The sequence below is a fragment of the Neobacillus vireti genome (genome assembly GCF_036962345.1).
Classification (GTDB): Bacteria; Bacillota; Bacilli; order Bacillales; family Cytobacillaceae; genus Neobacillus; species Neobacillus vireti_A.
This window is the reverse complement of record NZ_JBALNB010000011.1, coordinates 57,672-173,014: the sequence shown is the minus strand read 5'-3', so window position 1 is coordinate 173,014 and position 115,343 is coordinate 57,672. Positions and strand designations below refer to the sequence as shown.

123 protein-coding genes, 3 riboswitches and 1 other annotated feature (1 of these 127 only partly in view) are annotated in these 115,343 nt (G+C 38.5%); of the genes, 39 read left to right on the top strand and 84 right to left on the bottom strand.

Annotation, left to right across the window (positions count from 1 at the left end):
- Positions 1-77: 77 nt before the first annotated feature.
- Both V7108_RS14470 and V7108_RS14465 read right to left on the bottom strand, forming a co-directional pair.
- Entirely contained in the window at positions 78-3,308 is a 3,231-nt protein-coding gene (locus V7108_RS14470) for a BTAD domain-containing putative transcriptional regulator (RefSeq protein ID WP_335568598.1), read from the bottom strand.
- Positions 3,309-3,399: 91 nt separating this feature from the next.
- Positions 3,400-4,149 (bottom strand): SDR family NAD(P)-dependent oxidoreductase, encoded by a 750-nt coding sequence (locus V7108_RS14465; RefSeq protein ID WP_335511634.1) that lies wholly within the window; start codon positions 4,147-4,149, stop codon positions 3,400-3,402.
- Positions 4,150-4,299: 150 nt separating this feature from the next.
- Here V7108_RS14465 and V7108_RS14460 point away from each other — a divergent pair, with 150 nt between their 5' ends.
- Positions 4,300-4,443, top strand: coding sequence for a hypothetical protein (locus tag V7108_RS14460; protein ID WP_335511632.1), 144 nt, complete (start codon positions 4,300-4,302; stop codon positions 4,441-4,443).
- Positions 4,444-4,477: 34 nt separating this feature from the next.
- Here V7108_RS14460 and thrB read toward each other — a convergent pair whose 3' ends face one another.
- Together thrB and V7108_RS14450 are read right to left on the bottom strand one after the other, a co-directional pair.
- A complete protein-coding gene (gene thrB, locus V7108_RS14455) occupies positions 4,478-5,395 on the bottom strand; it encodes a homoserine kinase (protein WP_335568597.1) in 918 nt (305 codons plus the stop codon).
- A 55-nt stretch (positions 5,396-5,450) separates the two neighbouring features.
- Entirely contained in the window at positions 5,451-6,746 is a 1,296-nt protein-coding gene (locus V7108_RS14450; RefSeq protein WP_335511628.1) for a homoserine dehydrogenase, read from the bottom strand.
- A gap of 284 nt (positions 6,747-7,030) precedes the next feature.
- Positions 7,031-7,243 (top strand) — a binding site (T-box leader).
- A 202-nt stretch (positions 7,244-7,445) separates the two neighbouring features.
- On the opposite strand from V7108_RS14450, the gene serA reads away from it, so the two are divergent.
- Positions 7,446-9,080, top strand: a complete 1,635-nt coding sequence (gene serA, locus V7108_RS14445) for a phosphoglycerate dehydrogenase (RefSeq protein WP_335568596.1) — start codon at positions 7,446-7,448, stop codon at positions 9,078-9,080.
- Between the two features lie 188 nt (positions 9,081-9,268).
- On the opposite strand, the gene V7108_RS14440 is transcribed toward serA, so the two are convergent.
- Complete coding sequence (locus tag V7108_RS14440; protein WP_335511624.1) at positions 9,269-10,408, bottom strand: HAD family hydrolase; 1,140 nt, start codon at positions 10,406-10,408, stop codon at positions 9,269-9,271.
- Between the two features lie 109 nt (positions 10,409-10,517).
- Complete coding sequence (locus V7108_RS14435) at positions 10,518-11,117, bottom strand: cell wall hydrolase (protein WP_335568595.1); 600 nt, start codon at positions 11,115-11,117, stop codon at positions 10,518-10,520.
- Between the two features lie 351 nt (positions 11,118-11,468).
- Between V7108_RS14435 and V7108_RS14430 the strand changes: the two genes are divergently transcribed.
- Positions 11,469-11,915, top strand: a complete 447-nt coding sequence (locus V7108_RS14430; RefSeq protein ID WP_335568594.1) for a Dps family protein — start codon at positions 11,469-11,471, stop codon at positions 11,913-11,915.
- A 29-nt stretch (positions 11,916-11,944) separates the two neighbouring features.
- On the opposite strand, the gene V7108_RS14425 is transcribed toward V7108_RS14430, so the two are convergent.
- Positions 11,945-12,355: a disulfide oxidoreductase gene (locus V7108_RS14425; RefSeq protein WP_335511618.1), complete on the bottom strand. Its 411-nt coding sequence runs from the start codon at positions 12,353-12,355 to the stop codon at positions 11,945-11,947.
- On the bottom strand, positions 12,348-13,070 hold the full coding sequence (locus tag V7108_RS14420; RefSeq protein ID WP_335568593.1) for a DsbA family protein: 723 nt from the start codon (positions 13,068-13,070) through the stop codon (positions 12,348-12,350). Before V7108_RS14420 ends, V7108_RS14425 begins: the two co-directional genes overlap by 8 nt.
- Before the next feature lie 134 nt (positions 13,071-13,204).
- Here V7108_RS14420 and V7108_RS14415 point away from each other — a divergent pair, with 134 nt between their 5' ends.
- The 9 genes from V7108_RS14415 to V7108_RS14375 all read left to right on the top strand — a co-directional run bounded on the left by V7108_RS14415 (position 13,205) and on the right by V7108_RS14375 (position 25,870).
- Positions 13,205-14,260 (top strand): lactonase family protein, encoded by a 1,056-nt coding sequence (locus V7108_RS14415; protein WP_335568592.1) that lies wholly within the window; start codon positions 13,205-13,207, stop codon positions 14,258-14,260.
- A 29-nt stretch (positions 14,261-14,289) separates the two neighbouring features.
- Complete coding sequence (locus V7108_RS14410) at positions 14,290-14,994, top strand: DUF421 domain-containing protein (RefSeq protein ID WP_335568591.1); 705 nt, start codon at positions 14,290-14,292, stop codon at positions 14,992-14,994.
- Positions 14,995-15,072: 78 nt separating this feature from the next.
- Positions 15,073-15,187: riboswitch (SAM riboswitch) on the top strand.
- An 84-nt stretch (positions 15,188-15,271) separates the two neighbouring features.
- Positions 15,272-16,384, top strand: coding sequence for a methionine biosynthesis PLP-dependent protein (locus tag V7108_RS14405; RefSeq protein ID WP_335568590.1), 1,113 nt, complete (start codon positions 15,272-15,274; stop codon positions 16,382-16,384).
- A complete protein-coding gene (gene metC, locus V7108_RS14400; RefSeq protein ID WP_335568589.1) occupies positions 16,384-17,571 on the top strand; it encodes a cystathionine beta-lyase in 1,188 nt (395 codons plus the stop codon). Before V7108_RS14405 ends, metC begins: the two co-directional genes overlap by 1 nt.
- Before the next feature lie 2 nt (positions 17,572-17,573).
- Positions 17,574-19,421 carry a bifunctional homocysteine S-methyltransferase/methylenetetrahydrofolate reductase gene (locus V7108_RS14395; RefSeq protein WP_335568588.1) on the top strand — a complete coding sequence of 616 codons (1,848 nt, stop codon included), beginning with the start codon at positions 17,574-17,576 and terminating at the stop codon, positions 19,419-19,421.
- Positions 19,414-22,863 (top strand): methionine synthase, encoded by a 3,450-nt coding sequence (metH, locus tag V7108_RS14390; protein ID WP_335568587.1) that lies wholly within the window; start codon positions 19,414-19,416, stop codon positions 22,861-22,863. The genes V7108_RS14395 and metH overlap by 8 nt, the downstream gene beginning before the upstream one ends.
- Positions 22,864-23,507: 644 nt before the next feature.
- Positions 23,508-23,921 (top strand): MarR family winged helix-turn-helix transcriptional regulator, encoded by a 414-nt coding sequence (locus V7108_RS14385; protein WP_335511601.1) that lies wholly within the window; start codon positions 23,508-23,510, stop codon positions 23,919-23,921.
- Positions 23,922-23,951: 30 nt separating this feature from the next.
- Entirely contained in the window at positions 23,952-25,163 is a 1,212-nt protein-coding gene (locus V7108_RS14380) for an MFS transporter (RefSeq protein ID WP_335511599.1), read from the top strand.
- A 143-nt stretch (positions 25,164-25,306) separates the two neighbouring features.
- On the top strand, positions 25,307-25,870 hold the full coding sequence (locus V7108_RS14375) for an FAD-dependent oxidoreductase (RefSeq protein ID WP_335511598.1): 564 nt from the start codon (positions 25,307-25,309) through the stop codon (positions 25,868-25,870).
- A 37-nt stretch (positions 25,871-25,907) separates the two neighbouring features.
- Here V7108_RS14375 and V7108_RS14370 read toward each other — a convergent pair whose 3' ends face one another.
- From V7108_RS14370 to V7108_RS14335, 8 genes are all read right to left on the bottom strand, one after another.
- Complete coding sequence (locus tag V7108_RS14370; protein WP_335568586.1) at positions 25,908-26,318, bottom strand: cytosolic protein; 411 nt, start codon at positions 26,316-26,318, stop codon at positions 25,908-25,910.
- A gap of 109 nt (positions 26,319-26,427) precedes the next feature.
- Positions 26,428-26,583 (bottom strand): hypothetical protein, encoded by a 156-nt coding sequence (locus V7108_RS14365; protein ID WP_335568585.1) that lies wholly within the window; start codon positions 26,581-26,583, stop codon positions 26,428-26,430.
- An 11-nt stretch (positions 26,584-26,594) separates the two neighbouring features.
- Complete coding sequence (locus tag V7108_RS14360) at positions 26,595-27,821, bottom strand: helix-turn-helix domain-containing protein (protein ID WP_335568584.1); 1,227 nt, start codon at positions 27,819-27,821, stop codon at positions 26,595-26,597.
- 141 nt (positions 27,822-27,962) lie between these two features.
- Positions 27,963-29,228, bottom strand: coding sequence for a S8 family peptidase (locus V7108_RS14355; RefSeq protein WP_335511590.1), 1,266 nt, complete (start codon positions 29,226-29,228; stop codon positions 27,963-27,965).
- Positions 29,229-29,401: 173 nt separating this feature from the next.
- Positions 29,402-29,863, bottom strand: coding sequence for a hypothetical protein (locus tag V7108_RS14350; protein WP_335568583.1), 462 nt, complete (start codon positions 29,861-29,863; stop codon positions 29,402-29,404).
- 129 nt (positions 29,864-29,992) lie between these two features.
- The gene (locus V7108_RS14345) at positions 29,993-30,931 is read right to left on the bottom strand and encodes a magnesium transporter CorA family protein (protein WP_335511586.1); all 939 of its coding nucleotides are present in this window, start codon (positions 30,929-30,931) and stop codon (positions 29,993-29,995) included.
- 210 nt (positions 30,932-31,141) lie between these two features.
- Complete coding sequence (locus V7108_RS14340; RefSeq protein WP_335568582.1) at positions 31,142-32,026, bottom strand: cation diffusion facilitator family transporter; 885 nt, start codon at positions 32,024-32,026, stop codon at positions 31,142-31,144.
- Positions 32,027-32,049: 23 nt separating this feature from the next.
- Positions 32,050-32,190 (bottom strand): hypothetical protein, encoded by a 141-nt coding sequence (locus V7108_RS14335; RefSeq protein WP_335568581.1) that lies wholly within the window; start codon positions 32,188-32,190, stop codon positions 32,050-32,052.
- Positions 32,191-32,286: 96 nt separating this feature from the next.
- Between V7108_RS14335 and V7108_RS14330 the strand changes: the two genes are divergently transcribed.
- Positions 32,287-32,505, top strand: a complete 219-nt coding sequence (locus V7108_RS14330) for a YozQ family protein (RefSeq protein WP_335568580.1) — start codon at positions 32,287-32,289, stop codon at positions 32,503-32,505.
- A 78-nt stretch (positions 32,506-32,583) separates the two neighbouring features.
- On the opposite strand, the gene V7108_RS14325 is transcribed toward V7108_RS14330, so the two are convergent.
- Positions 32,584-33,339, bottom strand: coding sequence for a TraR/DksA C4-type zinc finger protein (locus V7108_RS14325; protein ID WP_335511578.1), 756 nt, complete (start codon positions 33,337-33,339; stop codon positions 32,584-32,586).
- A gap of 224 nt (positions 33,340-33,563) precedes the next feature.
- Here V7108_RS14325 and V7108_RS14320 point away from each other — a divergent pair, with 224 nt between their 5' ends.
- Positions 33,564-33,737 carry a hypothetical protein gene (locus V7108_RS14320; protein ID WP_335511576.1) on the top strand — a complete coding sequence of 58 codons (174 nt, stop codon included), beginning with the start codon at positions 33,564-33,566 and terminating at the stop codon, positions 33,735-33,737.
- The gene (locus V7108_RS14315; RefSeq protein ID WP_335511574.1) at positions 33,721-35,079 is read left to right on the top strand and encodes an amino acid permease; all 1,359 of its coding nucleotides are present in this window, start codon (positions 33,721-33,723) and stop codon (positions 35,077-35,079) included. Before V7108_RS14320 ends, V7108_RS14315 begins: the two co-directional genes overlap by 17 nt.
- Before the next feature lie 47 nt (positions 35,080-35,126).
- On the opposite strand, the gene V7108_RS14310 is transcribed toward V7108_RS14315, so the two are convergent.
- The 6 genes from V7108_RS14310 to V7108_RS14285 all read right to left on the bottom strand — a co-directional run bounded on the left by V7108_RS14310 (position 35,127) and on the right by V7108_RS14285 (position 41,431).
- Positions 35,127-35,753 (bottom strand): LysE family transporter, encoded by a 627-nt coding sequence (locus V7108_RS14310; protein WP_335511572.1) that lies wholly within the window; start codon positions 35,751-35,753, stop codon positions 35,127-35,129.
- A gap of 166 nt (positions 35,754-35,919) precedes the next feature.
- Positions 35,920-37,593, bottom strand: coding sequence for a DUF6044 family protein (locus V7108_RS14305; protein WP_335568579.1), 1,674 nt, complete (start codon positions 37,591-37,593; stop codon positions 35,920-35,922).
- Between the two features lie 153 nt (positions 37,594-37,746).
- Positions 37,747-37,911 (bottom strand): aspartyl-phosphate phosphatase Spo0E family protein, encoded by a 165-nt coding sequence (locus V7108_RS14300; protein WP_335511566.1) that lies wholly within the window; start codon positions 37,909-37,911, stop codon positions 37,747-37,749.
- A gap of 344 nt (positions 37,912-38,255) precedes the next feature.
- Positions 38,256-38,654, bottom strand: coding sequence for a YugN-like family protein (locus V7108_RS14295; RefSeq protein WP_335511564.1), 399 nt, complete (start codon positions 38,652-38,654; stop codon positions 38,256-38,258).
- Positions 38,655-38,749: 95 nt separating this feature from the next.
- Complete coding sequence (locus V7108_RS14290; RefSeq protein WP_335511562.1) at positions 38,750-40,096, bottom strand: glucose-6-phosphate isomerase; 1,347 nt, start codon at positions 40,094-40,096, stop codon at positions 38,750-38,752.
- Between the two features lie 171 nt (positions 40,097-40,267).
- Positions 40,268-41,431 (bottom strand): iron-containing alcohol dehydrogenase, encoded by a 1,164-nt coding sequence (locus V7108_RS14285; RefSeq protein ID WP_335568578.1) that lies wholly within the window; start codon positions 41,429-41,431, stop codon positions 40,268-40,270.
- A 129-nt stretch (positions 41,432-41,560) separates the two neighbouring features.
- Between V7108_RS14285 and V7108_RS14280 the strand changes: the two genes are divergently transcribed.
- Positions 41,561-41,791, top strand: a complete 231-nt coding sequence (locus tag V7108_RS14280) for a DUF378 domain-containing protein (protein WP_335568577.1) — start codon at positions 41,561-41,563, stop codon at positions 41,789-41,791.
- A 38-nt stretch (positions 41,792-41,829) separates the two neighbouring features.
- Here V7108_RS14280 and V7108_RS14275 read toward each other — a convergent pair whose 3' ends face one another.
- The 3 genes from V7108_RS14275 to yugI all read right to left on the bottom strand — a co-directional run bounded on the left by V7108_RS14275 (position 41,830) and on the right by yugI (position 44,889).
- Positions 41,830-43,107, bottom strand: coding sequence for a Glu/Leu/Phe/Val family dehydrogenase (locus tag V7108_RS14275; protein WP_420489194.1), 1,278 nt, complete (start codon positions 43,105-43,107; stop codon positions 41,830-41,832).
- 34 nt (positions 43,108-43,141) lie between these two features.
- On the bottom strand, positions 43,142-44,341 hold the full coding sequence (locus V7108_RS14270; RefSeq protein ID WP_335568575.1) for an ornithine--oxo-acid transaminase: 1,200 nt from the start codon (positions 44,339-44,341) through the stop codon (positions 43,142-43,144).
- Between the two features lie 143 nt (positions 44,342-44,484).
- Positions 44,485-44,889 carry a S1 domain-containing post-transcriptional regulator GSP13 gene (yugI, locus tag V7108_RS14265; RefSeq protein WP_335511552.1) on the bottom strand — a complete coding sequence of 135 codons (405 nt, stop codon included), beginning with the start codon at positions 44,887-44,889 and terminating at the stop codon, positions 44,485-44,487.
- Between the two features lie 205 nt (positions 44,890-45,094).
- Here yugI and V7108_RS14260 point away from each other — a divergent pair, with 205 nt between their 5' ends.
- A complete protein-coding gene (locus tag V7108_RS14260) occupies positions 45,095-45,310 on the top strand; it encodes a helix-turn-helix transcriptional regulator (RefSeq protein ID WP_335511549.1) in 216 nt (71 codons plus the stop codon).
- Between the two features lie 202 nt (positions 45,311-45,512).
- Complete coding sequence (locus V7108_RS14255) at positions 45,513-46,337, top strand: alpha/beta fold hydrolase (RefSeq protein ID WP_335568574.1); 825 nt, start codon at positions 45,513-45,515, stop codon at positions 46,335-46,337.
- A gap of 32 nt (positions 46,338-46,369) precedes the next feature.
- Here V7108_RS14255 and V7108_RS14250 read toward each other — a convergent pair whose 3' ends face one another.
- The 5 genes from V7108_RS14250 to V7108_RS14230 form a co-directional block, all read right to left on the bottom strand.
- On the bottom strand, positions 46,370-46,636 hold the full coding sequence (locus tag V7108_RS14250; RefSeq protein WP_335568573.1) for a DUF1871 family protein: 267 nt from the start codon (positions 46,634-46,636) through the stop codon (positions 46,370-46,372).
- 62 nt (positions 46,637-46,698) lie between these two features.
- A complete protein-coding gene (locus V7108_RS14245) occupies positions 46,699-47,076 on the bottom strand; it encodes a PH domain-containing protein (RefSeq protein WP_335568572.1) in 378 nt (125 codons plus the stop codon).
- Positions 47,077-47,135: 59 nt separating this feature from the next.
- The gene (locus V7108_RS14240; RefSeq protein WP_335568571.1) at positions 47,136-48,332 is read right to left on the bottom strand and encodes an alanyl-tRNA editing protein; all 1,197 of its coding nucleotides are present in this window, start codon (positions 48,330-48,332) and stop codon (positions 47,136-47,138) included.
- 41 nt (positions 48,333-48,373) lie between these two features.
- Positions 48,374-48,589, bottom strand: coding sequence for a hypothetical protein (locus tag V7108_RS14235; RefSeq protein ID WP_335568570.1), 216 nt, complete (start codon positions 48,587-48,589; stop codon positions 48,374-48,376).
- Positions 48,590-48,675: 86 nt separating this feature from the next.
- The gene (locus V7108_RS14230) at positions 48,676-49,419 is read right to left on the bottom strand and encodes a peptidylprolyl isomerase (RefSeq protein WP_335568569.1); all 744 of its coding nucleotides are present in this window, start codon (positions 49,417-49,419) and stop codon (positions 48,676-48,678) included.
- 98 nt (positions 49,420-49,517) lie between these two features.
- Between V7108_RS14230 and V7108_RS14225 the strand changes: the two genes are divergently transcribed.
- Positions 49,518-49,898 (top strand): kinase-associated lipoprotein B, encoded by a 381-nt coding sequence (locus tag V7108_RS14225; RefSeq protein ID WP_335568568.1) that lies wholly within the window; start codon positions 49,518-49,520, stop codon positions 49,896-49,898.
- Positions 49,899-49,935: 37 nt separating this feature from the next.
- On the opposite strand, the gene kapD is transcribed toward V7108_RS14225, so the two are convergent.
- The 9 genes from kapD to V7108_RS14180 form a co-directional block, all read right to left on the bottom strand.
- Entirely contained in the window at positions 49,936-50,556 is a 621-nt protein-coding gene (kapD, locus tag V7108_RS14220) for a 3'-5' exonuclease KapD (RefSeq protein WP_335517335.1), read from the bottom strand.
- Positions 50,557-50,732: 176 nt separating this feature from the next.
- Positions 50,733-51,116, bottom strand: coding sequence for a hotdog fold thioesterase (locus V7108_RS14215; RefSeq protein ID WP_335517338.1), 384 nt, complete (start codon positions 51,114-51,116; stop codon positions 50,733-50,735).
- Between the two features lie 122 nt (positions 51,117-51,238).
- On the bottom strand, positions 51,239-51,484 hold the full coding sequence (locus tag V7108_RS14210) for a hypothetical protein (protein WP_335568567.1): 246 nt from the start codon (positions 51,482-51,484) through the stop codon (positions 51,239-51,241).
- 120 nt (positions 51,485-51,604) lie between these two features.
- Positions 51,605-53,113, bottom strand: a complete 1,509-nt coding sequence (locus tag V7108_RS14205; protein WP_335568566.1) for a leucyl aminopeptidase — start codon at positions 53,111-53,113, stop codon at positions 51,605-51,607.
- 292 nt (positions 53,114-53,405) lie between these two features.
- Positions 53,406-54,023 (bottom strand): 3D domain-containing protein, encoded by a 618-nt coding sequence (locus V7108_RS14200; RefSeq protein WP_335568565.1) that lies wholly within the window; start codon positions 54,021-54,023, stop codon positions 53,406-53,408.
- Between the two features lie 135 nt (positions 54,024-54,158).
- The gene (locus V7108_RS14195; protein WP_335517350.1) at positions 54,159-54,482 is read right to left on the bottom strand and encodes a YuiB family protein; all 324 of its coding nucleotides are present in this window, start codon (positions 54,480-54,482) and stop codon (positions 54,159-54,161) included.
- A gap of 158 nt (positions 54,483-54,640) precedes the next feature.
- Positions 54,641-54,769: a YuiA family protein gene (locus V7108_RS14190; RefSeq protein ID WP_335517352.1), complete on the bottom strand. Its 129-nt coding sequence runs from the start codon at positions 54,767-54,769 to the stop codon at positions 54,641-54,643.
- Between the two features lie 156 nt (positions 54,770-54,925).
- Complete coding sequence (locus V7108_RS14185; protein WP_335517355.1) at positions 54,926-55,417, bottom strand: NUDIX hydrolase; 492 nt, start codon at positions 55,415-55,417, stop codon at positions 54,926-54,928.
- 82 nt (positions 55,418-55,499) lie between these two features.
- Positions 55,500-56,717 carry an NAD(P)/FAD-dependent oxidoreductase gene (locus tag V7108_RS14180; RefSeq protein ID WP_335517357.1) on the bottom strand — a complete coding sequence of 406 codons (1,218 nt, stop codon included), beginning with the start codon at positions 56,715-56,717 and terminating at the stop codon, positions 55,500-55,502.
- Positions 56,718-57,061: 344 nt separating this feature from the next.
- On the opposite strand from V7108_RS14180, the gene yumC reads away from it, so the two are divergent.
- Positions 57,062-58,060, top strand: coding sequence for a ferredoxin--NADP reductase 2 (gene yumC, locus V7108_RS14175; protein WP_335515677.1), 999 nt, complete (start codon positions 57,062-57,064; stop codon positions 58,058-58,060).
- Positions 58,061-58,098: 38 nt separating this feature from the next.
- On the opposite strand, the gene V7108_RS14170 is transcribed toward yumC, so the two are convergent.
- Both V7108_RS14170 and V7108_RS14165 read right to left on the bottom strand, forming a co-directional pair.
- The gene (locus tag V7108_RS14170) at positions 58,099-58,464 is read right to left on the bottom strand and encodes a HesB/IscA family protein (protein ID WP_335515680.1); all 366 of its coding nucleotides are present in this window, start codon (positions 58,462-58,464) and stop codon (positions 58,099-58,101) included.
- A 115-nt stretch (positions 58,465-58,579) separates the two neighbouring features.
- Entirely contained in the window at positions 58,580-58,819 is a 240-nt protein-coding gene (locus tag V7108_RS14165) for a YuzB family protein (protein WP_335568564.1), read from the bottom strand.
- Between the two features lie 244 nt (positions 58,820-59,063).
- On the opposite strand from V7108_RS14165, the gene V7108_RS14160 reads away from it, so the two are divergent.
- On the top strand, positions 59,064-60,131 hold the full coding sequence (locus V7108_RS14160) for an NAD(P)/FAD-dependent oxidoreductase (RefSeq protein ID WP_335515687.1): 1,068 nt from the start codon (positions 59,064-59,066) through the stop codon (positions 60,129-60,131).
- A 36-nt stretch (positions 60,132-60,167) separates the two neighbouring features.
- Here the strand turns inward: V7108_RS14160 and V7108_RS14155 are convergent, their stop codons facing one another.
- Positions 60,168-60,494: a YuzD family protein gene (locus V7108_RS14155; RefSeq protein WP_335515690.1), complete on the bottom strand. Its 327-nt coding sequence runs from the start codon at positions 60,492-60,494 to the stop codon at positions 60,168-60,170.
- Between the two features lie 153 nt (positions 60,495-60,647).
- On the opposite strand from V7108_RS14155, the gene V7108_RS14150 reads away from it, so the two are divergent.
- The gene (locus V7108_RS14150) at positions 60,648-60,893 is read left to right on the top strand and encodes a NifU family protein (protein WP_081954428.1); all 246 of its coding nucleotides are present in this window, start codon (positions 60,648-60,650) and stop codon (positions 60,891-60,893) included.
- Between the two features lie 200 nt (positions 60,894-61,093).
- On the opposite strand, the gene yutH is transcribed toward V7108_RS14150, so the two are convergent.
- Positions 61,094-62,104, bottom strand: coding sequence for a spore coat putative kinase YutH (gene yutH / locus V7108_RS14145; protein ID WP_335568563.1), 1,011 nt, complete (start codon positions 62,102-62,104; stop codon positions 61,094-61,096).
- A 205-nt stretch (positions 62,105-62,309) separates the two neighbouring features.
- Between yutH and V7108_RS14140 the strand changes: the two genes are divergently transcribed.
- Positions 62,310-62,810: a phosphatidylglycerophosphatase A family protein gene (locus V7108_RS14140; RefSeq protein ID WP_335515697.1), complete on the top strand. Its 501-nt coding sequence runs from the start codon at positions 62,310-62,312 to the stop codon at positions 62,808-62,810.
- Between the two features lie 37 nt (positions 62,811-62,847).
- Here V7108_RS14140 and V7108_RS14135 read toward each other — a convergent pair whose 3' ends face one another.
- The 3 genes from V7108_RS14135 to V7108_RS14125 form a co-directional block, all read right to left on the bottom strand.
- On the bottom strand, positions 62,848-63,612 hold the full coding sequence (locus tag V7108_RS14135) for a TIGR01457 family HAD-type hydrolase (RefSeq protein WP_335515700.1): 765 nt from the start codon (positions 63,610-63,612) through the stop codon (positions 62,848-62,850).
- An 85-nt stretch (positions 63,613-63,697) separates the two neighbouring features.
- Complete coding sequence (locus tag V7108_RS14130; RefSeq protein WP_335515702.1) at positions 63,698-64,132, bottom strand: DUF86 domain-containing protein; 435 nt, start codon at positions 64,130-64,132, stop codon at positions 63,698-63,700.
- A gap of 57 nt (positions 64,133-64,189) precedes the next feature.
- Positions 64,190-65,476, bottom strand: a complete 1,287-nt coding sequence (locus V7108_RS14125; protein ID WP_335515705.1) for an EAL domain-containing protein — start codon at positions 65,474-65,476, stop codon at positions 64,190-64,192.
- Between the two features lie 385 nt (positions 65,477-65,861).
- Between V7108_RS14125 and V7108_RS14120 the strand changes: the two genes are divergently transcribed.
- Together V7108_RS14120 and V7108_RS14115 are read left to right on the top strand one after the other, a co-directional pair.
- Entirely contained in the window at positions 65,862-66,128 is a 267-nt protein-coding gene (locus V7108_RS14120) for a DUF3055 domain-containing protein (protein WP_335515709.1), read from the top strand.
- Positions 66,129-66,174: 46 nt separating this feature from the next.
- Positions 66,175-66,459: a cytosolic protein gene (locus tag V7108_RS14115; protein ID WP_335515712.1), complete on the top strand. Its 285-nt coding sequence runs from the start codon at positions 66,175-66,177 to the stop codon at positions 66,457-66,459.
- A gap of 30 nt (positions 66,460-66,489) precedes the next feature.
- Here V7108_RS14115 and V7108_RS14110 read toward each other — a convergent pair whose 3' ends face one another.
- Positions 66,490-66,765 (bottom strand): YutD family protein, encoded by a 276-nt coding sequence (locus V7108_RS14110; RefSeq protein ID WP_335515715.1) that lies wholly within the window; start codon positions 66,763-66,765, stop codon positions 66,490-66,492.
- Between the two features lie 114 nt (positions 66,766-66,879).
- Between V7108_RS14110 and V7108_RS14105 the strand changes: the two genes are divergently transcribed.
- Entirely contained in the window at positions 66,880-67,518 is a 639-nt protein-coding gene (locus tag V7108_RS14105; protein WP_335568562.1) for a YhcN/YlaJ family sporulation lipoprotein, read from the top strand.
- Between the two features lie 38 nt (positions 67,519-67,556).
- Here the strand turns inward: V7108_RS14105 and lipA are convergent, their stop codons facing one another.
- A complete protein-coding gene (lipA, locus tag V7108_RS14100) occupies positions 67,557-68,474 on the bottom strand; it encodes a lipoyl synthase (protein WP_335568561.1) in 918 nt (305 codons plus the stop codon).
- A 201-nt stretch (positions 68,475-68,675) separates the two neighbouring features.
- Between lipA and V7108_RS14095 the strand changes: the two genes are divergently transcribed.
- Positions 68,676-69,623: a M23 family metallopeptidase gene (locus tag V7108_RS14095; RefSeq protein ID WP_335515728.1), complete on the top strand. Its 948-nt coding sequence runs from the start codon at positions 68,676-68,678 to the stop codon at positions 69,621-69,623.
- Positions 69,624-69,645: 22 nt separating this feature from the next.
- On the opposite strand, the gene yunB is transcribed toward V7108_RS14095, so the two are convergent.
- From yunB to V7108_RS13980, 23 genes are all read right to left on the bottom strand, one after another.
- Positions 69,646-70,401 (bottom strand): sporulation protein YunB, encoded by a 756-nt coding sequence (yunB, locus tag V7108_RS14090; protein WP_335515723.1) that lies wholly within the window; start codon positions 70,399-70,401, stop codon positions 69,646-69,648.
- Positions 70,402-70,490: 89 nt separating this feature from the next.
- A complete protein-coding gene (locus tag V7108_RS14085) occupies positions 70,491-70,793 on the bottom strand; it encodes a YunC family protein (RefSeq protein WP_335515725.1) in 303 nt (100 codons plus the stop codon).
- A gap of 67 nt (positions 70,794-70,860) precedes the next feature.
- Complete coding sequence (locus V7108_RS14080) at positions 70,861-72,207, bottom strand: bifunctional metallophosphatase/5'-nucleotidase (protein ID WP_335568560.1); 1,347 nt, start codon at positions 72,205-72,207, stop codon at positions 70,861-70,863.
- Between the two features lie 19 nt (positions 72,208-72,226).
- The gene (locus V7108_RS14075) at positions 72,227-73,048 is read right to left on the bottom strand and encodes a sulfite exporter TauE/SafE family protein (protein WP_335509881.1); all 822 of its coding nucleotides are present in this window, start codon (positions 73,046-73,048) and stop codon (positions 72,227-72,229) included.
- Between the two features lie 192 nt (positions 73,049-73,240).
- On the bottom strand, positions 73,241-74,086 hold the full coding sequence (locus tag V7108_RS14070; protein ID WP_335568559.1) for a DUF72 domain-containing protein: 846 nt from the start codon (positions 74,084-74,086) through the stop codon (positions 73,241-73,243).
- A 284-nt stretch (positions 74,087-74,370) separates the two neighbouring features.
- A complete protein-coding gene (gene sufB / locus V7108_RS14065; RefSeq protein ID WP_335568558.1) occupies positions 74,371-75,768 on the bottom strand; it encodes a Fe-S cluster assembly protein SufB in 1,398 nt (465 codons plus the stop codon).
- A 48-nt stretch (positions 75,769-75,816) separates the two neighbouring features.
- Entirely contained in the window at positions 75,817-76,254 is a 438-nt protein-coding gene (gene sufU, locus V7108_RS14060; RefSeq protein WP_335509877.1) for a Fe-S cluster assembly sulfur transfer protein SufU, read from the bottom strand.
- Complete coding sequence (locus V7108_RS14055; RefSeq protein WP_335509876.1) at positions 76,244-77,473, bottom strand: cysteine desulfurase; 1,230 nt, start codon at positions 77,471-77,473, stop codon at positions 76,244-76,246. The genes sufU and V7108_RS14055 overlap by 11 nt, the downstream gene beginning before the upstream one ends.
- Positions 77,473-78,783, bottom strand: coding sequence for a Fe-S cluster assembly protein SufD (gene sufD, locus V7108_RS14050; protein WP_335509874.1), 1,311 nt, complete (start codon positions 78,781-78,783; stop codon positions 77,473-77,475). Before sufD ends, V7108_RS14055 begins: the two co-directional genes overlap by 1 nt.
- A gap of 23 nt (positions 78,784-78,806) precedes the next feature.
- Complete coding sequence (sufC, locus tag V7108_RS14045) at positions 78,807-79,592, bottom strand: Fe-S cluster assembly ATPase SufC (protein ID WP_335509872.1); 786 nt, start codon at positions 79,590-79,592, stop codon at positions 78,807-78,809.
- A gap of 434 nt (positions 79,593-80,026) precedes the next feature.
- A complete protein-coding gene (locus V7108_RS14040) occupies positions 80,027-80,860 on the bottom strand; it encodes a MetQ/NlpA family ABC transporter substrate-binding protein (RefSeq protein WP_335519173.1) in 834 nt (277 codons plus the stop codon).
- Positions 80,861-80,876: 16 nt separating this feature from the next.
- A complete protein-coding gene (locus tag V7108_RS14035) occupies positions 80,877-81,542 on the bottom strand; it encodes a methionine ABC transporter permease (protein WP_335568557.1) in 666 nt (221 codons plus the stop codon).
- Positions 81,535-82,560: a methionine ABC transporter ATP-binding protein gene (locus V7108_RS14030; RefSeq protein WP_335568556.1), complete on the bottom strand. Its 1,026-nt coding sequence runs from the start codon at positions 82,558-82,560 to the stop codon at positions 81,535-81,537. Before V7108_RS14030 ends, V7108_RS14035 begins: the two co-directional genes overlap by 8 nt.
- A 166-nt stretch (positions 82,561-82,726) precedes the next feature.
- Positions 82,727-82,833, bottom strand: a riboswitch (SAM riboswitch).
- Positions 82,834-82,956: 123 nt separating this feature from the next.
- Entirely contained in the window at positions 82,957-84,273 is a 1,317-nt protein-coding gene (locus V7108_RS14025; RefSeq protein ID WP_335512172.1) for an O-acetylhomoserine aminocarboxypropyltransferase/cysteine synthase family protein, read from the bottom strand.
- Positions 84,274-84,343: 70 nt separating this feature from the next.
- Positions 84,344-84,446: riboswitch (SAM riboswitch) on the bottom strand.
- 76 nt (positions 84,447-84,522) lie between these two features.
- Positions 84,523-84,876, bottom strand: a complete 354-nt coding sequence (locus V7108_RS14020) for a hypothetical protein (RefSeq protein WP_335512174.1) — start codon at positions 84,874-84,876, stop codon at positions 84,523-84,525.
- A 116-nt stretch (positions 84,877-84,992) separates the two neighbouring features.
- Positions 84,993-85,301 (bottom strand): thioredoxin family protein, encoded by a 309-nt coding sequence (locus V7108_RS14015; RefSeq protein ID WP_335512177.1) that lies wholly within the window; start codon positions 85,299-85,301, stop codon positions 84,993-84,995.
- Between the two features lie 3 nt (positions 85,302-85,304).
- The gene (locus V7108_RS14010) at positions 85,305-85,661 is read right to left on the bottom strand and encodes a toprim domain-containing protein (protein ID WP_335512179.1); all 357 of its coding nucleotides are present in this window, start codon (positions 85,659-85,661) and stop codon (positions 85,305-85,307) included.
- Positions 85,662-85,792: 131 nt separating this feature from the next.
- Positions 85,793-86,032 (bottom strand): YusG family protein, encoded by a 240-nt coding sequence (locus V7108_RS14005; protein WP_335512182.1) that lies wholly within the window; start codon positions 86,030-86,032, stop codon positions 85,793-85,795.
- A 115-nt stretch (positions 86,033-86,147) separates the two neighbouring features.
- The gene (gene gcvH, locus V7108_RS14000; RefSeq protein ID WP_335512184.1) at positions 86,148-86,531 is read right to left on the bottom strand and encodes a glycine cleavage system protein GcvH; all 384 of its coding nucleotides are present in this window, start codon (positions 86,529-86,531) and stop codon (positions 86,148-86,150) included.
- 34 nt (positions 86,532-86,565) lie between these two features.
- Positions 86,566-86,922 (bottom strand): arsenate reductase family protein, encoded by a 357-nt coding sequence (locus V7108_RS13995; RefSeq protein WP_335512186.1) that lies wholly within the window; start codon positions 86,920-86,922, stop codon positions 86,566-86,568.
- Positions 86,923-87,102: 180 nt separating this feature from the next.
- Positions 87,103-88,887, bottom strand: coding sequence for an acyl-CoA dehydrogenase family protein (locus tag V7108_RS13990; protein ID WP_335512188.1), 1,785 nt, complete (start codon positions 88,885-88,887; stop codon positions 87,103-87,105).
- Positions 88,888-88,902: 15 nt separating this feature from the next.
- Positions 88,903-90,078, bottom strand: a complete 1,176-nt coding sequence (locus V7108_RS13985; protein WP_335512189.1) for an acetyl-CoA C-acetyltransferase — start codon at positions 90,076-90,078, stop codon at positions 88,903-88,905.
- A 77-nt stretch (positions 90,079-90,155) separates the two neighbouring features.
- On the bottom strand, positions 90,156-92,540 hold the full coding sequence (locus tag V7108_RS13980) for a 3-hydroxyacyl-CoA dehydrogenase/enoyl-CoA hydratase family protein (protein WP_335568555.1): 2,385 nt from the start codon (positions 92,538-92,540) through the stop codon (positions 90,156-90,158).
- A gap of 221 nt (positions 92,541-92,761) precedes the next feature.
- Between V7108_RS13980 and V7108_RS13975 the strand changes: the two genes are divergently transcribed.
- Positions 92,762-92,893: a YuzL family protein gene (locus V7108_RS13975; protein WP_335512193.1), complete on the top strand. Its 132-nt coding sequence runs from the start codon at positions 92,762-92,764 to the stop codon at positions 92,891-92,893.
- 93 nt (positions 92,894-92,986) lie between these two features.
- Here the strand turns inward: V7108_RS13975 and V7108_RS13970 are convergent, their stop codons facing one another.
- The 5 genes from V7108_RS13970 to V7108_RS13950 are packed head-to-tail and all read right to left on the bottom strand — an operon-like array spanning position 92,987 to position 96,861.
- Positions 92,987-93,238, bottom strand: a complete 252-nt coding sequence (locus V7108_RS13970; protein WP_335568554.1) for a DUF2573 family protein — start codon at positions 93,236-93,238, stop codon at positions 92,987-92,989.
- Positions 93,198-93,962: an IucA/IucC family C-terminal-domain containing protein gene (locus tag V7108_RS13965; protein ID WP_335568553.1), complete on the bottom strand. Its 765-nt coding sequence runs from the start codon at positions 93,960-93,962 to the stop codon at positions 93,198-93,200. Before V7108_RS13965 ends, V7108_RS13970 begins: the two co-directional genes overlap by 41 nt.
- A gap of 7 nt (positions 93,963-93,969) precedes the next feature.
- A complete protein-coding gene (locus V7108_RS13960) occupies positions 93,970-94,791 on the bottom strand; it encodes an ABC transporter ATP-binding protein (protein WP_335512199.1) in 822 nt (273 codons plus the stop codon).
- A 13-nt stretch (positions 94,792-94,804) separates the two neighbouring features.
- Entirely contained in the window at positions 94,805-95,860 is a 1,056-nt protein-coding gene (locus tag V7108_RS13955; RefSeq protein WP_335512201.1) for a FecCD family ABC transporter permease, read from the bottom strand.
- Complete coding sequence (locus V7108_RS13950) at positions 95,857-96,861, bottom strand: FecCD family ABC transporter permease (RefSeq protein ID WP_335512203.1); 1,005 nt, start codon at positions 96,859-96,861, stop codon at positions 95,857-95,859. The genes V7108_RS13955 and V7108_RS13950 overlap by 4 nt, the downstream gene beginning before the upstream one ends.
- Positions 96,862-97,117: 256 nt before the next feature.
- Here V7108_RS13950 and V7108_RS13945 point away from each other — a divergent pair, with 256 nt between their 5' ends.
- Positions 97,118-98,077 (top strand): ABC transporter substrate-binding protein, encoded by a 960-nt coding sequence (locus V7108_RS13945; protein ID WP_335512204.1) that lies wholly within the window; start codon positions 97,118-97,120, stop codon positions 98,075-98,077.
- 115 nt (positions 98,078-98,192) lie between these two features.
- On the opposite strand, the gene V7108_RS13940 is transcribed toward V7108_RS13945, so the two are convergent.
- Together V7108_RS13940 and V7108_RS13935 are read right to left on the bottom strand one after the other, a co-directional pair.
- A complete protein-coding gene (locus tag V7108_RS13940; RefSeq protein WP_335512206.1) occupies positions 98,193-99,362 on the bottom strand; it encodes an FtsW/RodA/SpoVE family cell cycle protein in 1,170 nt (389 codons plus the stop codon).
- Positions 99,363-99,685: 323 nt separating this feature from the next.
- Positions 99,686-100,459, bottom strand: coding sequence for a DUF4931 domain-containing protein (locus V7108_RS13935; protein ID WP_335512208.1), 774 nt, complete (start codon positions 100,457-100,459; stop codon positions 99,686-99,688).
- 165 nt (positions 100,460-100,624) lie between these two features.
- Here V7108_RS13935 and V7108_RS13930 point away from each other — a divergent pair, with 165 nt between their 5' ends.
- Positions 100,625-101,407, top strand: a complete 783-nt coding sequence (locus V7108_RS13930) for an undecaprenyl-diphosphate phosphatase (RefSeq protein ID WP_335512210.1) — start codon at positions 100,625-100,627, stop codon at positions 101,405-101,407.
- Positions 101,408-101,598: 191 nt separating this feature from the next.
- Here the strand turns inward: V7108_RS13930 and metK are convergent, their stop codons facing one another.
- Entirely contained in the window at positions 101,599-102,813 is a 1,215-nt protein-coding gene (gene metK, locus V7108_RS13925) for a methionine adenosyltransferase (RefSeq protein WP_335568552.1), read from the bottom strand.
- Between the two features lie 240 nt (positions 102,814-103,053).
- On the opposite strand from metK, the gene V7108_RS13920 reads away from it, so the two are divergent.
- From V7108_RS13920 to V7108_RS13900, 5 genes are read left to right on the top strand one after another with little or no spacing between them, the layout of a single operon-like run.
- The gene (locus V7108_RS13920; protein ID WP_335568609.1) at positions 103,054-104,220 is read left to right on the top strand and encodes a pyridoxal phosphate-dependent aminotransferase; all 1,167 of its coding nucleotides are present in this window, start codon (positions 103,054-103,056) and stop codon (positions 104,218-104,220) included.
- 43 nt (positions 104,221-104,263) lie between these two features.
- Positions 104,264-105,478, top strand: coding sequence for a 2,3-diketo-5-methylthiopentyl-1-phosphate enolase (locus V7108_RS13915; protein ID WP_335568608.1), 1,215 nt, complete (start codon positions 104,264-104,266; stop codon positions 105,476-105,478).
- Between the two features lie 20 nt (positions 105,479-105,498).
- Positions 105,499-106,155: a 2-hydroxy-3-keto-5-methylthiopentenyl-1-phosphate phosphatase gene (locus tag V7108_RS13910; RefSeq protein ID WP_420489193.1), complete on the top strand. Its 657-nt coding sequence runs from the start codon at positions 105,499-105,501 to the stop codon at positions 106,153-106,155.
- A 13-nt stretch (positions 106,156-106,168) separates the two neighbouring features.
- Positions 106,169-106,822, top strand: coding sequence for a methylthioribulose 1-phosphate dehydratase (locus V7108_RS13905; RefSeq protein WP_335568550.1), 654 nt, complete (start codon positions 106,169-106,171; stop codon positions 106,820-106,822).
- Positions 106,823-106,845: 23 nt separating this feature from the next.
- Positions 106,846-107,379 carry a 1,2-dihydroxy-3-keto-5-methylthiopentene dioxygenase gene (locus tag V7108_RS13900; protein WP_335512222.1) on the top strand — a complete coding sequence of 178 codons (534 nt, stop codon included), beginning with the start codon at positions 106,846-106,848 and terminating at the stop codon, positions 107,377-107,379.
- Between the two features lie 77 nt (positions 107,380-107,456).
- On the opposite strand, the gene V7108_RS13895 is transcribed toward V7108_RS13900, so the two are convergent.
- From V7108_RS13895 to V7108_RS13885, 3 genes are all read right to left on the bottom strand, one after another.
- Positions 107,457-108,248: a hypothetical protein gene (locus V7108_RS13895; protein ID WP_335512224.1), complete on the bottom strand. Its 792-nt coding sequence runs from the start codon at positions 108,246-108,248 to the stop codon at positions 107,457-107,459.
- A 131-nt stretch (positions 108,249-108,379) separates the two neighbouring features.
- On the bottom strand, positions 108,380-109,699 hold the full coding sequence (speD, locus tag V7108_RS13890) for an adenosylmethionine decarboxylase (protein ID WP_335512226.1): 1,320 nt from the start codon (positions 109,697-109,699) through the stop codon (positions 108,380-108,382).
- 197 nt (positions 109,700-109,896) lie between these two features.
- The gene (locus tag V7108_RS13885) at positions 109,897-110,559 is read right to left on the bottom strand and encodes an FMN-dependent NADH-azoreductase (protein WP_335512228.1); all 663 of its coding nucleotides are present in this window, start codon (positions 110,557-110,559) and stop codon (positions 109,897-109,899) included.
- 238 nt (positions 110,560-110,797) lie between these two features.
- On the opposite strand from V7108_RS13885, the gene V7108_RS13880 reads away from it, so the two are divergent.
- Genes V7108_RS13880 through V7108_RS13865 form a run of 4 tightly spaced genes read left to right on the top strand, consistent with a single transcriptional unit; the run spans position 110,798 to position 114,096 of the window.
- On the top strand, positions 110,798-111,736 hold the full coding sequence (locus V7108_RS13880; protein ID WP_335568549.1) for a helix-turn-helix transcriptional regulator: 939 nt from the start codon (positions 110,798-110,800) through the stop codon (positions 111,734-111,736).
- Positions 111,730-112,596: a substrate-binding domain-containing protein gene (locus V7108_RS13875; protein ID WP_335568548.1), complete on the top strand. Its 867-nt coding sequence runs from the start codon at positions 111,730-111,732 to the stop codon at positions 112,594-112,596. The genes V7108_RS13880 and V7108_RS13875 overlap by 7 nt, the downstream gene beginning before the upstream one ends.
- A gap of 31 nt (positions 112,597-112,627) precedes the next feature.
- Positions 112,628-113,326: an ABC transporter permease gene (locus V7108_RS13870; protein WP_335512234.1), complete on the top strand. Its 699-nt coding sequence runs from the start codon at positions 112,628-112,630 to the stop codon at positions 113,324-113,326.
- Entirely contained in the window at positions 113,323-114,096 is a 774-nt protein-coding gene (locus V7108_RS13865) for an ABC transporter ATP-binding protein (protein ID WP_335512237.1), read from the top strand. Before V7108_RS13870 ends, V7108_RS13865 begins: the two co-directional genes overlap by 4 nt.
- Positions 114,097-114,105: 9 nt before the next feature.
- Here the strand turns inward: V7108_RS13865 and V7108_RS13860 are convergent, their stop codons facing one another.
- Positions 114,106-115,343 carry the 3' portion of a HAMP domain-containing sensor histidine kinase gene (locus V7108_RS13860; protein ID WP_335512239.1) on the bottom strand. Its footprint extends 139 nt past the window's final position, so the window shows 1,238 of its 1,377 coding nt (coding positions 140-1,377); its start codon lies off the right edge, out of view — the gene reads right to left on this strand; the stop codon is at positions 114,106-114,108.

The following is a 115,343-nucleotide window of genomic DNA, read 5'->3' as shown; positions in this document are numbered from 1 at the left end:
CAGAGAAGTTACAAGGAAAAGCAGTAACGATATACACTGTATTTAGACAAAAAAAAACAGCCCTAAGGCTGCTCGATTTAATTTATATACTCTTCAGATTCCAGGATTAATTCATACATTTGTTTTGTTGGTTCCAGCGGGTAAACTCCCAGCTCTTCTTCTAAAACTACCTTGCATTTTTGAAACCATTTCATTGCCTGCGGCCGATTGTTTTTTCGATAATAGCAATACATTAATAACCGATAGGCCTCTTCCCAAGTCCGGTCACGCTGCAGTATTTTTTCGCACCAATAGATAGCTTGATTATAATTTTCTTGACGGACCATTAATTGAGCCATTTTTTCCGCCCCTCTTAAAAAATACACAAGCATGCTTTCGCGTTTACTAATACACCAATCATCATAACGGCGTTCCGGCAAATAGTCTCCCATATACAGCCTTAAACCTTTTTCTAAAAGATTTATCACTTTTTCATCGGAGGATTCGCTCAAACCACCTTGAATCCAGGATTGAAATCGGGTAGTGTCTAAATCAAATACAGCATGAGGATTTAAACCATAGAACATTCCTTCACGAATAATGAAAAAGGGAGCTGCTCTCGCCTTACGCAATGGTTCCAGTACATGATGAAGACTATTTAATGCAACTTTGAAATCACGGTCTGCACTTTTTTTATCTTGATTAGGCCAAAGGATTTGGAGAATTTCATCCTTTGCGATCAACTCGCTATTGGTTATAAATAATTGAAACAATTCTTTTGCTTTCTCTCTTTGCCAATCCTTATCCCCAACTTCTTTTTCTCCAAGCCAAATTTTAAATTGACCCAATGTTTGGACCCTTATCGAATAGCCAGGGTGTGATTCCAATGTTGCGATATTCATATCTTGTAGTATTTTAATAGAATAGGATTTTTGGATATTATCTTTTACACAATCGATTAATAATGGCACGATCATTTGTAAATCCCGCGGACTAAATAATGACACTTTATGAAAAAAGAATTCGAAGTCATATGTCTGAACCATAAATAAAAATTTATCCATAGTCTCTTTAAATGAATCCTTTCTTTTCTCCAAAAAGTAAATATAAGATAACCAAAACCTGCTTACCATTTGTCCAAAGGTATCCTCACATTGTAAAAATAATGCCTCTGTTTTTTCTAAGTAGAATAGTCCTTTTTCTAGTCTTTCATTATAAATACAGGTAATCCCCATACATAGACGAATAAAAGCAGAAAGCCAAACATCATGGACCCTTTCAGTCTCCTGTAATGCCTTTTTACCAACTTCCATTGCCCGCTCATAGTCTCCATGAGTCCCATAAAGGATACAAAGACCCATTAAGGGTTCGGCTTTTCCCCTTTCAACATTAAGCGTACTCATAATTTCTAATGACGTATGGTAGCACTGTTCAGCTAAATCTAAATCATACTTATTGAGAATTTGAACAGCATGACCCATTCGAATCCAGCCACAAGCCTCCACAAACGGTGCTTTGAGACTTATTCCCTGCTGAATTCCAGCTTGTGCTAATTCCTTGGCCTGTAAACCCTCTCCCGTAAAAGCGTCTATTAAGGACAATAATAAGTCTGTTTCTCTGTGTGCCTTTGGAAGGGCATAACCAGTTTTACTTGCTAATTTTTCTTTTTGGCTGAAGAGAAACTTTTTTGCTTCTTCAAAACGACCTGTTCGCAAATACAATCTTGCTTCAATATTTCCTTCCAATACTTCTGTATTAGACTTTTTTGCCTTCTGCAGCCATTTTTCTGATTTTGAAGATTTTCCTGAATTCAAAAGATTTTCTGACAGCAAATAGTATAGTTTGGCCTTTTCCTGCCCTGAACCAATGCTCTTTTCTCTCGCTTCAATGGCTTCATATAATAATTTCTCAGCTTGAAGAGGTTGGATGGTATCTAAATAAATCTTCGCTTTCCCTTCCAATGCTTTACTCATTCCGAGAAAATCATTTCGCTTCTTTGCCTCGATTAACGTCTTTTCATAACAGGCTTCAGCTTCCTGATATTGAGAGTGATAGCGATGGACCTCTGCTTTTATAAACCAAAGGAGGTAATACGTATCTAACTCAGACACAGGAATCAACATTAAATAATCAGATAAGCTCTTAAGTTTGCCGCCTTCGAGCATGTTCATACCGTTGTCTTGCAAGATAGAAGCTATTGCATGAAATTGATTAATTTTTTTATAGTGATAGAGTGCCTCTTCCCACATCGATCTTCTTTCATAAAAGCGTGCACACTTCTCATGCAATAAGGAATAGTTATAAGGATTGTTTTTTGAGAATGCGTTTTCCAAAAACTCTTTGAAAAGGGCGTGATAGCGATAATGTTTTAACCCAATCTTTTGAATGAACAAATTTCTTTCCTTCAATTGTTCAAGCATGTTGGAAGCTCCATGTATTCCAATTACTTCATCACATAGTTCTTCCTCAATGACATCTAAAATTGAAGTTTGTTCCAAGAACTGTTGAATCATAGGAGGCTGTTTTGAAAAGACTTCCATTACTAAGTAGTCAAACAAATCTTGAAGTGAGTATGAGGTCTCAACCAATGTTGATAAATTTCCAGTTAGGGGAATTTGCTGGGCAATCATACAAAGTGCAATAATCCATCCTTCAGTTAATTGATAAATGGTTTGTAAATGTTCAGGCTCTATTTCCAGCCCATATAGGTCCGATAATAGCAATTCCACTTCATCTATTGTAAGGACCAAATCTTCTCTTGAGATTTCTAATAAATGTCCATTAACCCTCATTTTCGTTAGGTGCTTCCACCCCGGGCGGCTGCGGCTTGAGATAACCAAATGCAGGTTAAAAGGAATATGCTGAAGTAATTTTTCAACCCAGCTATTAATGGTATAAGAATGTTCGATTTGATGGTAATCATCTAAAATTAATGTGATATCTGAATTTACTTCAAGAATTTCATTAATGAATAACGAGCACAAGTAACTTATATCCTCTTCCCGAATGTACCGGTCCATAGTTTCAATATACTGAGCAATTTCCTGTCCAAAGCCAGGAACAAATCCTCTAATCGAATGAATAATATAGGAAAGGAATGGAAGGATGTCGTCATCATTGGACGAGATGGAATACCAGCAGCCAGAGATTTTTTCATCCCTCATAAATAAAGCCAGTGCCGTACTTTTTCCAAATCCAGCTCCTGAATGAATAATGGTCAATGGGTACTCTGGAATTTTCTTCATTTTTCGCGTCAGCTTAGCACGTCTAATAAATTCATCTTTGACAACTGGAATCCGCAGCTTGGTTTGAATAATTGGCAGCTTCATTTATTATCCCCCCTCTCTCAATTTTTCCAATTTTTACACTATTTTATCATATTATTGTCCAATTTGGCGATAATGACATTCAAACTGATTTTTACTCCTCGTAAATCATCTTTTTAGTCATTCCCCCGTCTATAATCAGATTAATTCCCGTAATAAAATCATTTTCCTTTGCCGTTAAATAAAGGCATGCCCTGGCGATATCATCCGGTTTTCCGACACGTTTGGATAAATGCTGCTCATGGTCAATGGCTGTTAATTGAGTATAGTCTCCAGTGTGAATCCATCCAGGTGATATCGCATTAACCGTAATGTGATCCTCGCTAAGAGATGCTGCTAACGCATGTGTTAGCGCAACAATACCGCCTTTTGTTGCAGCATAACCTTCTGAATTTGGCTCAGACATGATTGCCCTGGTTGAAGCCATATTTACAATTGATCCCCCTTCTTCATTCTCACGCATATACTTTGCAGCTTCCCGAGAACAAAGAAAAACGCTTCTCAAATTGGTTTGTATGATATCATCCCATTCTTCTAACGTTACCTCGTAAAGTGATTTAAATAGCCCTTTGCCAGCATTATTTATAATAATATCTATTCTGCCATATGTTTTTTGAACTCTTTTCATTAAGCTAATAATATCGACTTCATTTCTTACATCCGTTTTTACAAAAAGAACATCTGCGCCAAGTTGTTTAAGTTCAGAAACTGTCTGGCTGCCTGGTTCCTCCTTCACATCAGCAATCACTACCTTTGCACCCTTTTCTGCATAAGCTAAAGCAACTCCACGACCGATACCATTTGCCGCCCCTGTTACAATCACTACTTTATTTTTAAAGGTCAAAAAAATCAGCTCCCTGTTTCGAGTTATGTATATATAGTTTAACCCATAGACCTAACTCCGCCTTTATTCAGGTGGAGATTTTTACTATGTAACGAATTCAACTGTTAAAGAAAAACTAAGTGGAATCTGTATTAAAGGGTGATGATTAACGTGCAGCAAAAATGCTTTTATTGTGTAAATGACATTGAAGAAAAACAACTTCACTATGTTACCTTTCTTTCCTCAAACACAGAAAGAGATGAAACACTTTGTGATGAATGTTATCAAGAATGGCTGCAAGGAGTAAAGGGGTAACAAAAATAGGGCCGATTTAAACTCGGCCCTACTTTTATTTGCATGTATTTAAGTTGTAGACAGTGCTGCCACTATCATCAATGTTTAGCAATTTAATGGTCATTTCAGGAAAGGCAGTTTCAAGTTCATGTTCAAGAGCTTTCCCTTTTCCTTTTTCACAAAAGCATAATACAGTCGGTCCTGCCCCACTTAAGGCAACACCAAATGCGCCCCTGGCCTTGGCAAAATTTTCAATATACTCGTAGAAGGGGATTAGTTTTTTCCGATATGGCTGGTGGAAAAGATCTCGCTCCATCATTTTCCCAGCCATTTCCCACTCTTGGCTAAGAAGGGCTGCTACTAATAAGTTGGCCGTTGAAGAAGCTTGGATTGCTTCGGGATAGGAAAAATCCGTTGGCAATACACCTCGTGAATCCTTTGTTAGTAAACTTTCTTGCGGTATTACAGCAACCACTTCAAACTTACTATTGGTGAAGGAAAGGATATTAACCTCACCCTGTTGATAACTGCCAATGACTAGACCCCCATATAAAGACGCCCCAACATTATCAGGATGGCCCTCTATTTCAGTGGCTAGCAGCAATTTTTCTTCTTTTGTTAATGCTAATTCTCCGATATGATCAGCAAGTTCAATACCTGCAATTATCGCAGAAGCACTAGACCCCAGGCCTCGTGCTAAAGGAATATTACTGGTTGCATTTATCTTACAAGGTGTCAACACTTTGCCGTACTTCGCGGCAGTTTGAATCGCAATTTGACAAATGAAGTGATTTTCATCTTGAGGTAAATCTTTTAAGTCTGCTGAAGATGAAAGACATTTCCACTCATCACTCTTCTCTACCTCTAGTTCTAAATATAAATCAAGTGCAACTCCCATGGAATCAAATCCAGGACCTAGATTTGCTGAACTTGCAGGTATTTTTATTACAAACTTTCCATCATTATCGATCATTGATGGACAACTCCCTTAATATGGTCTTTATATGCTTTAAGTAATCCGGTCCATCTCACAACGATTTTCTCACTACTCTATATGCACTCTTAATTTCTTTAACTGCTGGTAAATGATTTAACTCATAAAGGATACCGTCATAATTTGTAAGCGAAGCACGATGTGTAACTAAGACAATTTCTGATGTTTCATTTTTCTTAACTGGCAATTGTAATATCTTTTCGAAGCTGACGCCATACTTTGCAAAGATAGAGGTGAGTTCTGCGAACACCCCAACCTCATCCTGTACATGGATACGTAAGAAGTATTTAGAGTACTTTTCGTTATCATCTTTTAAACGTTTAGGATATTGTGGTGTAACTGCACTGCGTCCATTTACCTCAAGCCGTAAATTCTTCATTACCCCTACTAAGTCGGACACTACAGCAGTAGCAGTTGGCATGCTTCCTGCACCTGGTCCATAAAACATTGTTTCCCCAACCGCTTCACCATAGACATAAACCGCATTATACTCATTTTGGACAGAAGCTAAAGGATGGTTATCGGATAAAAAGGTAGGCTGGACACTTACTTCTACTTTTTCCCCTTCTCGGTGTGCATATCCTAACAATTTCATTGTATAACCTAATTGTTTTCCATATCGAATATCTTCATCTGTCACAGAAGAAATTCCACTTACTTTTACATCATCAAGCTCTATATGCATTGAAAAACCTAACGTCGCTAAAATGGTCATTTTACGGGCAGCATCTAAGCCCTCTACGTCTGATGTAGGATCAGACTCTGCAAACCCGAGTTCTTGTGCCTCTTTTAGGGCATCTTCATAACTTGAGCCGTTTTGACTCATTTTTGTTAAAATATAATTAGTCGTACCATTAACGATTCCCATCATTTGGGTAATTCGGTCAGAGGCAAGTCCATCGACTAATCCTCTTAAGATGGGAATCCCGCCAGCAACACTTGCTTCATAGAACAAGTCACAGCCATTCTCAGAGGCAACAGTTAATAATTCAGATCCGTGAAGAGCCATTAAATCCTTGTTCGCTGTCACAACATGCTTTCCATTGCGGAGCGCACTAAGCAAATATTCTTTTGTTTCTTTAACCCCGCCCATCACTTCAATCACAACATCTATGTCGGAATCATTTAGGATATCAGATGGGGATGATGTTAACAAAACAGGATCAATTTCTACTGATCTTGTTTTCAATACATCGTGGACCAGGATTTTCTTTATAACGACAGGACACCCCACCTGGTGCATTAATTTATCTTGGTGATTTTCAATGATTTTTACAACACCTGAGCCGACTGTTCCCAAACCAAGTAAGCCAATTTGGATTGCTTTCATATCTATCCCTCCGCAACTGTCTTCTACATGCGTACAATTGTATTTATATAGTAGACATTATATGATTCTCTTAATATATTTACAATAGACTAATTTTTTGAAAAATTCAATGTAATCGCTTACCGCCGCGCCATTAGCGGGCTGATATTTATATATTTTTTTTTATTCTAATACTTAAAAAATTATTAATTTTAACTCTTTACAACACGAAAGGTTAACATGTAGAATATTCACTATATTCAGACCAACCATTTGAACTTATTATACTCTATAAACAATATTCTATAAATGTAATGATGAAGACGGTAGTAAGAAATTGCTTCAGAGAGCTGGTGGCTGCTGCGAACTAGTGCAAATTCTTACTTTTACCCAGCCCTTCTGAACTGGCAGACTGAAATTTAGTTAGTAGGAATGCCCGGGATATCCCGTTACCATACCTGAGGCTGCACATTTTTTGCAGCAAAAGAGGGTGGCACCACGTAGATCACGTCCCTCATAACCAGACAAATCTGTCTGGTTATGAGGGGCTTTTTAATTTTAAAGCGGAAGCGCCTTGTCCAGGGGCGACAGGCATAAGACGAGCCGGCGTGAAGGTTGTTCTTTAACCTTCATGACGGATTGGCTTATGACCCGAGCCCCTAGGCGCTGGAGCTGGATAGCATGTTAATTTTACTAAGAAATGAAAGGATGAGGAGTAAAATGTTTAAGGTACTTGTAACAGATGGTATTAGTGACACTGGTTTAAAAAGCTTGTTTGATCATCCTAATTTTATTGTAGAGCGCCAGCCTACACTGAAGCTTGAAGAGCTAAAAAATATTATTGGAGATTACGAGGCTTTAATCGTACGCAGTCAAACAAAAGTGACTGCGGAACTGCTTGAGTATGCGGACCGGCTAAAGGTAATCGCACGAGCAGGAGTTGGCGTTGATAATATTGATGTTAATGCTGCTACTGGAAAAGGAATTATCGTAATCAATGCTCCTGGTGCCAACACGATCGCAGCTACTGAACATACATTAGCGATGATGCTCTCAATGGCAAGAATGATTCCTCAAGCTCACAAAAAAACAGTCGGCGGAGAATGGGATCGAAATTCCTTTAAGGGAGTAGAATTGTACAAGAAAACACTCGGTGTCATTGGAATGGGGAAAATCGGGACAGAAGTTGCAAAACGTGCTAAAAGCTTCGGGATGACTATCTTGGGATATGATCCATATTTAACAGAGGAAAGAGCCGAGAAACTTGGAATGAAAAAAGCAAGTCTCGATTTAATTGCACGTGAGTCAGATTTCATCACCATTCACACACCGCTTACAAGTGACACAAAAGGATTAGTAAACGACGACTACTTAAGCAAAACGAAAAAGGGTGTAAGATTTATCAACGTTGCTCGAGGCGGAATTATTGATGAAAAAGCGTTGGTAAGAGCGATTCAAGCAGGTCACGTTGCAGGCGCTGCACTCGATGTATTTGAAAAAGAGCCAGTTGCCGACCCAGCATTATTGGATAACCCAAATATTATTGTAACTCCGCATTTAGGAGCATCCACTGTAGAGGCACAGGAAAAAGTAGCACAAGAGGTTAGTGAAGAAATTATTGAGATTCTTGAAACACAGTCAATCCGGAATGCAGTTAATATGCCGCAAATGTCTGGAGAGACACAACAAAAAATGCAGCCATACCTACTGCTGGGTGAACAAATGGGGCAGCTTGTGGTTCAATTATTAAAACATGCTCCTTCAAAAATTGAAATCAACTACTTTGGGGATTTAATTGAAGAAGATACAGAATTATTAACAAGAACGATGATTAAAGGAATTCTATCCCATCATTTAAGTGATTCAGTAAATTTAATTAATGCTCTCCATCTTTTAAAAGAGCAGGGAGTTTCCTATAATGTCCAAAAAAATGCAACAAATAAAGGGTTCGCCAATTATATGGAGCTTTCCATTACAAAAGGCAATGAAACCGCAAAAATTGGTGCAACAGTATTAAATGGCTATGGTGCAAGAATTGTAAAGATCAACGAGTATCGGATTGATGTAAGACCAGAGAGCCATCTATTACTTGTCAAACATCAGGACGTTCCTGGTATGATTGGTAAGGTTGGATCCCTTCTCGGGGATTATCAGATCAATATCGGAACCATGCAAGTGGGCAGAACAACAGTTGGCGGAGAAGCCATCATGATGTTAACACTAGATAAGCAAATTACTTCAGAGGTTATTCACGCCCTGACACAAATTGATGGATTAAACGAAGCCCGATCATTAGAATTATCCATTGTTGATCACTTTTATCCAGGAAGACTAGAGCTTGAGAAAACGAAATAACTAAAGAATATGTGAATGACCAAATCTGATATGATTTGGTCTTTTTTCTGATAACCAGTAGTGCTGAAAAATTGCTTCAGAGGGAATCAGATTCCATGATTTATGATAAGGTTAGTGAGTAAATGGGCAATATTTTCAAGAAACACATATAGACACCCAGAAAAAGAGGGATTGCAGCCGCAATCCCTCTACTTTTTCTCAATAATCCCTCTGACATCAAGTACATTATCGAGAATATAATCTGCTCCGTGCTTTTCAAAGTCACTTCTCGCATCTTTTCCAGATAATCCTGTTAACACTGCAGCAAATTGGCATCTCATTTTTCTCGCAGCTAACAAGTCGGCCAAAGAGTCACCAACAACAAGTACCTCTTCCCCATTTTCAATCGGCAATGGTGTATTTAAACAGGTCTCAACTGAAGTTTCTCTGCCTTTAAGGCCCATAATGTATGTAAAAGGGTTTGGCTTTGATAATGACACCCTTTCATTTAACTCATTTTCAGCTCTAAGGACATCGTCAGCAGTTACAATATGATTGCTATCAAAGTGTTTTAACCAGTCCAAATGATGAAATGGCTGAATGGTTTCAAGCTCAGGTCTCCCCGTCCCTATACCAATCCTCACCCCAGATTCTTTCAAAAAAGAAAAAAGAGCTGCAATTTCTTCTTTAGCTGCTAATGTGGTCTCATTTGCTAAAAAGCCTTTCTTTCCTAGCTGCACAGATGGTCTGCCTGTAGATTTCTGAACATTTTCATCGCCCACGTACCATTCCTGACTAGAATGTTCACATACAGACCATAGTGCTCCAATCCCACTAAAAATAGAGGTTTTAGCCCCAAGCTTTTCTTCTGCGAGTTCGTTTAGATAGATGAACAATTCTTGTTTTGTTTCCTTTGAACGTTCAAATTCAGTTACAAACAGATTGAAATCCATGTTGACTGAATAATTATGTAGTACTCTGCCCATTTCAAGCAGCACTTCTCTCGTAATGGGTTCCTGCAGCCAACTGTTGATTCTGCTATTCTCGATTTCCTTGATCTGAGATAAAAGATGGATTAATTGGTGCCCGAAGGATAAATAAATCATATCCCAATTGGCATTCAGTCCCCTTGACTTCATCAGCTTAAGGACCTCATCATTTTTTCCGAATACATTTTCTCGAATTGACTTAATCTCTGCGGCATTATAATCTGTCTTGAATTTCTCAGGTGCCAATCCCAAATAATTATCGCTGATTAATAGTTCCCAAACGGTTAATGCAGATGCATCAAAATAATGCTCTTCACTTAACAAGACCCCATCTACATCAAATAATATTGTTTTAATCATTTAAACAACCCTCATTTCCCAGTCCGCTTTATTTCGTTATCGTAACACAGTGCACAATAAAATAAAATACAAAAAAGCCAGCCATAATAATGACTAGCTTTGCTTCTGTTTACTTTGCAAAACGATGATTTCCAATAGTTACTGTTGTTTCACGAGAAAAGATCCACTGGCTTACAGCAGTACTAGGGTTGTAGAAGAATAAAGAACCATTTCCTTGTCCTTGAAAAGCAAGTGCTTCGTTAACAGCCTGTTTTGACGCTGCATCTGCAGGTTGATTAATTTGACCATTTTGTACAGGCGTGAATGCGTAATGTCCGTTAGAAATCTGATAAATTACTTCTCTTACAGAGTTAGGAAAATCCGGACTTGCAACCCTGTTCAAAATGACTGTTGCAACTGCTACCTTCCCTGCATAAGGTTCACCAACTGCCTCTGCACGGACAAGACGTGCCATAAGCTCTTTATCTGCAGCAGAAATAGTAGCATTTGGGATTACTAGATTAGAACCAGCATATAATAGTGAACTTTTCGCATTGTTTTCCTTCATTAAAGTAGTAACAGGAACACCGTACTTTGTTGCAATTTTCCAATATGTTTCACCGGATTGTACTTTATGACTGCCAGCTGCTTCCGACTTTGTTACACCCGTAAATGCTGACATTGATAAGATTAACCCGGTTGCAATTACAAGTTTCTTTAGTTTTTTCATGTTTTATTCCTCCTCGTTGTTGTTTCTCTACTACTAAGGCTATCAGTTGTAACATTCTTATTCATTAACCAAAAAAAACCATTGCTGAAACCGGCCAATCAGCTCCTGCTATGAAAGCATCTATCTATTAATTGGAATAATAAACCATTAAATTTAAAATCCCATAGAATTCCACTTATGGGTAATTCAGGTGAATTTATTACATTTCATTTCAGGCATATTTCATAAAATCCCATTGTAACAATTAAGAGACTTCACGGAATTGACAAAATATCCTTCAAAAAGAGTGCGGATTCCATCTAAATGTTTGGTAATAATATAATAGAGGACAAAATATTGGAGGGTTTTAATATGGAAAATCAGTTAGTCAACGTACTTAACAAACAAATTGCCAATTGGTCTGTATTGTATATCAAGTTACATAACTATCACTGGTATGTAAAAGGGAGTCAATTTTTTACCCTGCATGCTAAATTTGAGGAGTTCTATAACGAAGCTGGTCTTCATGTAGATGAATTGGCAGAACGATTACTAGCAATCGGGGGGAATCCAGTTGCAACGATGAAAGAGTATCTTGAAATTTCATCTGTTAAAGAAGCACAAGGAAGCGAAACTGCTGAAGACATGGTTCAAACCATAATTAATGATTTTTCGATTATTATTGGAGAACTGAAAGAAGGTATGAGCTTAGCCGGAGAAAAGGGCGATGAAACAACGGGTGACATGCTCCTAGCGATTCATTCCGGCCTAGAAAAACATGTGTGGATGTTGACAGCATTTCTTGGAAAATCAATTTAATTCTTAATTGTTACGAAAAAAGAGACTATTTAATTAGTCTCTTTTTTGCGAGTAATGATTAATAAACAGATGGTAATAATCGTAAAGGCGGTAAATGCCAAAATAGGAATGGTGATAAAACCAAGCCAGTTAATATAATCTTTCGAGCATGGTACTCCACTTTTACACATTTCAAATTGCTGTAAATAAGGAATCTTTTGAAGTGCCGTATGATAACCTGAAATGAGCATTCCGATGATTGACAATGGTAAGGTGTATTTCACAATTTCATTATCGTTTCTGTAAAAGGCAATTCCAAGTATAATCGCCAATGGATACATAAAGATTCGCTGATACCAACATAAGGTACAAGGAATGTAATGAAGAACTTCACTGAAATACAAACTGCCTATGGTGGCAATAAGGGCTGCCACCCAAGCAAGCAGTAATGGTTTATTCATTCCCCTTCTGCTCCTTTGCAGCTTCCTCTACCAACTTATTTAAATCTTCCATCGTTGTTCCATCAAAACGCTTTCCATTTACGAAAATCGTTGGAGTTCCTTGAACTCCTAATTTTCCTCCAAGAGCTTCATCACTTTTCCACGCTTCCTCCGGATCCTTCGTATCAAAATAGGCAGTTACCTTTTTAACTTCTGCCTCACTGGCAATTTCTTGCAGTGTCTCTGTTAGGAAATCCTCAGTAAATAGGTCCACTTTTTCATAGCGTGTATCTTCTGGCTGCTTATCGTAAATAAGTTCATGGAACTCCCAAAATTTATCATTTCCTAATTCATGATAAACCGCTTCTGAAAATTTCGCCGTTCGTTCCGAGTCAACATTAATAAAAGGATAATGAAAATAATAAAATTTAGCTTTCCCTGTATCAACAAAATCTTTTACAATCAGCGGTACAACATTGTCGGCAAAGTTTTTACAATTTGGGCATTTATAATCTCCAAACTCAACAATGGAAACCGGCGCCGATTTTTCCCCTAAAAAAGGCTGATTGGCATAATCAATCTCTTCTTTAGCAGTATTATCAGACTTTTGATTATTCGCTAAAAAGATAAAGCCAATTATACTAATTGCAATCAGCCCGATAATCCAAAAAACAAACTTTGATGAAGATGATGATTGTTTCGTCCCTTTTTTAGAGTTCTTTTTCTTTTTTGCCATTATTCGACTCCTTATTAAATTGATGTTTATGGTACTAACTATATAGCGGGTTTCACAAAAATTCCAGTTATTAGACTGAAGTACCATGCAAAGGTTAAAATAAAAGAATACCAAAAATAGAAGGAGATTTTAAGATGACAACAACTAATTTACAGCAAGGGTATATCGGTACATATACAAAAGGAGACAGTAAGGGAATCTATCGTTTCACATTAAATAGTGCTGAAGGAAGAATTACAGATATTCAGGCTGTAGCAGCCCTTGAAAATCCGACATATCTATCCTTGTCCCATGATAAAAAACATTTATATTCTGTAGTTAAAGATGGTCCAGCTGGCGGTCTTGCTGCTTATTCGATAAGTGAAGACGGAGATCTTATGCCTATTAATCGTCAATTATCAGAGGGTTCTTCTCCTTGTCATGTAAGTATTGATAGTAATCAGCAGTTTGTATTCAGTGCAAATTATCATAAAGGAACAGTTGAATCATTTTTGCTTAATCCTGAAGATGGTTCGATACAGCCAGCTGCTTCTATAATGCAGCATGAAGGGTCTGGACCCGACCCAAGACAGGAAAAGCCACATGTGCATTATGCCGGGTTAACCCCTGATGAAAAGTATCTAGCTGCAGTGGATTTAGGGACTGATTCTCTTACCACATATGAAGTGGCAACAGATGGAAAGCTTACAAAAGCACATCTTCTTCCAATGAAGGCTGGTAGTGGACCTCGTCACCTAACTTTTCATCCAAATGGAATACTTGCGTATCTAATGACTGAATTTAGTTCAGAGGTAATTGTTTTACGCTATCATCCGGAAAATGGTCATTTTACAGAAGTACAATATATTTCTACTCTTCCCGAAGACTTTAATGAAAATAATCAAGGAAGTGCTATTCATATTTCGGCGGACGGACGCTTCGTTTATGCAGGAAATCGTGGTCACAATAGTATTGCTGTCTTTCATGTTGAAGAAACAGGCGAACTAAGTTTCTTAGAACACACTTCCACTGAAGGAGATTGGCCAAGGGATTTCGAAATTGACCCGAGCGGTAAATATATTGTTGCTTCAAATCAAGAATCCAGTAATTTAGTGCTGTTTGCAAGAGATGAAAATACTGGAAAATTAACTCTGCTTCAATCAGATATTACAGTGCCATACCCGGTTTGTGTTAAGTTTTTAGGAAATTAAACTTAACTTAAATAAAGGATGTGTCTTCGGTGGATTTCATTCATAGTCAGGAATCCTTAACGACAATACAGTGGATTTTACGTGCAATTGTTGCCTATTTCTTTTTAATTATTGTTGCAAAAGCGATGGGACAGCGTTCGATTGCAAAATTAAGATTAATTGATTTCGCTATGGCACTTTTAATCGGAAACATTATTGCCCACCCATTGTCTGATCCACATCATGGACTAAAAGGTTCTATTACGACAACAGTGGTATTGGTAGTTCTGTACATTGGCAGTGTGTATTCTATGTTAAAATGGCCGCGAATTAGAAACTTAATTACTCCTCCACCCATTACACTTATTAAAGATGGAGAGATTATTTCCAATGGGTTGAATAAAGCGAGAATTTCAATTGATATATTATTAGAAGAATTAAGGGAAAAAAAAGTAGAGGATGTTAAAAAAGTTGCATTAGCATTGTGGGAAGCTGATGGAAAAGTTTCTGTGTTTTTGGATCCAAAATATGAGGCCATTACTCCATCAACCTATAACTTGGATACCGAACCCTTTGATTTACCTAAAACGATTGTTAAAGAAGGCAGGATTAATTTTCAGGAATTGGCACAAATCAACAGGAAAGAGGATTGGCTTATTTCCACTCTGAAAAATCAGCACCAAACTAACCTTACCAATGTCTTGCTGGCAACCATCGACCGAAATAATATCTTAAAGGTTTTTTTATACAAATAGCTATTACTGAAAATATTAATTGACACTTCTGCTTTAGTGTAGTAAATTTTATAAAAAGTCAAAATATTATACTATACTTTCTTATCAAGAGAGGCTGAGGGAATGGCCCTATGAAGTCTCAGCAACCTTCAATGTTTTTTTCATTGAAAAGGTGCTAAGTCCATCAAGTTATTTGTAACTTGTGAGATAAGAAGAATGACCTATGCAAATATGCATCCAAAAGTCTTCTTCTTATAAGAAGGCTTTTTTTATTATTCATTTATAGGAGTGGTTGACTATGTATAAAATTGATACAAAGCTTGCGCAATTAGGAAATCGCAGTGAAACTGCAACAGGAACGGTTAATCCTCCCGTTTATTTCTCAACAGCCTACCGCCATGAAGGGATTGGGCAATCAAGCGGATTTGATTACTCACGTACGGGTAATCCTACTCGTCAGCTGCTTGAAAAGGCGATTGCCAACCTTGAAGGTGCAGACCAAGGCTTTGCATGCAGTTCGGGAATGGCAGCGATATTTACTATTCTCTCACTTTTCGAGTCTGGGGACGAATGGATTGTGAGTGAAGATTTATACGGAGGTACTTATCGTTTATTAGAACAAGGCTTTAAAAAATGGGGACTCCAGACGCAATATGTTAATACATGTAGTCCAGAAGAAATTGAGAGAAAGATTACCCCGCAAACAAAAGCGATCTTTCTTGAAACACCCACGAACCCACTCATGCAGCAGTCTGACATTGCTGCTGTTTCAAAAATAGCAAAAAAGCACGGAATTATTCTGATTGTTGATAACACATTCTATACACCGCTTCTTCAACAGCCAATCTTGCTTGGTGCTGATATTGTCATTCATAGTGCGACTAAATACTTAGGCGGCCATAATGATGTCCTTGCAGGTCTGATTGTTGCGAAAGGAAAAGAAATTTGTGAGGCATTGGCTTTTCATCATAATGGAGCGGGCGGAGTCCTTAGTCCTTTTGATTCCTGGCTGGTAATGCGCGGAATGAAAACTTTATCACTAAGAATGCAACGACATGAAAGCAATGCGAAGGCCATTGTTGAATACCTCTCAACCCATGATGGTATTACAGATGTGCTGTATCCAGGGAAAGGAGGAATGGTTTCCTTCCGCTTACAAGATGAAGCTTGGGTGAATCCATTCCTTCAAAGTCTTTCTCTCATTACATTTGCAGAAAGCCTTGGCGGCACAGAAAGCTTTATTACGTATCCAGCAACACAAACTCATGCGGATATTCCATTAGAAGTTCGAATTCAATCAGGTGTCTGTAATCGACTATTAAGATTTTCAGTGGGTCTTGAAGATCCAACAGACATCATTCAAGATCTTGAACAGGCATTAGCAAAATTAAAAGAAGGAGTGATTGGATAATGAGTTCTGAAAATTATAGTTTTGAAACAAAGCTCCTTCATAATCAGCATAAAGTTGACCCAGCCACTGGGGCAGTCAGTGTGCCAATCCAACATGCGTCTACATTCCATCAATTTGATTTAGATAATTACGGAAAATACGACTACGCTAGAAGTGGAAATCCAACACGAGAAGCGCTAGAGGTTGTAATCGCGGAATTAGAGGGCGGAACAAGAGGCTTTGCTTTCTCATCAGGAATGGCGGCTATTTCGACAGCCTTCCTCCTTCTGTCTGCTGGAGATCATATTGTCATTACCGATGATGTGTATGGCGGTACCTATCGAATGGTCACCCAGGTACTAACTCGATTCGGGATTGAACATACATTTGTCGATATGACAGATCTTAATCAAGTAAAAAATGCAATCAAGCCTAACACCAAAGCATTTTATGTTGAAACACCATCAAATCCCTTATTAAAGGTTACAGATATTGCAGCCATTACAGCTATAGCAAAAGAGATAAATGCAATTACCTATGTAGATAACACGTTCTTAACCCCTGAGTACCAAAGACCTTTAGAGCTTGGGGCAGATGTAGTTCTTCACAGTGCAACGAAGTTTTTATCCGGTCATAGTGATGTGGTTGCAGGTCTTGCGGTAGTAAAAGATGAGGAATTGGGTAAGAAACTGTATTCTTTACAAAATTCCTTTGGTGCTATACTAGGAGTTCAGGATGCATGGCTGGTTCTTAGAGGAATCAAAACGCTCCATGTCAGACTTGAGCAATCACAAAAATCAGCTATCAAACTAGCAGAATTTTTAGAGACTCACCCTTTAATTGAAAAAGTTTATTATCCTGGTCTGGAAAATCATCCTCAGTACACCCTGCAAAAGAGTCAAGCGGGCGGTCCAGGGGCGGTTTTATCCTTTGAATTTATGGATGAACAAGCACTTCAAGTCTTTCTTTCCAACGTAAAAATACCTGTATTTGCAGTAAGCCTTGGAGCAGTTGAATCCATTCTTTCCTACCCTGCGAAAATGTCACATGCTGCAATGTCGCAAGAGGAAAGAGAAAAACGAGGAATTAAAAATAGCCTGATTCGGTTATCCGTTGGCTTGGAAAATCCGGAAGATCTTATAAAGGATTTCTCACAAGCGTTAGAACAGGTAAACCAAAAACTATTGGCCTTGCAACAAGGAGATTAATAATGACCTTATTAGATAAATTAAAAAATCAAATTTTAATAGGTGACGGTGCCATGGGCACCCTTCTTTATTCATTTGGAAAGGACAGCTGTTTCGAAGAGTTAAACCTCTCTTATCCGGAAAAAATTCAGGAAATCCATAAAGCCTATTTAGATGCCGGTGCCGACGTGATCCAAACAAACACGTATGCAGCGAATTATCTAAAACTACAACGTTATGGCCTTGAAGACTCGGTCAAAGCCATCAATAGTGCAGCTGTCAAGAATGCAAAATTGGCTGTAGGAGAAAATGCATTTGTACTAGGTACAGTTGGCGGAAACCGCGGTATTAAGCCTAGTGCCTTATCCATTGAAGAGTTAAAACGCAGTTTTCGTGAACAATTATATTGCCTATTACTAGAGGGTGTGGATGGGATCCTCTTGGAAACCTTTTATGATCTTGAGGAACTTGAAACCGTCCTTACGATTGCTCGAAAGGAAACAAAGCTCCCAATCATTGCCCAAGTCTCACTTCAAGAGCCCGACGTACTGCAAGACAAAACACCGATTAATGAGGCGTTTACTCGTCTGGAAAACCTCGGTGCCGATGTTATCGGATTGAATTGCCGGCTTGGACCTCATCATATGCTGAAAACACTTGAGCAGATTGAGCTGCCAGAAAATGCTTTCCTTTCTGCCTATCCGAATGCGAGTCTGCCAACTTATACAGATGGTAAATTCCTTTATGAAGGGGACTCAGATTATTTTAAGAAATCTGCACAAAGCTTCCGTCAACAAGGAGTACGATTAATTGGCGGCTGCTGCGGAACAACTCCTGCGCATATCCAGGCATTTGCGTCAGAGTTAAAAAATAGTGCGCCTGCCACTGAAAAAGTAGTGAAAGTAAAAACGAAGAGGATTATCGTAGAACAAAGTTCAGCAAAAAGAGATCTCCAGCCTCTTGAGGAAATCGTGAAGGAACGTCCTTCCGTTATCGTAGAATTAGATACTCCAAGAAAGCTGGATACTAGCAAATTTTTTGAAGGCGCAAAGGCGTTGAAAGAAGCAGGAATCGATGCGATTACGATGGCAGATAACTCGTTAGCTCAGGTGAGGATTTCCAATGAAACTTTAGGTTATCTGGTAAAACAAGAATTAGGAATGCGGCCGCTCATCCATATTGCCTGCAGAGACCGCAATATTATTGGTTTGCAATCTCACTTATTAGGGCTTCATACCCTTGGAATGCATGACGTACTTGCCATCACCGGTGACCCTGCCCGAGTGGGGGACTTCCCTGGTGCATCCTCTGTTTACGATGTATCATCTTTCGAACTGATACAAATGATTAAACAATTAAACGAAGGCTTATCGTTTTCTGGAAAAGACTTAGGACAAAAAACAGCCTTTAGCATTGCGGGTGCCTTTAATCCAAATGTCCGTTCAGTTGAAAAAGCAGTGAAACGTCTAGAGAAAAAAATTGAATACGGTGCCGATTATTTCATTTCACAGCCTGTTTTCTCTGAGGAAAAATTAATCGAAGCCTATGAACATACAAAACACCTGAAAGCACCTATTTACATTGGTTTAATGCCTTTAACGGGCAGCAGAAATGCGGAATTCCTTCATAATGAGGTACCTGGAATTAAAATTGCTCAATCGATACGAGACAGAATGGCCGCCTTGAATGACCAGCCATTACAAGCTGCACGTGAGGGAATAGCAATTACGAAGTCATTAATTGACGCAGCACTCGACCTATTCAATGGAATTTATTTAATCACACCATTCTTACGATACGAACTAACAACTGAATTAGCGACATATGCAAGACAGCGTGCAACTCAAGTTAGGGGGAACATCTATGTCTAAAGCTACATTAAGTGAACAACTAAAAAAACGAATCCTTGTGATGGATGGTGCCATGGGTACCATGCTTCAGCAGGAAGATTTAACGGCAGAGGACTTCGGCGGTGAACAATTTGAAGGCTGTAACGAGAATCTCAACATCACAGCGCCTTCTGTTATCGCAAAAATTCATCGTGAATATTTGGAAGCTGGAGCCGATATTATTGAAACGAATACCTTTGGGGCAACAAGTATTGTTCTTGACGAGTATAATCTCGGTTTTAAAGCTTATGAATTAAATAAAATTGCTGCGCAAATTGCGAAAAAGGAAGCTGAGAAGATTTCTACAGCTGATTGGCCGCGATATGTTGCAGGTTCAATGGGACCGACTACTAAGACATTAAGTGTTACGGGTGGAACCACTTTTGATGCACTTGCTGATTCTTATGAGGAACAAGCAATCGGACTGATTGACGGTGGTGTCGATCTTCTTCTACTTGAAACAAGCCAGGATATGTTGAATGTTAAGGCTGGTTTTATTGGTATACAAAATGCCTTTAGTAAAACTGGTAAAAAGCTTCCGCTGATTATTTCTGGCACGATTGAACCAATGGGTACTACCCTGGCAGGACAGTCGATTGAATCCTTTTATATTTCTCTAGAGCATATGAATCCAGTTGCAGTTGGACTAAATTGTGCTACGGGTCCGGAATTTATGCAAGAGCATATTCGTTCCCTTTCCAATCTTTCGCCAAAAGCGATTATCTGTTATCCAAATGCTGGTCTGCCTGATGAAGAAGGACATTATCATGAAACTCCTGAAACATTAGCAAAAAAGCTGGCTGATTTTGCTGCCCATGGCTGGTTAAACATTGTAGGCGGCTGCTGTGGTACAACACCGGATCATATTCGGGCAATTTCAGAAGAAATGAAAAAGTTCTCACCTCGAAGCGCACAGCCTGCTGATCACCATATGGTTTCAGGTATTGAACCATTTGTTTATGATGATCCAACACTAAGGCCAATTATGGTTGGGGAGCGTACCAACGTTATTGGATCTCGTAAATTCAAGCGCCTTATTAATGAAGGGAAAATTGAAGAAGCCGCAGAGATTGCCCGTGCCCAGGTTAAGGGCGGTGCACATGTCATTGATATTTGTTTAGCAGACCCTGATCGTGATGAGTTGAGCGATATGAAGAATTTTATCCCGGAAGTGGTTAAGAAAATAAAAGTACCACTGGTGATTGATTCAACAGATGAAAAAGTGATTGAACAAGCACTCAAGTACTCTCAAGGTAAAGTCATTATAAATTCGATTAATCTTGAAGACGGCGAAGAAAGATTTGAGGCAGTCGTTCCACTTATTCATAAATACGGTGCTGCTGTCGTTGTTGGTACGATTGATGAAAAAGGTATGGGGGTAACAGCAGAAAAGAAACTAGAGATTGCCAAGCGTTCTCATGACCTTCTTGTGAACAAATATGGTCTAAAGCCACAGGATCTTATTTTTGACCCTCTCGTTTTCCCTGTCGGTACCGGAGATGAGCAGTATATTGGCTCTGCCAAAGCAACAGTAGAAGGAATTAAACTAATTAAAGAACACATGCCTAAAACCCAAACCATTTTAGGAATTAGCAATGTATCCTTTGGTCTTCCGCCTGTGGGCAGAGAAGTCCTAAATTCCGTCTTCTTATATCACTGTACACTAGCAGGACTTGATTATGCGATTGTTAACACTGAAAAACTAGAACGATTTGCTTCGATATCCAAGGAAGAAGTTTCATTAGCAGAAGAACTTCTATTTAATACAACTGATGAAACATTAGCTACTTTTACCGAATTTTATCGCGGTAAAAAGAAAGAGACAAAGAGTACATTACCAGACATGAGTTTGGAAGAAAGACTCTCATACTACGTTATAGAAGGTACAAAAGAAGGGTTATTACCTGACTTGGCGATAGCACTTGAAAATTATCCTGCACCGCTTGATATTATTAATGGACCGCTAATGGAAGGTATGAAAGAGGTAGGACGTTTGTTCAACGACAATCAGCTCATCGTTGCGGAAGTACTTCAAAGTGCTGAAGTCATGAAGGCTTCTGTCTCTTACTTGGAAGAATTTATGGAAAAAGGTGATGTCTCTGCTTCCAAAGGAAAGGTCATCCTAGCAACTGTAAAAGGTGATGTCCATGATATTGGAAAAAACCTTGTAGATATTATTCTTAGCAATAATGGTTATGATGTCCTTGATTTAGGGATTAAGGTATCACCAACAGAACTCGTGCAAGCCATTCAAAAGGAAAAACCGGACATCGTTGGCTTATCAGGTTTATTGGTGAAATCAGCACAGCAAATGGTTTTAACCGCACAGGATATGAAAGAAGCGGGAATTTCAACACCTATCATGGTAGGTGGCGCTGCACTTTCTAGAAAGTTCACCGATACCAAAATTGCAAAGGAATATGAAGGGCTCGTTCTATATGCAAAGGATGCCATGAATGGTTTATCACTTGCCAATCAGCTTCAATCACCAGGAGAGCAAGAAAAGCTTATGGCTGAAAAACAAGAAAAGCTAGCCGCGCTGGATCAGCCGCGTGAGTTTATTGGCCGTTCGGCCGTCTCAACTGCTGTTAAGCCGAGACCTAGTGTTTCTACAGAAGTACCTGTTTTCACACCAATGGATACAAAGAAACATGTTCTTAAAACGTATTCCCTTGCCCATATTGAGCCGTATATCAATATGCAAATGTTAATCGGTCACCACTTAGGTGTAAAAGGGAAAATTGCAAATCTCATTGCCCAAAAGGATGAAAAAGCGTTAAAAGTAAAAGGAGTAGTTGATGGGTTACTAGCAGATGCAAAACAAGGAAATTGGATACTCCCAGCTGCTGTCTATCAATTCTTCCCTGCTCAATCTGATGGAAATAAAATTTATATTTATGATCCAGAAGATACGAATACCGTTATTGAAACATTTGATTTCCCTCGCCAGGAATCTGCACCACATTTATGTTTAGCAGACTTTTTAAAGTCTGTGGACAGTGGCGAGAAGGATTATGTAGGATTCTTTACCGTTACAGCTGGAAGAGGAATCCGTGCTAAAGCGGACCAGTTAAAGGCAGAAGGCCGTTTTCTTGAGAGTCACGCTCTGCAATCCTTAGCACTTGAAACAGCAGAAGGCTTCGCTGAATTAATCCATCGTCAAATGCGTGACCGTTGGGGATTCCCTGACCCGCTGACGTTTACCATGCAAGATCGCTTTACCGCAAAATATCAAGGACAGCGCTTCTCATTTGGTTATCCAGCATGTCCAGATTTAGAAGATCAGAAGAAGTTATTTTCGTTAATTCATCCAGAGGAAATTGGAATTGAATTAACAGATGGCTGCATGATGGAACCAGAAGCTTCTGTTTCTGCTATGGTATTTGCTCATCCTGAGGCAAGATACTTTAATGTATTACGATAAAAAAATCCGCGGATTAAGTTCCGCGGATTTTTTTGATGGTTTGGTGAGTACATAGGTAACTGTTTCTGAATGAAGTGGCGTGGGCGCGATTTATCCTCAAGAACCTTGATTAAGGACAAATCTTTCTGACCGCTCTTAAACGATTTGTCCTCAAGACCCTTGATCAAGGACAAATCCTACTGCACTGCTCTTGCGATTTGTCCTCAAGACCCTTGATTAAGGACAAATCTTTCTGACTGCTCACGCGATTTGTCCTTAAGAACCTTGATTAAGGACAAATCTTTCTGACTGCTTAAGCGAATTGTCCTTAACACCCTTGATTAAGGACAAATCTTTCTGTCTCCCCACGGATTTGTCCTCAAGCCCCCTTGATTAGCGACAAATCTCTATGGCAGCATTCAAACAGTTTTCAAAAAAAGTTGCCCGAATCAGCACCTCTTTAGTAATGCTAATAAAATTTTTTATAAACCAACAATCAATGCCAAAACAGCCATTTGTTAAATTGAGTTAATCCCGCCAACTCCAACTCCATTACAAGTGAACTTTCCTTGACATTTCAATCAGGACCTTATATAGTTACCTAGGTAATCATATTACTTACCCAGGTAACTAATATGCATATATTATTATTGGAGTGAAGTTATTTGACGCACCACGCATTATTTCATACTCTTCATCAACTTTCTAGACAACTGACCAAACAACTAAATGAAGCGCTAAAACCCTTAGGATTATATAGTTCCCAATGGTCAGTCATTTACGTACTACATACAAAAGGCTCAATCACTCAAAAAGAGCTGTGTGAATATCTATTTGTTGAAGCCCCTCCTATGACACGTACGATTCAGCGGCTGGTTAAACAAGGATATGTCAGACAGATTCCTGGTGAGGACAAACGAGAAAAGTATATTCAATTAACCGAGGATGCAATTAAAGAATTTCCAAAGTGGGAGAATGCTGTATCGGAGTGCAACCAGGCATTATTAACAAATTTCCCGCAAAGCTCACAACAAGAATTAGCAAGACTTCAAGGTCTATGGTTAAAAGAGCTATTGTAAAACTGCATTTGGAAAATAAGGAGTGATCATATGAACAAACCTAAATTATGGACAAAAGATTTTATTAATATTTCCTTGAGTAACTTTTTCTTATTTTTAACCTTTTATATATTACTCGTAACTCTGCCGATTTTTGCATTGCAGGAATTTGATAGTAATGCCTCACAAGCAGGATTAATGACAACTATATTCTTGCTTTCTGCTATTGTATCCCGCCCGCTAGCTGGACAATGGCTTGAGCGAACAAGCAATCGAAAAGTTTTAGTAACGGCGCTTTTGATATTTGCTGTCTCTTCTCTTCTATATTTTTTCCCTACAACTGTTACAGGTTTCCTAGTAATTCGATTATTACACGGGATTGGCTTTGGTATGGCAACAACCGCAGTAGGAGCCATTGTAGCGGACCTTATTCCGAGTTCACGCAGAGGGGAAGGAATGGGATACTTTGTTATGTCGACAAACATGGCAATGGTATTGGGGCCATTCGTGGGATTGACATCGATCCAGCAATGGGGTTCGGAAACCATGTTCATCCTGTCTGTTATCGTAGCCATTGGTGCACTAATTACCGGTCTAACCGTGAAGTTGGCGAAGCCAGAGGTACCAGATCAAAAGGTCGTACTTCCTGCCTTCTCATTGAAAAGTCTTATTGAACCATCCGCGGTATCAATTGCTATAGTCGGCGGTTTCTTAGCCATTGTGTATTCTGCCCTGCTTTCCTTCGTATCTGTCTATGCAAATGAAATAAATCTAACCGAAGTATCGAGTCTTTTCTTTGTTGTTTATGCGATCATCTTATTAATGTCTAGACCGTTCACAGGAAAATGGCTGGATCAATACGGCCCTAACGTGATTGTTTTTCCGTCCATTGTTCTATTTGCATTTGGAATGTTTGTATTAAGTCAAAGCGGTAGTGCCACTACCTTTCTTGTTTCAGCTGGTATGATTGGCTTGGGCTGGGGAACACTTTTTCCTACCTTCCAAACAATTGCTATTCAAAATGCTGCACCAAGAAAACGCGGGTTAGCTACAGCTACTTTTCTATCAATCTATGATATTGGTATTGCACTAGGCTCCTTCTTGGTTGGTTTAATCGCAGCAAAAATGGACTTTAGTTCTTTATATCTAATGTGTTCCTTCTACGTCTTAATCGGAGCCATTCTGTACTACTTCCTTCAAGTCAGAAAGCCAACATCAACAAAATTAAAAAGCCAGCAAGCCTTACAAGTAAAAGAGCAATAACCTTCAAGAACCATCAAACGATGGTTCTTTTTTATCATAAGCACTTTAGTGCGCCTCGGCTTTTCCTTGAGCAGTGATTTTTACTTTTCTTTTTTATTAAGGTACACTTTTATTGTATTAATTATTCGAATGGAGGTTTTTACATGTTTGATGTTATAGTGATTGGTGCTGGACCAGCAGGAGCAAGTGCTGCTTTAATTACTGCTAAAGCTGGTAAAAAAACATTGGTTATTGATAATGATAAGAGCGCTACCAAGCGTGCATGGGTGGAAAACCATTATGGCGTGTTAGAAATCTCTGGTCCCGACCTTATAGAAATCGGAAAGAAGCAAGTCACTAAATTTGGCGGCGAAATTATTCAAGCTGCAGTTACGAACATTAGTAAGGTTGAAGGCGGCTTAAAGGTAGAAACAGATAACGGTGAACATGAAGCAAAGCATGTTATTGTTGCTACTGGATTCCTTGTAGATGTTGCTGAAAAATCTGGTCTAACTACCAAGCCAGGTACAGAGCCTAGAGTAAAAACGATTATTGATGTAAATGCACAAGGAAAAACAAATGTAGATGGCGTTTGGGCTGCAGGAACAGTTGCTGGCGTAAGTGTACATACCATCATCACAGCTGGTGACGGTGCGAAGGTTGCTTTTAATGTGGTAAGCGAATTGAATGGCGAACGTTATGTTGACCATGATGTTTTAAAAGCTTAATTGAATGAAAAAATCCCCATTTTGGGGATTTTTGTCGTTAAACCTCTAGATGTTTTCCCTCTTCCACGATATGGTAAAGAAGATGGGCAAGATGGTGAATCGGTCCATAGTCTTCTTCCTCTTCACTTACCTCCTCATTAAATTCAAGATCATTTAGATATAAGGCAGTGAACTCATAGAAATCCTTCAATTGGAAGGAATAGCAGCCAACAGGGTCTTCACTTCCGTCTTCCCCCGTTGGATCCTCGTATTGCAGCACCATATAGGAAACATCTCCATCACCATCCTCCGCGTCAAAAAAGACAAAGAAGCCAATGTTCGTGTCTAAATCAAATAAATGCCTCGTTCCCCCTTCTGTCGCCTTTTCAAAATCCTCTTGACTTAACTTTTGAATCTGCATAGAATCGACATTGTCCTCTTGATGAAAACCAACAATAAATGATTTCATAAAAATTGCCTCCTTGTTAAATACATATGTATTACTTTTCCCTAATTTTAAATATTAATTTAAAAAAAATCCTTTCAGACAAATAAGAGTGTCTAAAAGGATTTTTTTATTATCCAACAGGAGGATGAATAGGGTCAACATATTTATCATTAATACTCTTCGCAGCAAGTTCATATGAAGAGGTTGAACTACCTGCATTCTTTGTAGCAGGTGATAAAAGAATCAGTAAAGAGAGTGACAAAAATAATATAATAGACTTTTTCATTTTCTTCCTCCTCAAAAAATTTTTGATAGATAATTTAATGCTTCCATGTGCTTTCCATTTTGATTGTAATGCTCTGATAGCAGTTTATAATATCGGCTTAAATCGTCCATATGTTCTCTGGCACTTTCTAAATAAGGAATTACCTTAACTTCTAAGAATTTCATTGCTCTATCAGGTGATTCCATATAAATGAGATAAAAATTAGACAGAAGTATTTGTTTTTTCACTCCCATAATCTCATTGGCAAGAGATTTGACAAGAAAAAAACATTCCTTTGCCTTTTCTGTTATATTTAAATTATAATAAATTACGCCAACTGCATATAAAGTTATACAGTAATCCTGGTTTTTTATAGGCTGTAAAGATAGACTTTTTTCATAATACATTAACGCATCCTTTACGTTGTTCATTCTATCCTGTAAGTAGCCCATATTATGATAGATTTGTGGAAGCATTCCTTCTTCCTTAAGCAGTTCAGCATTCCGTATCAAATGGTTAAAACAGACCTGTGCTTCCTCGTAAATACTAGAACGAGAATAGTTAATACCTAAGACCATCAACGTATGGAGAATCCGATAGAAATTATGTTGATTCATAAAGATTTGAAGTGCCTGCCTGCCAAAGTGGATAGCATGACCAGGCTGATCCAGTGAACTTTTTACCAATGTCCAGTGGTAAAGAAATTCGCCATTTACAGATTCATTGTTGTTTTCTACAAATAATTCATCGAAAATCGCATCTGCTTTTTTATACTGACCTTTTAATATTAAGAATACAGCATTATAATATCGAAATAAATAACTCTCATGTTGGGAAAAATTTTTTCTTTGTTTCTGTAATATATCTCGTTGTGCTTCTGCCTCTGTAAGTAACCCCTTGAATAATAGATAACGATACTTATATAATTCGTATGTATACATATGTGCAGAAAAAGGGATTACATGCTCCATTATCTGGAGTTTTTGATAGATTCCCTCAATTTCTTCTCGTAAATAAAAATTAATCTTCTCGGCAAAGTCCTTTAATAAGATTTTAATTAACTCTTCCTTTTCCTCCATTTCTTCAAAGCTGACTTCCAACCTTTCAAGTAATAAGGAAATAGTTTCTTCGTTAGCATCCTTTGAGTTATTTTCAATTTTACTTAAATGAGGGATCGAGCAAATTCCAGCAGCAAGTTCTTTTTGTGTGATCCCTTTTTGTGTCCTGTAGAATTTTATTAATGGTCCAAATTCCATCATCTCACACCCCTAGAAGCTCTTCCTTTCTCCTATTTTATACCAATATTATCACCTCTTCCACCTATTTGTTCAGACTATTTCAAAAATATTAAAATTGAAAATCTAAAAGCCATCTGCTAAAACCAGATGGCTCTTTGTCTATTATTTTACTCTTGGGAAACCAAAGCCTGAAGCATAATCATCACCAATGGCTGCACCTGTTCCACCGTTAATATCATATAGCTTAGCCCTATTTTGAAGCTCTGCCCGCAGCTGAATATTTGTCATATTCATGTTAGCTGCCCAAATCTTTGCAGCTAGTCCAGAAACATGCGGTGTAGCCATAGAAGTCCCGCTAATTGTGTTATAAGAACCATCATGCCAAGTAGACTCGATTGCTCTGCCAGGTGCAGAAACCTCTACATCACGTTCTTGAATCACAAAGTCCCCATCCGTTGCTGGATTGCCTCGTGAAGAGAAGTCAGCTACACGATAAGTACCGTTTTGCTGAACATCTTCTAACGCAGCTACGGCTACAGCATTGACTAATGCACCAGGATAGCCGATTGTATTGCTTGAAGGCCCATCATTTCCAGCTGCAGCTATCACTAATACCCCTTTACCATAGGCATAATCAACTGCACTTGAAATCAGGGAATCTTTAGCGCTTGACCCTAACGACATTGAAATAATTACTTTTGATCCTGTTCTCACTGCCTCGTCTGCTGCTGTACGAATTGCAGATGCAATATCATCTGAATAACCAGATCCACGGTTGTTTAGCACTTTATATGCCCAAAGGCCAGCCTCTGGTGCCACCCCATAAATACCTTGTCCATTGCTGCCGCCGTCAGCAAGTACAGTACCTGCAACATGTGTACCATGACCATTGCCATCAGAACAACTTCCATTAATGAGCGGCGACTTATTTTGTGTAAAATCCTTACATTGCTCTACCCGATTGGTTAAATCAGTATGATTTGTATTTGCCCCCGTATCAAGTACAGCAACTTTTATTCCATTGCCTCCTGAAGTGGTTTGAATGGCAGAATCATTGTATATGGCTTGAATTCCCCATGGTGTTTGATCGCTTGGGCCTGATTTTGTTGAACCGCCTGGCTTTGCCGCAGCTTCAGAGTTTGGTGCTAACTGTACTTCCTCTACTCTTTCAATCGTTAAATTTTTGTTTTTCAATAATGCTTGGTATTGCTTGCCGTTGACCGTTGTAGTAAACCCATCTGACCCAAAATCCCATCGAATCCCGACGTTCTTCTTTGCTTGTTCCTTATCAACGGTCGGCCCTTGAATGATAACTCGGATGGCCTCCCCCTGACTGTTTGGCTGTTGACCGAAGGCACCTGTTGCAAACATGGATACCCCCATGACAAAGCTAAGTATTGACGCTCCTACAACTTTTCTCTTTTTCATCCACATTCTCCCCTACTTCTAAACTTCAGGCTTGTACCTGTTTTTCCATTTTATTCTCAATTTTCTGAATATAAAAATGAAAATTTACCTAGAAAAGTTGGGAAATTTTTTCAAAAATCAAAAATGACCCTGAAGATTACCTTCAGAGCCTCCTATTTTTTCACATTTCATGATCAAACAGTTTCTTGACAGCCTTGGTTCACAATTGAACCTCCCGGCACTGGTGATGCACCCTGTTGACTGAAGAACCCTGTAATAACAAAACTTTGAACATCGTCCATCGCATTTGGGTTATTAGTATCCCGGAACACAGCAGTGAATGTACGAGTAACCCCATTAACATTCATTGTCCCCATTACAGTAATTACACAGTTTACCCCTTCTTGGTTACAGGTAACAGAAGTAATCGATGTTGAAGTTTCAGTGAAACTTCTATCTGGCGTTTCACTACTTGTCTGATCAAAAGTTATTGTAACAAATGATGATTCAAGATCCTGAGAGCAAACATCAGCAGTATATGTTAAGGTTCCTCTACGAGTTCCTGATTCACCTACAAATGTTACCTCTTGATTTTCACGTACGGCTGCAACTCCATCAAGTCCTACACGTACGCCACATAAACAAACAACTCCCATCGTCATCCCCCCTTTCATCCTTTTGGTATAGTGTATAGCTGTAATAAAAACTTGCTTATATGTCTGTCCATTTTATTAAAAAAAGGGCATAAAAAATCCATCATCTCTATGAAATGACGGATTTTTTAGCTAGAAATATTTCTTTTTCCAAAAAATTAGTGCTGTTAACGTGGATAAAATAGTAGCAACAATAATAGAAATCCAAAATGCATGGTGACTATTTTGCAGCGGTAAATCTACATTCATCCCATAAAAGCTAAACACAATCGTTGGGAAGGATAAGATAATCGTGAATGATGTTAAAAATTTCATGACGATATTTACATTATTGGAAATAATCGAAGCAAATGCGTCCATCATCCCGCTGAGAATCGAGCTGTACGTCTCCGCCATTTCAATCGCCTGGATTTTTTCAATCATCACATCTTCTAATAAATCCTTATCTTCCTCGTACATTTTGATATAACTGAACCGAAGAATTTTATCCAAAACTACTTTATTTGATTTAAGGGAGGTCATGAAATAGACAAGACTCTTTTCTAAAGCAAGTAACGCATACAATTCTTTGTTTTTCATTGATTGATGAAGTCCACGTTCGATTTCATTTGTTTTTTTATTAATTTGTTTCAGATATCTTAAGTAATAAGATGTAATAATAGCCAAAATTTGCAAAGCAAATCGATTCTTTTTAAAAGTGAAAAACTCTTTTATTTTATTATTCTTAAAAACTTCTAAAATAGGAGTATCCTTTAAGGATACCGTTATGATACATTCATCTGTTAGCACAATCCCAATAGGAATGGTCTCATAGATTGGGAAACCTGCATCATCATGAGTAATATATGGGTAGTCCACGATGATGTATACTTGCCCATCTTCCCGTTCAATCCTTGGGCGTTCTTCATCATCAAGTGCGTCTTTTATAAAGTCAACGTAGATGTTTGCTTCATCCGCTACTCGATTCACTTCTTCCTCTGTTGGGGCATACATATTCACCCAGCAGCCTTTTGAAATCGTATCTACCTGTTCAAGTACTTTTGTTTCTGTGCTTTTATAAATCTCCAACATAATAAAACCTCCTCACTCACTTTGTTCGAGGAAGCCATACTACCTTAAAAGAGCTGATATTCCTGAAGAATCCAATTCAAAGATAACACTGACTTCCCCGCGCCTATGGCTAGGGTCCGGGTCTATTGCATAACTCAAAAATATCAACTCCTTAAACATAAAGTACTCCATTATCATAAACCGAAATATAAAAAAGTACAATCCAAGTTTTTATTCAGGAAAATAAGGGTTTAAGTGGATTAATACCTCTTCTATGTTATCGTATTGTTCCATCATTCTTCCCTTGATTAATTTGGCAAGATCATGTCCCTCCTTAATTGTCTTAAAGTGGTCAATAGATATTCGTAAATCCACTACAACATAATGACCAAGTTCCCTCGCCCTGATTCGATCAATTCTTTTAACCTCCGGAAATTCATTTACAATAGTAATGTATGCTTGTAATGTAGCAGCGTCAATATTCCGTTCAAGTAAAATATCGAAAGCCTCTGTTAACATTTCCTTTGAGATTTTAAAAATTAAATAGGCTACAAATATACTTGCTGCTTTGTCTCCGTAATGCAAAATAAAAATATCAAAGCGTTCACCGAGGATGGATAGAAATACTCCGATTGCTGCAGCAATTGAAGCCACAATATCCGCCTTATGGTCAAAGGCAATAGCTTCAATTGCCTTACTATTATGCTCATTTGCCACCTTTAATGATGAACGGTACAAAATAATCTTTGTAACATATGAAATAATCGCTACCCACATCGCTAAAAGGCTGGGTGTTGCTACTTCATGGAAGAAACCAGCGATTCCTTCATACATAACATATATGGAAACAAGAAATAGTAAAATACCCACAATACCGGAAACAATGACCTCTGCTTTTCCATGACCATATGGGTGTTCTTGATCAGCCGGCTTATTGGCAATTTTTATGACAAGTAAGACAATCACTGAAGCAAAAACATCTGCAGCAGAATGAATTCCATCTGCAAAAACAGCGTCACTATTCCCATACCAGCCTATGAAAAGTTTCCCTACTGTTAAGAGGATATTACTGACAACACTTATCCAAGCAATTTTCTTTGCTAAGGATTCCCTCATCTGCCTTCTCCACCTCAAAATATCTATTTCTTTATTTGATTATTTCCAGTTTCCTCCACCATCATCTCTTCTTCCTCTTCTACTGAAATCCTGTTAATCGCGTCATGTAAAAAGTGAAAGGCTTCATCCAATTGTTCCCTTGTAGGATAATTTTCTTTATTCATCATCATCAGCTCCATTAAGTTTTTTGTATGAGTAATCCTTTAATAATAAGTAGAAAATACGGTTGTACCCATTAAATTAAAGGAGAGTGCAACAGCATGGATAAAAAAAATTCTGCTAAAAACAGTACGGATCTCGCTGGAAGGATTTACGAAACAAGTGATTATCAGAAGAACGACGTTATCGCTACTGGCCTATCGACCACACATGAACAGGCAAGTGATAGCTATATGGAGGGTACTATAGATCCAACAACGGATGACGATTTAAACGCAAAGGATCTCCCAATAGCCCAAAAGCCATACAGAAATGAATAGAAAAGCGTAAGCGCCTAGGCTGAAGCTGGACAAGTAAAATCAGAGAAAACAGCTTTCCAAACGAAAGCTGTTTTCTTTTTACTTATCGTCGTCTACATATGGATCATGTTCATATGCCGGTAAGTCACCAAAGCTTGTCATGATTCCTTCCTCATCCAGTTGCTCTTCGTAGCGTTCATGTTGTGAATTTGGGTAAACTGTAATATTGTTACCATACATATCATTCCCAACGAAATTTTCGAAGTCCTCAACATACCCCTCATTTTCATCTGGCTCATTACTAACATCGTTGTAATGCTCCTGCGGGAATGCCAAATCAGAAGGTGTATCGGATGTACCCCATTGCGCCACTGTCTGCCAGGAGTCCTCCGCATCGAAGGCAACATTTTCATCCTTGGAATCCATATCAAACTTCCCAAACGGTGGCATTAATACCCCCTCTTCAATCGGACGATCATGTGAAACCACTTGATCCGGACTGTGTTCTTTACAATAGGTGGTATTTGGCAACGCTTCTAATCGTTCATAAGAGATTTCCTGCCCGCAAACTTCACACTTTCCATATGTCCCATTTTCCATTGCTTCAAGTGCTTTATTAATATTTAATAACTGCAAGTCTGTGTGTTGATTTAGTGCAAGATCTTTTTCACGTTCGTATAAATCCGTAGCCTCATCTGCTGGGTGGTTATCATAACTCGATAATTCACCCATCGATTCATGGTAATGTGCTCGATCAAAACCATAATGATCATTTTGTTCAAGTCGTTCTTCTATTTCCTCTTTTTCCTTTAGTAATTGCAACCGAAAACCAGCAAGCTGCTCTGTCGTTAACATCGTAAACCCCTTTCAAGGCTTATTGGTTATCTATATCGCCCATTTAATGATTTCAACTTTATTTAGTACCCTTTTATTTTCATTGATTTCGCCGCCGATTATGTAATGAATTTAAGGATGCCAACAAAAACCTAAATTGCACATATGAACAGATTGAATAAGTTTTTTGAGAGGGCGTATCTTAACATATAGAAAGGCACTTGAAAGGAAAAGAGGGGATAACAATGGTAAATCAAAATTTTAATAAATTCAAAAAGGAACAACAGGAACATCAGAGCCCGTACCTAGGCGGTTCCAATCAACCACCTGGAATAAATGACCCAGAATATAACAACCAAGAAAACACGGATAAAGCTGTAGGAGCTACAGGGAGAAACATAAATGGTAAAATCGAGTAATGGAGAAGAAAGTAATGATATGAAGTGGTGGCAGCTTTCGTTGTTTGGGATTGGCTGTACAATTGGGACCGGTTTTTTCTTGGGGTCTAGTATAGCCATCAAAATGACTGGACCTGCCATTTTAATCGCCTTTATCTTTGCAGCAGCCGGAACCTATTTCGTCTTTGATGCTCTTGCAAAGATGACGGTGCAGGATCCGCTTAAGGGCGGCTTTCGTTCTTATGCAAAGAAAGCCTTTGGAAGATGGGCTGGCTTTAGCAGCGGCTGGGTCTATTGGGTGGCAGAGGTACTAATTATGGGAAGTCAAATGACTGCACTTTCAATTTTTTCACGATTTTGGTTCCCTAAGGTTCCATTATGGGTATTTGCTGGTTTCTATGCTCTTCTCGGTCTTGTTGTCGTCCTAATTGGTGTGAGTGTCTTAAATAAATTAGAAAATGTTCTTGCCATATTAAAGATAGCAGCAATTTTAATGTTTGTTATCATTGCACTATTGGCTATTTTTGGAGTGATTGATGGAGACAGACCTATTCAATATCCAACTAGCCAAAAGGATTTAATACCGCATGGTGTTTTAGGTTTGTGGTCTGGAGTCATCTTTGCCTTTTATGCCTTTGGGGGGATTGAGATATTAGGTTTAATGGCTACACAATTAAAAAACCCTAAAGAGGCTCCAAAGGCTGGTAAAGTGATGTTGTTTACGCTAATGGTTATCTATATTATTTCTATTGGACTGGCTGTGTTAATGGTCCCTTGGAATAAGTTCAATGGCGAGAAAAGTCCGTTTGTTAATGCATTAGATAATTACGATTTAACATTTATCCCCCATCTATTTAATGGGGCGTTAATTATTGCTGGTTTTTCGACCATGGTTGCCTCCCTTTTTGCAGTAACAAGCATTCTTGTTACCCTCTCTGAAGAAGGGGATGCACCTGGAATTTTCTGCAGACAAGGGAAACTAAAAGTACCTATTCCAACGTTGCTTATTACTGTATTAGGAATATCCCTCTCGATTGTTTCTGCCTTGTTAATGCCAGGACATGTTTATGAGTATATTACAACCGCTGCGGGGCTAATGCTTCTATATAACTGGATTTTTATCTTAGCCTCATCATGGAAATTATTAGAGGTGACTGCGAAGGATAAAATAAAATATTCAATCGGTATTTTGTTAATCCTCATTGCCGTCAGTGGAACATTATTTCATAAAACAAGCCGGCCCGGCTTCTTTATCAGCCTGGGATTCATTGGGATTATAGGCTGCATTACCCTCATAATGAACCTCAAATGGAAAAAGAAAAAGAAAAAAGGGAAGGTACTCAGCCCTTGGCCAACTGCTTAAACTACCCATTGCCAGCGAATAATTTGCTGGCTTTTTTAATTATCCAATTAACCAAATAAAACGTTAAAGGCTTGAAAGCCAAAGTAAATTCCAAAACCAATTAACGATATACCTGATAAGAGTGATATCCCAATCAGCAGCTTTGAAGTTAAATACTTTCGGAAATTACTCGAAATTCCTGCCATGGTAAAATCCCAAATAAGCAATCCAATAAAGATAGCACTGCTATAGAGAACTAACTGTGCCGTTTCATACGTGGCTGCTGTCTTCGCCAGTACTGATCCATATATACCAAGCCAGAATAATATGGTCAACGGATTAGAGATGGACATAAAGAAACCAGATAAAAATGATTTGATCAATGGTTCTGCCTTCCTTTGCTCTCCAACTTTCACTTTATTTGCAGAGAGCATGGTCTCTATTCCTGTATAAATTAAAACAAAACAACCGAAAAGCCATAAAAATGTTTTCATGAAGGGGATTTCAAGGAAGTGTACAACCCCAAAATAGACTATTAACATATAAACCCCATCTGCTGCAACCGCACCTACTCCAATAAGCCATGAATGCATAAAGCCATGCCGTATCCCCTTATCGATTTGCGCTGCATTAATAGGCCCTATAGGAGCAGCCAGCGACAATCCCAACAAAATATAACTTAAAAATACATTCATTCTAATCTCTCCCTGAATCGAAATTGAAGCCCGTCTATCAATTTTTATTCAGGTGAGAGGGTTTGTACCACTTTTTTATTAAAAAAGAGCCATCTTTTAAAAAGGAAGGCTCTTTTAAGGTATTAATTGGTCTCTAGTTCAATCATCTGTATTTACCCCCGGTGTTTTACATAGTTTTGTATAAGTAAATTTTCCATACAGAGTTTTTCGATTCAAAAACTTTATCAAGAGTAAGGTGTATTTCCTCTGCATTGGTAATGGGAAGAGCTGATAATATAAACTGTCCTCCCATTTCCTTAAACACAGTAGTATTTAATTCCAAGTTTTTTAATTTCCTCTTAGAATCCTTCTTGATCATATACTTTTTTCCCAGCTCGGCCGTAAAAATATAACAACGTCCACCCCATTGATCGAAATATTTGCGAATGGTTTTATTTTTCGCTAATTCAGATTCAATCATTTTCCTGAATCTGTGCTTATAGGTTAGGGGGTAAAAGTTATTATAGGTATCTAATGTGTAAAAGCCATTATACTGGGGGACGGCAGGATGAATGCCAATACTAGCCACCCTGTAGTTTTCTGGGTCTTGTCCAATATGCTCTTTTATCTCTGAAAATAATTCCTCTGCGTAAAATTCTCTTACGGTTGGTTTCTTTTGATAGATAATTTCATCATTAAATAAGAACAATAAAAGAATTTGCAGGATAGCAAAACATTGGGCAGTCCTCGCCCAGCTAAGCCCTTGCTGCCAAAGTATTCTTAATGCCAGTGCAAAACTAGCATAGATGACAAGAGGTCTTAAAAAGTGAAACCGGGCAAAATTGAAGGTATCCATAAAATGAAATTTTTTCGTTAAAGGTAACCATCCCTTATAAAACCAAAAAGCATACCAAAGAGATAAGAAGAAATTTAATGTGAATAAAAATACGAAAAGTTTTTCTTGTTTCCACTGTTTTTTAGAGAAAACAAAATAAAAAGCAATTAATGTTATAGGTAAAATAAATAGACCGTGTACAGTCATCACATGTGTATGACCAAATACATAATTTTTGAATGTTAACCGGACCGCTCTCCAAAATGGTAAGTATGCGTGAAAATATTCGTCACGGCTATTTAATTCTGTTGAGAATAAAAAGGAATAAACTAAACGGTATTCTACTATCATAAAAATCATTGTCATAAAAGCAATCGAAAATAAAAATCGAAGATTCCACCCTTTACCCCGGATCACATCCACAAGCCAAAAGATTCCCATTGCACTTAAAAAAAAGAAAAAACCTAATACAATACTAGCGTAAAAAGGGAGCAGGGCAAGAACAAGATAATCTTTCTTAGTACCTTCTCCATTGCGAATATTAAGGAAGGCCCATAATGCAAGCGGCATACCAAGAGTACTAAGCATTCCAGAGGGCCAAAAGGGAGTTAAAGCAAAGGCAAGTGCTGTACCAACTTGTAAAAAAATCCACTTTTCATTAGGAAGAAAATGCTTTTTTAATAGCAAATACATTCCTATAAAGGCCGAAACCCTCGTGATTGCCTGACTAATCCCATAAGCAATCATAGTGGGAAACAGCGCATAGAGCCAAACGATAATACTAAATTCTGTTCCAAATGTATTCCTAGGCACCCCGTTAATCATTTGGGGGATTACCGCATTGACATCTCCAAACATTTTACCGCTTCTGGCAAGAACTTTATACCAGGCCAAATTTGAGTCCAAGTTATCATGAACACGAATATGAGCATTTTCTTGAAGAATAAAGAGTGGGGAAAGATATAAAGCAATAATAAGCAAGGCAAAAATAATTAGTCTTGAACTTTTTTTCGTATCGTTTACCACTTGTTTACACCTCGTAAGAACCTTCTTCCATAACTTGCTTCGTTTAATAAAGTTTGCATCTATAATGGAAATTATTCCTTTTTTGCTGTTTTAAGTGCATACAAAATAAAAAACCTTCCGCCTAATTAAGGAAGGTTCGTTCTTCTTATTTCATTAATGCTTTATTTGTTTATTTTCGTATACGTTTAAAAGGAGATCGAGCTTTTGGCTGCATTGAACAACATTTGGATTTGAATATCCATATTGTCGTGCTAGATCAATCATTTCAATCCTGACTTTTTCAATATTAGATAACAAATAGTTCATGCTTGTTTCCATCGCTTAACCCCTTTTCTTATTAATAACATATTTATATTATTAACCTAAATTTAAGTAATTTTTCACGATAAGACAAGCATATTTACAAAAAATAATTGTATCTTTCGTGAACATTATACTATTACAATTTTACCTTGACTTCGGACAGGGCTGTAGTTATTTTGTTACCTTGTGTCAGAAGTTGCCTTGACCTCGGACAGGACTGACTTAATTTTGTTACCTTGTGTCCGAAGTTGCCTTGACTTCAGACAGGACTGAAGTTATTTTGTTACCTTGTGTCCGAAGTTGCCTCGACTTAGGACCGGTCTGACTTAACTTGGTTATCAGTCTCATACCAAAGAAAGTCAAATGGAACTCAGTATCGATTCAAGTTCTTTTACTAGGGTCTTTCCTGTTTCAATAAATTGATCAGGAAAACTTGCATCCTTATCCACTGGTTCTGAGAACTGATTTAAGGTGCCAGCTTCACCAATATGGTCATCTAGGCCGATTTGATACTGATGTGACAATAAGAATGGACGTCCAAGCTGAACCGTACAGTTGCGTACGTCCAGTTGGCCATCTATGGCTGTGAATGGAAGTCTTAGATACTGATAACCTTCTTCGTCATTTAGTTTGTAATCGAAGTATCCATGGTCATAATCCCAGTTACCGCCTATGGAATACCCGATTGGCTTTAATTTTTGTTCCAGCTTATACAAATCAAATTGCTTACCTTCTACACTTGATGGAATTTCAATCAAACTTTTCGCCCCCTTTTCGTCATTATTTATTAGTTTCCCCAAAAATAATAAAAAGTAGAGTACTGATTTTCGTACTCTACCTTTTTATTTATGATTTAAAGTCTTTTTTCGAGTTCGGCCTTCTTTTCTTCGAATCCTGGTTTACCTAACAATGCAAACATATTTACCTTGTAAGCCTCTACACCAGGCTGATCAAATGGGTTGACGCCTAATAAGTACCCGCTCATTGCACATGCCTTTTCAAAGAAATAGACAAGATAGCCGAATGTATATTCATCCATTTTCGGAATCGATACGATTAGGTTCGGTACTCCGCCATCTGTATGGGCAAGCATAGTTCCTTGGAATGCTTTATTATTCACGAAGTCAACCGTTTGTCCAGCAAGATAATTTAAACCATCTAAATCACTTTCTGCACCTTCAATCGTTAATTCATGGCGTGGATTTTCCACCTTTATTACTGTTTCGAATAAATCACGGCGACCTTCTTGTACATATTGTCCAAGTGAATGGAGATCTGTTGAGAAGTTTGCTGATGAAGGATAAATTCCTTTTTGGTCCTTACCTTCACTCTCTCCAAACAATTGCTTCCACCATTCAGAAAAATATTGAAGTCCAGGCTCATAATTGATTAACATCTCAATTGTTTTCCCTTTATTATAAAGTGCATTTCGAACAGCAGCATATTGATATGCAGGATTTTCTTCAAGCTCTGAATGGCTGAAGTCTTCTTGTGCTTTTGCCGCACCTTGCATCATGGTATCAATGTCAGCACCGCTTACAGCAATTGGAAGTAAGCCAACTGCTGTTAATACTGAGTACCTGCCGCCAATATCATCAGCAATAACAAAAGATTCATAGCCTTCTTCATTAGCTAATGTCTTCAGAGCACCTCTCTCTGCATCTGTTGTCGCATAAATTCTCTTACGTGCTTCTTCTGCACCGTATTTTTCCTCAAGCATCTTACGGAAAATTCTAAAAGCAATCGCTGGTTCCGTTGTTGTACCTGACTTCGAAATAACATTAACAGAGAAGTCTTTTCCATCCAGAAGATCCATAACATCTCTCATATACGTGGAGCTGATGTTATTGCCAACAAAAATAATTTGCGGGGTATTCCGCTTTTCTTTTGGAAGAGCATTATAAAAGCTGTGCTGTAACATTTCAATCGCAGCCCTTGCTCCTAAATATGAGCCGCCAATCCCAATCACTAGCAGTACATCAGAATCAGATTTTATTTTATCAGCCGCTTTTTTAATACGTGAAAACTCTTCTTTATCATAGTTTGTAGGAAGGTCAATCCATCCCAAGAAATCACTACCTGCTCCCGTCTGCTCATGCAGGGAATGGTGTGCCACCTTAACAGCGTCTCGCAAATATGTAATTTCATGCTCTGCAAAAAAGGCTAACGCTTTTGAATAATCAAAACGTATGTGTGTCATGAATGCAATCCTCCAATATTTTATTTTCATTACTCACTTTAACCAATGCTGGACAGATAATCAAGAATCGTCTCCCATTGTAAGCGTGCCCATTTTCGTCAAATTTTTTACATTGTTCTAAATTTGTCGAAAAATGAAACGAGCATACATAATATGCTCGTTTTCGTTGTGTTACAATGATTCACGATAAATCGCCAAAACATCTTCTCTATTTAATTTCGTAAAGTTTCCGAATTCACCATAAATCATTGCCTTATCTGCCATCAACTCAATTTTACTGTCATCAATATCATAGTCTGCTAAACGTGAGGGTGCTCCGATACGATTCCAATACTCACGTAATTTTGCTATTCCTTCAAGTCCAGCTTCTTCTGCACTCTTACCTTCAGGGTCTACACCAAACACTCTGACGGCAAGCTGTTTAAATCGCTCTGGCTTTACTTTTAGGTTATGCTTCATCCAGTGTGGAAATAGTATTGCAAGACCTCCTCCATGCGGGATATCATAAACAGCTGAAACTGCATGTTCGAGATTATGAGTGGCCCAGTCCCCGCGGTACCCCATATTTAAGATTCCGTTTAAGGCCATTGTTCCACTATAAAGGATCGTTGCTCGATGTTCATAGCTTTCAAGATTTTCAAGTAATTTAGGTGCGGTTTCCATTACGGTAATCAGTAATGATTCACACATACGATCCTGAAATAATGTATTTTCATCCAAGTGAAAATAATGCTCCAGTACATGTGACATCATATCAACGATTCCGTATATGGTTTGATCCCTTGGAACGGAAAAAGTATGCACAGGATCTAAAATAGAGAATTTTGGAAAAGTAAATGGACTTCCCCATCCATACTTTTCATTTGTTTCCCAATTCGTAATAACAGAACCTGAGTTCATTTCTGATCCGGTGGCCGCCAGGGTCAAAACGGTTCCAAATGGAAGGGCATCTTTTACCCCAGCTTTTTTAATAACCAAATCCCATGCATCGCCATCATACTTAGCTCCGGCTGCAATTAATTTGGTACAATCAATCACACTTCCGCCGCCAACCGCTAAAAGCAAATCAATTCCTTCTTTTTTGCAGATTTCTACCCCTTTACGGGCCGTTGTGATTCGAGGGTTTGGTTCGACTCCAGGTAGCTCATACACTTTAGCACCGATCTCATTTAGCAAGTGAATTACTTTGTCATATAGACCGCTTCGTTTAATACTCCCGCCGCCATAAACGACTAACACTTTCTTCCCATAACGAGGAATTTCATTTTTTAGTTGATCAAGCTGGTCTTTTCCAAAAATCAATTTTGTCGGATTCCAAAAGGTAAAATTTTGCATATTTGGCACCATCCTTTCCATACATCATTATTGTCGAAAAAATTATTTTTTGCAAAGGATATGTGAATGAATATTTATCCCTCATTTTAAGCAATCTATAAATGTAAAAATTGATAGGAGGAATGCAGTTTGAGTACAATTCAGAGAATTGCCCTAATACTAACCATCATTGGTGCGATTAATTGGGGACTAATTGGTTTCTTTCAGTTTAATTTAGTTGCAGCAATCTTTGGCGATAATACAGCTCTTTCTAGAATTATTTATGGTTTAGTAGGAATATGTGGACTTCTAAATCTCGGATTACTCTTCAAACCAAACGAGGCACATGTTAGAGAACCTCAAACAGAAACTACACGTTAAAGAAAAAAAAATCCTTGCAATCCATTTGCAAGGATTTTTTATATCCAACCCCTAAATTGGGAAGCTTCAATCAGTTTTTTTACACCGACCGTATAGGCGGCGATACGCATATTTACATTCGTAATTTGAGAGATTTCATATACTTGTTGAAATGCCTTGGTCATTTTTTTTCGTAATTTATTCTTGACCTCTTCTTCATCCCAATAATATCCCTGCTTATTTTGAACCCATTCAAAATAAGAAACAGTCACACCTCCTGAACCAGCCAAAACATCTGGAACAAGCAATATGCCGCGCTCAGAAAGAATCCTTGTCCCCTCTATGGTTGTAGGACCATTGGCTGCCTCTACCACAATCTTTGCCCTAATATTTTGGGCATTTAAGGCTGTAATTTGATTGGAGACCGCTGCCGGAACAAGAATATCACATTCTTGTTCAAGTAATTCCTCATTGGTAATGGTTCCGTCAAACATAGACGTTACCGTTCCAAAACTATCACGACGACTAAGTAAATAGTCGATATTTAAGCCATCCGGGTTGTAAAGTGCTCCATATACATCTGATATTCCAACGACAATGGCTCCTGATTGCTGCATAAACTTTGCAATGAAGCTGCCTGCGTTACCAAATCCTTGTATAACTACACGCGCCCCCTTTAGAGGGAGTCCTTTTATTTTTGCAGCTTCTTCGATACAAATAGCAGCTCCCAATGCTCCTGCTTCTTCCCTTCCTTCTGAGCCCCCAAGGACAAGCGGCTTCCCTGTAATAAAACCTGGAGAGTCGAATTTACGGAGACGACTGTATTCATCCATCATCCAGCCCATAATCTGTGAATTTGTATACATATCCGGTGCCGGAATATCTTTCGTTGGACCCACAATTTGGCTAATAGCACGAACATAACCACGGCTTAAGCGTTCCAGTTCACCAAAAGAAAGGGCTCGTGGATTACAGATTATCCCACCCTTTCCTCCACCAAAAGGAATATCAGCAATTCCACATTTCATGCTCATCCACATCGCTAATGCCTTTACCTCATCGCTATTTGTTTTAGGATGAAATCGGATACCGCCAATGGTCGGTCCTACTGAATCATTATGTTGTGCCCTAAAACCGCTAAATACCTTCACTGAGCCATCGTCCATACGAACAGGAATCCTGACATCCAGCATTCTTAATGGCTCCTTCAATATTTCGAACACTCCTTGGGGAAGCCCAAGCCTTTTCAAAACATCTTGAATAACAACTTGTGTGGATGTAAGGAGATTTAACGTTTCTGTTTCTTTATTGTTATCCCCTGCACCGCTTCTATCCATATTATCCCCCATTTTGACACCCCAGTTTTTTCATTTAACCAAGCACCTTGTGAATTCGTTCCATTGCCCAATCTAGTTCTTCTCTTGTAATGATAAGAGGAGGAGCGAACCGAATGACTGTTTCATGCGTTTCCTTACAAAGAAGCCCTAGTTCCTTTAATTCTTCGCAATATTTACGAGCAGGTTCTGTCAATTCAACTCCGATGAACAATCCACGGCCTCTTATTTCCTTTATTCTTGGGTTTTGAATATCCTTTAGTTTGCTTAGAAAATATTTACCTAATTCCAATGAGTTTTCCGCAAGCTTTTCGTCCATTAGAACATCCAGAGCAGCAATGGATACGGCGCACGCCAATGGATTTCCTCCAAACGTGGAGCCGTGAGATCCCGGATTGAATACACCTAAGATATCTTCGTTTGCCAAGACACATGAAATGGGGAATACACCGCCGCCAAGTGCCTTCCCAAGGATATACATATCCGGCTCAATTCCTTCCCACTCACACGCAAACATTTTTCCAGTCCGAGCTAACCCTGCTTGGATTTCATCCGCAATAAAGAGAATGTTGTTTTCTTTACATAGGTCAAAAGCAGCTTTTATAAAACCTTCAGGAGGAATAATAATTCCAGCCTCCCCTTGAATAGGTTCAATTAAAAAGGCTGCAGTATTGGGTGAAATGGCTGCTTTTAAAGCTTTTAAATCTCCGTAAGGAATTAGTTTTATCCCCGGCAGCAAGGGTCCGAAACCTCGTTTGTATTCTGCTTCAGATGACAAGGAAACTGCCGTCATGGTCCTGCCATGAAAATTCCCCATACATGCGATAATTTCGGCTTGGTTTTCAGCAACACCCTTGACATCATAAGACCAGCGGCGCGCAGCTTTAAATGCTGTTTCTACTGCCTCAGCACCAGTATTCATTGGAAGTGCCATTTCCTTTTTTGCTAATTTGCAAATCTTCTCATACCATGGACCTAATTGATCATTATGAAAAGCACGGGAAGTCAGCGTTACCTTATCTGCTTGATCTTTTAGGGCTTGTATAATCTTTGGATGGCGATGCCCCTGGTTTACTGCAGAATATGCACTTAACATATCCATATATCGATTGCCTTCAGGGTCTTCTACCCAAACCCCTTCAGCCTGTGAAATAACAATAGGTAGTGGATGATAATTATGTGCCCCGTATTTCTCAGTTTGTTGAATGATTTCCCCTGTTTTCTTTTCTGCAGCCATACTATTTTTCCCCCGTTTCAAAGGCTAATTATGTATATACCTATTGTAGCCGAGGTAGCAAAAAGAATGAACACTATCGATAAAAATATAAAAAAAAACCTACTACCCGCTATTAGCATGGCACTAGGTTTTTTATCATTTACTTATTTCTTGATTAGGTCTTCGCGCTGTGATTGGTCAATCCACTCTTGAAGTTTATCTTTCAATGTGTTAAATCCTTGTTGTCCTTCAACTTCAGGAACAATAGCAGCTGCTTGACGCTTACGAGGTTTTTTTGGTTTAGCAATAGCCTGTTGAACAGGTGCTTCTTCTGTTGCACGGATGGATAAACCAATTTTTCCTGCATTTTCATCAATGGATAATACTTTTACTTGAACTTCATCTCCGACTTTAAGATGCTCATTGATATCTTTAACATAGCCATGTGTAATTTCTGAAATATGCACAAGTCCTTGTGTATTTTCGTCTAATGCGATGAACGCTCCATATGGTTGAATACCGGTTACTTTTCCTGTTACAATACTTCCAGTTTCGAATTTTTCTGTCATGAAAACACTCCTATGAAATAAATTATTTTATCTTTTATATACGCAATAAGAAATTATAGCACATTGTAAACATATAATCAAAAGGGTTTTCCTTACAAAATAATTGAAAACGTTAACATAACATTCAAATAGGTTTTTTTCTAGAAAAAAGAAATTTATGTTAAAATAAATCTGAGATAATGTCTGAGTAGGAGAGGTGAACCAAATGAACACAATTGGCAATACAATTAAAATGTATCGGGAACATTTAAAAATGACAAAAGAGGAACTGGCACAAAAAATAAGGGTAGGGATTCATACAATCGATAAATATGAATCTGGTGAACAAATCCCAAGCACTCAAACACTTTTAAAATTATCTACTGTTCTCGATATCCCTGCTTCTGAACTATCATTAGACCAACTTGATCAGCACACTTAATTTTTATATTTGTTGTATACATCAATCAAAAACGGGAAATCATAAAAGTATAAGCTTTCTAGTATTCCCCCCTTTTTGAAGTGGACAACCTAATGTGGTGTGTCCTCTTTTTTTTGAAAAAAATCGAAAAGCTAGTGTGAAATATGAATATGCTGGAGAAATTATTATCACGAACATATCTATAAAAGGTGGGTAAAAAAGCGTGGAAGAAAAAGTCTTTTATCGTAATCAGCTCGTCAATAATATTGATATTTATTATGAATTCTATCCAAATTCTGATTCTAATAAGACTCTCGTACTGCTTCATGGATTCCTTTCCTCCACTTTTAGCTATCGACGGTTAATTCCTTATTTAAACAAAGAGTTTCAAGTCCTGTCGATTGACCTTCCTCCCTTTGGTAAGAGCGGGAAAAGCAATAAATTTATTTATTCTTATAGAAATCTTGCCCAAACGGTTATTCAGCTCATTTCATTACTAGGTTTAAAGGAGATTACTCTAATCGGCCATTCCATGGGCGGGCAAATTGTTCTAAATATCTTAAATCAGCAACCGGATATTGCGGAAAAAGCCGTTCTGCTATGCAGTTCTTCTTATTCAAAACGATCAAAACTCCCTTTAATTATCGGAAGTTACATTCCTTATTTCCATTTATACGTAAAGTTTTATCTTGCCCGGTCAGGTGTTGTGCAAAATCTTCAGAATGTCGTTCATGACCATTCGTTAATCAGTGACGAAATGCTATTTGGCTATTTACAACCTTTTTTAAAGGATGAAATTTTCTTGGCGTTAACAAGAATGATTCGGGACCATGAAGGCGACCTCTCAACTAGCGTGCTGAACCAAATTACTCATCCCTGTTTGTTAATATGGGGAGAACATGACAAGGTTGTCCCACTGACCGTAGGCAAGCGGTTAAGTACTGATTTAAGAAAATCAGAGCTTGTTATCCTAGAAGAAACCGGTCATTTAGTCCCAGAGGAACGGCCTGAGGATGTATTTCAGCATATCAAACAATTTTTGGCTTAAAAAAAAAACGACAGCATTCTTGTGCTGTCGTTTTAAATAGTACAGGAATCGTTTTCCTTAATTGCTAAAAGCTGCTTTGCCACTGTAAGGCATTGATTCATTGGGATGTTTTTTTCAAAGGAAAATTCATAGATACTCTGAATTCTTTCCGCTAAATCTTCAGGGCTGTCTAACTCATGAATGGCCTGAATCGTATCGGCAATTTCTGTATCATACTGGCTATCCCCTTTTAACTGGAAGGGATCCCATTCGTTTAATACATCCACAAATTGCAGATTCGTATTCCTTTCACTTTCCATATCCTTCTCTCCTCTCCTATTTTTATATGTCTATCACAAGAAGCCACCAACATTCTGCATTTCTATTTAAGAACGTATTCGGCTAGTACTGTTTGAAGCTCATATATATTTAAGTTCTTGTTAAATTGTTTTTGAAGGGGGAGCGCATTACCTGAAATCCAGATTTTTAATTCTGCATCCAAATCAAAGCTTCCAGCCGTCTCAATACTAAAATGAGTTATACTTTTATACGGAATAGAATGATACTCCACTTTCCTTCCAGTCAATCCCTGCTTGTCCACTAAAATTAGCCGCTTATTCGTAAATATAAATAGATCTCTAATTAATTTATACGCTTTTTCAATTCTTTCGTCCACAGCAAGGATTCTAGCGAATTCTCTTTGGGCTTCTGCTGGATTTACCTCTGCCGCATTGCCCATCATTCCATCAAAAAATCCCATGATCCCACCACCCTTTCTAGCTTAATATTTTATTATATTACTTTTGCCTGTAATTATTTTTATTCACCTTGTACTAACTCCAATAAATGTTGCAGCATTTGGTCAGCTGAAACGAGGGCTTCTCCACCACCCTGCGCAAAAGAATGACTGCCCCCACCTTTACCATTTATCATAGTCAGGGCATTTGCTGCTATTTTTTTCATACTTATCCCATCCGCTGAGGCTTTCGCACAGACTAGCTGCAGTCTGCTTTCATTTTGAGATACTAATAAACAAATAACATTGTCATCTTCATTAATGATGATCCTGGCTAATTTTTGGAGTTCTTGAACACTTCTGTTTTGAAACACTTCACTTACAACACTTTTTCCCATTGAACTATTTAGTAAGCTTCTGGCTTCAAAATAAAGAATTTTTTCAACCGTTTGTTCTAATTCTTTCTCTGTACTTTTCACCTTCTCTAGAAGGCGAACAACACTTTTTTCCATCTCCTGTTCAGGTGAATTAAGCAGTTGGGTGAGTTCCATAAGCACCTTATTTTTTTGATTAAGCTGTTTAATCACTCGATTTCCACAAACAAATTGTAGTCTGGTCTTTTTCTTTTGCTTTTCCCAATCCAAGATCTTGATTGCCTGGACTTCCCCAGTAGCTTTCGGATGTGTTCCGCCACAGCCGTTATAATCAAAATCCGGAATAATCACCAGCCTTATATCCTCTTTCACTTTTGTTTCTTTTCTTAAAGGATAATTCGCTGCTTCTTCTTCTGTAACCCATTTTACTTCGATCAATACATTCTCTAAAACAATTTGGTTCGCCAGTTGTTCAGCTTTTTCAGCTTCTGTTTCCGTGAGGCTTTCGGTATCTAAATCAATGGTGAGTATTTCATTGCCTAAATGGAACCCTACCGTCTTGTAGTTGAAAAGGTTATCAAATGCAGCAGAAAGAATATGCTGTCCTGTATGCTGTTGCATATGATCAAATCTTCTTTCCCAATCAATTATTCCATCCACCGAAGACGTGGAATCATCTAGGTCACTTTCGAGGTAGTGGCGGATTTCTCCCTCCACTTCTTCAACATTCAGAACATTAATATTTTCAATCGTCCCCGCATCGTGGGGCTGTCCGCCGCCTGTAGGATAGAATGCAGTTTGATCTAACACAACATAGTCATTCCCTTTTTCGTCTTTCCCTTTTGTTACGATATGTGCTGTGAAAGATTTTATGTAAGGATCTTGATAGAATAATTTTTTCCCCATATTTTTACTCCTAGTTTTTATTGGTAAAAAAAAGAAACAGCTTAATGTTCACTGTTTCCTTGACTATTATGTTGAGACATTACTTTTTCTTCAAGTTCTTTTGCTTTTTTTGCTTCCCGCTTTGAAACCTTGATAATAAAGCGCATTGTTAATATGGCACCAATCATAAAGATAATAAACGTTACTGCAGCTGGTCCATATTCAGATTTATCCTCAGGAAAATATAAAAATAACGATAATACATATGGCTGAAACATCATTTTCTCCCTTTCTTTAAAGGAATGTTACTAAAGTTTAATTATAGCAACAAAAAAAGTTTCCTGCCATTGATTAAATCCCCAGGTTACTGCAATACCTTGAAACCTTTAATTAACACATCTTCTTCTGGTTTATCCTTAGCGTCTACAGGAGTCTCAGCGATTTTATCTACAATATCCATTCCTTCAATTACCTGGCCAAATACGGTATGACGACGGTCAAGCCAAGGTGTGCCTCCTTGTTCCTCATATGCTTCAATAATCTCTTTTGGAAATTCAGCTTTCTCCATTTCTGTTTTCATTGCTGGGTCTACAGATTTTTTCTGAACGATAAAGAACTGGCTTCCATTTGTGTTTGCACCAGAATTAGCCATTGATAATGCTCCACGTAAGTTATAAAGATTATTTGAGAATTCATCCTCAAATGGCTTTCCATAAATGCTTTCTCCACCGGTTCCGTCACCATTTGGGTCGCCGCCCTGAATCATAAAGTCATTAATGACACGATGAAAAATTAGTCCATCGTAATACCCTTCTTCACCATGCGTCACAAAATTTTCTACTGCTTTTGGAGCATATTCTGGAAATAACTTAATTTTTATATTGCCCATGGTCGTTTCCATTTCAACAAGCTTCTCATTTTCTGAGACTTCCTTTGAAAGTTGGGGATAAACTGCGTTTTCCACTTGATCGCTCCCTTCCTTTTCCTCAGTGTTTGGAGCAGAACTGTTAGATCCTGTTTCCTCTTTCTCCTTGCTTGTCCCACATCCAGTTAAGACAAGTACCCCAATTAGTAGTATTATGAGCAAAAGTTGCAATTTCTTTCTCATTTATCATCCCTCCATTTAATTAATTTAACCGATATTTTTGTTTTTTGCACATAGTTTTTTATATAATAAAAGAAGGATAGTAGAGTGGAGGGAACGTAATGTCAGAATTCCAGATTGGCCAAATTGTTACCGGAATTTATAAAACAGGAAAATATATTGGGGAAATAACCGAAGTTCGTCCGCAGCATTACTTAGTCAGGGTATTAGCTGTTGTGAAACACCCCATGCAAGGTGATTTACATAATCCAAAAGATGCGGATGTCCTTATTTTTCATGAAAGAAAAGCACTTTCCTTCAGGGAGCAGACCAATATTCCAAAGCAAATGGTAAAGCCTTTTCATGATGAGGTGCCGGACTATCGTGAGTCATTAAAACAAGCAGTTGAAAAAATGAAAAATGAATTAACAGAACATGCAACCCCTTGGGCTGAAATGAGTTTAAAAAGCCTTGCTTCTCTAGAAAAAGATTATTTCAAATAAATAGTTAAGGCCAAATCAGATTGAATGATTTGGCCTTTTATGCAAATTCATTTAATAGTTTTGAAAAATCAATGCGGTCACCAATCGTTGTAGGCTTTGGCTTTTCTAAATAACGTTTATCCTTTTCAACAAGTCTGAATATGTTAAAGGTAGTCAGCGCATCATCCAGTGCCCGGTGATGTCTTCCTGTACCTTCCTTCCCATATTCTTGAACTGCTTTCCATAATCCTGTTTGATTTTGATCCCCAAAAAACCGTTTATATTCCATGGATAAATCTAACTCAGCTGCTTTAAAGGGGAATGCCACACCAGCCTCTAAACAATTGTGCCGAAGAACCTTCATATCCATATTTCCCCAGGTGACAATGGTAGTTTCATATTCATTATTGAACTCTCCCAATTTTCGGATCAGTTCATAGAATGAAATTCCTTGGTCGACCTGCTGCTGTGAAATATGTAAGAATGATTTGCAGCGTTCAGAAAGAATCGGAAATTTAAGTGGTGTTACATAGGATGAGAATTGCTCTGTAATTTGATCGTCAACAACTGCAACGAGTCCAACCTCGATAATTTCTGCAAAAAAATCTTTCATTCGGACGTTTCGTTCAGGCATTGTAAATTCAAAATCAATAAAGATAGTTTGTCTCTTTTCCTTCATTCTCTCACCACCTTTTTTAAACTTTTCTTACTACCATTATATAAAGAAACCTGTACAAAGTATTGTACTAATTCTCTATATTTCTTATATTATATCACGAAATTGACATAAATTTTTTAAATATTTTTTCAATTAGAGCAAAAAAAAGATGGAATACTCCCATCTTTTTTAAAAAGCTACCTCTTCAATTTTATCACTGCCATTGTACACCTTGAAACACAAACGAGCCGGTCTTGCTCATCCGTTATTTTGATGTCCCAAACCATGGTTGTTTTCCCCTGATGCAGAATTGTCCCAACCGCTGTAACCAATCCTTCGGTAACTGGACGGACATGGTTGGCGTTTATTTCAAGACCAGCAGCACCCTCAGTTTCTTTATCGACTAATTCAAATGCACCAACACTTGCCACCGTTTCCGCCAAGGCAACCGATGCCCCGCCATGTAACAAACCAAATGGCTGGCGTGTTCTCTCATCTACGGGCATTGTTGCAATTACTTTCCCCGGTTCACTATGAGTAATTTTAATTCCTAAAGTATCAATTAATGTGTTTTTTATCATTTTTTCTCCCTTCAAAATTATCTATGGTAAATGTCCATCTATATATTCTTTTTTTAGTTAAAATATCCTCTTATATGTAGTAAAAAAAGAAAAAACAGCCTTTACAGCTGTTTTTTACCATTTTAATAAAAACCAGGGGCTCCAAATCCAGGATAACCGAATCCACCATAACCGAATCCAGGATAACCAATTCCAGGGTAACCAATTCCAGGGGCTCCAAATCCAGCTCCAAATCCAGCTCCATAAAATGGCCGAGGATAAAATAAAGCACTTCCTAATAGTCCTCCCACTAGACCGCCTAGAAACGGCAGCCCAAAACCAATAAATCTCTGACCCCCAACTGGATACGGACTTCTATATTGATACATCCAACAAACCTCCTTTTAATCTCTATACTTGCCTACACTATTTCATATGCGAAAAGAGAGGAGATGGGTTGGGCATCCCTGGAAAAACCCACTAAAATCAAGCAGGGATTTTTTTGAGCTTTATTTTCCAATTGGTTCAAAACGTTCTACGAATAAAGCGAGTGTCCTTGTCATAACACCTGTTGCCCCTGCAGGACCAAGATCATGTTCCTTAGAGGTGGTAGAAGTTCCTGCAATATCTAGGTGGACCCAAGGGGTGCCTTCAGCAAATTCACCTATAAAGGCTCCGGCAACAATGGCATGTCCTTCACTGCCAGGAGAATTATTTAAATCTGCCACTTTACTATTTCTAACTCGTTCTTTATCTTTCTCAAATAAAGGCAGCTGCCAGATCGGCTCTCCAGCCTCCATAGAAGCTTCAAGAACTTGTTCGTATAATGTTTCATGATTTGTCATGGCACCTGTAGTATGTAATCCGAGCGCTGTAATAACCCCTCCTGTTAAGGTTGCCACATCCACTAAATATTCTGCACCATGGTGCTTAGCATAGGTTACAGCATCCGCTAGAACCAGTCTGCCTTCTGCGTCTGTGTTTAAGACTTCAATCGTCTTGCCGCTCATTGAAGTAATTACATCATCCGGTTTAAAAGCATTTCCAGAAATCATATTATCGGTTGAAGGAATAACCGCAACCACGTTTTGTTCGGGTTTTATCTCACCGATGATTTCCATTGCCCCCAGGACAGCGGCGGCTCCGCCCATGTCGGTTTTCATCCCTACAATTCCTGCTTTCGTTTTGATGGAATAACCGCCTGTGTCAAAGGTAATTCCTTTTCCAACTAATCCAATAACGTCTTGCCACTCTTCTTTTCCCTGATATTTTAGAACAATCATCTTTGGCGGCTCCGTGGATCCTTGGTTAACAGCAAGGAAAGCGCCCATTCCCAGCTTCTCAATCTCTTCTTTATCAAGGATTTCCACTTCAAAGTCATATTTAGCAGCAAGCTTAAGTGCATAATCTGCCATATCCTTCGCTGTCAGAAGATTGCCTGGAATATTTACAAGTGTACGTGCAGAGTTCGTCCCATTTCCAAAAGCAAGCCCAACTGTTAAAGCGGCCTGAATATCCTCTCTATCCATGTTTTCACTATATACAGTAATATTTTCTACCTTTTTCTCTGGTTCATTTGATTTTTGCTTGTACCCTTGGAATTGATAGACAGCTAATGAAAATGATTCACTGACTGCATGTGCCGCTTCTAGTTCATTTACTGACTCTGTAATAAAGGTATCTAAAAGAATGGCCGTTTCTCGAAGCTTGCTGGCTTTTACAGCTTTAAAAACCTTTCCTAAAGCCTCACTTAACTTTTCGAAGCTAAAGTCTTTTTCCTTTCCAAGTCCGACAAACCAAATTCTTTTTGCACCTATCTTACCAAAACTATGTACTTTACTAATATTTTTAAATTTAGCGGAAATATCACCTGCTTTGACAAGCTCCGTTAGCTGTCCTTCAAAGATTTCATCCAGCTTTGCTAAGGATCCGCCAAACTTCTCATGCTTATCAAACAGCCCAATAATTACGCCTTCATGCGCTGTTGAAAAGTCAACTTTGTTCTTAACATCAAACATAGTCTATCCACCCCCGTATATATTACCTATTTAGTATAGCGGAAAAATAAATATATTTCGACTATCTAAGTATTTACTGTCAACAATAAAGCTCTTTCTAAACTTTGTTGATTTTGGAACAAAATTAATGATTGCGCCAAATGGTAAAAATGAATAAATTTAATAAGAAAAGAGCTAGTAAACTAAATTCTAAACAGCCAAATAACTATTTCCACGTTAAAATCGGCTTTAAGATTTTAACAATAATCTTCCCGAAAACAACACAATAAAAATAGCAGGCACAAAGCCTGCACTATTTTCTCTCTGACGAAATATATTGTTGACGGAATACCTGCATGGATTTGTTTTCGTTTAATGCTTGTAATTGGGCCTCCGTCAGCTTCCCATTACCCTGCTCAATGATATACACATCGACTTCTCTTTTGCCCCAGTTGGTATAAACATCCTCTACTGTTTCATAATAAAGATCCACTTTATTTCCTTTAATAGCCCCGCCCTTGTCAGCAACTACCCCGTAGCCATATTCGGGAATAAACAGAATCGTTCCAATAGGAAACACCGATAAGTCTGCTGCGACTGTAGAATATAAGTCCCGTTTCACTTTTACCCCTGAATAGGTAATACCATATTCGGGATGGCTTTCATTTTTACCTGTGGATTCATAACCTGCTGTATAACCTGTCGCAATCACCGTTGTTTTTGGATATTTCGACCAGTCAAAGGCCTCCTCTAACGGTGGAGGGGTCTCTGAGGCTAACTGGCTTGCAGCAGCATGTGACTCAAGCTGAAATATTTTTTTAATGAATGATGTAAAATCAATACCGGTTATAGATTGAACAGTCACAGAAAGGGCAAGCAAAAATAGGCAAGTCATTGTTAAACGTTTTATCCAATTTTTCGTTCTATTCATTAATATTTTTCACTCCTCCCAAAATATTCATTCCCAACTAAATAGGAATTATTCAAAAAGGAGTATAAAGTTATTTGTCAGACACAAAAAAATCTTAACCGGTTAAGCCTGAGCAGACCTACACGGTTAAGATTTTTAAAACATTTGGTATCCATTTTTTCGTAACATTTTGATTGTAATACCCGCTGCAATCGCTCCAGCGAGACCGCTTAGCAGTATGAGAATATCAGCAGCAGCTAATAAACTTAACTTTTGACCAAGCTCTTGAAACGCCGCTTTACTATTTGTAATGTATTCGATAAACTTTACTTTATCAATAATAAATATAGCAATAATCGGATATATAATTGCCATAATCCAAGACATTCTTAAAAGCATATTAAGAATAAAACCAATTCCAAAAAATAACACAAAGAATAACAAGATCGATATAATTAAAACAACTATGCTCATTTGCATGGAAAAACCCCCTTTACACATCATTTATTAGTTTACTGAATGTCCAAAAAGGAGTCAATCCATACACAACGGTTTGCAGTTTAAAAAATGGCAAAAAAAGCAGCTTCCCAAATTTTCTAGTAGGAAGCATTTCTAGCAAATATCAGCATCTTTCATTTTTAGGATTCCTGCTTTTCCCCTGATCCCTCACAGCAGGTACATGTTTCAGAACCTCCAAGCAGCAATTGAAAATATCCCGTGCCTAAACAATAATCGCATGTTTTATTGTCAAAGCTAGTCGTATTCATCCAAATCATCTCCTTAAATTATTATTTAAATTTTCTGATAATATATCAAAAAACTGACAAAATGAAAAGGACGAAAATTAACCGAAATTAGAAAGGAAAACGGATACACCTTAAACTTTCTTCCATTTTCTAGGTGTCGCTTAAATTTTCTAATAATTAAAAAAATAATTTATAGGCGCTGTACTTAAAATGATCTCCAGGATTTAGACCATCATAACTTGGTATCGTAACCGTTTCCTGTAAATTAATAAGGTAGTGAAGCATAATGGAAGCATCCTTTTCTTGAAGGAGTTCCTCCGGCGCCATGAACCTTGCCTCATATAGCTCGTTTTCCTGATGTTTAATACCAGCTTCTTTCAGTGGTTCTAACAGAAAAACAAGCAAATTATCACTAATTTCCTCTGAAATGACCCCCGTTCTAAGTCCAATTAAACCCTTAACGGTACAGTCCAGCCCAGTTTCCTCCTTTACTTCCCGAACCACTGCTTCATCCGCTGTTTCTCCCTCTTCAACAAAACCAGCTGGAAGAGACCATTTCCCTTTTAGTCCGCCATACCGCTTTTTAACCACGAGCCAATGTCCCTCAGATGATTTGACTAACCCACTTACTGCTAACCAAACTTTGCCTCGTTTCACTTTACTGCTCATAAGAACCCCCCTCTCCAAAATATTTATTAATATAATAACAAAAAAAGGACAGATATCTCTGCCCTTTTGCAAAATTTCATATTTAAAAAACGTTAAACTTACCCTTTTTCAATACAAGTCCAGCTCCGCCAATCATAAATAGCGAACGATTGTCGACAACTTTCTTCATAAAGGATGCTTTAGCACCTGTTACTTTTTTACCAAACACAACACCGATTGCATCGTCATGTCCAAGAGAACAAACAGTTCCTTTATTATCAAACGTAAACGTTTCAAGATCCAATTTGTTGCGGATTAATGCAGCTATGTTACGAGCAACAACTTCCCCCTGCTGCATAGCAATTTGTGCAGTCGGCGGATACGGACGATTTATTTCTTCATTGATGACGAGTGAGCTGTCACCAATAATAAAGACATCATCAAATCCTGGTACGCGAAGGTCAGGCTGTACTTTCACACGGCCTCTCATTGCTTCAAAACCTGATTTTTCGATAATTGAATTACCTCGTACTCCTGCTGCCCAAACAACCGTTTCTGCAGGAATCATCCTTGGTTCCTCTTCACCCTTAGCAACAATAACTCCTTCAGGTGTACATTCCTTAATGGCATTACCAATTAAGAATTCTACCCCTTTACGTTCTAATTGAGATACAGCATAGTTTACAAGTTCCGGATCAAAACCAGGTAAAACAGTTGGTGCTGCCTCCACACATGTTAATTTCACTTTATGGAAATCAACATCATATTCATGGCATAGCTCTGGAATACGATTTGTTAATTCACCTAAGAACTCAATTCCCGTAAATCCAGCACCGCCGACAACGATTGATAAACGATTATCGTTTTTCTCTTCTTCCATATTGTACGTAGCAAATTGATATTCAATATGCTCTCGTAATTGACGTGAAGAGTTAACATTTGTAATCCCAAAAGCATACTCTTTTAAACCTTTAATTCCGAAAGTTTCTGGTTCACCGCCAAGAGCAATAACTAGGTAATCATACTCAACTTCGCCTTTTTCTAGAATTACCTTTTTCTCATCCTTCTTTATTTCCACTACTGTATCCTGAACGAAATCAACTTTACTTCTGTCGATCACATCACGAATGTCATAACGAACCCGGTCATGATGCAGTGTACCTGCAGATGCTTCATGCAGCCAAGTTGTTTCATAATGATAATCATGTTTATTAATTAAAATAATATCAGCTTCATTTACTCCCACAAGCTTTTGTAAGCGAACTGTTGTCATAAGCCCGCCATATCCCGCACCGACAATAACTATTTTTGGCTTTCTCAAAGTGATCACTTCCACCTTTTTTATTTTAAATATAAATACTTGTTCTTAGCTTCCTCTGCTATTACCATTTTTATTTGATAAGAGGAAAAAAAGTATGTGATATAATTCACGTAAAGCGACACAAAAGTTTCCTCTTTTTGTCACAAAAAATTAACATCTATCCTCAATACATATTATGCTAAACTCTTCACATTTTCAAGTAGTTTATTTGATTATTTTTTATACAGCCTTCACTTTTCCTGCAATGACCACTCTGCCTCTCCCCCAATAGTTTGTAGGACATTATTTATTTGTGCTATTATAAGGAAAGGAATCTGTTACTACATAAGTTGGGGGGATACAGGGTGCAAGAGACACAAAAAATTTATGACATAACCATTATCGGGGGCGGTCCTACCGGTCTATTTACTGCTTTTTATGGTGGAATGAGACAAGCTTCAGTAAAAATAATTGAAAGCTTACCACAATTAGGCGGTCAATTATCGGCTCTTTACCCGGAAAAATATATTTATGATGTCGCTGGATTTCCAAAAGTCCGCGCACAAGAGTTGATTAATAATCTAAAGGAACAAATGGCAAAGTTTGACCCAGCTATCGCTTTGGAACAGTCAGTCGAGAAATTAGAAAAGCAGGAAGACGGCACTTTCAAATTAACAACGAATTCAGAAATTCATTATTCAAAAACGGTTATTATTACTGCAGGTAATGGAGCATTCCAACCACGCCGGCTGGAACTTGAAAGCGCTGCACAATATGAACGTAAAAACCTTCATTACTTTATTGATGATCTAAACAAGTTTGCTGGGCAGAAGGTTGTCGTTTTTGGCGGCGGCGATTCAGCTGTAGACTGGGCATTAATGTTAGAGCCTATCGCGAAAGAGGTAACGATTGTTCACCGTCGAGATAAATTCAGAGCCCATGAACATAGTGTTGAAAACCTGCATAACTCAAAGGTAAATGTGAAAACCCCTTTTGTACCTGCTGAATTAATTGGTGATGACAGCGGTATTAAACAAGTGGTCCTAACGGGGGTTAACGGGGACGGAAGAGAAGCCATTGATGTTGACGCCGTTATTTGTAACTACGGGTTTGTTTCCTCACTCGGTCCAATTAAAGAATGGGGCTTACAAATCGAGAAGAATTCGATTGTCGTTAACTCCAAAATGGAAACGGCTGTACCGGGAATTTATGCCGCTGGGGACATTTGTACCTATGAAGGCAAAGTGAAATTAATTGCCTGTGGATTTGGAGAAGCACCTACTGCTGTCAACAACGCTAAGGCATATATTGATCCAAAGGCTAAGATCCAGCCGCTTCATAGTTCTTCTATGTTCGGTAAATAAAGCAGAAGGCGCCTTAAGCAGGCGCCTTTTGCTTTATTTTAGCATTCTTCAGGTGTTCCTGTTGCCGTAGCTGTTCTAAACGATGAACCACAACCACACGATGCAATGGCGTTTGGATTCTCAATGGTAAATCCGCCGCCCATCAACGATTGTTTAAAATCAATTTTCGTACCCTTTAAAATAGGGGCATCCTCGTTATCAATGAGAATTTGAATTCCATGCTGTTCGGATTGAAGATCATTTTCCTTCACTTCATGATCAAATCCCATACCATATGATAATCCACTGCAGCCGCCGCCTTTAACACTCACGCGTAATAGGGCACCTTCTTCTTCATTATGCTTCATCATTTCTTTTATATGAAGAGCTGCAGCTTCCGTTAAAATTACAACTTCGTTACTCATGTATATTTTCCTCCTTTTATTGAGGTCTCTCTTATAGTATATACACTGTGTGTTCATCACTCAACTAATTAAGTCTAAAGAATATAAATAAAGAGACGGAATCCGCCCCTTTGTATTAAACACAAGGATTCTCATCTAAATATTTGTAAATGTTATCGACCAGCTCATCTGGTGTATTACCCGTTACGACTTCCCCATTTACAAGTGCATAAAGAGTAGAAGCACATTTTCCGCAATAACCAAGACATCCATATTCAATAATATCTAGGTTTGGGTCTTTTTCTAACTTCTCCAGTGCTTTTTGAGCACCGCTGGCTAAATTACTCATGCAAAATTCAATAATGGGCTGTATCATGGTTATCACCTCTCCATAGCTTATTATCCTACTATCTTTTTATAGCTACGTCAAATATCACGACACAGGTATAGCTGTCAATAACACCGTCATATTTGTTGTTATTTTGTCACAATTCAGCTATACTCAAAGTGGATTAAATACTATATAACTATTATTTTTTTTACTGCCTAGCTTGCTAGGTCCATATTCTATTCAAAATAGTGTTGTGACTACTGGTTCAAACACAAAGGGGATATTACAAATGAAAAACCTTGTAGTTCTCGGTGGCGGATACGGTGGAATGAAGATTTTAAGTGAACTTCTTCCTAACCACTTACCAGAGGATGTAATAATTACGCTTGTTGATCGTGTTCCATACCATTGTTTAAAAACCGAATATTATGCATTGGCGGCAGGTACTGTTTCCGATAAGGAATTACGTGTTTCTTTTCCAGAGCATCCGCAATTAACGATTAAATATGGGGAAGTAATAGGAATTGACAAATACGAGAAAAAGGTAATTTTAAAAGATACCGATCCTCTTTCCTATGATGACTTAATTATTGGTTTAGGTTGTGAGGACAAGTATCACGGTGTTCCAGGTGCAGATCAATACACATACAGCATTCAGAGCATCGAAAAGTCCCGCAGGACCTATTCTGTACTTAACAATTTAGGGCCAGGTTCTGTCGTTGGTATCGTGGGTGCGGGGCTTAGCGGCGTTGAACTTGCAAGTGAACTTAGCGAAAGCCGTGGAGATTTAAAAATCAAATTATTTGATCGTGGAAAACATATTCTTCCTGCCTTTCCCGACAGATTAAGTAAATATGTTGAAAATTGGTTTCAAAGACATAACGTAGAAATTATTAATAACTCAAATATCACAAAAGTTGAAGAAAACCGGCTTTACAATCATGATCAGCCACTGGACTGCGATGTTATTGTTTGGACCGCTGGCATCCAGGCGAATAAGGTTGTTCGCGAATTAGGGGAAGAAATGGATCGCTCAGGCAGGCTGATTATTACGCCTCGCCACCATTTACCAAATGATGAGCATGTTTTTATATTGGGAGATTGTGCAAGCCTTCCCCATGCTCCAAGTGCTCAATTAGCGGAAGGACAGGCAGAGCAAATTGCTGAAGTCTTGAAAAAGCGTTGGAACGGAGAAGAACCGCCAACAGATTTCCCAACCATTAAATTAAAAGGAGTCCTTGGTTCTCTAGGTAAGAAACATGGCTTTGGGGTAATGGCAGATAGAGCAATTACTGGCCGTGTTGCTCGTTTACTAAAGTCCGGAGTTCTTTGGCTTTACAAGTACCACAACGGATAAAAGAAGCATTCCAGTATCAGCCTGGAATGCTTCTTTTTAAATTGCTTTATACCCGTATTTTTCCAACTCCGCAAATATTGTTTTTAACCTTGGGTTCCCTTCCCCAACAATCTTATTTTTAATGACAACAACAGGATAAAACAAATCTTCCTCAATCACCCTTTTGGAGAAAGTTTCTTTTTCACTGTCATTCGGCGGTTGAAAGATATCAACGTACGTCATTTTAAAGGGCTGCTCAGGAAATTTTCTTGAAATCGCTGCCTCCAGCCATTCATATGTTTCTTTTGAGGATGGTAAGTTCACGCAGCTTGGACAAAGTTGTTCTGCACCATAGAGGATAATTTCAACTGTAGTAGTATTCATTCCCATCAATCCTGCCTTTTTCTTTTATTTTACCTCATTTAAACTAGTAAACCATAAGAATATGGTTGTAAATGTGCGAATTCCCATTTCATGATAATGGATTTTTCCCTTCAATGACATTATAATATAAGGTAGGAAAGGAGACGATATAATATGGCAGAACAAGAAGTGCAAGAAATGTTTGAGCAGGTTCAGGAAGTATTAGATAAATTACGTCCATTTCTTCTTCGCGATGGCGGGGATTGTGAATTAGTTGATGTTGAGGATGGTATCGTTAAACTTCGTTTACTAGGTGCATGCGGTAGCTGCCCGAGCTCAACAATTACCCTTAAAGCGGGGATCGAAAGAGCTCTTTTAGAAGAGGTTCCTGGCGTAGTTGAAGTAGAACAAGTATTTTAAATTATATATGAAAAAGCGATTGCTTATCGAAGCAATCGCTTTTTCATTGTCCAGCTCCAGCGCCCTAGCGGCTAGTGACCTTCGCTCTCCACCCTACGATAAGTCAACATCGAATCGCCTCCGGCTCTTCGTGTTTCCTTTATCTCAGTTGGAGCGCTCCAGGCCATACGCCGCTGACCAGGGCGCTTCCGCTTTTCCTATTACCGTAACACTAACCAGTCGAGTTGAGGAAGTTTTAATGGTTTTATAGGCGCTCCTACTGTATGGTAAAAGTAAGCTAAAAAGCGCTCATACTCAGTTGATTGTTTTAATATTCTCATTAACTGTTCTTCTAAAAGTCTTTTGTCCTGCTCCGAACGCGTTATATAGTAATTTTCAATACATTCGAAGTAATGTAATGGAAAGAGTAACCGTGAAAATAATAACCGCCATGAAAATGAGGTTAATGGAGAAACGGTTTGGTAGTCACTGAAAAACTGTCTCACATCCAGTTCGTATGTCTGTGTATTTTGAAAATACCGTTCTCGCGTCCATTCTGCGAGATCACGGCTACGATGATCGAAAACCCAGTCTAAGGGGTCCTTTATATAATAATTTGCTCCCCACGAATCTTTTGAAAATCGTTCATGGCAGACCGTTCCACTATCTGTTTCTTTTGGCTCATCATCCAACTCGGTATCTACAAGATATTGAATAGCATTTTCTGTTAATCCGATATAATAAGGAAATGAGTCAATAAACATCTTTTCAAATTCATCTTCTGGCGTTTGAAACATAAGGTCACTCCATACCTTTTCAATTTGATCAAGGCGCTTTTCCCATAATTGCTTCCATTGCCCTATCCTGCTTGATCTTTCAATTTTAAAGGGCACTTTTTTTCCCCGTTCATGAAATTTGGCCAACTTTCTTCCCAATTTCACTTTTACATGTTTCTCACTTTGCCGATTTGCCAGGACACAATACTGTTGGTCCTCCCAAGCTGTAATATAGCTCCCTTCCTTATCTTGTAGAAAAGCTGGAACATGTTTATCTCCACTCTTCCGCAGGTGATCGGCAATATTCTCTAATTCAATAATATCTTCAGCACTCCTTCCTTCCGGTTTGGCAATTAAATAGAACCATCCATTGCTTCTTAGCGCGTCGTAAGAATCTAATTTAAGGTATTCATCGACCTGTATGCCATAATTATTTTCAAGTAATTTTTGCAGCACCCTTTCACCTCTTCTCTTTTCTTCTCCTATGTCATATATATGTAGTAGTTAAAAAAACTTGTTGACTGTTTTAGGAATAAGTATAAGAAAAACGTATTAGGAGAAATCTGTTAGGGGGGTATTGATTCATTGTTCCTTTTCAAAGAGACGTGCATATGGTATGAATTAAGAATAGTAAAATTTTCAAGGAAAAGGTGAAAAATGAATGGCAGAAGATAAAAAAATGGATTTAACAGAAGAAACAGCAAGAAGATGGATAAAAGAAAGAGGCGTTGAAATTCAGGATATTGCGGATTTAGTCTTTTTCTTACAGGAAAAATACCATGAAAACTTAAAAATGGAAGACTGTATTGCCAATGTTGAGCGTGTTATATCAAAACGAGAGGTCCAAAATGCCATTATTACGGGAATTCAGCTTGATATGCTCGCAGAGAAGGGGATGCTGGAAGAACCTATTCAATCCATTATTAAAACGGATGAAAGTCTTTATGGAGTTGACGAAATTTTAGCATTGTCCATCGTTAATGTGTATGGATCCATTGGTTTTACCAATTACGGCTACATCGATAAACAAAAGCCTGGTATTCTAGCCCGATTAAATGATAAATCAACCGGTGAATGTCATACCTTTTTAGACGATATTGTCGGAGCAATAGCGGCTGCTGCTTCTAGCAGATTAGCCCACCGTGCAGCTCATGTTGAATAAAGGGTGAAAAAAGGATGGAATTCAATCCATCCTTTTCTTATGGCTCCCATTGATCCAATGAATCGATTGAGTAGGTTGGCTTTCGGTCATAGGCTGTGAGTAATTCCTTTGTTGTAACACCTGTGTGAACTAAAAGTGTATCAAGCCCTGTATTCATCCCCGCTAAAATATCGGTATCATAGTAATCACCAACCATTAATGTTTCTTCTTTAGAGGTTCCTAAAACCTTTAATGCTTGTTCCATAATAATGGATTCAGGCTTCCCAATAAAAATCGGCTTTGTTTGTGTAGAAACAGCGATCACAGAGGTTAGTGAACCATTCCCAGGCAGTAAACCTCTCTCCGTTGGAATCGCGATATCTCCATTTGTAGAAATAAAGACTGCCCCGTTGCGGACAGCTAAACAGGCAACTGCTAATTTTTCATAGCTAATCTCGCGGTCTATTCCGATGACAACATAATCCGCATGTTCTCCGCTAAATGTAAACTTTTTTTCATCTAAAGCAGTACGAAGCCCCTCTTCTCCAATAACATAGATAGACGCGTCATTCTTTTGGTCATAGATATAGTTAGCAGTTGCTTGACTAGTAGTAAAAACTAAATCTGCTTCAGCCGGAATATCAAATTCCCTTAACTTTTGAGCAACTTGTGCTGGCGTACGGGATGAATTATTCGTTACGAATAGATAAGGAATATTTTTTTTCCTTAATTTTTTCACAAAATCTCCTGCCGCCTCAATTTTTTCTGTTCCTTTATACATCGTTCCATCTAAATCAATTAAATACCCATTATACCTTTTCATCCATATCACTCCTATATGTATCTTATCCGTTCTTTTTTGTTTCAACCAATAAAAAGGACCGCATTTCGCGGCCCATAGAGATTAATTAATTGAATGCTGATACTGGTCCCAGTTCATTGGTCAAGTAGTCACGGACATTCTTAGGAAATAAAGCTAACGTTTCAATATAACGTGAGAATTGGGTTTGAAGTTCTACATGGTCGATATCCGTATATAACTGAACAAGAACCTTACGATACTGGATGAGCACTTTTAGCTTTTCCCCAGATTCAGCTGTAATCACCTTTTCATCGATTAATATATCAATAATATCATCATAACTTCCAGGGTCTCTCATAATAAAACCATCTATAATGGCATTCCCCACATCCAACATCGACTCGATCATAATATGTGCTATTCTTTCCAAAGCTGCTTTTTCCAGTGGAGATGACCAACCAGTCTGACTAGAAAATAGACTGATTTGTTTTTCCAAAAAAACCAATGTTGTCTCCAATTTTTCACGGTCTACAAAATACATTTGATCCACTTCCTTTTTTTACCTACTCAGCAACACAGACTAAGAAAAGAGCCTCTACTATGTTGCAATTTCATTGAAAAATCTCGCTGGTCGAGCATAAAAATTACCCTGCGCTAAGTCAACCTTATTTCTTGTTAATACGGAAGCTTCTTCTTGGTTCTCGATTCCTTCTGCCACCACTAATGAACCGGCTTCCTTAGCAACCAAGAGTAACCCTTTTAACATCGACTCTTTTACGGAGTTTTTATCAATATTTTCAATAACAGAGCGGTCTATCTTAATAATATCAGGCATGATTTCACTGATCGTGTTTAGGCTGGCATATCCAGCTCCCGTGTCATCAACGGCAATTTTGAATCCCATTAACTTCAAAACATTAATATTAAAGACAAAATTCTTCAATCCCTCGATAGAATCCCGTTCCGTAACTTCAAATGTGATTTGTTTTGGCGATATTCCTCTATATTTCTGCAGTAATTTTTTTATGTCACTGGTAAATTTAATATTCCCAAGTGTTAATGGTGTACAATTTACAAATATATCTTGGCGGCATCGAGAAGCTTTTATTTGTTGAAGCACTTTCTCCAGCACAATCATTTCTAATTCGTACAAACGTCCCGATTGTCTCGCAACAGTAAAAAGCTGAAGAGGAGATTCCAATTCAGTCCCCTTTGGACCGCGTGTAAGCAGCTCCCATGCACGTATCTCGTTCGTTGCTACATCTATTATGGGCTGTGCTAAAAGGGTGATAGCCTTTTGGGTAACAATCTTGTTAATCGCTAATATCATTTCATTAATCTCTGACTGCTGCCTCTTTTCTGCCATTGCAATCGCTTGTCTGTGCGCCCTTACGATTGACGCTTCGATCGAATAATTATTTTTTTCTATAAACATATATCCGACTTCAAAAACGGGATAAACAGAAGAATAAAGCTTGCTGAATTTTTGTTCCACATCACTGGTTATCTTCTTTATAATAACGTCAATATTCGATATAGAATGTCGGTCATGATCGACTTTTAACAAAAGACTGATACCTTCACCAAAATAATCATGCAAGGTCAGTACTTCCATGGGGTTCACTTCTTTTTCCACCGCAGTTTGAAACAGCCTTTTCATATTTTTCATTAATTTGGCATGTTCCTTTATTGTAATCTCTTCCATCAAACCGTTACAATTTCCTATCTTAAACACGATTACACAAACCTCATACCCAGACTCAAATGCGTCCGTTACTCCTTCTTCTAAAGGGCTGCGCAAAATAAATTGAGGAGGGTAATAGCGAATCGACGAAAGCGGTAAAATAATCTTTCCCCATTTCATTACATTCTTAATCTTTTTCATGTAACGACAGCCCATGCAATCCATCCCTCTCAGAAGCACCATACGACAACAATAAGTATATTGTAACACAATATGACAGATTCCGGTTTTCATTGAGTAAATTTTTAACAATATTCTATTAATAAGGCGCTTTCTTAACCTTTGTTGCTTTTTATAATATAAAATAATGATTATGCAGTGTTTTAGTGGGAAAAATCAAATTTAATAAGAAAAGAGCTTGCAAACTTAATTCAAAGGGGCAAAGTAAATATTTCCACGTTAAATCGGCTTTAAGATTTTAACATCAATCGTTACGAAGATAGCCATTAAAAGCAAGTCTCCCCCGGGGACGTATTATTTGGTAAGATAAAGAGGTTGAATAATTTAACTAAAGGAGAACATTACAATGAAAGAACGTTTTTTCTTATACGATGATACAGAGGACACTAAAACTCGATTCGTTAGCTTTGTTGGTGATAACCAACGTTTCGATTTGGCCATTGTTAAAACCGATCGTCATTTTGGAAAGCAGCTGATAATGGACCTGCAAGGAAATCGCTTTGCTATAATTGGTGAGGATGATTTAAAAGAGGAAGGGTACCTAGAATACGCTTTTCAATTAAATGAAGAGGATGCTGAGGAACTACGCAGCTTTTTATTAGAAACCATTTAATTTTTTACCACTCCTTTTTACATACTACTATAAAGGAGTGATATAAATGGTTGAGAAAGAGTCAAGAAACTATTTTGATTTATCGAATGTCGAAAAACAAAAGAACTTCCTAACTGCTGAGGAATTTCCAGATGGTCCATATGGATCGCCTATACGCCAAGACGAACCGGTCGAGAACAAAAGCACTCCATGGCAGGAAGGGCAGCGCTATTATAGTAATTTTAATTATGAGGATAAAACATTTCATCAGAATATTCCTCGACAAATGGAAGGTGCGCATCCCACACATGATGACCCTGAGAGTGATGGACAAGCTCCATATAATCAATAAAATAAAAAAGCTCGCCATTGGCGGGCTTCTTTATTTTTTTACTTTTTTTAGAACAAAATAGGCACAGCCAAAGTTACAGTACTCAAACAAATATTCACTTAATGTACTGATTTTGGTATCAAATGTAGCTTTTTGATTTTGATCCTCAAAAAAGCCTTTGAGCCGAAGCTGTCCATATCCCCAATCTCCGACAATATAATCATATCTAGATAATATATCACTGTACCTCGCCTTGAGAGCTTCCTCATTAAAACCTTCTCTATATTCCTGCACCATTTCATATGTGGAACCGTTGATACTGATCATGTAATCACCTCAAATTTTACCAGTAAATCTTTCTTTCATTATAACCGATTCACCATCAATTACTAAGAAAAAAAATCAGTTATTTGGCCATTATAAAAAAAGGAGGTGCTTTAATTGAAAAAGTGGTCGATAATCATTGGATTTTGTTTGCTCTTAACAGCAGCAGGCTGCTCAAAGGATATGGCAAATCGCGATGTGTATGAAGAAAGTGGAGATACCATTAATGTTAACAATAAAAGAGAAGAGTTATACAATGAAGGCGGCAGCCGTGGTGTACGAAATGTCAGCGAAGATTATGGCTTTGTTCGTCACCAAAGAAGCCCGGTTCTAGGTGACCAGGGAGGTACAAAACACTATTCGGCTATAGATCGTGAACAAGTTGCCAATATCATTAGTCAACTTAGTACAGATATTCCAAATGTTAACGATGTAGCAACTTTAGTGACAGACCAAGAAGTGTTAATTGCCTATAGTTCCGACACAAAGAATCGGAATCAAACAGCAGATCAGGTAAAAAGAACAGCGATGTCCGTTGTGCCAAGATATTATCATGTGTATGTAACGGATGATACTAACTTAATGCGAGATGTGGAAAATCTTGCGAATATGGATTCTACAAGTAAAAATGCTCGTAATTCGGTCAACAGCTTAATTACACAAATGAAAAAATCCCCACAAGGCAACAGGATGAGCGACACCGAAGATGAAAATGGGGCGACACAAGAGGACACCATGAATACGAATAATCGCTAAACAAAAGAGTTCAGCCCTTGTGACTGAACTCTTTTCTCTTATGCTTCTTTTGCTTCTGTTTCGCCCAATAATTGCTTATGCTTTGCGGCTGCATTAACCTGCTCATCTGCATGGTAAGATGATCGTACTAAAGGTCCAGCCTCACAATGGCTAAATCCTTTAGATAGAGCAATTTCACGCAGTTCTGCAAATTCCTCTGGACGATAATATTTTTCAACCTTTAAATGGCTCTTAGAAGGTTGTAAATACTGTCCAATCGTCATGATATCCACATTATTTGCTCGTAAATCATCCATGACCTCTATAATTTCTTCTTTTGTTTCTCCAAGCCCAATCATCAAGCTTGATTTCGTTGGAATGGCAGGCTGCATTTCTTTCGCCCGACGTAAAAACTCAAGGGAACGGTCATATTTTGCACGTGCTCTAACTCTTGGTGTGAGTCGGCGTACCGTTTCAATATTATGATTCAAGATGTCTGGCTTAGCATCCATTAACAACGCTAGGTTTTCCTCTTTTCCGCCCATATCAGATGGCAGGACTTCAATGCTTGTAAAAGGATTCTTTCTTCTAATCGCTCGAACGGTTTCAGCAAATACTGCAGCACCGCCATCTTTTAAATCATCCCGGGCAACGGCCGTTACCACAACATGTTTTAAATTCATCAATTGAACAGAATCTGCTACGCGTTCAGGTTCTTGCAAGTCTAATTCAGTCGGAAGCCCTGTATTTACTGCACAGAAACGGCAGGCACGTGTACAGGTATCACCCAGAATCATAAAGGTTGCCGTTCTTCTCTCAGCCCAGCATTCGTGGATATTCGGGCAGCGCGCTTCTTCACAAACCGTATGTAGCTTCTTTTCACGCATCAACTTTTTTAAACCAGTATAATGTTCATTTGTATTTAATTTTATTTTTAACCAATCAGGTTTACGTAAATATTCTTCACTTCTGGTCATGTTTCCACTCCTTAATGAGGTGCTCTATGGTCACTTTATCATACTTTTTGTGACAAGGACAAGCAGACCAGCTTCAAGTGTCACATTTCCAATTTTTAACCATAATGAAATTGCCTAGAAATCATAAACTAAAAGCGTACAATAATCGGAAGGAGGATTCCTGTGCGAGCATTTCTGATAATTGGAACTTTCCTCTTATTAATGAGCTTTTCTCTCAGGGATGCTCATGCTAAAGGTCCTGATGAATATCGGGAAAGAATGGAGCTATACAAAAAGGTTGAAACCATTACACAAATTCCTTGGTATTACTTAGCTGCTGTTGATCAATACGAGAGAAATATCCGCCAGGTTCGAAAGGACTTGCCAAAGGCGGAAAGTGTAATTGGGATATATTTTACCCCTGAAAAATGGGCAGGGCCAGCCAATCCAAACCTAAATGAAGAGAACCCCGCAATTATCCAGCTTTTTAATGGTATGGGTGTGGATGGGGATGGAGATGGAAAGGCCAGTTTAAAGAATGATGAAGATGTTTTATATACTTTCGCCAATTATCTTCTTTCCTATGGAACAGACGAAGATAATTTAAAAATTGGGTTATGGAATTATTATCACCGTGATAAAACAGTGGGCATAATAGCTGGAAAGGCGAAAATGTACCGCCATTTTGGCCGGTTAGATTTAGATACACATGTATTCCCGCTGCCATTACGAAGCAATCACAGTTATCGCAGTACATGGGGCGACGCAAGAGGCTGGGGCGGCAGACGAATTCATGAGGGCACCGATATATTCGCAGGTTATGGCGTTCCTGTCCGTGCTACCAACTATGGTATCGTTGAAATGAAGGGCTGGAATAAGTTCGGAGGCTGGAGAGTAGGAATTCGTGATATTAATAATACGTATCATTATTTTGCTCATCTCAGCGGTTTTGCTAAAGATTTAAAAGTTGGACAAATCGTTGAGCCAGGAACCTTGATTGGCGGTGTCGGCAGTTCTGGATATGGTCCTCCAGGGACATCCGGGAAATTCCCTCCACATCTTCACTATGGAATGTATAAAGATAATGGCTATACTGAATGGTCCTTTGATCCGACTCCACATTTAAGATTGTGGAAACAACAAGAAAGACAAGCATTGAGGAAAAAATAAGGACTGTCAATTGACAGTCCTTTTAGCTTTCAGGCTTGGGTATCTCAATAGAAGGAGTAACCCCACCGCCGCCATTATTATAAAATTGCGGTACATCCCCTTGAATGAGTCTTCCACCCACTGGAATATTCTGCTCTAATTTTGTAATTTCCGTTGCAAACGGGGTAATGATTTGCACTGAAACCTCTAAATGGATGGCCACGTCAATCCATGTATTGTTGATTCCCATTGGCTTCGGGTTAATTTTTACATCCGGCCGAACTTCACCAATTGCATGAAACCTAACTGGTATTTTCGGACCTAAGTTTCCTAACAACGCCATGTTGGTGGCTTGCCCTAATGGAACATTCCAAATAATTCCATCCTGTTCCTTAGTATTTACCTCAATATCAACGTCCGTTAGCTTCTCTAAGGAATCTAGATCCCCTTTCTCTGCTGCATTGAGGTTTTTCTGTATTTCACTCGTAATTTCAGATAATTTCTGGTTTATCACTTCAGTCTTTAAACTAGCACTTGGCTGTGCTCCATTTTGACCTGCTTCAACCGCAATGACATCTCCCACTTCTACTGTTTTTTTGTTAATCGCCTTATTGATTACCTGCGATGCAATTTGTTTTGTTTTTGATTCGGCATATCTCATTAAGGAAGGTTCTATCCCCTTGTTCACCAGCCATATTCCAAATGCCGTAGAGAGAAGAAAGAAAACAAATGATAATAACATAACATATCTAAAAGGTAATGGTCCCCTTTTTCTGCGACGAACACGAAACTTAACCAAACATGATCCCCCCTTACATGTTATATGTATGCGTATAAGGTGGGAACTAGCCTTCATAATTATAAAAAGCCTGCAAGCATGCAAGCTTTTTAAACCATTTTAAGCAAGGCTTCTCTGCCAAGCATTCCTTTCGTTATGCCTAAGCTTTCGGCCTCAACTGTTACTGACTCCATTGGTGCATTAAGGAGCTGTTCAATCGTCCTTACCCCCACCGCTCTGGCGGCTATGATTTTGCGATCCTTTAACTTCTCATTTAATAAACCAACATCTAAAGCACCGCACATAATATATCCCTTATCATTGCTTACAGAGAGCAGTGTTGTTTTTGGCAGTAACACAGTAACAGCCAAGAACGTATGGCCATTAATCTCTACCGGCGATAGCTCTATCAAGTTACACACTCCTTTCTTCACTAACAATTTATGAAAGCGCAAGATAAAGCGTGTATATACTTTAGGACTACTTTTGTAATTTCCATTGTAATAAATCACGTAAAAATTCAGGGAGAAAGTACTCTTTTTTCATATTAGGAAATACGCCTTTGAAAAAATGCCCAAAGGTAAACATATCAGGAACTGCTAATGTATAGTTTTTTTCTAAGTCTAATTCTTTTTCATTAATATATATGGCGTTGTTCTCTTTAAAAGTGATCCCATTATAAACACTGACTCCCATAATACTTCCTCTAAAACCAAGGCCCACGATTTGTCTTTGTGGCCAGCTTTCAGCCTTTGTTTCAAGTAGAACCTCTTTTAATTCCCTTCCCGTTAGTTTGATTTTACAAGGATTGATGGGGTGAGGGCAGATGGTAAGTAAATCATAGGCTGTTACTGTTCCTGACAATGGACCTAAAATCAGCCCTCCATTAATAAAGGCACAATCCGCATCGCACCATTCTCTTAGTGCTTGGCATAAAATCCGCGCTAGCTCAGTTTCTTGAAATGGGTCATAGGGTAGTTCTTCCTTAAGTGTTGTAATTTTCCGATTCAGTAATTTTTTTCCTCTCCCAAAAAGCTCCTTGGAGATCACTTTCTCGGCTGGAATGGCTGGAAGCTCCATCACATTATACAACTGTGCCTGTTGGCTGATAGGTTCCCGGTCATGAACTTGAAGGGTAACATGCCCCACATACCTTCCATGCTTACCCGCACCGGCAAGCAGCGTATTGCCCACACATTTGCCTTCCGGAAGAGTATGGTGGGTATGACCTCCGAGAATTACATCAATCTCAGGAAATTCCGCAGCGATTTGTTCATCATGATTTAGTCCGAGATGTGAGAGCAGGATGATAATATCAGATTCATCTTTTAAAGGTTTCATCCATTTATTTAACTCTTCTATCGGCTCAGTCAGCTTCCAGCCGAGTAATTCGTATAGCAGAGAAAAATGAGCAGTTAACCCGATAACGCCAATCCGGGTACCACCTTTTGTCTGATAAATTTTATAAGGTTTTAACCATGATGGGTGTTGTTTCCTGCTATTGTAGAGATTCGCAACTAGCACATCAAAATCGCTGTTGTCATACAAATGGTTTAACACTTCGTATGGGAAATTGATTCCTTCATTATTACCAATCGTAACAGCAGTATAGCCACTTTTATTTAACAGTTCAATATTTCCCTGTCCATGGGTTGCCTCTGAAAGCGGGTGCCAGCGGTCAATAAAGTCACCTATGTCAAAAAGAAGAAACTCTTCTCCTGCTTCTTCATGATAAGGCCTTCTGCTTGTTAAGAAATTCTGAATCCGCGGCCATCGTTTTAAATGGCTGTGGACGTCATTTGTATGATATATGTGAATGATTTCCATGCATATTTCGCATCCTTTATTAGCCTATAATTCCTTGATAAATTAATCGTATTCCAACGATGATTAATATGGTTCGTAGTATGAAAACAATTGTTTTGCTTTTTAGTTTTGTGTTTAAGTAGACACCTACTTTTGCACCAATCCATGCACCGGGGACTAATGCCAATGCAAGAAGCCAATCAACATTTCCGAGTGTAATATGGGTAATCGAGCTCAGGATGGATGTAGGTAAGATCATAAACATAGATGTTGCTGTTGCTACATGGGGTGGAAAGAAAAAGAACAAGATCATGGTCGGCACCATTAACGATCCGCCGCCAATTCCTAGTATTCCTGATAAAAATCCAACAACAAAAGAAATAAGCACTCCTATTATCGGGTTAAAACCATATTCAAAACTTTTACCGGAGTTATCCGTAAAGGTTCTGACAATCCCCTTGTCTTTACGGAAAGGAATTGGTTTAAGTTTATCTTTTAATAAAAGTACACAGGAAACAAATATAATAAAAACTCCAAAAAACAAGTTAAATGATTTCAAATTTAACGCTTCCGTTACCCATGCTCCTAGAATACTTCCTGGACCACTTCCGATTAGAAAAATAAAGCCGCTTTTGTAATCAACTGTTTTATGTTTCATATAGGCTAACGTTGAGGAGAGCCCGGTAAAAATCATCGTGAACAGAGAGGTTCCCACAGCTGTCTGTGGTGAGATATAACCAAATGCAGACAGAGAGCTTAAAAAGAGCAAAGAGGGCACAATCACAATTCCCCCGCCGAATCCAATTAAACTGCCTAAGGAACTGCCTGCTATCCCTAATAATACTAAAACAATCCATTCCATATTATTTCTCCTTTATTTAAGGCTCTTTTCTTAAACTTTGTTATTTTTAAGAAATTTTTATGATTGTGCTAAGTTTCCGCAGAAAATAGCATAAATTTAAGAAGAAAGGAGCCTGCAAACTAAATACTAAAGCGCAAAATAGCCTTTTCCACGTTAAAATCGGCTTTAAGATTTTAACAAAATATTTACGATTTAAAATAAATCAAGTTGTCTAGGTGCAAGGTCCTCGTATTCTATCTCTAATAGCTCAATCATTTCTTTTGCGTTATCTGCAGCATCCCCGCCAGAATTGTTGTTAAAGAGCACGTAGACGCTTTTAGACTCCCGGGCTAATTCCCGGATGGAATCTGCCCATTCCTGAAGTTCTTGTTGATTATATCGGTATAAGTATCGAACTTCACGCCAATTCTCGTCTGTACGTTTTTGCCAGCCATGAATGTTACGTCCATGAAAACGGATAAGAAGTTTTTCATCGTTAATGGCTTCTAAAATTACTGGTATCGAGCCCTCACCAGATTGAGGTTCATCACAAATACTATGTATCCACTTTTCTTCTCTCATAAAATCAAGCGTTTGCTGCAGGTAGCGAGGTGTAAACCAAGACTGGTGCCTGAACTCAAGTGCGCATGGAATATGCCCCATTTCTTTTTTACACCATCGTAAGTATTCAACATTCTCCCGCTTGCAATCATACCATGGCGGAAATTGAAAAAGGACCATAGCTAATTTATTTGCTTCTATGTATGGTTCAAGTGAATCCTTGAAGGCATGGAACATTTCCTGTTTGTTTGCAAATGGAATTTCACCGCGCTGGTGCCCTGTCATTCCCTGGTAAGCCTTTACTATGAATTGAAATGATTCAGGCGTATCTTTCATCCACCTCGCTGCATTCCTTTTAGGTTGAATCGCATAAAAGGCCGAATCCACTTCCACTGTTGGAAAATGCCCAGCATATTCTTTTAATTTATCCCGGGGAGAAATCGGACTTGGATATAAACTGTCATGGTCTCCCCAACCAGTTACTCCTATGTAAATCAACGTTCATCACCTCTATTTGTTAATAATAGCATATCGTTTAATAAATTTTTTCGCTAGGCGGGAGTGTTTTTTCTATACGAGAGTATTTTCCGTCATCCGCGAGTATTTCTTGCCATTCGCCAGTATTTCTCGTTATCCGCAAGTATTTCTTATTATCCGCCAGTATTTCTCGCCATCCGCCAGTATTACTCGCCATCCGCCAGTATTTTTCCGCCATCCGAGAGTAAAGGGGCTCAAACCACAAAAAATCCGCTTGCCATCTAGGGCAAGCGGACCAAAATCTATTAACCGATAGAACCTTCCATCTCGAACTTGATGAGACGGTTCATTTCGACTGCGTATTCCATTGGCAGTTCTTTTGTGAATGGCTCGATGAAGCCCATTACGATCATTTCAGTTGCTTCTTGTTCTGAAATACCACGGCTCATCAAGTAGAAGAGCTGCTCTTCAGATACCTTCGAAACCTTAGCTTCATGCTCAAGGGAAATGTTGTCGTTAAGGATTTCGTTGTATGGAATCGTATCAGATGTTGATTGATTATCCATAATCAGCGTATCACATTCAATATTTGAACGGGCGCCATCTGCTTTACGTCCAAAGTGAACAACCCCACGATAAGTTACCTTACCGCCGTGCTTAGAAATTGATTTAGATACAATCGTTGAAGAAGTATTTGGTGCTAAGTGAATCATCTTAGCTCCCGCATCCTGATGCTGGCCTTTACCTGCGATCGCAATGGATAATGTCATACCACGTGCGCCTTCACCTTTTAAGATAACGGCTGGGTATTTCATCGTTAATTTTGAACCGATGTTTCCATCAATCCACTCCATTGTTGCATTTGCTTCACAAACTGCTCGCTTGGTAACTAAGTTAAAGACATTGTTTGCCCAGTTTTGAATCGTTGTATAACGGCAATAAGCGTCTTTTTTAATAATAATCTCAACCACAGCACTATGAAGTGAGTTAGTTGTATAAACAGGTGCTGTACAGCCTTCTACATAATGAACATGTGCGCCTTCATCAACAATGATTAACGTACGCTCAAATTGTCCCATGTTCTCAGAGTTGATACGGAAGTACGCTTGCAGCGGAGTATCTACCTTTACACCTGGTGGTACATAGATAAATGAGCCGCCAGACCAAACTGCTGAATTCAAGGCTGCAAATTTGTTATCAGTCGGCGGAATAACCTTTGCCCAGTGCTCACGGAAGATATCCTCATTCTCTCTAAGAGCAGAATCAGTATCTTTAAAAACGATACCCAAATCTTCAAGTTCTTCCTTCATGTTATGATAAACAACCTCAGATTCATATTGTGCAGATACACCAGCAAGGTACTTCTGCTCTGCTTCAGGAATCCCGAGTTTGTCAAATGTTGCTTTAATTTCTTCAGGAACTTCATCCCAAGATTTTTCCGATTTCTCAGATGGTTTTACATAATAAGTGATTTCGTCAAAGTTTAACGGAGCTAAATCTCCGCCCCATTGCGGCATCGGCATTTTGTAAAAGTGCTCAAGTGATTTCAAGCGGAAGTCAAGCATCCACTGTGGTTCGTTTTTTAACTTTGAAATTTCTTTTACAATATCACTTGTTAAACCACGCTTTGAACGAAATATTGAAACATCCTTATCGGCAAAACCGTATTTATAATCACCGATTTCCGGCATTTTTTTCGCCATTGACCTGTTCCTCCATTTCATAAACAAAAAGGGATTACCCTTTTTGTTTTATTGTTGTTCCTCTTCGGTTAATCCCTTTTCCATTGCCTTCCACGCTAACGTGGCACATTTAATCCGTGCTGGAAATTTTGAAACACCCTGAAGAGCTTCTATATCACCTAAATCAATATTATCGTCGTACTCTTTACCTTGGATCATTTCGGAAAAGATCTTGGAAAGTTTAATTGCTTCCTCCACGCTTTTTCCTTTAATCGCCTGTGTCATCATGGAAGCAGATGACATTGAAATCGAACAGCCTTCCCCCTCAAAACGTACATCCTTGACAATCCCATCTTCAACCTTAAAGGTTAATTGAATCCGGTCGCCACAAGTAGGATTATTCATATTGATGGTATGACTGCCATCCTCTAAAAGCCCGCGGTTGCGCGGCTTTTTATAGTGGTCCATAATAACTTGACGGTAGAGTGCATCTAAATTAGAAGACATCGCTGAAATACTCCTTTGTTTTAACAAGTCCTTCAACTAGCTTATCAATATCGTCTTCTGTGTTGTATAAATAAAAGCTTGCACGAGCAGTTGCAGATGCCTTCAGCCATTTCATTAATGGCTGTGCACAATGATGTCCGGCACGGACAGCAATGCCTTCTGAGTCAAGGACAGTAGCGACATCATGCGGGTGTACATCACTAATATTAAAGGTAACAAGACCTGCACGTTTCGCCGCGTCCAAAGGTCCATAAATAGTCATTCCAGGAACAGATGACATTTTTTCTAATGCGTAGGCAGCAAGCTTGTGCTCGTGTTCTGCAATATTTTCTAAGCCAATCTCATTTAAAAAGTCAATCGCGGCACCGAGACCAATTGCACCTGCAATAATTGGTGTTCCAGCTTCAAACTTCCATGGGAGCTCTTTCCATGTTGATTCTTGTAAATGAACAAAATCGATCATTTCTCCGCCGAATTCAATCGGTTCCATATTTTCTAACAAATGCTTTTTCCCATAAAGAACACCAATCCCTGTAGGTGCACACATTTTGTGTCCAGAAAAAGCAAAGAAATCACAATCTAAATCTTGAACATCTATTTTCATATGGGGTGCACTTTGTGCCCCATCGACTACCATAATCGCACCATTTTCATGGGCAATTTTCGCAATTTCCTTAACAGGGTTAATGACGCCAAGTACGTTAGATACCTGCATAACAGAAACCACTCGCGTATTGGATGTCACTGTAGCCTTAACATCACTAAGCGAAATTGTTCCGTCTTCCTGAAGCGGGATGTACTTTAACACTGCTCCTGTACGTCTCGCTACCTGCTGCCAAGGAATAATGTTGCTATGGTGTTCCATATACGTAATAACAATTTCATCACCAGCAGTTAGATTTGCGGCCGCATAACTTTGTGCAACCGTATTAATAGAAGTAGTGGTACCTCTAGTAAAAATAACTTCCTGGGTTGATTTTGCATTAATAAATTTACGAACCTTTTCCCTTGCCCCTTCGTAGGCGTCCGTTGCTCTTGTGCCAAGAGTATGAACACCACGATGGACATTGGAGTTGATTTCTTTATAATATTTTTCCACAGTCTCAATGACTTGGAAAGGTTTTTGAGAAGTTGCTGAACTATCTAGATAAACAAGTGGTTTTCCATTTACTTCCTGATCTAAAATAGGGAATTGACGACGAATATCATGGACATTCATTATCGTACTTTCCTTTCAATTACAGCAGTTAACTGCTTCTTTACTCCTTCAATTGGGAGCTGGTTAACTACTGGAGCAAGGAAACCATGGATAACCAAACGTTCCGCTTCTTTTTTCGGAATGCCGCGGCTCATTAGATAGTAAAGTTGAACAGGGTCTACACGTCCAACTGAAGCAGCGTGGCCAGCCGTTACATCATCTTCATCAATGAGAAGAATCGGATTTGCGTCACCACGTGCTTTTTCGCTAAGCATAAGTACACGTGATTCCTGCTCGGCATTGGATTTTGAAGCACCATGCAAGATATGACCAATTCCATTAAAAATAGAAGAAGCACTATCCTTCATGACACCGTGTTTCAAAATATAGCCCTCAGTGTTTTTACCATAGTGAACAACCTTCGTAGTGAAGTTTTGTGTCTGCTCGCCACGTCCAACAACGACAGTCTTAGTATCACCAATAGCACCATCACCAACAAGATTGGTTGTATTTTCCGAAATTGTATTTCCTTCATTCATTAATCCTAATGACCATTCAATCCGTGCGTCTCTTCCTGCAGATCCACGACGATTCACATATGTTGTGATGCCCTTTGCTAAAGTATCAACAGCACCATATTGAACCTTGGCACCATCCTTTGCGATCACTTCAGTAACAATATTAAAGACACCGTTAGCATTTTCTACAGTGGAAATATAGTTTTCTACATACGTAACAGAACTATTATTGTCTGCAACAACGAGAACATGATTGATAAGGTTTGCTTCCACGTCATCATGTAAATAAATGGCTTGAATTGGCTCAGCAATTTCTACATTTTTAGGGATATATAAGAAAGCACCACCATTTAATAATGCTGCATGTAACGCAGTCAGACGGTGTTCATCTTTTTTAACTCCGTCAACCATAAGATATTTTTGAACCAGTTCACTATGCTCACGAACAGCAGTAAAAATATCTGTAAAAATAACACCTTTCTCCTTTAAATCTTCAGTTAAAGAAAGATATGCAGGAGTTTGGTTACGTTGAATATATAAATTTTTAGGAACTCCATCTACACCGACTAACGTTTTCACTTCTTCAGGAAGCTCCGATAGTGCTGTGAAAGCCTGACTAGCTACAGTATGAGTATCAAACTGTGTGAAATTCCACTTATCAATTTTTGTTTTATCAGGTCTTGGCATTGGAAGGGTTTCGCTCAGTTCTAATGCATTTAGACGAAATTCTTCCATCCACGCAGGCTCGTTCGATTCTTTTGAAAAGGAACGAACAAAATCTTTATCAAATGATAAATTCGTTTCTGTTGTCATGATTATCCTCCTAACGCTAACTCTTACGCTTCTTGCCCAACTGTTTCATCTTCAATTCCTAGCTCTTGTTTGATCCAGTCATATCCTTCTGCTTCTAAGCGTTGTGCTAGTTCTGGTCCGCCAGATTTCACAATACGGCCCTGCATCATAACATGCACATAGTCAGGAGTGATATAATCTAATAGTCTTTGATAGTGAGTAATAATTAAGCAGCCAAAGTCTTCTCCGCGCATTTGATTGATTCCCTTTGAAACAACCTTTAGGGCGTCGATATCTAATCCTGAGTCAATTTCGTCTAAGATAGCGATTTTCGGCTCTAGCGTCATCAATTGCAGGATTTCATTACGCTTTTTCTCCCCGCCAGAGAATCCTTCGTTTAAATAACGCTGTGCCATATCTAGGTCCATTTCAAGGAATTCCATTTGCTTATCCATCTTACGAATGAATTTCATTAATGAAATTTCATTTCCTTCGCCAAGACGGCTGTTAAGGGCCGAACGCAAGAAATCAGCATTGGTTACTCCGTTGATTTCACTTGGATATTGCATGGCTAAAAATAGACCAGCACGTGCACGCTCATCTACTTCCATTTCAAGTACATTTTGTTCATCTAATGTAATATTTCCGCTCGTTACTTCATACTTTGGATGACCCATGATCGCGGAAGATAAAGTTGATTTCCCGGTTCCGTTTGGTCCCATGATTGCGTGGATTTCTCCACCTTTTATTTCAAGGTTCACACCTTTAAGAATTTCTTTTCCGTCAATTGCTACATGTAAATCTTTGATCGTTAATGTTGATCCAGCCATATATATACCTCCGCAAAGATAATTTTGTATCTTGTAGCCCAAATTCACTTGGCCCCAAAATTCATTCTCACTTTATTCTCATTACAATCTTATAACAAATAGAATCTGTTAGCAACTCATAAAGAGTAATAACTTTTTTGGTAATGAAAAAGAATTTTATTTTCACTCAACTCAATCCAAATGAGAATGTTTTATAAGACAAGATGTATTTGTACTATACTAATTTAGAAAATTGATACTTGTGACACCTTTATGTAAATCACTTACGAATAAAATCATAGCGTATTTATATTTATTTTCCAAGGTATCAGCAATATTATTCCCTCCCTACTTTTTCCTATTAAATTCGTTTCATGTACAGTGACTAAAATAATAAACAGAAGGAAGCCAGTGAGTTTAATTTCACTGACTTCCCTATTTCTTATATTTATATATTATTCAGTAACCGTTACAACTGCACCTTGATATTTTTCTTGAATGAAGTCTTGGATTTCTTTTGACTTAAGGACCTCAACAAGAGCCTTGATTTCTTCTCGGTCTTTATCCTCTGAACGGACAACTACAAGGTTTGCCGGTACAACGTCATCACCTTCAAAGGCAATTCCATACTTTCCAATGTCAACATTGCCTTCTAAAGCGTAGTTCGTATTAATAACGACCGCATCACCTTCACCACTTTCGAATGAAGTAGCTAATAATTTTGCTTCAATTAAAGTGGAGAAATCAAGATTCTTTGGATTTTCAACAATATCCTCGACTCTTGCATTTGCTCCAACGCCTTCTTTAAGTTTAATTAATCCTTCTTTTTCAAAAATCGGTAAAATACGTCCATGGTCACTTAGTGAATCACTCATAATAATTTTAGCGCCGTTTGGAAGGTCTTTCAGACTTTTATATTCTTTAGAATAAATGCCGATAGGTTCTTTATGAATTTCACCAACACTTACAAAATCAAAGTCCTTATTTTCTTCCATTTGTAAGGCTAAATACCCTGGTGTTTGAAAGTAGTTGGCATCTAAATCTTTATCCCTTAATGTTACGTTTGGAAGAATATAGTCTTGAAAAACTTGAACTTCTAAATCAATGCCTTTTTCCTTTAATAATGGTTTTGCCGCGTCAAGTACTTCCGCATGTGGTACTGCTGATGCTCCAACGACTAACTTTTTGTTTCCATCTTCTTTTTCTGCAGATTCGTTCTTTGCACCGCCACATGCTGTTAATGTGATGGCTATAATTGCCAATAAAATAAAACTAACTATTTTTTTCATCCTCTAACTCCTCCAGTTATCGTTTATCTGTTTTCTTTGTAAAATAATCTCCAACAAATTGGATGATAAATACCAAAATTAATATTGCAATCGTTGCAACTAATGTAACAATGGGTCTATTGCGTTGAAAACCTTCGAGATAAGCAAAATGACCAAGACCACCGGCTCCAATGACCCCAGCCATTGCAGTAAAGCCGACTAGTGAAATCGCTGTGACAGTAATCCCTGAAATTAATGCCGGTAAAGATTCCGGTATTAAGACCTTAAATATGAGATGACCATGTGTCGCCCCCATTGATTGTGACGCTTCAATTACCCCTTTATCGATTTCCCTAAGGGCAATCTCCACCATCCGTGCATAAAACGGAGCTGCACCAATAATTAGCGCCGGCAAAGCCGCATTTGCACCGAGAATAGTCCCAAGCAATAATTTTGTAAATGGAATTAATAAAACGATTAAGATAATAAACGGGATTGATCTGAAAATATTAACAAATGCTGCAATAATAACATTAACAGTCCGATTAGCCCATATATTCCCTTTATCTGTTACAAACAGCAGCAGACCAAAGAGTAAACCAAAAATAAATGTAGCTAACACTGAAACAGATGTCATATAAATGGTTTCACGTGTTGCCAATAGTAGTTTCTCCCACTGAACCATTTCCATAAAGTTATCCATTACTGATCACCTCCACGCCGACTTGCTGTGAGTGAATATAATCAATGGCTTTCTCTATTTCGGTAATTTCCCCATCTAAATGAATAAATAGGGTTCCATATGACCCGTTTTGAGTGTGTGAAATTTTCCCTTGAAGAATATTAACAATCACATCAAAATCACGAATGATGTTTGTGATTAAAGGCTGTTCTGTTGCTTCCCCGACGAACGAGAGCTGAACCACTTTTCCATGTGGATAAAGTTCAAGTAGATGATCAACGGTTTCTTTCGTTTCTTCAGGTTCCGTAACCTGTTCGACAAATCGCTTCGTAATTTTCTCTTTAGGGTTTTTAAACACCTCTAAAACCTGACCAAGTTCCACAATTCTACCGCTTTCCATAACAGCTACCCTGTGACAGATTTTACGAATGACGTGCATCTCATGGGTAATTAAAACAATGGTTAATCCAAGTCTATTATTAATATCCACTAACAACTCCAAAATAGAATCGGTAGTTTGCGGGTCCAACGCCGATGTCGCTTCATCACAAAGTAGTACTTTGGGATTATTCGCAAGTGCCCTGGCAATGCCGACACGCTGTTTTTGACCCCCGCTTAGCTGAGATGGATAAGCATTTTCTCTTCCTTCAAGGCCCACTAATTGAATGAGTTCATTTACTCGTTTTTGTCTTTCAAGACCTTTTACCCCAGCAATTTCTAAAGGAAAAGCAATATTCTCGCTAACGGTCCTAGACCAAAGTAAATTAAAATGCTGAAAGATCATACTTATTTCTTGGCGTGCCTTTCGAAGCTCACGGCCGCTGATTTTTGATATAACACGTCCAGCTACGGTAACAGATCCCTGTGTCGGCAGCTCCAGTCCATTAAGCATTCGAATTAAGGTACTTTTACCTGCACCACTATATCCGATTACACCAAATATTTCTCCTTCTTTTATTTCTAAGGTAACATCATCAACTGCTTTTAGCTGACCATGTTTCGAAGGGAAAATTTTAGCTACATCTTTTATAGAAATCATTCCATCACCTACTTTTTATCCAATAAAATATTTTGCAGTTCGTTAATCCCATTACCGCGTACTTCTTAGTTATAGAGTTTGACTGTATTCATAAAAACATTCTTATATTGAAAAATTAAAAAGCCTTTCTGCAGCGGGCAGAAAGGCATCGTAAATAAAAACCTTTCTCCCATCTCCCAAAGCCTACGCTTTGTGTGAATTGGCACCATTTCAATTAATATTGACGGTTGCCGGGCTTCATCGGGCACATCCCTCCACCTCTCTTGATAAGAGCTATAGCATTCTATATTCAATTAATACGTTTATGGATTAAAGTAACTATTTTTGTACAAAAGTAATCTTAGCATGGATAAAAAGTAGTGTCAACTAAATTTTCGACAAATTTCGAATTATATATTATGCTTTTGTTCTAAGTGAGGATACACCTGTTGCAGCTTCAATAGCAGACTCCAGATCCTCTATTAAATCCTCCACATTTTCGATACCGATAGATAGACGAATTAAATCCTCAGAAACCCCAGCCGCTTTAAGACCTTCTGCATCCAGCTGTTGATGAGTTGTGCTTGCCGGATGAATAATTAGACTTTTCGCATCTCCAACATTCGCTACATGGGCAAATAGTGTGATGGAATCAATTAATTTTGCTCCAGCTTCTCTTCCACCTTTAATACCGAATACAATCATTGATCCTGCGCCCTTTGGAAGATACTTGCTTGCCAATTCATGATCTGGATGAGATTGGTGTCCTGGATAAGATACCCATTCTACAGCAGGATGGTTGACTAAATACTCAACAACTTCCTTCGTATTTGCAATATGTTCCTTCATTCTTACATGAAGGGTTTCAAGTCCCAAGGTGAATTGAAATGCATTTTGCGGGCTTAATGCAGGACCTAGGTCACGTAATAGCTGTACTCGTGCTTTAATGATGTAAGCGACAGCACCAAGTGCTTCTGCATATACAAGGTCATGATAGCTTGAGTCAGGAGTAGTAAAACCAGGGAACCTAGATGAATTCCAGTCAAACTTTCCTCCGTCGACAATAATCCCGCCTGTTGTTGTTCCATTACCTAAAAGCCATTTCGTTGCCGAATGAACAACAATATCTGCACCATATTCGATCGGTCTGCACAGGTAAGGGGTAGCGAATGTGTTATCGATAATCAAAGGAACCCCTGCCTCATGGGCAATATCTGCTACTTTTTCGATATCAAGAATTCTTAAAGACGGATTACCGATCGTCTCTGCAAACACAGCTTTTGTTTTATCTGTGATAGCCGCACGGAAATTTTCTGGATCTGCTGGATCTACAAATTTTACGTTAATTCCATACTTCGGAAGAGTAACTGCGAATAAGTTGTAAGTTCCACCATATAAATTAGAAGCTGATACGATTTCATCTCCTGCTTCAGCAATATTTAAGATGGCCAGCGTAATGGCCGCCATCCCACTTGCTACTGCAAGAGCTCCTACTCCACCTTCCAATAAAGCAACCCTTTCCTCGAAAACAGTTGTTGTTGGGTTATGGATTCGAGTATATATGTATCCAGGCTCTTTCAACGCAAATAGATTCGCAGCATGCTCGGTATTTTTAAATTGATACGCATTATTTTGATAGATCGGAACTGCGCGTGCTCCTGTTGTTGGATCTGGTGACAATCCGCCATGTACACTCAAGGTTTCGAAACGATAGTTTTTTTGATTTTCTGACATAGCCTAAACACTCCTCAATATTTATATAGTAACAAACAAAAAATCCCCTCTTTAAGAAGAGGGGATTCTCTTCTTATCTACCAGAGCGACGTACTCTGCTGGAATTGGCACCGTGTTGTTTAACCGGTTGCCGGGCATCATAGGGCCAGTCCCTCCGCCTCTCTGGATAAGAATCTATTAAATTGCAAAAAATTATTTGAATATTATAAACAAATATTACCCCAAATCAATACATACCGTCAATAGTTTTTAAGAAATAGACAATTGAACCTTTGGTTTGGTTAAGTAAAAAATAGATTCGATGAGGAGAACTATACGAAATGGAGCATTAACAACGAGCTGTCCATTTCTAATGAGATTTCTTAATGTTTCCTTCCCCTGAAGCAGATAAAAAATGGACTCCTTCTGACCACTAATGGTAGGTGTTATGAGCTTCTCACCATTGTCAACAAAGACAGAAACCTCTCCACGATGAAAAATCAAAAATATCTCATGATCTTCGCAAACTAGCTTTATTTTTAGACCATCCAAGTGTTCAATAAGTTTAAGAACATGGCCACGTTCCTTTATAGCCGAAAGGAATAACTCTATCATTTCGTTCATTTGTCATCACTCCGATTTACTTTCCATTCATTATTAAATTCAAGTAAACCAGCTAAAAATCCTTTGGTATTCTATCGACAAATAATCACAAAAAAACAGATGCGCTAACATCTGTTTTAGTAAAAGTATTGTTTTATTTTTTCATATATAAAAGGTACAGAGTGAAAGGCATAAATTATCTCAACCAATTCTCCATCCTTAATAAATAGCAAGCAGGGAACACTTTCAATTTCAAACTTTTCTGCTAGCTCGGGGTAATAATTCAAATTCATTTTTCCTATATTCACATCAACCATTTTTTCAATAACTTGGAGCATTCTCGATGCTACCTGACAAGTACCACACAAAGGCGTATAGAAATAAATAAGTCCGGATGAATGATGATTTATAAATGATGATACCTCATCAAGGTTCCAATCGTTCATTTTTTATCCCATCTCTAAAAATTCAGAATGAACATCGATATTTGCTCCTAGGAGGACCGTGGCCAGATGATACACGGGTGCCGTTGCAACTTCACGGTACATCCTGTCAATATAAAGATGTTCCGCTTTTGGAAACTCCCTTTTCAGTTGTTTACGCAGTTTTTCACCTGCATCATCGGCATCTACGAGAATATAGACATCTTTATCTTCAAGAGAATCAATTAATTCATCCAATTTCGTCATACTGATGGTCCCATTTGTGCAAACGATCTCCATCGGTTCCTTCAGGATACTTTTTACTTTTTTCTTATCTGATTTTCCTTCGACAATCAGAACTTTATCACCATACGAGTCATTCATCATCCATCACCTATATGAAAGAAAGTTATTTGTTTATTGTTAACATATTCGAAAACGTAAATAACGTGTGAACAAGTTAACTATACCACGATTATCTTTTTGATAATAGGTGTTTGCTTAAAGATAAGGCTTTAACACCATCCACCATCATCACAATCTGTATATTTCGCGTCAGGCTGCTCCGTAACTGTCACATTTTGAAAGATCTTTCGCTGTTCTACCTCAAATCGTTGATCGAGCTGAAACGTCATATCCCCTGGAAGTTGTATCTTTCCAATGGAAGTATTGTCAAGGAATAATTCCATTTCTCCATTTTTCATTTTTCCAATGATTCGATCTGTAACGTCAATCTTCTGCTGTTTCAATGTCATACCAAGAGCCCCTTTTTTAAAGTTTATTCTAGTGTCCCCCAGATTTAGAATATAGAAGGTGCAAATTTTTCCCATAAAAAAACACCTTGAGATCAAGGTGTTTCATAGAGGCTCTTTAGTCTTCTTTAATTAATTCTTCATATTGCTCTGCACTCATAAGGTTGTCCAATTCACCGCTATTAGAAGGCTCAACCACAATCATCCAAGCTTTTTCATATGGAGATTCATTAACAAATTCAGGGCTGTCGCTTAAATCTTCATTAACCTCTACAACCTTGCCGCTGATTGGTGCATATAATTCTGATACTGTTTTAACAGATTCAACACTGCCAAATGGCTCATCTGCGGTCACTTCATCGCCAACTTCAGGAAGTTCAACAAAAACGATGTCCCCAAGCTCAGATTGTGCAAAATGTGTGATTCCTACACGAACTGTTTCTCCTTCATTCTTAACCCATTCATGTTCCTTAGAATAACGCAATTCCTTTGGTGTTGTCATGATATTACCCCTCCATTAATTTTAAAAAATTAGCTTACAACCACATTTTTTCATATTCTTCTTCTTTAAAACCAACTGTTACTTTTTCTCCATCCGATACCAAGGGTCTTTTGATTAACATCCCATCAGATGCCAACAATTCAAGCAGCTCATCTTGAGAGGCGGTGGGTATCTTATCTTTAATACCCAATTCACGATATTTTTGTCCGCTGGTATTAAAGAATTTCTTTAATTCAAGTCCGCTTTTTTCAACCAGTTGCTGAAGCTCTGCTCGAGATGGAGGATTTTCAACAATATGTATTTCTTTGTAGGAAGCATGATGTTCATCTAGCCATTTCTTTGCTTTTCTACACGTACCACATTTCGGATACCAGTAAAAAGTTAGTGACATCCATTTCACTCTCCTTTGCCAAAACATCCGTGACGGTATTCGTCACTTGAATAGTAACATAACATGTAAAAAAGTTAAAATAGTTCATCTAAAAATTCGACTCAATTTGCGCAAATTCCTGCAATATTACAAAAAACTTTAGACTCCCAATGAAAATGCTGGGAGCCTAAAGTTTCTGAATTAAACGATATATCGTTCAGCCTTAATTAGAACATCGGCAGCTTCCCGTTTCTTTGCAATTACATTGGTTGGCGTATGCCGTGTTAATTTACGAAGTGCCGATACAAGCATTCGGAGAGTATCTCCTTGTTCCGTTGCAACCAAGGTCTCCTTCGCATGCTGTTCAATTTCGTTGAAAGCTTCTTGACAGAAGATTTGAGTATAAAGAAGTTTTTGTTTGTTTTTCTCGAGACCTGTCTTAGCGATCGCTTTTTCTGTGCGTAAAACGACAGATTCCATTGCATATGCATTTGAAACAATATCTGCAATATTTGATAAGATTTCTTGTTCTTTATCAAGGGCTTTACCAAACTTTTGTGCAGCTAAACCTGCGGCCAATAAGCCAATCTTCTTTGCATTGCTTACTAAATGTTTTTCTTGGGCAAGCGGCTCATCACCTGGCTCCTCAGGCATTAACATCATGATTTCTTCTTGAAGCGCCGTTGCTTTTTGAAATAATGGAAGTTCCCCCTTGAATGCCTTTTTAATATATGTGCCTGGCACTAGCAGACGGTTGATTTCATTTGTTCCTTCGAAAATACGATTAATACGGGAATCGCGGTATGCTCTTTCGATGGCATACTCCTGCATAAAGCCGTATCCGCCATGAATTTGTACACCCTCATCCACTACATAATCTAATACTTCACTGGCAAAGAATTTATTAACGGAGCACTCAATTGCATATTCTGCGATAGATCCTGCAACTAATTTAATATCTTTTTGCTCTTCTGTTGTAAGTTTACCTTGGTTTTCCTCGTACAAACCAACCGTACGATAAACAGAGCTTTCTGCTGCATAGATTTTCGAGCCAATACTCCCGAACTTTTCTTTTGTTAAATTAAATTGGGAAATTGGTGTATTAAATTGCTTACGGCCATTTGCATATTTTACTGTTAACTCGAATGCATTTTTAGAACCGCCAACCACACCTACCGCTAATTTATACCGTCCAATGTTCAAGATATTAAACGCAATCACGTGTCCTTTTCCATATTCGCCCAATAGATTTTCTACTGGTACTGGAACGTCTTCAAGAATAAGGGTACGTGTCGAAGAACTCTTAATCCCCATTTTCTTTTCTTCAGCTCCCGTAGAAACCCCAGGGAAATCTCTTTCGACAATGAATGCCGTAAAGTGTTCGCCATCAATTTTTGTATAGACAACAAATACATCAGCAAAGCCTGCATTGGTAATCCATTGCTTTTCGCCGTTTAGGATATAATGAGTGCCTTCTGCATTTAGTTTTGCTGTTGTTCTTGCGCCCAGAGCGTCCGAACCAGAACCTGGCTCTGTTAAAGCGTAGGCGGCAATTTTTTCACCTGACGCAAGCGCTGGTAAATACTTTTTCTTTTGCTGATCATTTCCGAATAAAACAATCGGCAATGAACCGATACCCACATGTGCGCCATAAGATAGTGAGAAGCCACCAGCCTTAGCCATTTTCTCCGTCACTAGTGAAGAAGTTACTTTATCAAGTCCTAGGCCGTCAAACTCTTCAGGTACATCGGCAGCCAGCAAGCCAAGGTCACCTGCTTTTTTTAAGAGTTTAACTGTGCGATCAAATTCATGGTTCTCAAGGTGTTCAAGCTGTGGAAGAACTTCTTTTTCAACGAAGTCTTCGGCTGTTTTAGCTATCATTAGTTGTTCTTCGTTAAAATCTTCTGGTGTTAAAATGCGGTCATATGAGATATCATCGAGTAAAAAGCTTCCGCCTTTAATGATTTTTTCAGTTTGTTGTGCCATTAAAAATTTCCCCCTTTATAATAATTCAAATACTCCAGCAGCGCCCATTCCGCCGCCGATGCACATGGTTACGACTCCAAATTGTTCTTTCCGGCGTTTTAATTCATGAATGAGGGTTAAGGTGAGTTTAGCTCCTGTACAGCCAAGTGGGTGACCAAGTGCAATAGCACCGCCATTTACGTTTACCTTTTCTTCATCCAATCCAAGCTCGCGAATCACTTGAAGAGACTGAGATGCGAATGCTTCATTCAATTCAAAAAGATTAATATCAGCTAATTCTAATCCCGCTAGCTTTACCGCTTTTGGTACTGCTACAACAGGACCGACGCCCATAATTTCAGGCGGCACCCCGCCGACTGCAAATGATCTGAATTTTGCTAATGGCTTTAGTCCGAGTGCTCCTGCTTTTTCACGGTCCATAATCATTAATGCAGCGGCGCCATCACTTGTTTGAGAAGCATTTCCTGCCGTTACAGAGCCGGTCACAGAAAAGGCAGGGCGAAGTTTTGCAAGTGATTGCACGTTTGTATCAGGACGGACACCTTCATCTTGGGAAAACTGAATTGTTTTTTCGACTAGCTTATTGTCTTTGCCGACAGAACGGAAAGTAACTTCAACTGGGACAATTTCGTCTGCGAATTTTCCATCTTGAATGGCTTTCGCTGCTTTTTGATGACTGCGTACTGCAAATGCATCCTGGTCCTCGCGGGTAATTCCATATTTCTTAGCAACTTCTTCTGCGGTATGACCCATCCCCATATAATACTCCGGAGCGGTTTCTGCTAATTTTACATTGGGGCGAATTACATGGCCTGCCATAGGAATCATACTCATGGATTCAGCTCCACCCGCAATGGCAGTATCGATAGACCCGAGCATAATGCCTTGTGCTGCATAAGCGATAGCTTGAAGTCCAGAAGAGCAAAAACGGTTTATTGTGATGGCTGGAACTGTATGGTGCAGACCAGCTAATGCACCAATATTACGTGCCACATTATTACCTTGTTCCGCTTCAGGCATGGCACATCCAATGATTAAATCATCAATATTTCCTTCATAATTTCCTGCACGCTTTAAAGTTTCTTTAACAACCAATGCTCCCAAATCATCAGGGCGAACATGGGCAAGCGTTCCTTTCTTCGCTTTACCTACCGGGGTCCGAGCTCCGGCCACGATTACCGCTTCTCTCATTTCATTCCCTCTCTTTCTCTTATAGTCGCAATCTATTTGTCTAGCTTTAGCGCCAAAAGGCGCTAAAGCTTATCTCTTTAATTTCTTAGCGGCTTACCCTTCACAAGCATGTGCTGCATCCGCTGCTGAGTTTTTCCTTCTGCAATTAAGCTTAAGAATGCTTCTCTTTCTAAATCTAATAAATATTGCTCGTCAACTTCAGTTCCAAAAGGTACTTTTCCGCCAGCTAAACAAAAGGCAATTTTTTTTGCTATTTTTAAATCATGCTCTGAAATGTATCCGGAAAGGAACATGGAATTTGCACCTAACAAAAGTGTTGCATATCCTGTTTCACCTACCACTGGTACCTTTCTGCGAGGTTTTTGTACATATCCTCGTTCATTTAATGCCAAAACAGCTTGCTTTGCATCGTATAACAAGTGGTCACCGTTCACACTAATTCCATCCGCCGCTCCTAAGAAATTATTCTCACGAGCCTCGGCACCAGAGGTTGATACTTTTGCCATCGCAATTGTTTCAAATACCTTATTCGCAACATTTTGAAGATCAAAGGTAACACCATTTGGCATGCCTTCTAAATGTTTAATATATAGCTCTTTATTCCCGCCGCCTCCAGGTAGTAAGCCAACACCTACTTCTACGAGCCCCATATAGGTTTCAGCCGATGCTTGAATATGAGCTGCAGGTAAACAAACCTCTGCGCCCCCGCCAAGCGTCATTGCGAATGGTGCTGCTACTACTGGTTTTGAGCTATATTTAACCTTCATCATCGCATTTTGGAACTGACGGATAACCATTTCAAGCTCATAGATATTGTCATCCTGTGCTTCCATTAACATCATGGCGAGGTTGGCACCCACACAGAAATTCTTACCTTGGTTTCCGATGACAAGACCTTTGTAATTCTTCTCCACTTCATCAATTGCAAAGTTAATCATTTGAATAATATCAAGACCTATCGCATTATTCGGCGAATGGAATTCTAGGAGGGCTACAGCATCACCTAAATCAATTAAACTGGCACCACTATTTTTCTTAATAACACCCTTTTGTTTTTTTAACTTTTTCAGATTAATCACTTTTGGGTTACTTTCAACTAAGCGATATTCACCATTTTTATAAAAGAAACGTTCGCCGTTTTCCTCTACATAAAACGAGGAATGCCCTTTAGCAAGCATCTCTGTTACCCATTCTGGAACTTCCAATCCATTTTCTTTCATCTTTTTGACTGACTTTTCTACTCCAATGGCGTCCCATGTTTCAAAAGGACCCATTTCCCAGCCAAAGCCCCATTTCATGGCAGAGTCAATGTCAACGACGGTTTCTGCTATCTCTCCGAGCAGTTGGGCAGAGTATACAAGCACAGGACTAAAAATATTCCACAATAGCTCGCCTGCACGGTCATTTGCGTATACAAGCGCTTTCAATTTATTCGCAGTGCCTTTCTCCTGCTTGCTTAGTTCAGATGCTGTCGTTGATAACTTTTTACGAGGTATATATTCTAATGTCGCTGGGTCCAGTTCAAGAATCTCTTTCCCTTTTTTTAGGAAAAACCCTTGCTGTGACTTACTTCCGAGCCAGCCTTTTTCAAGCATTGTTTTCATAAATGCTGGAACTTCAAAAACTTCCTTCTCTTTGCCAGAAACTTTCTCATATACATTACCTGCTACATGTGCGAAAGTGTCCAAACCAACCACATCCAGGGTACGGAAGGTTGCACTTGATGGACGTCCGATTAATGGTCCTGTGACAGAATCAACCTCACCAACGCTATAGCCGCCCTTTAACATTTCCTGAACGGTAATTAAAAGACCATAGGTTCCAATGCGGTTGGCAATGAAGTTAGGTGTATCCTTGGCGAATACAACTCCTTTTCCCAGGACATCCTCTCCAAAAGTTTTCATAAATGAAATGACCTCTTGGCTGGTATATTGAGTAGGAATCACTTCAAGTAATTTTAAGTATCTTGGCGGGTTAAAGAAGTGTGTGCCTAGGAAATGCTTTTTAAAATCCTCTGACCTTCCTTCTGCCATCGCTTCTACAGAAATTCCAGATGTATTGGAACTGATAATACTTCCCGGTTTACGGTATTGATCTACTTTTTCAAAAACCTGATTCTTAACATTTAAATTTTCAACGACAACCTCGATGACCCAGTCTACATCCCTCAGCTTAACGAGGTCGTCTTCTAAATTTCCTGCTTCAATAAGGGCAAGATTCTTTTTTACCGCTAAAGGAGCTGGTTTTTGTTTTAATATTTTTTGGATGGATTGGGTGCTAATACGATTACGTACCTGCATATCCTCTAAAGTAAGTCCTTTAGCTTTTTCATCTTGTGTTAAATCCCGAGGAACAATATCCAATAATAATGTTGGTATACCGATATTTGCCAGGTGGGCAGCAATCCCTGATCCCATTACTCCTGACCCGAGAACAGCTGCTTTTTTGATTAATTGGTTCAACAATGTCTCCCCCTAACTTATTTTGAATGAACACTCATTCATTTTTATGTCAAAAAAAATTCACAAATGAATGAACCTGCTAACTATTACTATAGAATATTTCAAAAATTTGCGCAATGATAAAATGCGGAAAAAATTAACTTTTTTTTACAAAGTAGATTTTCTCCTCTAGATTACATAAAATAAGTTGAATTGGGCATCCTATTACCGAGGTGATGAACATGGGTAAAATGAAGAAAAACCCATCTAAAAGAGGCGTTAGCGCAGCCAGTGTACAAGGTAACGCCGGTCCTGGCGGAGAACAGTCAGGGAAAGATAAAGTGAACAGTCAAAACAACCAATTCAAAAGGTAACAGCGGAAGCGCCTTGACCAGGGAAAAAAGCAGTTCATTTTTTCCTAGGAGCTGGAGCTAGATAAGAGATAAAACCGGGGCTGCCCTCCGGTTTTATTTTTTCGATTCATTACGATGCTGTTCATTTAGCAGTTTAATTTCATTTATAATTACTTTCATTTCGTCTTTGGCCTCCGGGTAGAGTTCATTCCAGTGTTTCGCTAGGGCTGGCATTGATTTCGCAATATGCGAATAAAGTGCCCAAGCCTTTACTTTTTCCTTTGTCTCTTCACTCGACTCTCCGACGAGCAGTTCACTATATTTTTCAAGTAACGCTTCGAACTGCTGAGCAAATACTTTCTCCATCAAAACACCTTCCATCCTGAGTAAGATGAGTACACGGACATGTTTTACAGCGTTTTGACCCGAGCTGATAGGTAAAACAGCATGTTTTTCTTATTCGGACCTCATCTTCGATCTTTTTTTCATCATAATACTTCGTTATTGGATTATGATTATACCGGCCAAACAGGTTTCCCTCTGCCTCCATAAGTAAGAAACGAAAATCATCTTTTACATTAGGATTTTCATATTCTTTTAACTCCGTTTCGTAAAGCCAAAATAAGTATACAGCAATATTTTCCCACAGGACTAGTTTTGATACTTTAAATGTTTTTTCAAAATGGCTGATAAGTGAATAGAGGTTTTTAGCAAAAAGTTCACGATAAACATTTTTCCGCCACTCCTTGCGGTCTTCACCATTCCATTCCTCAATGGACGAATTTTTGAAGGAAATCATTGGGAGCCAATCTTTTCCACGTTCCGCTTCTTCCATCTCAATATTGTCCAAAGATAGATTCATTTTCTTATTACCTGTCGTCATGGCAAAAAGGGAAATAACTGCAATAAAAGCATATCTTTTTATAAAAATAGAAGCAGCTGTTCTTTCTGAAGGAGCACCAATCGCAGCAGCTAAATTTTTCATAAAGCCAATGGCATAGGTTTTATCTAGTAAATCGCCAACAGTAAATGATTTTTCTGTAGTTGACCTTAGCCTATATTTTTGCAAAGTGGTTAGGTTATTTTCCATTAGGAGATTATCCATTCGACACAGCCGCCTTTTGGGAGATACTTCTTCCTTTTCCGTAAGGAACACAAAGGGGTGTTCCAAATAAAGGATCCAAAATAACTTCGCAATCCATCCCAAATACATTTTTGACAGTGCTGCGATTCATCACATACTCAGGCTCTCCTTGGGCATAAACCTTCTTATCCTTAAGTGCCACAATATTGTGGGCATAGCGGCAGGCCAAATTAAGATCATGAAGAACCATCACAACGGTACTTTTCCTTTTTTCATTGAGCTCAAAAAGGAGATCAAGAATTTCAATTTGATGGGCCATATCTAAATATGTTGTTGGCTCATCTAGAAGAATGACATCTGTATCCTGTGCCAGCGTCATTGCAATCCAGGCTCGCTGTCTCTGACCACCTGAAAGAGAATCTACCGGCCGCTCTTTCAAATCCTCAAGTCGAGTTGCCTTCAGGGCATTATTTACTTTTCTTTCATCTTCTTCTGACCATTGTTTTAACCATGATTGATGTGGATAACGCCCTTGTTTTACAAGCTGCAGCACGGTTAATCCTTCGGGTGCAGTTGGTGACTGCGGTAAGATCGCCATTTTTTTGGCAACCTCTTTTGTAGAAAGCCTTGCAATTGCCTCACCCTCTAATATTACAGTACCAGACTTGGGCTTAAGGAGACGGGCTATTGATCGAAGAAGAGTCGACTTTCCACACCCGTTGGCTCCAATAAAGACGGTAATTTCACCTTGAGGAATTTTTATATTTAAATCATCAATTATTAATGTCTCCCCGTAAGATAGTGACAGATTTTTCGTTTCAATCGTACTCTTCATCTTCTCAGCCCCTTTAAGCATTTCTTGTTTTAAAAAGTAAATATATAAAGTAAGGTGCACCAATTCCCGCGGTAAAAACGCCTGCTGGTATTTCCAGCGGAGAAAACATCGTTCTCCCAATTAAATCTGCCAGCATAACGAGAATTCCGCCAATTAAGGCTGAAGCGGGAAGTAATGCTCCAAATGAGGACCCCACCAGTCTTCTTGCCATATGCGGCGCCATTAATCCAACAAATCCAATTCCGCCAGCAAAGGCAACAGAACTGCCAATTAAGGCCGTGCTGATCATTAACAAAAAGAATCTTTGTCTTTGAATCTTTCCGCCTAAACCCGTTGCAACCTCGTCACCAAGCTCTTGAATATTAATCGTTCTTGCTGCTGCAAAGGCAATCAATAGAAATATGACCGCCCACGGAAGCAAGGTGGCAACATTTCTCCAATTGGATCCATACACAGTACCAGTAATCCATATGTTTGCCTGACTTGCCTGATAGATAGGACCCATAATCATCATCAAGGTTGTTAAGGCTTGCATTAATGTTGATATTCCAATCCCAATTAGGACAAGTCTGATAGGTGAAACCCCATTTTTCCAAGCTAAAAAGTAAACCAAGAAAGCCACAATCCCTGCTCCTAAAAATGCAGCTAAGGGCAGCCAATTGATACTTACAGTAAGTGCATTACTGTCATCGGAGAACAATGCCAGAAAGGCAACCACGGCAACACTTGCCCCGCCAGTAATACCAAGTACATCAGGTGAAGCCAATGGATTTCTGATCATTCCCTGTAGGATACCACCGGCAACAGCAAGGGATATCCCAACAAGCAGTGCAATAATAATTCTAGGCAGTCGAAAGGATGTTATGATTAACGTTTCCATTTCAGGGCCGATGCCCACAAATACTTTCAAGACAGTGAGGGGGTTCATTTTCATTTCACCAATCGCTGTGCTTGCCACAAAAACAATAAAAGCTACAATCATTAGTACTGTAAAGGTTATGCCCGCTTTACGATCGAAAAGAAAGGATACTTTTCCGTTTAACAGACGAAAATTTTTGTATTTGCTCATCGTGCATTGAACCCCTTTCTTGCTATGTAAATAAAGAATGGAGTTCCGATGATGGCGGTCATGACCCCTACGGGCACCTCGGAAGGCATAAGAACATATCGTGCAGAGATATCTGCAGCGACCAATAAAATTGCACCCAAAATACCCGACATTGGTATGACCCAGCGATGGTCAATGCCTATTATCGATCTAGTAATATGAGGAATCACAATTCCAACAAACCCGATTGGTCCGGCAACAGATACGGCCCCTCCTGCCAGCAGAATAACAATCACACCAACAGAGATTTTTACAAGTCCTGTTTTTAAACCAAGTCCTTTTGCTACATCTTCCCCCATGGAGAGGATATTCATTTTCCCCGCTATCAAGATAGATGCGATCCATCCGATTCCCAAGTATGGTAATACCGACGTAAGCGTTTCTAATTTTCTGCCTGAAACGGAACCTGCCAGCCAAAACAACACTTGTTCAAGTGCTGCCTCGTCGACAACTAGTAATCCTTGCGTAAACGATGAAAACATGGCAGCGATGGCAGCACCCGCTAATGTCAGCTTCATCGGGGTTAAACCTTCCCGTCCCACAGAGCCAATTGCATAAACACTTATTGCTGCAATAGCTGCTCCTAAAAAGGCGAGTCCACTAAATGCCTGTAAACTTGAAACGGAAAAAAGAGTAACTGCCGCCACTACGACAAAACCTGCACCTGCATTAATACCAAAAATACCTGGGGAAGCCAGCGGATTTTTGGTTAATGTTTGCATTAACGTTCCAGCAATCGCTAGGCTTGCCCCAACTGCGGCAGCAATGAGTGCTCTTGGAAGTCTTACACTTTGAATAATAATATGTTCATTTGAGCCATTATAATCAGTAAAGGCATCAATGGCCGTCTCCAATGTTGTTTCAGTGTAACCAAAAACGATGCTTGCACACATGAAGAACAATAATAAGAGTACGGAGGTTAGTAAACCAATCCATCGCAGTGCACTATTTTTTAAAAGCATTTTGGGTAAACCTTTCTCAACAAATTAATATTATAAATATATTTAACTACTTTAAGTGTATATTCAATTGATAATGATTGTCAATGAGGTTGATAACCATTTTCAATTATATGTGTATATGTTTACAAAATTGTCGTTGATTTTGAAAATCATTTTCAATTAAAGCGTTGACATCTTCCTATGTTCCATTTTATTATTAGATTGTCATTGAAAATGATTATCATTTACAATCAAAACAAGGAGGATACATACTTATATGAAAAAATTATTTTCACTTTTTTCAATCATCGCTGTTTTATTACTAGCAGCATGCGGTGGTGCCGAAGAGAAAACAACCGAAAAGCCAGAAACAGAAAAACCGAAGGAGGAAACAAGTTACAGTATTGAACATGCAATGGGATCGACAACGATTAAAGGTACCCCTAAAAAAGTAGTCATTTTAACGAATGAAGGAACTGAAGCTCTTTTAGCATTAGGTGTTACACCTGTAGGTGCAGTCAAATCCTTTACTGGTGATCCTTGGTATGATCATATTGCAGATCAATTAAAAGACACTCAGGTGGTGGGTGTTGAAAGTGAAGTAAATGTAGAAGCAATCGCAGCTTTAAAACCAGACTTAATTATTGGGAATAAAATGCGCCAAGAAAAAATTTATGATCAATTAAGTGCAATTGCACCGACTGTTTTTGCCGAAACTCTTCGCGGTGACTGGAAGGTAAACTTTGAACTTTACGCAAAAGCATTAAATAAGGAAGAAAAAGGTAAAGAAGTACTGGATAAGTATGAGGGACGAATTGCTGATCTAAAAGAGCAGCTTGGCGATAAACTAGCGATGAAAGTTTCAATGGTTCGCTTTATGGCTGGCGAGGTTCGTATTTATCATAAAGATACTTTCTCTGGTGTTATTTTGGGGGACCTTGGATTTGCTCGTCCAGAAAGCCAAAATGTTGATGATTTTGCAGAAAGAAACGTAACAAAAGAACGAATTCCAGCAATGGAAGGAGATATCCTCTTCTATTTTACTTATGAAACAGGAGATGGGAAAGGCTCTGAGCTGGAAAAAGAATGGATTGCTGACCCACTTTTCAAAAATCTTGAAGTAGCCAAAAAAGGGGAAGTACACAAGGTGAGTGATACAATTTGGAATACGGCTGGCGGCGTTCTAGCTGCAAACTTAATGCTAGATGATATCGAGGAAATCTTTTTAAAGAAATAATAAAAGAAGAAACGCGGGGACAATGTCCTCGCGTTTTTTGCTTTTATAGTTTGTCATGACTTTATTCATTTTCAAAATACAGTCCAACTATCTTAAACGACGGGTTCCATATTTGTTAATCACTTGTTGAAAACATGTATTTTTTATAGTGGTAGCGGATGGAGAAAATCAAACCAATTCCCAGCATATTCCCCATCAACGAACTTCCTCCGTAGCTGATGAACGGTAATGGAATACCGGTAATCGGAAGCACGCCTATCGTCATCCCAATATTTTGGAAAACGTGAAAAGTAATCATGCTAATGATACCGACACAAATATAGGTATAAAAGTTATTCTTCGTTTCCATACCAACCTTTGTAATATGGTAAATCAATAAGAAAAACAAGCTCACTAGTACACTTGCACCAATAAAACCAAACTCTTCACCCACGACACTAAAGATAAAATCAGTATGACTTTCTGGCAAATATACTTCTCGATTCCCATATCCCTTTCCGCCTGTTTGACCGGAACCAATGGCAAGAAGAGATCTCGTTAATTGATAGCCTGCTGAACTTTGGAAATTGTATGGGTCAAGCCATGAGTAGATACGGCTGAATTGGTACTGTCTTACACCTAAATATTTTTCAAGTATTTCTGGTTTTACAAGTACAAAATAAAAAATAACCGAAATGAGTCCTATCCCAACAGAAAAAATTGGTACCAATAGTTTCCACGATATCCCTGAAATAAAAATCATTCCTAATAGAATAGCCAAAAAGACGAGCGATGTCCCTAAGTCCTGCTTAATTATAAGCATTAAGGGAACCATCGTAATAACGCCGAGCTTAACTAACAGCCAAAAATCAGAGGAAATAGTTTTAACCAGATTTTTTTGATGATGATCGTCAATGACCTTTGCTAACGTTAAAATAATAAAGATTTTGACAAACTCAGATGGCTGAAGTTGTCCGAGACCGGGAACTCTAAACCAGTTTTTTGCTCCATTTTTGACTGGTGCTATGCTTTCAGGTGCAAAAATTAAAAATATGAGCAAGAATATACCTATTCCATAGGCATACCAAGATAATTTCTTTAGTTGGTCCGAATCAAACCTAATTACAACAGCAATAATTCCGCATCCAATCCCATAAACGACAATCTGCTTTAATAAAAAGTTACCAACATATTGACCGCTTGCTTGCGCACTGTAAATTGATACACAGCTGGCAAGAAATAATAAAAGTAAGATAAAAACAAGACTATAATCAAGTTTTGAAGTTGTATTTTTAGATGATGTCATTATTCACACTCCTTTATGAGAGGCTCTTTTCTTACACTATGTTGCTATTTATAACGAGAATTAATGATTCTGCTGTGTCATCACAGAAAACAATATAATTTAATAAGAAAAGAGATGGTAACTAAATTCAAAGGCACAAAATAACTATTTCCATGTTAAAATCGGCTTTAAGATTTTAACAACAATATCTACGAAACAGCCTATGTTTGAGCATCAATAAGGAACTTGTACATTATCTCATTATATTTTTTATCTGCCCAAAGCACAACTTCTAAACAGGGAATGGGTTAATTTACATGTATTAAAAAATGGAAGCTCCCTTGTTAGGCGCTTCCTTTTTCGAAATATTTACTTTTAATATCATCCGCCATCCACTCTAAATTATTGGGTACTTGTGGAATTCCGTAACCAATATAAAGCGGTGTTGTCACAAAGCGCGGAACAATTTTTACAATGATTCTTTTATTATAATGATGAAAGAATAGATTGTAGCTGCTTGCTTTAAACGGAAAATTATTTAGTATATAATGGACCGTTTTTTGAAGATGGACACCAAAAGTTTCATTATAACTAGAATCATCCATATCAACGTTAAACTCATAAAAACCTACCTTCGGTTTCGTCGATAATGTAAGTGTGACTCCATCTTTTTCTTCTATTGTAATACCCTTAAAGACTGCATCTTCTATATTTTCCTTATAGTTAATATCATTTAACCCAATAATCTGCATATGAGGATGAGCGATGGTCCCACCTGACAACGGACCATGATTTTTGTAAAAAATCACCGATTCATACTTTCTGGTATTATCCAAATCAAGCCAATTCCTAATAGAGAACTTTAGTAGTCTATGTAGGTGCGGAAGCTCGTAGGTAGATAAATCACCATGGCAATCATCTGTTTCAATGATAACCGTTTGATAGGCATTCTCTAAAACAGGATATTTATTTTTCAAAAGTATGATAGGTCCATCCACTTCAATGAGATCTCTCAGTTCTTCCCGTGCACAAAAAGGGCATGCTTGCTGTTTGTTTCTTATATTTTCCGGTTTTTTCACTCCGATGGATGTATTGAAATGTAGATGGCTGTTTTTCAAGTGTGCTGCTCCTCTCCAAAGTCCTTACTACTATTTTATGGGAGATTCCGCTTCTTTTGCACTTTTTTTGCCTTGGTAATATTTAAAATTTTTATTGGCTAAATGTAGTTTTACGTGCATATCTTTACTATGTACAGGCTTATGGGGCAGAAAGAGAGGTTGTTTATGTTAAGTAAATTAGAAGCACTCATATTAGGAATCATTCAGGGGTTAACCGAGTTTTTACCTATTAGCTCTACTGGTCATTTGTATTTAGGACGGAATTTATTCGGATTACAAGAAGCAGGATTATTACTTGATACAATGCTTCATATTGGAACATTGCTGGCTGTTTTTGTTTTTTATAAGGACGAGTTTGTAAAAATGATTAAAAATCCATTCAGCAAGCTTACTTTCCTATTAATTGTAGGAACCATTCCAGCTGTTGTGATCGGTCTGCTTTTTAAAGACTACTTTGAGGAAATTTCGAAGACGGGTGTTACCATTGGATGGGAGTTTTTAGTTACAGGTTTGTTCCTCTGGATTGCAGATTCAGCAAAAAATGGCTATAAAAAAATGGATGATATTAGTTATACCGATGCCCTAATTATCGGCTCGTTTCAAGCCGCTGCTATTTTTCCTGCGATTTCACGCTCAGGGTTTACGATTGTTGCTGCTTTATGGAGAAAATTAGACCGGGAAACGGCAGCCTATTTCTCATTTCTCTTATCTACACCAGCTATTGCTGGGGCGGTCGTGCTTCAATCTTTAGATTTAGCTGGAGGGGCCGGTGAAGAAATCTCTTTATCTGCTCTTCTCGTTGGAATTTGTGCCTCTGCCTTTTTCGGCTATATTGCTGTAAAGTGGATGATCGGATTTTTAAAGAAACGATCATTAAAACCATTTGCGATTTATGTATGGGTGCTAGGCTTTGCGGTGTTATTCTTTCAGTTTACGGGGAAATTCTAAGTTGATTATTTTATAATGACCAAGACGGTTATAATTTGTGGATTTCGGTCAATAAAGACCTCTTATAATGACCGAGACTCCTGCTCGTTTTAATTCTCGGTCACTATAGAACTCTTATAGTGACCGAGACTACTACTCATTTTGATTTTCGGTCACTATAGACCTCCTATGGTAACCGTGACTACTTTGCCTCACGCCTGTTTAGATATTTTCTCTGCCTGCTTTTTTAACATCCCTGCTTTATCTGTGTATTCCCAAGGCAAATGAACATCCGCTCTTCCAAAGTGCCCATAGCAAGCAGTTTGTAAATAAATAGGTTTCCTAAGATTTAGCATTCGAATAATCCCTGCAGGGCGAAGGTCAAAATATTTTCTTATAAGCTGAACAATCTTTGACTCTTCTATTTTTCCAGTTCCAAACGTTTCAACAGCTATTGAAACAGGAGCAGCTACTCCAATTGAGTAACCCAATTGAATTTCACATTTATCTGCAATGCCTGCTGCAACAATATTTTTAGCTACATAACGTGCAGCATATGCCGCAGAACGGTCAACCTTAGTCGGGTCTTTCCCCGAAAAAGCACCCCCCCCGTGGCGGGAAAATCCGCCATACGTATCAACGATAATTTTACGCCCCGTTAACCCTGCATCACCCTTTGGTCCGCCAATCACAAATCTACCAGTTGGATTAATATAATATTTTGTGCTCTCATCAACCAATTCTGGTGGTACTACGTAAGAAATGACATATCGATGCAAATCTCTTTTGATTTGTGCTAGCTCAACTTCAGGGTTATGTTGTGCCGAAATAATAATGGTGTCAATTCGAACAGGCTTTGAATTTTCGTATTCCACAGTCACCTGTACTTTTCCATCCGGACGTAGATAATCAACCAAACCATACTTTCGAACTTCTGCTAAACGCCTTGCAAGCTTATGGGACAGGTAAATTGGCAATGGCATTAATTCATCCGTTTCATCGCAAGCAAAACCAAACATAAGCCCTTGGTCACCTGCGCCAATTTGGTCTATTTCATCCTCCGTCATTAAACCTTCACGGGCTTCAAGCGCTTGGTTTACTCCCATGGCTATATCAGAGGATTGCTTGTTCAGCGCTATTAAAATCTTACAAGTATCTGCATCTAGTCCAAACTCTGAGCTTGTATACCCAATATTTCGAATCGTGCTTCTTACTATACTTAAGAAATCAACAGAGGCGGTCGTGGTAATCTCCCCAGATAAAACAATCAAATCCGAACTAACTGAAGTTTCACATGCAACACGCGCATTTGGGTCTTTTTCAAAAATAGCATCTAATATAGCGTCAGAAATTTGATCACACATTTTATCTGGATGACCTTCAGTAACCGATTCTGAGGTAAAAAGGTGACTTTGCTTTTTATTCACATTATCTCATCTCCCAAATTCACATTTTCTTTTTCTAAAGATTGTCCAAATTTTTTCCACTACATATAATACAAAATCTAGATATTGAAGCTCTAAATGTTGACCTAGTGCAGGGTAATAACATTGAGGGTTACAATAGTGGACAAGCATTTGTTTTTACAGTTTACTCACTAAAAAGTTTATTCCATCATATGTTATTTTCTAAAGGGGGGTGATTAATTAGTGAAAAATAACAATTTTATGATCAATGCTTCTAACCAAATGGAGCGTTTGCCTACTCAGTTTTTTTCTACATTAGTTGGGAAAGTGAATGGTTTTATAGCTGCAGGGTATGACGTGATTAATCTTGGACAAGGTAACCCAGACCTGCCTACACCGCCTCATATTATTCAATCGTTACAAAATGCTGCACTAAACCCTATCAACCATAAGTATCCACCGTTTACAGGCAAGAGTGAATTGAAGGAAGCGATCTGTACTTGGTATCAAACAGAATATGGAGTTACATTAGATCCAGAAAAAGAAGTTGCTATATTATTTGGCACAAAATCCGGACTCGTAGAAATTTCACAAATATTACTGAATCCAGGTGACATTGCACTCGTTCCTGACCCAGGATATCCTGATTATTGGTCTGGAATTGCTATTGCGGGAGCTGAAATGGTTCAGATGCCGTTAGATTTTTCCAATGGATTTTTCCCGGATTTATCTAAAATAACATCTAGTCAGTGTAAACATGCCAAATTAATGTTCCTTAATTATCCATCAAATCCGACAGGAGCTTGCGCTACTAGTACCTTCTTTGATGAAGCTATTGTCTTTGCAGAGAAAAATAATATTGTGATAGCCCACGATTTTGCTTATGGGGCAATCGGCTTTGATGGGCACAAATCGATCAGCTATTTATCCCGTCCGGGTGCCAAGGATGTTGGCATCGAATTTTATACACTCTCAAAAACCTATAATATGGCAGGATGGCGCGTCGGATTCGCTCTTGGTAACCACGAGCTGATTCAATTAATCAATCAATTACAAGACCACTATTTTGTCAGCTTGTTTGGCGGTATTCAAGATGCAGCCATTACAGCATTAACCTCATCACAAGAATGTGTTCGTAAACTAGTTAATACCTATGAATCGCGACGAAATGCCTTATTTGAAGAACTAAAAAAGCTTGGTTGGAGTGCTCCACTTCCTAAAGGATCTTTCTTTGCCTGGCTGCCAGTTCCAAAAGGGTACACTTCAAGCGAATTTGCCGATATCTTATTAGAGAAAGCAAAGGTTGTTGTCGCACCAGGAAATGGATTTGGAAAGCATGGTGAGGGGTATGTTCGATTAGGCTTGCTTGCCGAAGAGGAACGTATTCGAGAAGCTATGCAGAGGATTTCTAAGCTATCAATCTTTTAATGTTCTCTACTATTTAATTTTAGGAGGTGAGATGTTTGTGACTATAGAAAAAGATTTTGTGATTGCTACCTATTTAGTTCATGGACATCTTAATTTTTACAAAAAGGCACAAGAAATCGCCGTAGGGCTTACTGTTGGAACGTGGACAGATCTCCCAAAGGCAAAAAAAGAACAGATGATACCACATTTAGGTAAAGTAATCGAAGTAAAAGTGCTCAAACACAATTCAGATGAAAGTCCAAAGGCATTATTAATGATCGGCTATCCAATTATTAATATAAATCCAGATATTCCCTCTATCCTAACAACCGTATTTGGAAAACTATCAATGGATGGTCAGATAAAATTAATGGATTTAAAGCTGCCCGATTCCTTACTATCGAAATTTCCAGGTCCACGCTTTGGAATAGAGGGAATAAGAAGAATGATAGGAGTTCATAACCGTCCCTTATTAATGAGCATCTTTAAACAATGTATTGGTCTTCCTCTACACGAACTAGAAAAAGAGTACCAAAACCAGGTTGATGGACAAGTTGACCTTGTAAAAGATGATGAGATTTATTTTCGTGATGATTACGCACCCGCTCTAAAGCGAATAGATGCATTTGAAAAATATAATCAACAGCAACAGGAAATTACCGGAAAAAGAGTATTATATGCAGTGAACCTAACCGGACCCGTTACTCAACTAGTTGAAAAAGCAAAACAATTCTCTAAAGCTGGAGCATCTTGTTTGTTACTAAATGTGGTTCCTTATGGATTTGATGTTCTCCATCGAATTTCAGCCGATCCTGATGTAAATGTTCCAATTATAGCCCATCCTGCGTTTACAGGTTCATTATATCCATCACCTCACTTTGGGCTATCTGCTTCTCTGCTTATTGGTAAATTAATGCGACTTTCAGGTGCTGACATTGTTCTTTTTCCTTCTCCTTACGGTTCGGTGGCGATGCCAAAAGATGCAGCTATGGAAATAGCAAATCAACTTCAATTACCAAACAGTATTCATCGTACAGCTTTTCCAACACCTTCTGCGGGAATCCATCCAGGTCTAGTTCCAACCATTATTCGGGATTTTGGTCATAACATCATAATTAATGCAGGTGGAGGAATTCATGGCCACCCCCAAGGCACAACAGCTGGAGGAATAGCCTTTAGGGACTCGATCCAAGCAGCTATTTCAGGCCAAACTTTAATGCAAGCAGCACAAAACTCGGTTGAACTTCGTTCGGCGATCGACAAATGGGGTGCTTTATAACAGTGTGCACCGTCAAAAAAATGATTATTTTTTGTGATTTTGATGGAACAATCACTGAAAATGACAACATTATTAATATTATGAAGTATTATAATCCACCTGGGTGGGAAACCATCAAGGATGATATTTTAGCTGGGAATATTAGTATTCGAAAAGGTGTAGGACGCATGTTTGGGCTATTACCTGCCTCCTGCCGAGAAGAAATCACCAATTACGCTATTAAGCAAGCAACTATTCGACCTGGTTTTGATCAGTTTATTCAATTTTGTCAGGATCATAATCTTCGCCTGTTAATTACTAGTGGAGGAATAGACTTTTTCGTCTACCCAATTTTGTCGCGCTATTCTGTTCCAAAACAAGATATATATTGTAATTCGAGTGATTTTAGCGAAAATCAGATTCAAATTCATTGGCCATATTCTTGTGATGCACTTTGCAGCATGGATTGTGGAATGTGTAAACCAAGTATTCTCCGTTCCCATTCAAGTATAGATAATATAAAAATTGTCATTGGAGATAGTATTACAGATTTGGCCGCATCCAAAATGGCTGATCTTGTAATTGCAAGGGATTTTCTTTTACAGAAATGCCAAGAGCATTCTCTTCCTTATAAAGAATTTGTGTCATTTTACGATGTAATAGAAATTTTAAAGCAGTTTAATAACGAAAGGAGGTGAAACCTATAAAAAAATGGAAAAAATTAATCTTGAAGCCATTCAAAAAGCCTTTAATACGCTGCAAACTGTGAAAGACACATTCTCGAAAAAAGGATGGTTTCCTGCTACGAGCGGGAACTTATCCATTCGAGTTAAAGGTCCCCCATTAGATAAAAATCAGTCGATTATCGCCATAACCTCTAGTGGAAAAGACAAGTCTATTCATACTCCTGAGGACTATATTTTAGTTAATATGGACGGAAACCTTGTACTTCCCAGCAATTTAAAACCTTCAGCTGAAACTTTAATTCACACCTCTATTTATCAACAAATCCCTAATTGCCAAGCGGTTTTTCATATCCATACGATTCCTAACAACCTTATTTCGGAGCTTTACGCGGATCAAGGAAAAGTTACTTTTACGAACCATGAAATTATTAAAGCATTTGATATTTGGAAAGAAGATGCTTCAATAACCATCCCAATAGTAGAAAATTATTTTTCCATTCCAAAATTAGCAGAAGAAATCAGCAAGGTAATCCAACCCGAGGTTCCAGGGGTATTAATCCGCAATCATGGCATATATGTTTGGGGCGATAGTGATTTTACAGCTAAACGTCATTTAGAAGCATTTGAATTTCTTTTTGAATACCAAATAAATATGTATTTCCTAAAAAAGTCAAAATAAATCATATAAAAGGAGAGTTTACTATGGCGAATATTCGGATTCGTAATACAAATAAAAGATTAACAAAAGAACAAGAGGTTACAAGTTTCTTAGATAAACATGGTGTCCTTTATGAGCATTGGGACATGGACAAGCTATCGAACAGGCTGCATAATCAATTTTTACTATCAAATGAGGACAAAGAAGAAATTCTAAGTACCTTTGATGACGAAATTAGATCCCTTGCAACCCGGCGCGGCTATGCTGAATGGGACGTTGTTGCATTGTCAGATGCAACTCCAAACTTGGACGAGCTATTAAAAAAGTTTGAAAACGTACATGTGCATACAGAGGATGAAGTACGTGCTATTACAGCAGGAAATGGGATTTTCACAATCAAGGGTGAACCCGGTTATTTTGATGTAGAATTGTCCCCGGGAGATGTGATTTCTGTTCCCGTTAACACACCGCATTTCTTTACTTTAATGGAAAACCGCCAAGTTGTGGCTGTTCGCTTGTTTATCGATTCATCAGGCTGGGTTGCTCACCCTTATGAAGATCCTGAGTTCAAAAGATAATTGAGATATACCGTATAAATTTTTCGAACAACATTTAGCCTCTTTCATCTGAAAGAGGCTTTTTACAAATTAGAGTTTCAATGATTAAGTGATTCATAATCAAGAAGCCAGTATAGTCCATCATGATCCGCAATGATTTTTAGGAAGTCATGCTTTCCAGATTTATCTACTGATTTCCATCTCGTATATGCAATGGAGACCAACATTGAAACAAAGGCATTTCGAAAATATTCATCCTTAAAATACTCCTCATTCCACCCTTGTATATTTGGGATAGAAACTGGAAATTCATTGATTTTTTTTAATGCATCCACTAAGAATGACTTTTCCTGTACTATTGCTCTTGTTTCCTTTATGTCAAAAGGAAAATTACTTTGAGGGCATGTTTCTAAATAAACTCTCTTAGATGCTCCCGATATCGGAAAATGGTTCAGCCAATCACTTATCTTATGATAACGTTCTGATTCCCATCTTTGATTTATCTTATTTACATTATTTCTTTCAACATCGACATCACGTATAGTATACTCAGGTTTTATCGGAGAACTTAAACAAGCACCTATTGTAAAAATGAGATACTCCTTTAAAAAAGTACTATCTGCATTTTTATATCTATTTTTTGACAAAAAACTAATATTATTATACAAAAATTCAAAGGCGTCTTCGTTATCATTCGTTTTCAATTTCCAATTTGTTTTATCTTTATACAGGAGTACCGCACAATCTGTTTCATTGTGATAACTAGATCCAATGTTAACTCCAATAAACAAAGACCTTTCTTGGATTTCAGTAAAATCTAAAGGTGCTATGTCTTTATTACTTTGTTTCCAGCCTCCCCAAGGGGCACCCTTCTCATTTGTTAATTTCAATTTAATTCACCTTCTAACTCTGAAAATCACCTTATCCATAAAGCAGCTTTAAATTTTAAACAAAATAAGAAAGGAACTGCTCCTTAAGACCACTGTAGGGTCTTTTTGGTTCAGCCCCCTATTCCTCTTAATTAAGACCAACTATTAATCTCCTCTTGATATAACTCATGTAATCTTAAATTATCTTTAGTATTCACAATTGCACTACCCTGAAAGGACTTGAGATTAGACGAAATTTCAAACAAAGGTTCCATATTTTGAATCGCTTGGTGAGGGACAGATATTTGCGGAATCTTCTTAGTGAATTTTCGATGTGATGCTAAATGAAATCCCCATAAACCAAAGGAAGGAACGATAATATTATATGGTTTCGTAAAAAGACCGGCTTCCTCAAAGGTTTTCGCTATACTCCAAAATGCTTTTGGAGCATCTTCCGGTGAATTGGATTGACAAACTAAAACACCATCATCTGTTAAATGGCTAGCAATTTGACTGAATAATTCCTTTGTATACAAAGCACTAATAATCGGGTCAGTAGGGTCAGGAAAGTCAATAATAATGACATTATATGGTTTTAGATTACCTGTAATATATTTCTTGGCATCCATAGTATGGGCATGTACCCTGGCGTCAAAAAAAGATTGATTGTTTTGTTCTAGCAGCACTGGTTCAGTTTTAGAAAGTTGAAGCATGACTGGGTCAATATCAACTAGATCAACATGCTCTACGCCTGAATACTTAAGCACTTCTCGTAATGCAAGTCCATCCCCGCCGCCCAAAATGAGAACACGTTCATGAGAAGCAGCCATCTCCATTACTGGATAGATTAGAGCTTCATGATAATACCTTTCATCTAAGGAACAAAATTGTAACTCTTGGTTTAAATATAGACGTACATCATTGGCTTTAACTAATAATATATCTTGAAATGGACTAGAACCATGGTAAAGTATATCGTGTTTTCCTAAGGCTAGTTCCTTTAACTGCATCAAGTCCCAAACGTTTCCTTGGTCGTCTCGCAGTTGAAATAACTCGCTTGAGTTACTAAAATCGACATTCACAGTGTCAGATGTAAGATTTAGTATTTTCCTTACAGGTGATTGATTTACTTCCTCACCGCGGTTCACCTCAAACACTTCAACACGTTTCGCTTTTATTTTTTGAAGAATATCTTTAAATGCTGGCCAGATATCCTGCTCACCGCATGTATACAAATCTAAGGCAGCATATCCCTTTTCCGGCCATGTATGAATGGAAAAATGAGAAGTTGAAATACCAATAACTCCGGTTACTCCTTGAGGGGAAAAAGAATGGAAATTTACTGATAATATCTCCATACCTATATCATCAATTGCCTTAATGAGCACCTCTTTTAATTGTTCAGCATCATTTAGAATATCATGCTGACAATTAAACGCATCGACAATAAGGTGTTGCCCTTTAGAATCCATTGAAACACTTCCTTTTTTTGTCCATGAAAAAACTATGGTAATCGAAGGATAGACCTCCTATTCCCACTGCTTATTCACTTTGTTAAACACTATATGTTCAATAATTCTAAAGGCTTGTGCTTATTTCTTAAATTTATCAAATTGAATATCCTCATAAAAAATGCGACTCGATGTCAGAGTCGCATTTTTTTATTCTATTAAACGGTAACTGTTTCTTTTGCCATTTCTCTTGCTGCTTCGATCACTTGTTCTTTTGCTTTTGCCATAATTTCAGGTACTTGCTTTGGAAAGTGATCCATACCTTCTGCAAACACAGTTGGCATGACTTCCATTCCCAAGAAACCTAGTACCTTTGTTAAGAAGCGATCGCCGAATTCAAAATCAACCATTGGTCCAGTTGAGTAAATACCGCCTCGTGTCTGGATATGAAGCGCCTTGCGGTTGGTGAGGAGCCCTTTTGCTCCTTCATGCGTATTAGTAAACGTTTTGTTCACAATAAACAAATTATCAAGAAAAGCTTTTAAAATGGCTGGCGAGCCGAAGTTCCAAATAGGTGTAACAAATACATAATAATCTGCAGCAATAAATCGGTCAGCAAGTGCGTGCATCGCTGTGATTTGTTTTTGTTCTCCCTCTGACAACTCTTCAAATGTCTTGCCCATAAAGGATAATTTCGCCCGTGCATATAACAAATCCATATCAATTTGAGGGATATCCATATCATATAAATGCATATGTTCAATTTCTACTTCTGGACGTTGTTTTTTAAACTCTTCTAAAAAAGCCTCACCCAGCTGCATCCCCTTCGAAAGCTTTATATCATTTTTCGGATTAACGGTAATATATAGAAGTTTTGACATCTGATCCCCATCCTTTATTTAAATATCATCTATCCATATAGTACAACAAACTTCCTTGTTCACCGATGAACAATCAGTGAAGTTTATGAAGAAAGTGTGAATTTTTCCGAATAGCGTGAACGAAAAGTGACAATTCCAAATGAAACTTAACGAAACTCAACAAAACTTAACAAAAATCACAGTTATTATTGTATATTTATTTTATATTAATACTGCTAAAAGGAAGGAGGCATTACGAATGGAAGGAAAAGCATATACACCAGATGAAGTAGCTCAACTGTTCCAAATCTCCAAACATACCGTCTATGAGTTGATTAAGCGAGGTGAATTACAAGCATTTAAAGTCGGCAATAAAATGAGAATCGAACATGAAGAGATTGAAAGATATAAGGAAAATACAAAAGCACCTGCGAAAAAAATCCAAGTAGAACAGCATGAGGTACATAATTCCTTACCTGTTCGTATATCCGGCAGCCACGATTTTCTTGTAGAACACTTTGTAAAACAAACAGCCAAAGAATTACATCTGCAAATCCAGCCAACGTACATAGGAAGCCTTGAGGGGTTAATGATGCTTTATCGCGGCCAATCCGATATAGCAGCCATCCATTTATTAGACCCTGCATCACAAGAATACAATCTGCCATTTATCAATCAGCTTTTTGTTTACGAATCCATTTGTGTTGTTCGTTTTGCCTCTAGAGAACAAGGCTTTATCATAGCAAAAGGAAATCCAAAAGCTATAGCTGACTTTAAGGACCTCACCAGAAAAGATGTTCAGTTTGTTAATCGACAAAAAGGCGCTGGGACAAGATTTCTTTTAGACTCCATGCTCGCCAAACAAGAGATTGCTCCTGCTGCTATTAATGGCTACGGAAATGAAGAATGGACCCATTTATCAACTGCTTCTTACATAAGTAGAGGAATGGCGGATGTTGCCTTCGGAATTCAATCCGCTGCTAGTCATTTAGGTCTCGATTTTATTCCTGTGGCAAAGGAACAATTTGACCTTGTATTTCGATTTACAAAGGATAACAAAGAAAGTCTAGTTCAATTGATTCAATACCTTCAATCTGACAGTTTTAAAAACAATTTAACCGATTTAGAAGGCTATGAAATTCAGGAATTAGGAAAAGTAATCTACAAAACTAGTAGTATGGAGGAAATTTCATGTTAAGGAATCGTTTTTTTGCTACACTATTTGTATTCATGCTCCTTATTTTATCTGCTTGTGGAAACAATGCCACTGAGCAAGATGGTGCAAAAGAGAAAAAGACAGAACCGAAGGCCGAACCAACTGAACTTATCCTTGCTACAACAACCAGCACTCAGGACAGCGGCTTATTAGATGAATTACTGCCAATCTTTGAAGAAGAAAACAATGTGAAAGTAAAAACGATTGCAGTTGGTACCGGACAAGCATTAGAAATGGGTACAAAAGGTGAAGAAGATGTCCTATTAGTCCATGCTCCAAAGTCAGAGGAAGAACTTGTTTCCAGCGGTGACGCTGTTAATCGGAAACGCGTCATGTATAACGATTTTATTTTAGTCGGACCTAAAGATAATCCAGCAGATGTAAGCGGTGACGACGTTAAAGCAGCGTTTCAAAAAATTACTGAGGTAAAATCAAACTTTGTTACGCGCGGCGATGACTCTGGTACACATAAAAAAGAACTTGGTATCTGGACAACTGCTAATATCCAGCCAACAGGCGACACATACATCTCAACAGGTCAAGGAATGGGTGCTTCTTTACAAATTGCCAATGAAAAAAATGGCTATATTTTAACGGACCGTGCTACATGGCTCGCACAAGAGAAAAACCTAACCAACCTAACAATTGTTGTTGAGGGCGGCAAAGATCTAATCAATATTTACCATGTCATGCAGGTTAATCCAGAGAAGCACGATATGGTTAACAGCAAGGATGCAGAAAAATTTGTTGAGTTCATGGTTAACCCGGAAACACAAGACGTAATTGAAAGCTTCGGTAAAGAAGAATTCGGACAGTCTTTATTTATTAAATATACTGAATAGCACCATGTAAAAGTGAAAGGGAGCAAGCGGGATGGAACTTATTATGGATGGGTTGAAGAAAGCGATACAAATGATCCTTACCGGTGATAGAGAGATTTTTGAGATAACCTGGTTAACTCTAAGAGTCTGCTTTATGGCTATCCTTATCAGTTCCCTAATTGGCTTGCCGCTCGGTATGTTTCTTGGCCTTAATCGCTTTAAAGGGCGTAAAGTTATTTTAACACTCATTAATATTGGCATGGGCTTACCTCCAGTTGTTGCGGGATTATGGATTACCATGTTGTTATGGCGGTCCGGTCCACTGGGGCATTTACAATTGCTTTATTCCCCGACGGCAATTGTTATGGCACAAGTCTTGGTTTCTTTACCGATCGTTACAGGTTTAACCAGTTCAGCCTTTCAACAAATCAATGATAAAATGCTTTTACAAATTAAAGCGCTTGGAGCTACCAAGATACAAACCATTATGATTCTCTTAAAACAAACAAAAATTGCCATAGTAGCTGCCATTATGGCTGGCTTTGGGCGGGTTATTGCGGAGGTTGGTGCCGCGCAGATGGTAGGCGGTAATATTCAAGGTGATACGAGAATCTTAACCACCACCATCGTAATGGAAGTATCAAAGGGTAACTTTGATGTAGCTCTTGCTATTTCTTTCATTCTATTAACGGTTGCGTTACTTATCACGGCGGCGTTGACGATGTTACAGCAAAGGAAGCGATTATCATGAACCCATTGATTGAGCTTAAAAACATTACGTATCTGGCCCATAACAAAAGCATTTTGACCATTCCTAATTTCCAGATTCAACACGGTGAATTTATGGGAATCATGGGTCCCAATGGTGCTGGAAAAAGTACTTTGCTAAAAGTAATAGCCTTGCTGGACACTGTTAGCAGTGGTGAAATTCTCTACCGCGGTCAAGTCATTCCAAATGGAACTCCCTCACTTGAACTACGGAGGAAATTCTCAGTTGCCCTGCAGCAATCACTGCTTTTAGAAGGAACGGTATTTCAAAATATTGCAATTGGCTTAAAGCTCAGAAAAGTACCAAAGTCTATCATCAAAGAAAAGGTAAATCTATGGATGGAGCAATTTCAAATCACCCACTTGGCAAAGAAAAACGCACATTTTCTATCTGGCGGTGAAGCACAGCGTGTAAATCTTGCACGAGCGATGATTGTTGAGCCAGAGATCCTTTTCCTTGACGAACCCTTTTCTGCTTTAGATTTTCCTACGAAAATTAAATTAATGGATGATTTTAAGGGAATTATTGAACGTTCGGGAACCACAACCGCCTTTGTGAGTCATGACCTGATGGAAATCAATTATTTAACAAATTCTCTTGCCATCATTGTAAATGGAGAAGTTAAGCAGCATGGACCTACCCAGAGGGTCCTGGAACACCCCAATTCCGCTACTTCTCCATTTCTAAATGAATGGAAGAAATTCTATCCCTTACGTTCTAGTAATGAAAAGCCGCTATCACTGATGAGATAGCGGCTTTCCTTAATAATCTTCTTCCGGAAACCATAAAATGATGGTTGTCCCCTTATTTATTCTACTTTTTACTTTGATGATACCATTGTGTGCTCCCATTAATGCCTTCACAATGGAAAGCCCTATTCCAGCACCGCCTGTTTTTCGATCACGTGATTTATCCCCGCGGTAAAAGCGCTCGAAAATATGTGGAATATCATCTTCAGCCATACCTGAGCCTTCATCCTCGACTTTAAAACCAACAAACCCTTCTTTTTCGGTTAATACGGAGATGGTAACATTCCTTCCTTCAGGCGTATACTTTAGAGCATTGTTTAAAATATTTGATAGTATCTGCATTAAGCGGTCCTTATCAGCTGGAAAGATGAGTTCCTGATTAGGCTCTTCTATATGAAGCTGTACCCCCTTTTGCTTAAACAAGGGTAAAAACATTTCCCATAAGGCAGCAAGTACGCTTCCAGCTTCTATCTCTACTTTTTCCAATCGAATTTGTGGATTTTCGGCTGCGAGCAGCTTTTCAAGTTCATTCACTAGCCTTACTAATCGCATAAGCTCCTCATGACTGGATTGTAAGCGTGCTGGAGTGGGCTCCCAAATCCCATCTTGGTAAGCCTCTATTTGACTTCTTAACGTGGAGAGTGGTGTACGAAGTTCATGGGCTAAATCACCAGTAAATTGTTTTCTTAACATTTCGCCCTTTGCCAATGATTCTGCTAAATTATTAAAGGATATTGCAAGCTGTTTCACCTCGGTAGGTAATCCCTTTAATGGGATTCGGATGGATAGATTATGCTGCTGCAGTTCAGTTGCTGCAAAGGAAACCTTATTTAAACCAGATGTTAGTTTTTTCGAAAATAACATACTAAATAGAATCGATAATAAAATCGTTAAGCACACTGCTGCATAAATGTATAATTGAATCGTTTTTAAAAAATTGTATTCATCATCAATTAAGCCAACCGGGTAAATCGCAATAAGCTTGCCAATGATTTGATTATCTACTCGAAGTGTATAGGAAGCGGAATGCCACTTTTCCCCGTTCGGTTCAGGCTCAGCCAGACCTAAACTATTCAGCATCCCTCGGATATTGGATGAATCCATTTGCAGCTGTCCCACACGATCATATAATTGAAAATAGAGCTGATCCGTCATGGCGTGTTCATGAAGTAGTCCAAAAACAGGATCACTTGTAAAATGGCCATTTTTTTTAAAGTCTTTTTCTATTTCTGTAATAATTCTACTAATCT

Excerpts from the sequence above, each read along its gene's own strand:
- V7108_RS14470 (WP_335568598.1), bottom strand. The coding sequence starts at position 3,308 with ATGAAGCTGCCAATTATTCAAACCAAGCTGCGGATTCCAGTTGTCAAA.
- thrB (WP_335568597.1), bottom strand. The coding sequence starts at position 5,395 with ATGATCGATAATGATGGAAAGTTTGTAATAAAAATACCTGCAAGTTCA.
- V7108_RS14450 (WP_335511628.1), bottom strand. The coding sequence starts at position 6,746 with ATGAAAGCAATCCAAATTGGCTTACTTGGTTTGGGAACAGTCGGCTCA.
- serA (WP_335568596.1), top strand. The coding sequence starts at position 7,446 with ATGTTTAAGGTACTTGTAACAGATGGTATTAGTGACACTGGTTTAAAA.
- V7108_RS14440 (WP_335511624.1), bottom strand. The coding sequence starts at position 10,408 with ATGATTAAAACAATATTATTTGATGTAGATGGGGTCTTGTTAAGTGAA.
- V7108_RS14435 (WP_335568595.1), bottom strand. The coding sequence starts at position 11,117 with ATGAAAAAACTAAAGAAACTTGTAATTGCAACCGGGTTAATCTTATCA.
- V7108_RS14430 (WP_335568594.1), top strand. The coding sequence starts at position 11,469 with ATGGAAAATCAGTTAGTCAACGTACTTAACAAACAAATTGCCAATTGG.
- V7108_RS14425 (WP_335511618.1), bottom strand. The coding sequence starts at position 12,355 with ATGAATAAACCATTACTGCTTGCTTGGGTGGCAGCCCTTATTGCCACC.
- V7108_RS14420 (WP_335568593.1), bottom strand. The coding sequence starts at position 13,070 with ATGGCAAAAAAGAAAAAGAACTCTAAAAAAGGGACGAAACAATCATCA.
- V7108_RS14415 (WP_335568592.1), top strand. The coding sequence starts at position 13,205 with ATGACAACAACTAATTTACAGCAAGGGTATATCGGTACATATACAAAA.
- V7108_RS14405 (WP_335568590.1), top strand. The coding sequence starts at position 15,272 with ATGTATAAAATTGATACAAAGCTTGCGCAATTAGGAAATCGCAGTGAA.
- metC (WP_335568589.1), top strand. The coding sequence starts at position 16,384 with ATGAGTTCTGAAAATTATAGTTTTGAAACAAAGCTCCTTCATAATCAG.
- V7108_RS14395 (WP_335568588.1), top strand. The coding sequence starts at position 17,574 with ATGACCTTATTAGATAAATTAAAAAATCAAATTTTAATAGGTGACGGT.
- metH (WP_335568587.1), top strand. The coding sequence starts at position 19,414 with ATGTCTAAAGCTACATTAAGTGAACAACTAAAAAAACGAATCCTTGTG.
- V7108_RS14380 (WP_335511599.1), top strand. The coding sequence starts at position 23,952 with ATGAACAAACCTAAATTATGGACAAAAGATTTTATTAATATTTCCTTG.
- V7108_RS14375 (WP_335511598.1), top strand. The coding sequence starts at position 25,307 with ATGTTTGATGTTATAGTGATTGGTGCTGGACCAGCAGGAGCAAGTGCT.
- V7108_RS14370 (WP_335568586.1), bottom strand. The coding sequence starts at position 26,318 with ATGAAATCATTTATTGTTGGTTTTCATCAAGAGGACAATGTCGATTCT.
- V7108_RS14365 (WP_335568585.1), bottom strand. The coding sequence starts at position 26,583 with ATGAAAAAGTCTATTATATTATTTTTGTCACTCTCTTTACTGATTCTT.
- V7108_RS14360 (WP_335568584.1), bottom strand. The coding sequence starts at position 27,821 with ATGATGGAATTTGGACCATTAATAAAATTCTACAGGACACAAAAAGGG.
- V7108_RS14355 (WP_335511590.1), bottom strand. The coding sequence starts at position 29,228 with ATGAAAAAGAGAAAAGTTGTAGGAGCGTCAATACTTAGCTTTGTCATG.
- V7108_RS14350 (WP_335568583.1), bottom strand. The coding sequence starts at position 29,863 with ATGGGAGTTGTTTGTTTATGTGGCGTACGTGTAGGACTTGATGGAGTT.
- V7108_RS14345 (WP_335511586.1), bottom strand. The coding sequence starts at position 30,931 with ATGTTGGAGATTTATAAAAGCACAGAAACAAAAGTACTTGAACAGGTA.
- V7108_RS14340 (WP_335568582.1), bottom strand. The coding sequence starts at position 32,026 with ATGAGGGAATCCTTAGCAAAGAAAATTGCTTGGATAAGTGTTGTCAGT.
- V7108_RS14335 (WP_335568581.1), bottom strand. The coding sequence starts at position 32,190 with ATGAATAAAGAAAATTATCCTACAAGGGAACAATTGGATGAAGCCTTT.
- V7108_RS14330 (WP_335568580.1), top strand. The coding sequence starts at position 32,287 with ATGGATAAAAAAAATTCTGCTAAAAACAGTACGGATCTCGCTGGAAGG.
- V7108_RS14325 (WP_335511578.1), bottom strand. The coding sequence starts at position 33,339 with ATGTTAACGACAGAGCAGCTTGCTGGTTTTCGGTTGCAATTACTAAAG.
- V7108_RS14320 (WP_335511576.1), top strand. The coding sequence starts at position 33,564 with ATGGTAAATCAAAATTTTAATAAATTCAAAAAGGAACAACAGGAACAT.
- V7108_RS14315 (WP_335511574.1), top strand. The coding sequence starts at position 33,721 with ATGGTAAAATCGAGTAATGGAGAAGAAAGTAATGATATGAAGTGGTGG.
- V7108_RS14310 (WP_335511572.1), bottom strand. The coding sequence starts at position 35,753 with ATGAATGTATTTTTAAGTTATATTTTGTTGGGATTGTCGCTGGCTGCT.
- V7108_RS14300 (WP_335511566.1), bottom strand. The coding sequence starts at position 37,911 with ATGGAAACAAGCATGAACTATTTGTTATCTAATATTGAAAAAGTCAGG.
- V7108_RS14290 (WP_335511562.1), bottom strand. The coding sequence starts at position 40,096 with ATGACACACATACGTTTTGATTATTCAAAAGCGTTAGCCTTTTTTGCA.
- V7108_RS14285 (WP_335568578.1), bottom strand. The coding sequence starts at position 41,431 with ATGCAAAATTTTACCTTTTGGAATCCGACAAAATTGATTTTTGGAAAA.
- V7108_RS14275 (WP_420489194.1), bottom strand. The coding sequence starts at position 43,107 with ATGGATAGAAGCGGTGCAGGGGATAACAATAAAGAAACAGAAACGTTA.
- V7108_RS14270 (WP_335568575.1), bottom strand. The coding sequence starts at position 44,341 with ATGGCTGCAGAAAAGAAAACAGGGGAAATCATTCAACAAACTGAGAAA.
- yugI (WP_335511552.1), bottom strand. The coding sequence starts at position 44,889 with ATGACAGAAAAATTCGAAACTGGAAGTATTGTAACAGGAAAAGTAACC.
- V7108_RS14260 (WP_335511549.1), top strand. The coding sequence starts at position 45,095 with ATGAACACAATTGGCAATACAATTAAAATGTATCGGGAACATTTAAAA.
- V7108_RS14250 (WP_335568573.1), bottom strand. The coding sequence starts at position 46,636 with ATGGAAAGTGAAAGGAATACGAATCTGCAATTTGTGGATGTATTAAAC.
- V7108_RS14245 (WP_335568572.1), bottom strand. The coding sequence starts at position 47,076 with ATGGGATTTTTTGATGGAATGATGGGCAATGCGGCAGAGGTAAATCCA.
- V7108_RS14240 (WP_335568571.1), bottom strand. The coding sequence starts at position 48,332 with ATGGGGAAAAAATTATTCTATCAAGATCCTTACATAAAATCTTTCACA.
- V7108_RS14235 (WP_335568570.1), bottom strand. The coding sequence starts at position 48,589 with ATGTTTCAGCCATATGTATTATCGTTATTTTTATATTTTCCTGAGGAT.
- V7108_RS14230 (WP_335568569.1), bottom strand. The coding sequence starts at position 49,419 with ATGAGAAAGAAATTGCAACTTTTGCTCATAATACTACTAATTGGGGTA.
- V7108_RS14225 (WP_335568568.1), top strand. The coding sequence starts at position 49,518 with ATGTCAGAATTCCAGATTGGCCAAATTGTTACCGGAATTTATAAAACA.
- kapD (WP_335517335.1), bottom strand. The coding sequence starts at position 50,556 with ATGAAGGAAAAGAGACAAACTATCTTTATTGATTTTGAATTTACAATG.
- V7108_RS14215 (WP_335517338.1), bottom strand. The coding sequence starts at position 51,116 with ATGATAAAAAACACATTAATTGATACTTTAGGAATTAAAATTACTCAT.
- V7108_RS14210 (WP_335568567.1), bottom strand. The coding sequence starts at position 51,484 with ATGTATCAATATAGAAGTCCGTATCCAGTTGGGGGTCAGAGATTTATT.
- V7108_RS14205 (WP_335568566.1), bottom strand. The coding sequence starts at position 53,113 with ATGTTTGATGTTAAGAACAAAGTTGACTTTTCAACAGCGCATGAAGGC.
- V7108_RS14200 (WP_335568565.1), bottom strand. The coding sequence starts at position 54,023 with ATGAATAGAACGAAAAATTGGATAAAACGTTTAACAATGACTTGCCTA.
- V7108_RS14195 (WP_335517350.1), bottom strand. The coding sequence starts at position 54,482 with ATGCAAATGAGCATAGTTGTTTTAATTATATCGATCTTGTTATTCTTT.
- V7108_RS14190 (WP_335517352.1), bottom strand. The coding sequence starts at position 54,769 with ATGAATACGACTAGCTTTGACAATAAAACATGCGATTATTGTTTAGGC.
- V7108_RS14185 (WP_335517355.1), bottom strand. The coding sequence starts at position 55,417 with ATGAGCAGTAAAGTGAAACGAGGCAAAGTTTGGTTAGCAGTAAGTGGG.
- V7108_RS14170 (WP_335515680.1), bottom strand. The coding sequence starts at position 58,464 with ATGAGTAACGAAGTTGTAATTTTAACGGAAGCTGCAGCTCTTCATATA.
- V7108_RS14165 (WP_335568564.1), bottom strand. The coding sequence starts at position 58,819 with ATGATACAGCCCATTATTGAATTTTGCATGAGTAATTTAGCCAGCGGT.
- V7108_RS14160 (WP_335515687.1), top strand. The coding sequence starts at position 59,064 with ATGAAAAACCTTGTAGTTCTCGGTGGCGGATACGGTGGAATGAAGATT.
- V7108_RS14155 (WP_335515690.1), bottom strand. The coding sequence starts at position 60,494 with ATGAATACTACTACAGTTGAAATTATCCTCTATGGTGCAGAACAACTT.
- V7108_RS14150 (WP_081954428.1), top strand. The coding sequence starts at position 60,648 with ATGGCAGAACAAGAAGTGCAAGAAATGTTTGAGCAGGTTCAGGAAGTA.
- V7108_RS14140 (WP_335515697.1), top strand. The coding sequence starts at position 62,310 with ATGGCAGAAGATAAAAAAATGGATTTAACAGAAGAAACAGCAAGAAGA.
- V7108_RS14135 (WP_335515700.1), bottom strand. The coding sequence starts at position 63,612 with ATGAAAAGGTATAATGGGTATTTAATTGATTTAGATGGAACGATGTAT.
- V7108_RS14130 (WP_335515702.1), bottom strand. The coding sequence starts at position 64,132 with ATGTATTTTGTAGACCGTGAAAAATTGGAGACAACATTGGTTTTTTTG.
- V7108_RS14125 (WP_335515705.1), bottom strand. The coding sequence starts at position 65,476 with ATGAAAAAGATTAAGAATGTAATGAAATGGGGAAAGATTATTTTACCG.
- V7108_RS14120 (WP_335515709.1), top strand. The coding sequence starts at position 65,862 with ATGAAAGAACGTTTTTTCTTATACGATGATACAGAGGACACTAAAACT.
- V7108_RS14115 (WP_335515712.1), top strand. The coding sequence starts at position 66,175 with ATGGTTGAGAAAGAGTCAAGAAACTATTTTGATTTATCGAATGTCGAA.
- V7108_RS14110 (WP_335515715.1), bottom strand. The coding sequence starts at position 66,765 with ATGATCAGTATCAACGGTTCCACATATGAAATGGTGCAGGAATATAGA.
- lipA (WP_335568561.1), bottom strand. The coding sequence starts at position 68,474 with ATGACCAGAAGTGAAGAATATTTACGTAAACCTGATTGGTTAAAAATA.
- V7108_RS14095 (WP_335515728.1), top strand. The coding sequence starts at position 68,676 with ATGAGCTTTTCTCTCAGGGATGCTCATGCTAAAGGTCCTGATGAATAT.
- V7108_RS14080 (WP_335568560.1), bottom strand. The coding sequence starts at position 72,207 with ATGGAAATCATTCACATATATCATACAAATGACGTCCACAGCCATTTA.
- V7108_RS14075 (WP_335509881.1), bottom strand. The coding sequence starts at position 73,048 with ATGGAATGGATTGTTTTAGTATTATTAGGGATAGCAGGCAGTTCCTTA.
- sufB (WP_335568558.1), bottom strand. The coding sequence starts at position 75,768 with ATGGCGAAAAAAATGCCGGAAATCGGTGATTATAAATACGGTTTTGCC.
- sufU (WP_335509877.1), bottom strand. The coding sequence starts at position 76,254 with ATGTCTTCTAATTTAGATGCACTCTACCGTCAAGTTATTATGGACCAC.
- V7108_RS14055 (WP_335509876.1), bottom strand. The coding sequence starts at position 77,473 with ATGAATGTCCATGATATTCGTCGTCAATTCCCTATTTTAGATCAGGAA.
- sufD (WP_335509874.1), bottom strand. The coding sequence starts at position 78,783 with ATGACAACAGAAACGAATTTATCATTTGATAAAGATTTTGTTCGTTCC.
- sufC (WP_335509872.1), bottom strand. The coding sequence starts at position 79,592 with ATGGCTGGATCAACATTAACGATCAAAGATTTACATGTAGCAATTGAC.
- V7108_RS14040 (WP_335519173.1), bottom strand. The coding sequence starts at position 80,860 with ATGAAAAAAATAGTTAGTTTTATTTTATTGGCAATTATAGCCATCACA.
- V7108_RS14035 (WP_335568557.1), bottom strand. The coding sequence starts at position 81,542 with ATGGATAACTTTATGGAAATGGTTCAGTGGGAGAAACTACTATTGGCA.
- V7108_RS14030 (WP_335568556.1), bottom strand. The coding sequence starts at position 82,560 with ATGATTTCTATAAAAGATGTAGCTAAAATTTTCCCTTCGAAACATGGT.
- V7108_RS14025 (WP_335512172.1), bottom strand. The coding sequence starts at position 84,273 with ATGTCAGAAAATCAAAAAAACTATCGTTTCGAAACCTTGAGTGTACAT.
- V7108_RS14020 (WP_335512174.1), bottom strand. The coding sequence starts at position 84,876 with ATGAACGAAATGATAGAGTTATTCCTTTCGGCTATAAAGGAACGTGGC.
- V7108_RS14015 (WP_335512177.1), bottom strand. The coding sequence starts at position 85,301 with ATGAACGATTGGAACCTTGATGAGGTATCATCATTTATAAATCATCAT.
- V7108_RS14010 (WP_335512179.1), bottom strand. The coding sequence starts at position 85,661 with ATGAATGACTCGTATGGTGATAAAGTTCTGATTGTCGAAGGAAAATCA.
- V7108_RS14005 (WP_335512182.1), bottom strand. The coding sequence starts at position 86,032 with ATGACATTGAAACAGCAGAAGATTGACGTTACAGATCGAATCATTGGA.
- gcvH (WP_335512184.1), bottom strand. The coding sequence starts at position 86,531 with ATGACAACACCAAAGGAATTGCGTTATTCTAAGGAACATGAATGGGTT.
- V7108_RS13995 (WP_335512186.1), bottom strand. The coding sequence starts at position 86,922 with ATGTCACTAACTTTTTACTGGTATCCGAAATGTGGTACGTGTAGAAAA.
- V7108_RS13990 (WP_335512188.1), bottom strand. The coding sequence starts at position 88,887 with ATGGCACAACAAACTGAAAAAATCATTAAAGGCGGAAGCTTTTTACTC.
- V7108_RS13985 (WP_335512189.1), bottom strand. The coding sequence starts at position 90,078 with ATGAGAGAAGCGGTAATCGTGGCCGGAGCTCGGACCCCGGTAGGTAAA.
- V7108_RS13975 (WP_335512193.1), top strand. The coding sequence starts at position 92,762 with ATGGGTAAAATGAAGAAAAACCCATCTAAAAGAGGCGTTAGCGCAGCC.
- V7108_RS13970 (WP_335568554.1), bottom strand. The coding sequence starts at position 93,238 with ATGGAGAAAGTATTTGCTCAGCAGTTCGAAGCGTTACTTGAAAAATAT.
- V7108_RS13965 (WP_335568553.1), bottom strand. The coding sequence starts at position 93,962 with ATGGAAAATAACCTAACCACTTTGCAAAAATATAGGCTAAGGTCAACT.
- V7108_RS13960 (WP_335512199.1), bottom strand. The coding sequence starts at position 94,791 with ATGAAGAGTACGATTGAAACGAAAAATCTGTCACTATCTTACGGGGAG.
- V7108_RS13955 (WP_335512201.1), bottom strand. The coding sequence starts at position 95,860 with ATGAGCAAATACAAAAATTTTCGTCTGTTAAACGGAAAAGTATCCTTT.
- V7108_RS13950 (WP_335512203.1), bottom strand. The coding sequence starts at position 96,861 with ATGCTTTTAAAAAATAGTGCACTGCGATGGATTGGTTTACTAACCTCC.
- V7108_RS13945 (WP_335512204.1), top strand. The coding sequence starts at position 97,118 with ATGAAAAAATTATTTTCACTTTTTTCAATCATCGCTGTTTTATTACTA.
- V7108_RS13940 (WP_335512206.1), bottom strand. The coding sequence starts at position 99,362 with ATGACATCATCTAAAAATACAACTTCAAAACTTGATTATAGTCTTGTT.
- V7108_RS13930 (WP_335512210.1), top strand. The coding sequence starts at position 100,625 with ATGTTAAGTAAATTAGAAGCACTCATATTAGGAATCATTCAGGGGTTA.
- V7108_RS13920 (WP_335568609.1), top strand. The coding sequence starts at position 103,054 with ATGATCAATGCTTCTAACCAAATGGAGCGTTTGCCTACTCAGTTTTTT.
- V7108_RS13910 (WP_420489193.1), top strand. The coding sequence starts at position 105,499 with ATGATTATTTTTTGTGATTTTGATGGAACAATCACTGAAAATGACAAC.
- V7108_RS13905 (WP_335568550.1), top strand. The coding sequence starts at position 106,169 with ATGGAAAAAATTAATCTTGAAGCCATTCAAAAAGCCTTTAATACGCTG.
- V7108_RS13900 (WP_335512222.1), top strand. The coding sequence starts at position 106,846 with ATGGCGAATATTCGGATTCGTAATACAAATAAAAGATTAACAAAAGAA.
- speD (WP_335512226.1), bottom strand. The coding sequence starts at position 109,699 with ATGGATTCTAAAGGGCAACACCTTATTGTCGATGCGTTTAATTGTCAG.
- V7108_RS13885 (WP_335512228.1), bottom strand. The coding sequence starts at position 110,559 with ATGTCAAAACTTCTATATATTACCGTTAATCCGAAAAATGATATAAAG.
- V7108_RS13880 (WP_335568549.1), top strand. The coding sequence starts at position 110,798 with ATGGAAGGAAAAGCATATACACCAGATGAAGTAGCTCAACTGTTCCAA.
- V7108_RS13875 (WP_335568548.1), top strand. The coding sequence starts at position 111,730 with ATGTTAAGGAATCGTTTTTTTGCTACACTATTTGTATTCATGCTCCTT.
- V7108_RS13870 (WP_335512234.1), top strand. The coding sequence starts at position 112,628 with ATGGAACTTATTATGGATGGGTTGAAGAAAGCGATACAAATGATCCTT.
- V7108_RS13865 (WP_335512237.1), top strand. The coding sequence starts at position 113,323 with ATGAACCCATTGATTGAGCTTAAAAACATTACGTATCTGGCCCATAAC.